Origin of the sequence: Flavobacterium salilacus subsp. salilacus, assembly GCF_004634195.1 — a bacterium.
Taxonomy (GTDB): domain Bacteria; phylum Bacteroidota; class Bacteroidia; order Flavobacteriales; family Flavobacteriaceae; genus Flavobacterium; species Flavobacterium salilacus.
Genome location: NZ_SKBP01000004.1, coordinates 57,672 through 173,014 on the forward strand (window position 1 = coordinate 57,672; position 115,343 = coordinate 173,014).

The 115,343-nt window shown below is 39.5% G+C and carries 114 protein-coding genes (2 of these 114 cut by a window edge); 55 read left to right on the plus strand and 59 right to left on the minus strand.

What is annotated here, in order from left to right; genetic code table 11:
• Both E0W68_RS06305 and glmS read left to right on the plus strand, forming a co-directional pair.
• Positions 1 to 358 carry the final stretch of a DUF4270 domain-containing protein gene (locus E0W68_RS06305; RefSeq protein ID WP_135218573.1) on the plus strand. 1,235 nt of this gene lie to the left of the window's left edge, so 358 of the gene's 1,593 nt are visible here — the last part of the coding sequence; its start codon lies beyond the left edge, outside the window; it ends in the stop codon at positions 356 to 358.
• 11 nt (positions 359 to 369) lie between these two features.
• Positions 370 to 2,217: a glutamine--fructose-6-phosphate transaminase (isomerizing) gene (gene glmS / locus E0W68_RS06310; RefSeq protein ID WP_135218574.1), complete on the plus strand. Its 1,848-nt coding sequence runs from the start codon at positions 370 to 372 to the stop codon at positions 2,215 to 2,217.
• Positions 2,218 to 2,466: 249 nt separating this feature from the next.
• On the opposite strand, the gene E0W68_RS06315 is transcribed toward glmS, so the two are convergent.
• Positions 2,467 to 2,925, minus strand: a complete 459-nt coding sequence (locus E0W68_RS06315; RefSeq protein WP_135218575.1) for a hypothetical protein — start codon at positions 2,923 to 2,925, stop codon at positions 2,467 to 2,469.
• A gap of 298 nt (positions 2,926 to 3,223) precedes the next feature.
• Between E0W68_RS06315 and atpD the strand changes: the two genes are divergently transcribed.
• Together atpD and E0W68_RS06325 are read left to right on the plus strand one after the other, a co-directional pair.
• On the plus strand, positions 3,224 to 4,735 hold the full coding sequence (gene atpD / locus E0W68_RS06320) for a F0F1 ATP synthase subunit beta (protein ID WP_135218576.1): 1,512 nt from the start codon (positions 3,224 to 3,226) through the stop codon (positions 4,733 to 4,735).
• A gap of 78 nt (positions 4,736 to 4,813) precedes the next feature.
• Entirely contained in the window at positions 4,814 to 5,098 is a 285-nt protein-coding gene (locus E0W68_RS06325; RefSeq protein WP_135218577.1) for a F0F1 ATP synthase subunit epsilon, read from the plus strand.
• Between the two features lie 141 nt (positions 5,099 to 5,239).
• On the opposite strand, the gene E0W68_RS06330 is transcribed toward E0W68_RS06325, so the two are convergent.
• Genes E0W68_RS06330 through E0W68_RS06340 form a run of 3 tightly spaced genes read right to left on the minus strand, consistent with a single transcriptional unit; the run spans position 5,240 to position 6,512 of the window.
• Entirely contained in the window at positions 5,240 to 5,461 is a 222-nt protein-coding gene (locus E0W68_RS06330) for a helix-turn-helix domain-containing protein (RefSeq protein ID WP_135218578.1), read from the minus strand.
• 4 nt (positions 5,462 to 5,465) lie between these two features.
• A complete protein-coding gene (locus E0W68_RS06335; RefSeq protein ID WP_135218579.1) occupies positions 5,466 to 5,990 on the minus strand; it encodes a DUF2975 domain-containing protein in 525 nt (174 codons plus the stop codon).
• Between the two features lie 3 nt (positions 5,991 to 5,993).
• Complete coding sequence (locus tag E0W68_RS06340) at positions 5,994 to 6,512, minus strand: DUF2975 domain-containing protein (protein WP_135218580.1); 519 nt, start codon at positions 6,510 to 6,512, stop codon at positions 5,994 to 5,996.
• A 121-nt stretch (positions 6,513 to 6,633) separates the two neighbouring features.
• Between E0W68_RS06340 and E0W68_RS06345 the strand changes: the two genes are divergently transcribed.
• Positions 6,634 to 7,779: an aminotransferase class I/II-fold pyridoxal phosphate-dependent enzyme gene (locus tag E0W68_RS06345; RefSeq protein ID WP_135218581.1), complete on the plus strand. Its 1,146-nt coding sequence runs from the start codon at positions 6,634 to 6,636 to the stop codon at positions 7,777 to 7,779.
• Here E0W68_RS06345 and E0W68_RS06350 read toward each other — a convergent pair.
• The gene (locus E0W68_RS06350; protein ID WP_135218582.1) at positions 7,757 to 8,869 is read right to left on the minus strand and encodes an AI-2E family transporter; all 1,113 of its coding nucleotides are present in this window, start codon (positions 8,867 to 8,869) and stop codon (positions 7,757 to 7,759) included. The two genes, E0W68_RS06345 and E0W68_RS06350, sit on opposite strands and share 23 nt — an antisense overlap.
• 174 nt (positions 8,870 to 9,043) lie before the next feature.
• Between E0W68_RS06350 and bioD the strand changes: the two genes are divergently transcribed.
• The 7 genes from bioD (at position 9,044) to E0W68_RS06385 (ending at position 19,029) form a co-directional block, all read left to right on the plus strand.
• Positions 9,044 to 9,676, plus strand: coding sequence for a dethiobiotin synthase (gene bioD / locus E0W68_RS06355; protein ID WP_135218583.1), 633 nt, complete (start codon positions 9,044 to 9,046; stop codon positions 9,674 to 9,676).
• On the plus strand, positions 9,669 to 10,979 hold the full coding sequence (bioA, locus tag E0W68_RS06360) for an adenosylmethionine--8-amino-7-oxononanoate transaminase (protein ID WP_135218584.1): 1,311 nt from the start codon (positions 9,669 to 9,671) through the stop codon (positions 10,977 to 10,979). The genes bioD and bioA overlap by 8 nt, the downstream gene beginning before the upstream one ends.
• Before the next feature lie 27 nt (positions 10,980 to 11,006).
• Positions 11,007 to 11,609: an SET domain-containing protein gene (locus E0W68_RS06365; RefSeq protein WP_135218585.1), complete on the plus strand. Its 603-nt coding sequence runs from the start codon at positions 11,007 to 11,009 to the stop codon at positions 11,607 to 11,609.
• A 53-nt stretch (positions 11,610 to 11,662) separates the two neighbouring features.
• Positions 11,663 to 12,817, plus strand: coding sequence for a beta-ketoacyl synthase N-terminal-like domain-containing protein (locus E0W68_RS06370; RefSeq protein WP_135218586.1), 1,155 nt, complete (start codon positions 11,663 to 11,665; stop codon positions 12,815 to 12,817).
• Between the two features lie 243 nt (positions 12,818 to 13,060).
• Complete coding sequence (locus tag E0W68_RS06375) at positions 13,061 to 13,963, plus strand: histone deacetylase family protein (RefSeq protein ID WP_135218587.1); 903 nt, start codon at positions 13,061 to 13,063, stop codon at positions 13,961 to 13,963.
• A 159-nt stretch (positions 13,964 to 14,122) separates the two neighbouring features.
• Positions 14,123 to 16,288 (plus strand): M12 family metallo-peptidase, encoded by a 2,166-nt coding sequence (locus E0W68_RS06380; RefSeq protein ID WP_135218588.1) that lies wholly within the window; start codon positions 14,123 to 14,125, stop codon positions 16,286 to 16,288.
• Between the two features lie 125 nt (positions 16,289 to 16,413).
• A complete protein-coding gene (locus E0W68_RS06385; RefSeq protein WP_135218589.1) occupies positions 16,414 to 19,029 on the plus strand; it encodes an NACHT domain-containing protein in 2,616 nt (871 codons plus the stop codon).
• 99 nt (positions 19,030 to 19,128) lie between these two features.
• Here E0W68_RS06385 and E0W68_RS06390 read toward each other — a convergent pair whose 3' ends face one another.
• From E0W68_RS06390 to E0W68_RS06415, 6 genes are all read right to left on the minus strand, one after another.
• Positions 19,129 to 23,982: a DNA repair ATPase gene (locus E0W68_RS06390; protein WP_135218590.1), complete on the minus strand. Its 4,854-nt coding sequence runs from the start codon at positions 23,980 to 23,982 to the stop codon at positions 19,129 to 19,131.
• Entirely contained in the window at positions 23,979 to 24,740 is a 762-nt protein-coding gene (locus E0W68_RS06395; RefSeq protein WP_135218591.1) for an HNH endonuclease, read from the minus strand. The genes E0W68_RS06390 and E0W68_RS06395 overlap by 4 nt, the downstream gene beginning before the upstream one ends.
• A 79-nt stretch (positions 24,741 to 24,819) precedes the next feature.
• Complete coding sequence (locus E0W68_RS06400; protein WP_394346282.1) at positions 24,820 to 26,853, minus strand: flotillin family protein; 2,034 nt, start codon at positions 26,851 to 26,853, stop codon at positions 24,820 to 24,822.
• A gap of 164 nt (positions 26,854 to 27,017) precedes the next feature.
• The gene (locus tag E0W68_RS06405) at positions 27,018 to 27,671 is read right to left on the minus strand and encodes an OB-fold-containig protein (protein ID WP_135218593.1); all 654 of its coding nucleotides are present in this window, start codon (positions 27,669 to 27,671) and stop codon (positions 27,018 to 27,020) included.
• A gap of 15 nt (positions 27,672 to 27,686) precedes the next feature.
• The gene (locus E0W68_RS06410; protein ID WP_135218594.1) at positions 27,687 to 28,403 is read right to left on the minus strand and encodes a PspA/IM30 family protein; all 717 of its coding nucleotides are present in this window, start codon (positions 28,401 to 28,403) and stop codon (positions 27,687 to 27,689) included.
• Between the two features lie 4 nt (positions 28,404 to 28,407).
• Entirely contained in the window at positions 28,408 to 28,803 is a 396-nt protein-coding gene (locus E0W68_RS06415) for a type III secretion system chaperone family protein (protein WP_135218595.1), read from the minus strand.
• 208 nt (positions 28,804 to 29,011) lie between these two features.
• Between E0W68_RS06415 and E0W68_RS06420 the strand changes: the two genes are divergently transcribed.
• The 3 genes from E0W68_RS06420 (at position 29,012) to E0W68_RS06430 (ending at position 32,462) form a co-directional block, all read left to right on the plus strand.
• The gene (locus E0W68_RS06420) at positions 29,012 to 29,770 is read left to right on the plus strand and encodes an XRE family transcriptional regulator (RefSeq protein WP_135218596.1); all 759 of its coding nucleotides are present in this window, start codon (positions 29,012 to 29,014) and stop codon (positions 29,768 to 29,770) included.
• Between the two features lie 298 nt (positions 29,771 to 30,068).
• On the plus strand, positions 30,069 to 31,637 hold the full coding sequence (locus tag E0W68_RS06425; RefSeq protein ID WP_135218597.1) for a carbon-nitrogen hydrolase family protein: 1,569 nt from the start codon (positions 30,069 to 30,071) through the stop codon (positions 31,635 to 31,637).
• A gap of 21 nt (positions 31,638 to 31,658) precedes the next feature.
• Positions 31,659 to 32,462, plus strand: coding sequence for an NAD(P)H-binding protein (locus E0W68_RS06430; protein ID WP_135218598.1), 804 nt, complete (start codon positions 31,659 to 31,661; stop codon positions 32,460 to 32,462).
• Positions 32,463 to 32,663: 201 nt separating this feature from the next.
• Here the strand turns inward: E0W68_RS06430 and E0W68_RS06435 are convergent, their stop codons facing one another.
• Positions 32,664 to 33,326 carry a response regulator gene (locus E0W68_RS06435; protein WP_162075446.1) on the minus strand — a complete coding sequence of 221 codons (663 nt, stop codon included), beginning with the start codon at positions 33,324 to 33,326 and terminating at the stop codon, positions 32,664 to 32,666.
• Positions 33,327 to 33,638: 312 nt separating this feature from the next.
• Between E0W68_RS06435 and E0W68_RS06440 the strand changes: the two genes are divergently transcribed.
• Positions 33,639 to 34,247: a hypothetical protein gene (locus E0W68_RS06440; RefSeq protein WP_135218600.1), complete on the plus strand. Its 609-nt coding sequence runs from the start codon at positions 33,639 to 33,641 to the stop codon at positions 34,245 to 34,247.
• Positions 34,248 to 34,306: 59 nt separating this feature from the next.
• On the opposite strand, the gene E0W68_RS06445 is transcribed toward E0W68_RS06440, so the two are convergent.
• Positions 34,307 to 36,370 (minus strand): M13 family metallopeptidase, encoded by a 2,064-nt coding sequence (locus E0W68_RS06445; RefSeq protein WP_135218601.1) that lies wholly within the window; start codon positions 36,368 to 36,370, stop codon positions 34,307 to 34,309.
• Positions 36,371 to 36,536: 166 nt separating this feature from the next.
• Here E0W68_RS06445 and E0W68_RS06450 point away from each other — a divergent pair, with 166 nt between their 5' ends.
• Genes E0W68_RS06450 through E0W68_RS06470 form a run of 5 tightly spaced genes read left to right on the plus strand, consistent with a single transcriptional unit; the run spans position 36,537 to position 40,601 of the window.
• A complete protein-coding gene (locus E0W68_RS06450; RefSeq protein WP_135218602.1) occupies positions 36,537 to 37,229 on the plus strand; it encodes an SCO family protein in 693 nt (230 codons plus the stop codon).
• Positions 37,230 to 37,282: 53 nt separating this feature from the next.
• Positions 37,283 to 37,516, plus strand: a complete 234-nt coding sequence (locus tag E0W68_RS06455) for a FeoA family protein (protein ID WP_135218603.1) — start codon at positions 37,283 to 37,285, stop codon at positions 37,514 to 37,516.
• A 5-nt stretch (positions 37,517 to 37,521) separates the two neighbouring features.
• Complete coding sequence (gene feoB, locus E0W68_RS06460) at positions 37,522 to 39,627, plus strand: ferrous iron transport protein B (protein ID WP_135218604.1); 2,106 nt, start codon at positions 37,522 to 37,524, stop codon at positions 39,625 to 39,627.
• A 3-nt stretch (positions 39,628 to 39,630) separates the two neighbouring features.
• Complete coding sequence (locus E0W68_RS06465) at positions 39,631 to 40,464, plus strand: hypothetical protein (RefSeq protein WP_135218605.1); 834 nt, start codon at positions 39,631 to 39,633, stop codon at positions 40,462 to 40,464.
• A gap of 5 nt (positions 40,465 to 40,469) precedes the next feature.
• A complete protein-coding gene (locus tag E0W68_RS06470) occupies positions 40,470 to 40,601 on the plus strand; it encodes a FeoB-associated Cys-rich membrane protein (RefSeq protein ID WP_135218606.1) in 132 nt (43 codons plus the stop codon).
• Between the two features lie 27 nt (positions 40,602 to 40,628).
• Here E0W68_RS06470 and E0W68_RS06475 read toward each other — a convergent pair whose 3' ends face one another.
• Complete coding sequence (locus E0W68_RS06475) at positions 40,629 to 41,453, minus strand: ZIP family metal transporter (protein WP_135218607.1); 825 nt, start codon at positions 41,451 to 41,453, stop codon at positions 40,629 to 40,631.
• 4 nt (positions 41,454 to 41,457) lie between these two features.
• On the minus strand, positions 41,458 to 42,111 hold the full coding sequence (locus E0W68_RS06480; RefSeq protein WP_135218608.1) for a metal-dependent transcriptional regulator: 654 nt from the start codon (positions 42,109 to 42,111) through the stop codon (positions 41,458 to 41,460).
• 129 nt (positions 42,112 to 42,240) lie between these two features.
• Between E0W68_RS06480 and E0W68_RS06485 the strand changes: the two genes are divergently transcribed.
• The 5 genes from E0W68_RS06485 to E0W68_RS06505 all read left to right on the plus strand — a co-directional run bounded on the left by E0W68_RS06485 (position 42,241) and on the right by E0W68_RS06505 (position 46,456).
• Positions 42,241 to 43,377: a lycopene cyclase family protein gene (locus tag E0W68_RS06485; protein WP_135218609.1), complete on the plus strand. Its 1,137-nt coding sequence runs from the start codon at positions 42,241 to 42,243 to the stop codon at positions 43,375 to 43,377.
• A 67-nt stretch (positions 43,378 to 43,444) separates the two neighbouring features.
• Positions 43,445 to 43,855 carry a BrxA/BrxB family bacilliredoxin gene (locus E0W68_RS06490; RefSeq protein WP_135218610.1) on the plus strand — a complete coding sequence of 137 codons (411 nt, stop codon included), beginning with the start codon at positions 43,445 to 43,447 and terminating at the stop codon, positions 43,853 to 43,855.
• 139 nt (positions 43,856 to 43,994) lie between these two features.
• A complete protein-coding gene (locus tag E0W68_RS06495; RefSeq protein ID WP_135218611.1) occupies positions 43,995 to 44,729 on the plus strand; it encodes a lysophospholipid acyltransferase family protein in 735 nt (244 codons plus the stop codon).
• 4 nt (positions 44,730 to 44,733) lie between these two features.
• Entirely contained in the window at positions 44,734 to 45,729 is a 996-nt protein-coding gene (locus tag E0W68_RS06500) for an acyl-ACP desaturase (protein ID WP_135218612.1), read from the plus strand.
• A gap of 73 nt (positions 45,730 to 45,802) precedes the next feature.
• Complete coding sequence (locus E0W68_RS06505; RefSeq protein WP_135218613.1) at positions 45,803 to 46,456, plus strand: HD domain-containing protein; 654 nt, start codon at positions 45,803 to 45,805, stop codon at positions 46,454 to 46,456.
• A gap of 46 nt (positions 46,457 to 46,502) precedes the next feature.
• On the opposite strand, the gene E0W68_RS06510 is transcribed toward E0W68_RS06505, so the two are convergent.
• The 6 genes from E0W68_RS06510 to E0W68_RS06535 form a co-directional block, all read right to left on the minus strand.
• Positions 46,503 to 47,285, minus strand: coding sequence for an enoyl-CoA hydratase/isomerase family protein (locus tag E0W68_RS06510; RefSeq protein ID WP_135218614.1), 783 nt, complete (start codon positions 47,283 to 47,285; stop codon positions 46,503 to 46,505).
• Between the two features lie 21 nt (positions 47,286 to 47,306).
• Entirely contained in the window at positions 47,307 to 48,818 is a 1,512-nt protein-coding gene (locus E0W68_RS06515; RefSeq protein WP_162845813.1) for a sensor histidine kinase, read from the minus strand.
• A gap of 4 nt (positions 48,819 to 48,822) precedes the next feature.
• A complete protein-coding gene (locus E0W68_RS06520) occupies positions 48,823 to 49,380 on the minus strand; it encodes a CopD family protein (protein WP_135218615.1) in 558 nt (185 codons plus the stop codon).
• Positions 49,380 to 50,720: an MATE family efflux transporter gene (locus E0W68_RS06525; protein ID WP_192824554.1), complete on the minus strand. Its 1,341-nt coding sequence runs from the start codon at positions 50,718 to 50,720 to the stop codon at positions 49,380 to 49,382. The genes E0W68_RS06520 and E0W68_RS06525 overlap by 1 nt, the downstream gene beginning before the upstream one ends.
• On the minus strand, positions 50,720 to 51,751 hold the full coding sequence (gene hemH / locus E0W68_RS06530) for a ferrochelatase (protein WP_135218617.1): 1,032 nt from the start codon (positions 51,749 to 51,751) through the stop codon (positions 50,720 to 50,722). The genes E0W68_RS06525 and hemH overlap by 1 nt, the downstream gene beginning before the upstream one ends.
• A 96-nt stretch (positions 51,752 to 51,847) precedes the next feature.
• Entirely contained in the window at positions 51,848 to 52,720 is an 873-nt protein-coding gene (locus E0W68_RS06535) for a helix-turn-helix transcriptional regulator (protein WP_135218618.1), read from the minus strand.
• 228 nt (positions 52,721 to 52,948) lie between these two features.
• On the opposite strand from E0W68_RS06535, the gene hemA reads away from it, so the two are divergent.
• The 12 genes from hemA to E0W68_RS06595 all read left to right on the plus strand — a co-directional run bounded on the left by hemA (position 52,949) and on the right by E0W68_RS06595 (position 63,463).
• A complete protein-coding gene (gene hemA / locus E0W68_RS06540; RefSeq protein WP_135218619.1) occupies positions 52,949 to 54,205 on the plus strand; it encodes a glutamyl-tRNA reductase in 1,257 nt (418 codons plus the stop codon).
• A complete protein-coding gene (gene hemC, locus E0W68_RS06545; protein WP_135218620.1) occupies positions 54,202 to 55,155 on the plus strand; it encodes a hydroxymethylbilane synthase in 954 nt (317 codons plus the stop codon). Before hemA ends, hemC begins: the two co-directional genes overlap by 4 nt.
• A gap of 8 nt (positions 55,156 to 55,163) precedes the next feature.
• Positions 55,164 to 56,900 (plus strand): TrkH family potassium uptake protein, encoded by a 1,737-nt coding sequence (locus E0W68_RS06550; RefSeq protein ID WP_135218621.1) that lies wholly within the window; start codon positions 55,164 to 55,166, stop codon positions 56,898 to 56,900.
• Between the two features lie 12 nt (positions 56,901 to 56,912).
• The gene (locus E0W68_RS06555; protein WP_135218622.1) at positions 56,913 to 57,617 is read left to right on the plus strand and encodes a potassium channel family protein; all 705 of its coding nucleotides are present in this window, start codon (positions 56,913 to 56,915) and stop codon (positions 57,615 to 57,617) included.
• A gap of 3 nt (positions 57,618 to 57,620) precedes the next feature.
• Positions 57,621 to 58,292 carry a uroporphyrinogen-III synthase gene (locus E0W68_RS06560; RefSeq protein ID WP_135218623.1) on the plus strand — a complete coding sequence of 224 codons (672 nt, stop codon included), beginning with the start codon at positions 57,621 to 57,623 and terminating at the stop codon, positions 58,290 to 58,292.
• Between the two features lie 94 nt (positions 58,293 to 58,386).
• On the plus strand, positions 58,387 to 59,412 hold the full coding sequence (gene hemE / locus E0W68_RS06565; protein ID WP_135218624.1) for a uroporphyrinogen decarboxylase: 1,026 nt from the start codon (positions 58,387 to 58,389) through the stop codon (positions 59,410 to 59,412).
• Positions 59,413 to 59,459: 47 nt separating this feature from the next.
• Entirely contained in the window at positions 59,460 to 59,852 is a 393-nt protein-coding gene (locus E0W68_RS06570; protein WP_135218625.1) for a DUF1801 domain-containing protein, read from the plus strand.
• 6 nt (positions 59,853 to 59,858) lie between these two features.
• Positions 59,859 to 60,401 (plus strand): GNAT family N-acetyltransferase, encoded by a 543-nt coding sequence (locus tag E0W68_RS06575; RefSeq protein WP_135218626.1) that lies wholly within the window; start codon positions 59,859 to 59,861, stop codon positions 60,399 to 60,401.
• Complete coding sequence (locus E0W68_RS06580; RefSeq protein WP_135218627.1) at positions 60,398 to 61,057, plus strand: endonuclease/exonuclease/phosphatase family protein; 660 nt, start codon at positions 60,398 to 60,400, stop codon at positions 61,055 to 61,057. Before E0W68_RS06575 ends, E0W68_RS06580 begins: the two co-directional genes overlap by 4 nt.
• A complete protein-coding gene (hemF, locus tag E0W68_RS06585) occupies positions 61,057 to 61,959 on the plus strand; it encodes an oxygen-dependent coproporphyrinogen oxidase (RefSeq protein ID WP_135218628.1) in 903 nt (300 codons plus the stop codon). Before E0W68_RS06580 ends, hemF begins: the two co-directional genes overlap by 1 nt.
• Before the next feature lie 98 nt (positions 61,960 to 62,057).
• Positions 62,058 to 63,053, plus strand: coding sequence for a porphobilinogen synthase (gene hemB, locus E0W68_RS06590; protein ID WP_135218629.1), 996 nt, complete (start codon positions 62,058 to 62,060; stop codon positions 63,051 to 63,053).
• A 5-nt stretch (positions 63,054 to 63,058) separates the two neighbouring features.
• Positions 63,059 to 63,463 (plus strand): c-type cytochrome, encoded by a 405-nt coding sequence (locus E0W68_RS06595; protein ID WP_135218630.1) that lies wholly within the window; start codon positions 63,059 to 63,061, stop codon positions 63,461 to 63,463.
• 68 nt (positions 63,464 to 63,531) lie between these two features.
• Here E0W68_RS06595 and E0W68_RS06600 read toward each other — a convergent pair whose 3' ends face one another.
• Both E0W68_RS06600 and E0W68_RS06605 read right to left on the minus strand, forming a co-directional pair.
• The gene (locus E0W68_RS06600) at positions 63,532 to 64,215 is read right to left on the minus strand and encodes a response regulator transcription factor (protein ID WP_135218631.1); all 684 of its coding nucleotides are present in this window, start codon (positions 64,213 to 64,215) and stop codon (positions 63,532 to 63,534) included.
• Complete coding sequence (locus E0W68_RS06605) at positions 64,212 to 65,492, minus strand: sensor histidine kinase (RefSeq protein ID WP_135218632.1); 1,281 nt, start codon at positions 65,490 to 65,492, stop codon at positions 64,212 to 64,214. The genes E0W68_RS06600 and E0W68_RS06605 overlap by 4 nt, the downstream gene beginning before the upstream one ends.
• Positions 65,493 to 65,669: 177 nt before the next feature.
• Between E0W68_RS06605 and E0W68_RS06610 the strand changes: the two genes are divergently transcribed.
• From E0W68_RS06610 to E0W68_RS06630, 5 genes are all read left to right on the plus strand, one after another.
• Positions 65,670 to 66,155 (plus strand): DUF1573 domain-containing protein, encoded by a 486-nt coding sequence (locus tag E0W68_RS06610; RefSeq protein ID WP_135218633.1) that lies wholly within the window; start codon positions 65,670 to 65,672, stop codon positions 66,153 to 66,155.
• Between the two features lie 118 nt (positions 66,156 to 66,273).
• Entirely contained in the window at positions 66,274 to 66,747 is a 474-nt protein-coding gene (locus E0W68_RS06615; RefSeq protein ID WP_135218634.1) for a methylated-DNA--[protein]-cysteine S-methyltransferase, read from the plus strand.
• Positions 66,748 to 66,802: 55 nt separating this feature from the next.
• A complete protein-coding gene (locus tag E0W68_RS06620; RefSeq protein WP_135218635.1) occupies positions 66,803 to 67,990 on the plus strand; it encodes a serine hydrolase domain-containing protein in 1,188 nt (395 codons plus the stop codon).
• A 15-nt stretch (positions 67,991 to 68,005) separates the two neighbouring features.
• Positions 68,006 to 68,719, plus strand: a complete 714-nt coding sequence (locus E0W68_RS06625; protein ID WP_135218636.1) for a 3'-5' exonuclease — start codon at positions 68,006 to 68,008, stop codon at positions 68,717 to 68,719.
• A 194-nt stretch (positions 68,720 to 68,913) separates the two neighbouring features.
• Positions 68,914 to 70,599, plus strand: a complete 1,686-nt coding sequence (locus E0W68_RS06630) for an ABC transporter ATP-binding protein (RefSeq protein ID WP_135218637.1) — start codon at positions 68,914 to 68,916, stop codon at positions 70,597 to 70,599.
• 138 nt (positions 70,600 to 70,737) lie between these two features.
• On the opposite strand, the gene E0W68_RS06635 is transcribed toward E0W68_RS06630, so the two are convergent.
• The 10 genes from E0W68_RS06635 to E0W68_RS06680 form a co-directional block, all read right to left on the minus strand.
• Positions 70,738 to 71,391, minus strand: a complete 654-nt coding sequence (locus tag E0W68_RS06635) for a CoA transferase subunit B (protein ID WP_135218638.1) — start codon at positions 71,389 to 71,391, stop codon at positions 70,738 to 70,740.
• Positions 71,392 to 71,461: 70 nt separating this feature from the next.
• Positions 71,462 to 71,809 (minus strand): four helix bundle protein, encoded by a 348-nt coding sequence (locus E0W68_RS06640; protein WP_135218639.1) that lies wholly within the window; start codon positions 71,807 to 71,809, stop codon positions 71,462 to 71,464.
• A 40-nt stretch (positions 71,810 to 71,849) separates the two neighbouring features.
• Entirely contained in the window at positions 71,850 to 72,548 is a 699-nt protein-coding gene (locus E0W68_RS06645; protein ID WP_135218640.1) for a CoA transferase subunit A, read from the minus strand.
• A gap of 65 nt (positions 72,549 to 72,613) precedes the next feature.
• Entirely contained in the window at positions 72,614 to 74,920 is a 2,307-nt protein-coding gene (locus tag E0W68_RS06650; RefSeq protein ID WP_135218641.1) for a penicillin-binding protein 1A, read from the minus strand.
• Between the two features lie 8 nt (positions 74,921 to 74,928).
• Positions 74,929 to 75,420, minus strand: a complete 492-nt coding sequence (locus tag E0W68_RS06655) for a gliding motility lipoprotein GldH (RefSeq protein ID WP_135218770.1) — start codon at positions 75,418 to 75,420, stop codon at positions 74,929 to 74,931.
• Positions 75,404 to 76,756 (minus strand): PSP1 domain-containing protein, encoded by a 1,353-nt coding sequence (locus tag E0W68_RS06660; protein ID WP_135218642.1) that lies wholly within the window; start codon positions 76,754 to 76,756, stop codon positions 75,404 to 75,406. The genes E0W68_RS06655 and E0W68_RS06660 overlap by 17 nt, the downstream gene beginning before the upstream one ends.
• A gap of 243 nt (positions 76,757 to 76,999) precedes the next feature.
• Positions 77,000 to 78,346, minus strand: a complete 1,347-nt coding sequence (gene trhO / locus E0W68_RS06665; RefSeq protein WP_135218643.1) for an oxygen-dependent tRNA uridine(34) hydroxylase TrhO — start codon at positions 78,344 to 78,346, stop codon at positions 77,000 to 77,002.
• A 100-nt stretch (positions 78,347 to 78,446) separates the two neighbouring features.
• Positions 78,447 to 78,722, minus strand: a complete 276-nt coding sequence (locus E0W68_RS14010) for a hypothetical protein (protein WP_205435322.1) — start codon at positions 78,720 to 78,722, stop codon at positions 78,447 to 78,449.
• Between the two features lie 18 nt (positions 78,723 to 78,740).
• Entirely contained in the window at positions 78,741 to 79,841 is a 1,101-nt protein-coding gene (locus E0W68_RS06675; RefSeq protein WP_135218644.1) for a DGQHR domain-containing protein, read from the minus strand.
• Positions 79,838 to 80,371: a hypothetical protein gene (locus tag E0W68_RS06680; protein ID WP_135218645.1), complete on the minus strand. Its 534-nt coding sequence runs from the start codon at positions 80,369 to 80,371 to the stop codon at positions 79,838 to 79,840. The genes E0W68_RS06675 and E0W68_RS06680 overlap by 4 nt, the downstream gene beginning before the upstream one ends.
• 143 nt (positions 80,372 to 80,514) lie before the next feature.
• Here E0W68_RS06680 and recA point away from each other — a divergent pair, with 143 nt between their 5' ends.
• The 4 genes from recA to E0W68_RS06700 all read left to right on the plus strand — a co-directional run bounded on the left by recA (position 80,515) and on the right by E0W68_RS06700 (position 84,295).
• The gene (gene recA, locus E0W68_RS06685) at positions 80,515 to 81,519 is read left to right on the plus strand and encodes a recombinase RecA (RefSeq protein WP_135218646.1); all 1,005 of its coding nucleotides are present in this window, start codon (positions 80,515 to 80,517) and stop codon (positions 81,517 to 81,519) included.
• A gap of 108 nt (positions 81,520 to 81,627) precedes the next feature.
• A complete protein-coding gene (locus E0W68_RS06690) occupies positions 81,628 to 82,059 on the plus strand; it encodes a hypothetical protein (RefSeq protein WP_135218647.1) in 432 nt (143 codons plus the stop codon).
• Positions 82,060 to 82,079: 20 nt separating this feature from the next.
• Positions 82,080 to 82,625: an RNA polymerase sigma factor gene (locus E0W68_RS06695; protein WP_135218648.1), complete on the plus strand. Its 546-nt coding sequence runs from the start codon at positions 82,080 to 82,082 to the stop codon at positions 82,623 to 82,625.
• Positions 82,622 to 84,295: an outer membrane beta-barrel protein gene (locus tag E0W68_RS06700; protein WP_135218649.1), complete on the plus strand. Its 1,674-nt coding sequence runs from the start codon at positions 82,622 to 82,624 to the stop codon at positions 84,293 to 84,295. The genes E0W68_RS06695 and E0W68_RS06700 overlap by 4 nt, the downstream gene beginning before the upstream one ends.
• A 91-nt stretch (positions 84,296 to 84,386) precedes the next feature.
• On the opposite strand, the gene E0W68_RS06705 is transcribed toward E0W68_RS06700, so the two are convergent.
• On the minus strand, positions 84,387 to 85,130 hold the full coding sequence (locus E0W68_RS06705) for a lysophospholipid acyltransferase family protein (RefSeq protein ID WP_135218650.1): 744 nt from the start codon (positions 85,128 to 85,130) through the stop codon (positions 84,387 to 84,389).
• 74 nt (positions 85,131 to 85,204) lie between these two features.
• On the opposite strand from E0W68_RS06705, the gene trpS reads away from it, so the two are divergent.
• Entirely contained in the window at positions 85,205 to 86,176 is a 972-nt protein-coding gene (gene trpS, locus E0W68_RS06710; RefSeq protein ID WP_135218651.1) for a tryptophan--tRNA ligase, read from the plus strand.
• A 276-nt stretch (positions 86,177 to 86,452) separates the two neighbouring features.
• Positions 86,453 to 86,992: a hypothetical protein gene (locus E0W68_RS06715; protein ID WP_135218652.1), complete on the plus strand. Its 540-nt coding sequence runs from the start codon at positions 86,453 to 86,455 to the stop codon at positions 86,990 to 86,992.
• Here E0W68_RS06715 and dprA read toward each other — a convergent pair.
• Entirely contained in the window at positions 86,989 to 88,092 is a 1,104-nt protein-coding gene (gene dprA / locus E0W68_RS06720) for a DNA-processing protein DprA (RefSeq protein WP_135218653.1), read from the minus strand. The two genes, E0W68_RS06715 and dprA, sit on opposite strands and share 4 nt — an antisense overlap.
• A 91-nt stretch (positions 88,093 to 88,183) precedes the next feature.
• Here dprA and E0W68_RS06725 point away from each other — a divergent pair, with 91 nt between their 5' ends.
• Positions 88,184 to 89,122: an HU domain-containing protein gene (locus E0W68_RS06725; RefSeq protein WP_135218654.1), complete on the plus strand. Its 939-nt coding sequence runs from the start codon at positions 88,184 to 88,186 to the stop codon at positions 89,120 to 89,122.
• Positions 89,123 to 89,183: 61 nt separating this feature from the next.
• Complete coding sequence (locus tag E0W68_RS06730; RefSeq protein WP_135218655.1) at positions 89,184 to 89,693, plus strand: acyl-CoA thioesterase; 510 nt, start codon at positions 89,184 to 89,186, stop codon at positions 89,691 to 89,693.
• A gap of 67 nt (positions 89,694 to 89,760) precedes the next feature.
• Here E0W68_RS06730 and E0W68_RS06735 read toward each other — a convergent pair whose 3' ends face one another.
• From E0W68_RS06735 to E0W68_RS06770, 8 genes are all read right to left on the minus strand, one after another.
• Complete coding sequence (locus E0W68_RS06735; RefSeq protein WP_135218656.1) at positions 89,761 to 91,008, minus strand: murein hydrolase activator EnvC family protein; 1,248 nt, start codon at positions 91,006 to 91,008, stop codon at positions 89,761 to 89,763.
• 15 nt (positions 91,009 to 91,023) lie between these two features.
• Positions 91,024 to 91,794, minus strand: coding sequence for a DUF4292 domain-containing protein (locus tag E0W68_RS06740; RefSeq protein WP_135218657.1), 771 nt, complete (start codon positions 91,792 to 91,794; stop codon positions 91,024 to 91,026).
• Complete coding sequence (locus E0W68_RS06745) at positions 91,791 to 93,155, minus strand: tetratricopeptide repeat protein (RefSeq protein WP_135218658.1); 1,365 nt, start codon at positions 93,153 to 93,155, stop codon at positions 91,791 to 91,793. The genes E0W68_RS06740 and E0W68_RS06745 overlap by 4 nt, the downstream gene beginning before the upstream one ends.
• A 5-nt stretch (positions 93,156 to 93,160) precedes the next feature.
• Complete coding sequence (locus E0W68_RS06750) at positions 93,161 to 94,171, minus strand: sugar phosphate nucleotidyltransferase (RefSeq protein WP_135218659.1); 1,011 nt, start codon at positions 94,169 to 94,171, stop codon at positions 93,161 to 93,163.
• A gap of 34 nt (positions 94,172 to 94,205) precedes the next feature.
• The gene (gene dut / locus E0W68_RS06755) at positions 94,206 to 94,640 is read right to left on the minus strand and encodes a dUTP diphosphatase (protein ID WP_135218660.1); all 435 of its coding nucleotides are present in this window, start codon (positions 94,638 to 94,640) and stop codon (positions 94,206 to 94,208) included.
• Positions 94,641 to 94,710: 70 nt separating this feature from the next.
• The gene (locus tag E0W68_RS06760) at positions 94,711 to 96,168 is read right to left on the minus strand and encodes an oligosaccharide flippase family protein (RefSeq protein WP_135218661.1); all 1,458 of its coding nucleotides are present in this window, start codon (positions 96,166 to 96,168) and stop codon (positions 94,711 to 94,713) included.
• A 68-nt stretch (positions 96,169 to 96,236) separates the two neighbouring features.
• A complete protein-coding gene (locus E0W68_RS06765; protein WP_135218662.1) occupies positions 96,237 to 96,782 on the minus strand; it encodes a hypothetical protein in 546 nt (181 codons plus the stop codon).
• Between the two features lie 79 nt (positions 96,783 to 96,861).
• Complete coding sequence (locus tag E0W68_RS06770) at positions 96,862 to 97,737, minus strand: SDR family oxidoreductase (RefSeq protein ID WP_135218663.1); 876 nt, start codon at positions 97,735 to 97,737, stop codon at positions 96,862 to 96,864.
• A gap of 158 nt (positions 97,738 to 97,895) precedes the next feature.
• Here E0W68_RS06770 and E0W68_RS06775 point away from each other — a divergent pair, with 158 nt between their 5' ends.
• Entirely contained in the window at positions 97,896 to 98,267 is a 372-nt protein-coding gene (locus tag E0W68_RS06775) for a winged helix-turn-helix transcriptional regulator (RefSeq protein WP_135218664.1), read from the plus strand.
• 69 nt (positions 98,268 to 98,336) lie between these two features.
• Here E0W68_RS06775 and atpG read toward each other — a convergent pair whose 3' ends face one another.
• The 12 genes from atpG to E0W68_RS06835 all read right to left on the minus strand — a co-directional run bounded on the left by atpG (position 98,337) and on the right by E0W68_RS06835 (position 109,557).
• Positions 98,337 to 99,197: an ATP synthase F1 subunit gamma gene (gene atpG / locus E0W68_RS06780; protein ID WP_135218665.1), complete on the minus strand. Its 861-nt coding sequence runs from the start codon at positions 99,195 to 99,197 to the stop codon at positions 98,337 to 98,339.
• Positions 99,198 to 99,270: 73 nt separating this feature from the next.
• Positions 99,271 to 100,845 carry a F0F1 ATP synthase subunit alpha gene (gene atpA, locus E0W68_RS06785; protein ID WP_135218666.1) on the minus strand — a complete coding sequence of 525 codons (1,575 nt, stop codon included), beginning with the start codon at positions 100,843 to 100,845 and terminating at the stop codon, positions 99,271 to 99,273.
• Positions 100,846 to 100,885: 40 nt separating this feature from the next.
• The gene (gene atpH, locus E0W68_RS06790) at positions 100,886 to 101,419 is read right to left on the minus strand and encodes an ATP synthase F1 subunit delta (RefSeq protein WP_135218667.1); all 534 of its coding nucleotides are present in this window, start codon (positions 101,417 to 101,419) and stop codon (positions 100,886 to 100,888) included.
• A 7-nt stretch (positions 101,420 to 101,426) separates the two neighbouring features.
• Positions 101,427 to 101,927 carry a F0F1 ATP synthase subunit B gene (locus E0W68_RS06795; RefSeq protein ID WP_135218668.1) on the minus strand — a complete coding sequence of 167 codons (501 nt, stop codon included), beginning with the start codon at positions 101,925 to 101,927 and terminating at the stop codon, positions 101,427 to 101,429.
• 93 nt (positions 101,928 to 102,020) lie between these two features.
• Positions 102,021 to 102,212, minus strand: a complete 192-nt coding sequence (atpE, locus tag E0W68_RS06800) for an ATP synthase F0 subunit C (protein WP_135218669.1) — start codon at positions 102,210 to 102,212, stop codon at positions 102,021 to 102,023.
• A 37-nt stretch (positions 102,213 to 102,249) separates the two neighbouring features.
• On the minus strand, positions 102,250 to 103,422 hold the full coding sequence (atpB, locus tag E0W68_RS06805; protein WP_135218670.1) for a F0F1 ATP synthase subunit A: 1,173 nt from the start codon (positions 103,420 to 103,422) through the stop codon (positions 102,250 to 102,252).
• A 119-nt stretch (positions 103,423 to 103,541) separates the two neighbouring features.
• Positions 103,542 to 103,931: a DUF6168 family protein gene (locus tag E0W68_RS06810; protein ID WP_135218671.1), complete on the minus strand. Its 390-nt coding sequence runs from the start codon at positions 103,929 to 103,931 to the stop codon at positions 103,542 to 103,544.
• A 2-nt stretch (positions 103,932 to 103,933) separates the two neighbouring features.
• A complete protein-coding gene (locus E0W68_RS06815) occupies positions 103,934 to 104,155 on the minus strand; it encodes an AtpZ/AtpI family protein (RefSeq protein WP_135218672.1) in 222 nt (73 codons plus the stop codon).
• Positions 104,136 to 104,534 (minus strand): bactofilin family protein, encoded by a 399-nt coding sequence (locus E0W68_RS06820; protein WP_135218673.1) that lies wholly within the window; start codon positions 104,532 to 104,534, stop codon positions 104,136 to 104,138. The genes E0W68_RS06815 and E0W68_RS06820 overlap by 20 nt, the downstream gene beginning before the upstream one ends.
• 36 nt (positions 104,535 to 104,570) lie before the next feature.
• Complete coding sequence (gene porW, locus E0W68_RS06825; protein ID WP_135218674.1) at positions 104,571 to 107,228, minus strand: type IX secretion system periplasmic lipoprotein PorW/SprE; 2,658 nt, start codon at positions 107,226 to 107,228, stop codon at positions 104,571 to 104,573.
• Positions 107,229 to 107,379: 151 nt separating this feature from the next.
• Positions 107,380 to 108,075 carry an ABC transporter ATP-binding protein gene (locus E0W68_RS06830; protein ID WP_135218675.1) on the minus strand — a complete coding sequence of 232 codons (696 nt, stop codon included), beginning with the start codon at positions 108,073 to 108,075 and terminating at the stop codon, positions 107,380 to 107,382.
• A 12-nt stretch (positions 108,076 to 108,087) separates the two neighbouring features.
• Positions 108,088 to 109,557: a DUF5687 family protein gene (locus E0W68_RS06835; protein ID WP_135218676.1), complete on the minus strand. Its 1,470-nt coding sequence runs from the start codon at positions 109,555 to 109,557 to the stop codon at positions 108,088 to 108,090.
• Between the two features lie 167 nt (positions 109,558 to 109,724).
• On the opposite strand from E0W68_RS06835, the gene E0W68_RS06840 reads away from it, so the two are divergent.
• Positions 109,725 to 110,777, plus strand: coding sequence for a 2Fe-2S iron-sulfur cluster-binding protein (locus tag E0W68_RS06840; protein ID WP_135218677.1), 1,053 nt, complete (start codon positions 109,725 to 109,727; stop codon positions 110,775 to 110,777).
• 164 nt (positions 110,778 to 110,941) lie between these two features.
• Here the strand turns inward: E0W68_RS06840 and E0W68_RS06845 are convergent, their stop codons facing one another.
• Positions 110,942 to 111,991, minus strand: a complete 1,050-nt coding sequence (locus E0W68_RS06845; protein WP_225990341.1) for a glycosyltransferase family 9 protein — start codon at positions 111,989 to 111,991, stop codon at positions 110,942 to 110,944.
• Between the two features lie 7 nt (positions 111,992 to 111,998).
• A complete protein-coding gene (locus E0W68_RS06850) occupies positions 111,999 to 112,604 on the minus strand; it encodes a DUF4254 domain-containing protein (protein ID WP_135218678.1) in 606 nt (201 codons plus the stop codon).
• 67 nt (positions 112,605 to 112,671) lie between these two features.
• Here E0W68_RS06850 and upp point away from each other — a divergent pair, with 67 nt between their 5' ends.
• Positions 112,672 to 113,325: a uracil phosphoribosyltransferase gene (gene upp, locus E0W68_RS06855; RefSeq protein ID WP_135218679.1), complete on the plus strand. Its 654-nt coding sequence runs from the start codon at positions 112,672 to 112,674 to the stop codon at positions 113,323 to 113,325.
• On the opposite strand, the gene E0W68_RS06860 is transcribed toward upp, so the two are convergent.
• Positions 113,320 to 114,249 carry a DUF6427 family protein gene (locus E0W68_RS06860; RefSeq protein ID WP_135218680.1) on the minus strand — a complete coding sequence of 310 codons (930 nt, stop codon included), beginning with the start codon at positions 114,247 to 114,249 and terminating at the stop codon, positions 113,320 to 113,322. The genes upp and E0W68_RS06860 overlap by 6 nt on opposite strands.
• Positions 114,250 to 114,299: 50 nt before the next feature.
• Between E0W68_RS06860 and E0W68_RS06865 the strand changes: the two genes are divergently transcribed.
• Positions 114,300 to 114,530: a DUF6341 family protein gene (locus tag E0W68_RS06865; protein ID WP_135218681.1), complete on the plus strand. Its 231-nt coding sequence runs from the start codon at positions 114,300 to 114,302 to the stop codon at positions 114,528 to 114,530.
• Here E0W68_RS06865 and purD read toward each other — a convergent pair.
• Positions 114,525 to 115,343 carry the 3' portion of a phosphoribosylamine--glycine ligase gene (purD, locus tag E0W68_RS06870; protein WP_135218682.1) on the minus strand. The gene runs 453 nt beyond the window's last position, so 819 of the gene's 1,272 nt are visible here — the last part of the coding sequence; the start codon falls outside the window, past its right edge; it ends in the stop codon at positions 114,525 to 114,527. The two genes, E0W68_RS06865 and purD, sit on opposite strands and share 6 nt — an antisense overlap.

Consider the following 115,343-nt stretch of genomic DNA (forward strand, 5'->3'; position numbering starts at 1 on the left):
CAACACATCGAGCAATGCCCAGCCGAAATACAACAAATTTGTACATGGCGGTATAATTAGTTATGATGATGCCGATGAAAGAGGTATTAGCTATAAAGTGAGAATTACTAACCATATCAGCAATATTATAAATAAAGACTCTACTAATGTTAAGATAGGTCTTGTTGTTACCGAAAATATTAATGTTATTACCAATGCCGCTCTGAAAAATTATTTTACCACAGGCAGTACAGAGGTTAAAACCGTTCCTGTATCATCTGTAGTACATCCGTTCGGAACGGTGCTATATGGCAGTAACAGTAATGTACCCGAAGAGAAACGCCTTAAACTTGAAATTTTTTATACTAAACCAAATTAATTTATTAACTTATGTGTGGAATTGTTGGTTACATTGGGCACAGAGAAGCATATCCTGTAATTATTAAAGGTCTTAAAAGACTGGAATACAGAGGTTATGACAGTGCAGGAGTTGTCCTGTTTGACGGCAACGACTTAAAGCTTTCTAAAACAAAAGGTAAGGTTTCTGACCTTGAAGAAAAATCACAGAAAGAAATTTCTGTTACGGGTACAATAGGCATTGGTCATACCCGATGGGCAACGCATGGTGTTCCTAATGATGTAAACTCACATCCGCACTATTCTAATTCAGGTAACATAGTAATTGTACACAATGGTATTATAGAAAACTATGAGCCTTTGAAAAAAGAGCTTATTGCCAGAGGGTACGTTTTTCATTCAGATACTGATACTGAGGTTCTTGTTAACCTTATTGAGGATGTAAAGAAAAAAGACAACCTAAAACTGGGCAAAGCAGTACAAATAGCGCTTAACCAAGTGGTAGGTGCTTATGCCATTGCTGTATTTGACAAAGAAAGACCAAAAGAAATCGTGGCAGCCCGTTTGGGTAGCCCGCTTGCCATTGGTATTGGTAAAGACGAATTTTTTATTGCATCAGATGCATCACCATTTATAGAATATACTTCAAACTGCATCTATCTTGAGGATGAAGAAATGGCAATCATCCGTTTGCACAAACCGATGAAAATAAGAAAGATTAAAGATGACTCTTTGGTTGACCCTTACGTTCAGGAATTGCAAATGAACCTTGAGCAGATAGAAAAAGGCGGTTATGACCACTTTATGCTTAAAGAAATTTATGAGCAACCAACGGTTATAAAAGACACCTATCGCGGTAGGCTTCATGCCAACGAAGGTCTTATCAAAATGGCAGGTGTAGAAGATAACCTGCAAAAATTCCTGAATGCCGACAGGATTCTTATTGTAGCATGCGGTACATCATGGCACGCAGGTCTTGTAGCCGAATATATATTTGAAGAGTTTGCACGCATACCGGTAGAGGTAGAATATGCATCCGAGTTCCGTTACAGAAACCCGATTATACGTGAGAATGATGTGGTAATTGCCATATCGCAATCCGGAGAAACTGCCGACACGCTTGCTGCCATAAAACTGGCTAAAGAGCACGGTGCATTTGTATTTGGTGTTTGTAACGTAGTAGGTTCATCTATTTCCCGCGAAACCCATGCAGGGGCATATACCCACGCAGGTCCGGAAATTGGGGTGGCTTCTACAAAAGCATTTACTACACAAATTACAGTATTATCGCTCATAGCGCTTCGTTTGGCTCAGGCAAAAGGTACACTTACCAATTCTGATTTCCACAGGTACTTACAGGAACTGGAACTGATACCCGAGAAAGTGCAACAAGCACTGGAAACCAATGATGCAGCAAAAGCTATAGCCGAGATATATAAAGATGCCCCTAACTGCCTCTACTTGGGCAGAGGGTACAACTTCCCGGTAGCACTGGAAGGCGCATTGAAGCTTAAAGAGATATCATACATACACGCAGAGGGTTACCCTGCTGCCGAAATGAAGCACGGTCCTATTGCGCTTATTGATGAGCAAATGCCGGTAGTGGTTATTGCACAAAAGCAAGAGCATTATGATAAAATAGTAAGTAACATACAGGAAATAAAATCGCGTAGCGGTAAAATTATTGCTGTAGTTACCGAAGGCGACACACAGGTTAGGGCGCTTGCCGACCACGTTATCGAGATACCAAAAACGGTTGATGCGCTTTCGCCATTGTTAACTACTATACCGTTACAATTACTGTCTTACCACATTGCGGTAATGAGAGGTTGTAATGTTGACCAACCACGTAACCTTGCAAAATCGGTTACAGTAGAGTAAAGAATAGTTTTTCTAAATTATATAAAAGCAGCTAAGAACTATTTCTTAGCTGCTTTTTTGTTACGTTTATATCGATAAATTAATCGGAAGATTAAATAAAAGTATGCTCTTTAGTTTTGGTATTTGCCGGCATAAAGGCACGAAGCATGCCGAACCAATTGGTAATTCTAAACTTCTATTTCAAGGTAGTAAAATTACCTATCAAAATTACTGCTTAAAATATTTGGGATAGGGTACCACAAATCTACTCTACTCCTCAATTATTTCGGGAATGTCATCATCAAATGCTAATGACACCAGTGTTTCATCTTCGGGTACGTCGGGGCGAAAATAAATTATGTATTTTCTTGTATCACCAGACTGTAATTTGTATGAAAATTTATCACCTTTGCTGCCCCAATAAGCCTGTACTGATAAAACAACATTATATACATTCCCCTTATCAGTTTTCAGGCGCAGCCGCTTAAAATCTATAGTTATCTCATCCTCACTTTCGTTATCAAAATTCAGAATTATACATGTAGCTACTCCATCTATACTTGTTCGGGTCATTGAAAAATCACTTCCGTAAACTTGCTGCCTTTCAAGATTTGTTACGGTATAGCTAATATTGTCTTGGTAGGTAAACACACTACCGACTTCTACCTGGGCAAAAGAAGAGCCTGTAAAAAACAAGCCGATAAAAGCGAAAAGTAATTTTAAATTCATCGGATCAATCAGCGTTAGGTATTGATTGTACCCAACCTTGTAAAGGTAACAGATTTTTTATTATCACTATAAGTATATATATAAAATTTGTCCCCCACAACGTGAAACATTGTCCCACATTCCTCAAAACAAACCGCCCTTAAATAACAATACTAAAGCTGATTTATAAAAACAGGGGCTTTTATTAAAAAAAATGCAAAATTAATATTGCATAAATCATTCAGAAAAAACTATCTTTGCGCTCGGAAAAAAGAAGTTTTTTCAGGAAATAAATAGCTGTTTAATAAATACATAAGCAATGTCTAAAGTAATAGGAAAAGTTGCACAGATTATCGGGCCGGTTGTAGACGTAGTGTTTGACACTCAGAACGCTGAGCTTCCAAAAATCTATGATTCATTAGAGATCACTAAAAAAGACGGTACACTATTAGTGCTCGAAGTACAATCTCACGTGGGTGAAAACACTGTACGTACAATTTCGATGGACTCGACTGACGGTTTGAGCAGAGGGCAAGAAGTTATTGGTACGGGTGCCCCGATACAAATGCCGATTGGCAGCGACATCTACGGACGTTTGTTTAATGTTATTGGCGATGCTATTGACGGTCTTGGCGATTTGCCTAAAGCCGGCGAAAATGGTTTACCTATTCACCGTCAAGCCCCAAAATTTGAAGATCTTTCAACTTCATCAGAAGTTTTATTTACAGGTATTAAAGTAATCGACCTTATTGAGCCTTATGCAAAAGGGGGTAAAATTGGTCTTTTCGGTGGTGCCGGTGTAGGTAAAACAGTATTGATTCAGGAGTTGATTAACAATATTGCAAAAGGTCACGGTGGTCTTTCGGTATTCGCAGGAGTAGGTGAAAGAACACGTGAGGGTAATGACTTACTTCGTGAGATGCTGGAGTCCGGCATTATTAAATATGGTGAAGACTTTATGCACTCTATGGAAGCCGGCGGATGGGACCTTTCTAAGGTTGACAAACCCGGCATGAGAGAATCTAAAGCTACTTTCGTATTCGGACAGATGAATGAGCCACCGGGAGCACGTGCTCGTGTAGCACTATCGGGTCTTACCATTGCTGAATACTTCCGTGACGGAGCTGGTGAAGCACAAGGTAAAGATGTACTTTTCTTCGTAGATAACATCTTCCGTTTTACACAGGCAGGTTCAGAGGTTTCGGCACTTTTGGGTCGTATGCCATCTGCGGTAGGTTACCAGCCTACATTGGCTACAGAAATGGGTGCAATGCAGGAGCGTATTACATCTACCAAAAAAGGTTCGATTACATCGGTACAGGCGGTATATGTACCTGCGGATGACCTTACTGACCCGGCACCGGCTACAACCTTTGCCCACCTTGATGCTACTACAGTACTTTCTCGTAAAATTGCCGAGCTTGGTATTTACCCTGCAGTAGATCCGTTAGATTCTACTTCAAGGATACTTACACCGCAAATTCTTGGTGATGAGCATTACAACTGTACACAAAGAGTAAAAGAAATTCTACAAAAATACAAACAACTACAGGATATTATTGCTATTCTTGGTATGGAAGAGCTTAGTGAAGAAGATAAACTGTCTGTATCGCGCGCACGTCGTGTACAACGTTTCCTTTCTCAGCCTTTCCACGTAGCAGAGCAGTTTACCGGTATTCCGGGTTGTCTTGTAGATATTAAAGATACCATCAAAGGGTTTAACATGATTATTGATGGTGAACTTGACCACCTTCCTGAAGCTGCCTTTAACCTTAAAGGTACTATTGAAGATGTAATTGAGGCAGGACAAAAAATGCTTGCAGAAGCATAGTCAGTTATTAGTTAACAGTTATCAGTTATCAGGCTTTTAACTATTAACCACTAACTATTAACTTATAACTTATAAAGTATGTTATTAGAAATAGTATCGCCGGAAGGGCACTTATTTAAAGGAGAGGTTACTGCGGTAACCGTACCCGGTGTTGACGGTGAATTTCAGTTGTTAAACCATCACGCCAACATCGTTTCGATACTGGCAAAAGGTACTGTTAAGGTTGCAGTAAATAATTTAAATGCTGCTACTGAGTATTCTCCGATATTTACCCGTAATGATAAAGAGCAAAAATTGTTTCTTGCCATACAATCAGGTACATTGGAGATGAAAGACAATAAGATCATTATTTTGGTTGATTAATTCACTTATATTTACTAAAAAAGCCCTTTTCTGTTAGAAAAGGGCTTTTTTGATTTTGTATACCCACCATCATTGTGATGAGAAACGACAAATAAGCTATTACAGATTGCCGCGCTACGTTTCACTTCGCTCGCAATGACATCATAACTTATTCTTTACCTCTTCTACATACTCCATAATATCACCCGGCTGGCAGTCCAGCTCTTTACAAATCGCTTCGAGTGTAGAGAAGCGTATCGCCTTTGCCTTACCCGTTTTTAATATCGAGAGGTTTGCGGTAGTAATACCTACGCGTTCGGCAAGCTCATTACTGCGCATTTTTCGCTTTGCCAGCATTACATCAAGGTTTATAATTATGGGCATGGCATTATATGGTTAAGTCGGTTTCCTCTTTCAGGAATGTACCTTTCTCAGCTAAGTAATACAATACTAACACGAGTTTCCCTAAAAGATAAACAACAAGAAACATGGGTATCTCTTTAATAAAAACACTAAGGCTACGAAAGAAAAAAACTCCGAAAACACAAACCAATAAATATTTACATTTTGCAAAAATAATAATACCTTCTCCGGCTTTTTTAAACGCAACAGCTTGTTTATCATAAAAAATTTCCCCCTTTTGCAGTCTGTCAAAACTTCGGTATAATATTATTAATATGTAAACCAAATATCCCCACAGTATTGCGCAGAGTATATGAAAATAGGGTAAAGCTTCTGTGCTTATTGCAAGTTCTTTACTAATTGTCGCAAACTCTTCCCTTACCGTATTTTCGAAATCAGCCGGATTTAAAAATGTGGTATAAGCTTTAAAGAGTTGTATTCCTGTAAAAACTATCGTCACAATTATCATAGCACGAACAGCAAGCAAGATTATATTTAAATGATATTTCATAACTTATACCGTTAATTCGTTTTCTTCTTTCATATCTTTTGCCATTTGAAATACTTCGCTAAGCACTATAAAAAAAAGACCAATGCCGGGAATTAAGAAAGAATCATTAATCATAAAATTTAGCTTTACCTCAACATGACTACTGGTAAGCGCAAAAAATATAACCGGTAGCAGTATGGTAACATAGCCTATAAGGATGGCTTTACCCATCTGGTCGAAGTTTTTGATAACCGAAACATCAAAAATGATGCGTTTACGGAATAATACAAGTATTTTTCTGAAAAGGTATATGGCATATACCTGAAAGGCATAACCAATGTATATAATAAACATTGATACTATTATTTCCCAACTTGTTTTATTTTCTACAATTTCACCATTTTTAGATACAGCTATATCAAAAGGTACCTCATTTGGCATCACTGCAATCATAAATATCATAGGCAAACCAAAAATAATACCGATGATGGCAAAAAAATATACAATATCAATCAACGATTTTAAAAGCCAAAGTCTTCGCATAGTCAGTTTAGATTTATATGATACCACAAATATATAAAATTATTGATAAACAATAATTATTTTTCAAAAAGCAATATTATAAAAGCGAAGCAGAGTTATAAAAGTTGTTTATTTTTGAGGTATGCATCAATTACCCAAATCACTTTCCGATAAATTAGCACAACGTGCCCATAATGGTATGTTGCGCCAATTGCCACCACCATCGGCATTGGTAGATTTTGCCTCCAACGATTATTTAGGGCTGTCGCAAAGCAAGGATGTTTATGATGCTGCGCACAACTACCTCATCGAGCATAATACTATAGCCAACGGAGCTACAGGCTCACGCCTGATAAGCGGAAACCATAGCATATATAATGATGCCGAAACCTATATAGCACAATTCCATAATGCTGAAGGCGCATTGCTATTCAACTCAGGATATGATGCCAATGTGGGTTTCTTTTCCTGTGTACCTCAAAAAGGTGATATTATCCTGTATGATGAATTAATTCATGCTTCCATACGCGACGGCATACGGCTAAGCAATGCCCTTGCCTATAAATTTCCGCACAACAACTTAGAGGCTTTAAAGGCAATAATAGAACGACATAAAAACAAAGCAACGGAAATATATATAGTAACCGAATCGGTTTTCTCGATGGATGGCGACAGCCCCAGCTTGACTGCTTTAACAGCATTAGCAACGGAACATGGCTGCAACCTTGTTATAGACGAAGCACATGCATTGGGAGCATTCGGTACAAAAGGCGAAGGACCGGTACAGCAATTAGAATTACAAGATAAAATTTTTGCCCGAATTATGACTTTCGGTAAGGGTTTAGGGTGTCATGGTGCTGCTATTTTGGGCAGCGCAAAACTCAAGCAGTACTTAGTCAACTTTGCACGCAGCTTTATTTATACCACAGGATTACCCCCGCATAGCGTAGCCACTATTTTATGTGCCTATAAACAAATGGAGAAGGATAGTAATACCCGCAAAAAACTGGAAGAAAACATTCAGCATTTTATAACAGAAACCAAAAGGCTGGGGCTTACTAATTTCATCCCAAGCATATCGGCAATACATTGCGCCATTATACCGGGTAATGAAAAGGTGCAGCACATAGCACGGCTACTACAGGAAGAAGGCTATAATGTAAAAGCCATTTTACACCCTACTGTACCAAAGGGACAGGAACGTCTTAGATTTTGCTTACACAGCTACAACACACAGTCAGAAATTACGGGAATATTAACCTGCCTTAAATCGGTTCTTCAGGCTTAGGGAGTTCGCGTTTCCGCGATCGTTTTTTAAACCAATTGCTGTCCTCTTCCCCAAACAGGTAGGCATACGGTTCGGTTTCGGGGTTCATTTCAAACAGTCTTTTAAGTATGGCAATGGTAGGTATAATTAAAATCATCCCTACAATACCCCAAATGGCAGCACCTATAAGCAGTCCTAAAAAGGTAACAAACGCATTAAGGTTTACATTACTCCCCGTAATCTTAGGAGTAAGATATGCATTCTCCAGTAATTGTATAAAAGTAAACGATATGATGACGGCTATAGGGTAAAATAAATTATCTTTTGTTATCAAAGCAAAAAAGAAAGGAAGTACCGCCCCGAGTACAGGTCCCAGATAAGGAATAATATTAAGCATTCCTGCCAGTACCCCAAAAAAGATAGCATGCTCTATACCCAATGCAAAAAGTACTGCGGTATTTATTATGGCAAGTATCATCATTACCTTACCCGCCCCGCTGATGTAATTATATACAATGCGCCGAATAGAAGTTAGCTTCTCGAGCAGGTCGCTATCATTTTGCCTGCGAAATACTTTACTGATAAATACCGCCAGGTGATCTCGGTAAATAAGCAGAAAAAATATAAATACGGGCAGTAGTAATATATCTGACAAAGTACTCAATGTACTAAATATAAGCTGCGTGGGGGTAGCATCTTCCGTTTGCACAATAGCTACCGCTTTTTTAAACTCAAAACCGTTATACATACCCATATCGATACCCAGGTTTTCATAACTCCAGTTATTGGCATCTATTACATAACTATTCACTTTTTCAGAAAGATCGCCCCCTAAGTCCTCTACAAAGCTGCGAACCTGAAAATATATAAATATTAAGGAAGCCGAAATGATAACCATAAAAATCAATAAGCATATTGCAGCACTGATCGTTCGGGGCACTTTGCGCCTTTCTAACCGGTTGCATGCCGATGTGAGCAACATGGATATAAACCCTGATACAAAGAGTGGGACTAATATCGTTTTAGCCACTATCATAAAAAAGACGATAATGATAATGAGCAAGGATATAAAAACAGCTTTTATATAGGAAGGTAATTTTACTGTATCCATAAGTAAACGAATGTTAAATTTGGTGTGTTTTTCCAAATTTACATATAATATACCTCTGCAAATGGTAATATTTTATTAAAGTTATTCTGTATAAATAGTAAACAATAAACCTCCTTTTATCTGTCAAAATATTGGTTTCTTATTTAGTAAATTTGTTGTCTAATCAAATTGAGAATGAAACTTTTTATAACAGGTATAGGTACCGATGTAGGTAAAACCATAGCCTCGGCAATAATTACCGAAGCACTTAAAGCTGACTACTGGAAACCCATACAGGCAGGCGACCTCAACAATTCCGATACCCACAAAGTCAAAAAATACATCTCTAATACCAAAACAAAATTTCACGACAGCAGCTATGCGCTCAACACAGCGGCAAGCCCGCACCTTGCAGCAGTAATAGATGACGTTACTATTGACCTGAAAAAGATAAAAGAACCAAAAACTAAAAACCATTTAGTAATAGAGGGCGCAGGCGGACTGTTTGTTCCGTTAAACGATAATAATACCATTGCCGACCTGATACAGCCCGATTATAAAGTTATCGTAGTATCACGCCATTATTTGGGCAGCATAAACCATACACTGCTTACTGTTGAAGCATTAAAAAGCCGGAATATTGCCACAGCAGGTATTGTATTTAATGGTGATGAAAACAAACCAACAGAAGATATTATCCTGAAAAAAACAGGCATCACCCTGTTGGGCAGGATAGAAAATGAACCGTATTTCGATACAACCGTTATCCGCGAATATGCCGATGCATTTCGTGATAACCTTTTAAAATTACAAAACAGCAATGAGTAAAAGTGAACAAATTCCCCCTTTGGGGGATGGGGGGCTTGTATCTCGCGACGAACAATACCTTTGGCATCCTTACACACAACACAAAACCGCAACCCCGCCCATAGCCATAACACGAGGCGAAGGCGCATTGCTGTGGGACGAAAACGGCAAACAATATATAGATGCCATAGCCTCCTGGTGGGTAAACCCATTTGGGCACAGCAACACCTTTATAGCCGATGCTATATACAAACAACTTACTACGCTGGAACACGTATTGTTTGGCGGTTTCACGCATGAGCCTGCCGTACTGGTAGCTGAAAAACTAAAAGAGATATTGCCCCAAAATCAGCAAAAATTCTTTTTTTCCGATAATGGTTCTACGGCGGTAGAAGTAGCCCTGAAAGTAGCCCTGCAATATTACTATAACAAAGGCGAAAAGCGCACCAAAATAATTGCATTCGAAAATGCCTTTCATGGCGATACCTTTGCTGCTATGGCTGCAAGCGGTATCTCTTTTTTTACCGAGGCATTTCGCGGTTCGCTTATAGAGGTTACACGTATTCCCGTACCTGTAGCAGGACAGGAAGAAGCCAGCCTTACAGCCTTAAAACAACTTGCCGAAACAGGCGACTATGCTGCGTTTATTTTTGAACCCTTAGTGCAAGGCGCAGCAGGCATGGTAATGTATGCCCCCGAAGCACTGGATGAGTTAATTACAATTTGCAACGAAAATAACATCTTTACGATAGCGGACGAGGTAATGACAGGGTTTGGTAAAACCGGTAAAAACTTTGCCTGCAACTATCTTATTACACAGCCCGACATAATGTGCCTCTCTAAAGCGTTAACAGGTGGTACTATCCCTATGGCGATAACCACTTTTACACAACAACTATTCGATGGTTTTTATGATGATGATGTAAACAAGGCATTATTTCACGGGCATACTTTTACGGCAAACCCAACAGGGTGCGCAGCAGCGTTAGCCAGTATGGAGTTGTTACAACAACCCGAAATGCAGGAAAACATAAAGCGCATCAATCAAAACCATATCGCTTTTGAAGAAAAAATAAAGACGCACCCAAAGGTGAAAACTACAAGGGTACTGGGCGTAATTTTTGCCCTTGAACTAAAAACCGACAGCCAGGAAAGTTATTACGGCGGGCTGCGCAACAAACTGTATAATTATTTTATTGATAACGGTGTTATACTGCGCCCTGTGGGGAACATCATTTACATACTCCCGCCCTACATCATTAGCGATGCATTATTAATAAATATTTATGAAAAGGTCGAATCGGCGATTGAGAAAATAATGTAAATTAGTTTTGAAATTTACATCATTTTTATGATACATCCTGATACCGAACTCTGCTTTATTAACAACACAGTAGGCTATGGTGTTGTTGCAAAAAAATTTATCCCTAAGGGTACTATAACATGGGTTCAGGATGAGCTGGACAGTATTTATACCCCCGAACAAGTTGCAGGAATCAATCCGCTAATGCAGGATTACCTGGAAACCTATTGTTTTACAAACGGGCGTGGCGAAAAAGTGCTTTGCTGGGATATTGCCAAGTATGTCAACCACAGTTTTAACCCAAGCTGTATATCTACCGCCTACGATTTTGAGATTGCCGTACGCGATATTTATCCGGGCGAACAATTAACCGATGATTATGGTTATCTCAATGTGTCCGAACCTTTCAGACCGGAAGATGAAGGTACTGAGCGTAAGGTGGTATATCCGGATGATTTGCTGAAATACCATCCCGTTTGGGACAATACCGTCATCGAAAACCTCCCTAATATAAACAAGGTAGCACAGCCCTTACAGAAATTTATACCCGCTGCTGTATGGGATGAGTTTTCGGAAGTACTTGCGGGCAGGGCTGCATTACGTTCTATTCGGAATTGTTATTTCGAACAAAGAGAAGCAAACAGTGCATAAGGTTTCGATAATTTAAGGTTTTACAGTACTTTTGCGGAAAAACCGCCATTCTTTTGTTTACTCCTGTTTCTATAACCGCTATCGCTTCCTTTTCCCCGTTGGGTAATCATCCTGATATCGTTTGGGAAAATTACCTTAATAATGCATCGTTAATACAATTAATGCCTTTTGGTACTAAAAAAGCATTCGGTGTGGCGTTACCTGAATCATTACAGCAGGAAGTACAGGCACTAAGAGCATCCGCACCAAAATATCAAAACCTTGACAACTCGGTGCTGTATGCACTCCTGGCATCGCGGGCTGCCATAAAAACGGCAGGATGGAAAAGGGGAGATAATTTTGGTGTAAACATAGGTTCATCGCGTGGGACAACCGCTCTTTTTGAGCAGTATCACAGTGAATTTTTACAAACGGGAACATCAAGCACGCAAGCCTCCCCCGCTACTACTTTGGGCAATATAGCCTCGTGGGTGGCGCAAGACCTTAAAGCTGCCGGACCGGATATATCACATTCCATAACCTGCTCTACCGCCCTGCATGCTGTGCTTAACGGCGTGGCATGGCTGCGCTCGGGTATGGCTACAAAATTCCTCGTAGGGGGTAGCGAAGCTCCCCTCACCCCTTTTACCATAGCGCAAATGCAGGCAATGAAAATATATGCTTCGCAGGAGGCAGAATATCCCTGCCGTGCTTTAGACCTCAACAAAAAAACAAATAGTATGGTGCTGGGCGAAGGTGCTGTTTCGGCGTGCTTGGAACTTGGGCGAAAAGAAAATGCTGTTGGCTATATAGAAGGCATTGGCTATGCTACTGAGGAACTGAAGCACAGTATTTCTATTTCGGCTAATGCCGACTGCCTGCAAAAATCGATGCGAATGGCGCTACAGGATACAGACATAAATGAGGTAGATGCCATAGTACTGCACGCTCCCGGCACGGTAAAAGGCGACCTTTCGGAATATAATGCCATCAAAGAAATATTCGGCGAAACCCTGCCTTTGCTTACTACCAACAAATGGAAAACTGGGCATACCTTTGGGGCTTCGGGACTACTAAGCCTTGAGCTTGCCCTGATGATGGTGCAACACAATACTTTTATCGGGGTTCCTTATATCCCGGCACAGGAAAGTAAAAAACCGATTAAAAAAGTATTGGTTAATGCGGTGGGCTTCGGCGGTAATGCCGTGAGTGTTTTAGTAGGCAAATAAAAAATTCCGCAGCCATCACACTACGGAATTTTTATTAAAAACATCCAACTAAAAATTCATTTTCAATTATGAAAAAACTATTTATACTTTATTATCACATTACAAATGTATAACAGTTAAAACTGCTGTTTTTCAATTTGCTATACTTCTTCTCTATGCCGGTATAATCAAAACAAATCATTATACGCTATTGCTGTGCAATTACTATCTTTGACTTTTACTTAGCTCTTGTTTTTACTTTGTATGCTCTCAATCGCTTTTCACCCCATATACAAACATCCGTTGCCGGAAGGGCATCGGTTTCCGATGATAAAGTATGAACTGTTACCCGAACAGTTACTACACGAAGGTACAGCTACCAAAAATGATTTTTACGCTCCTGATATGCCCGATATGCAACATATACTTGCGGTACACACAAAAGAATATGTAGATGACCTGCTGAACCTTACCCTGAACCCTCGTGCGGCGCGTAAAATAGGCTTTCCCCTTTCGGCAGAGCTGGTAGAACGGGAATTGCGCATTGCACAAGGCACAATTTGGGGATGCGGGCAGGCATTGCAAAAAGGTATTGCTTTTAATATTGCGGGAGGCACACACCATGCCTACAGCACGCACGGCGAAGCATTTTGTTTGCTAAACGACCAAGCCATAGGAGCGCAGTATTTATTGAAAAACAACTTAGCAAAAAGAATATTAATTGTTGACCTTGATGTGCATCAGGGCAACGGCACTGCGGAGATATTTAGGAATAATGAATTGGTATTTACTTTCAGTATGCATGGTAAAACCAACTACCCGTTCAGGAAAGAAATATCTGACTTGGATGTTGCCCTGCCTGATAATACCGGTGATGAGGAATATCTTTCCATACTAAAAGAAACATTACCAAAACTCATCGAAAGTCACAAACCCGACTTTGTTTTTTACCTGAGCGGTGTGGATATCTTAGCTTCTGACAAGCTGGGAAAACTGGGTTGCTCTGTCAAAGGTTGTAAAGAACGGGATAAATATGTACTCAGCATGTGCCACACGCTCGGCATACCGGTGCAGTGCAGTATGGGTGGCGGTTACAGCCCCGATATTAAAATAATTATTGAAGCGCATGCCAACACTTACAGGGCGGCCAAAAATATTTATTTTTAAAGATTTTTTCTTCAAATACTAATTATAATATAATGAATGCTCATTCATGCCTGTATTATGACAAGAAGCGCGCTATATTTATAACATAATATTTTTTTATACGTAATTCCCTAAACTTAAATATTTTGAATTAAATTGTCGCTCTTTAAATTTTATGCTATGAAAAAGATTACACTATTAATGGCACTGCTTATATCGGTGTCTTTTTATGCCCAGCGAAGGGTTGCTGCCAAAGTGCAGGAATTAAAAAACGCTGAGGCAACTTTCAAAACTTTTAGTCCGCTTACGCCGACTGAAGGTGTTAAAGATTATACCCAAGTAGATAACGAAACTTATGCTACGCTTAACGTTGATGTTTTAAATACTATTTACAACACCAAGCCGGAAACCATTAACCTTACCATACCTTATTTGGGGAGTACTATAAATGTAAGCCTGTATAAAGTAAACATTTTTGCCGACGGTTTCCATGCGGATACTGACAAGGAAAAAGATTTTGCTTTTAAACAGGGTATTTTCTATCGTGGTATTGTAAAAGATGACAATGCATCTTTAGCCTCATTCAGTTTCTTCGAAAATGAAATGGCAGGTATTGTTTCCAATCAGGAACATAATAATATTGTAGTAGGAAAACTAAAGAAAGAACATAACTTTTCAGAATATATCATTTATTCTGATAAAGAACTGAATGTGGTTAGTCCTTTTAACTGTACAGCACCCGACAGGACTGATGAAGGTGTGGAGTTTGGCAAAAGAACTGAATTAAACACAAAAAGCACTCAAACCATTAACTGTGTCGGAATGTATTTTGAGGTAGATTATGATATGTTTCAGGAAAACTTTTCGAGCGAGGATCTTACTGTTAACTGGCTTACTTCTTTATTTAACAACATCCAGACGCTTTATGACAACGACGGTATTAATATATCGCTGAAATCGTTTTTCATCTGGACTTCTCCCGATCCTTATTTTGGTGACGATTCTGAAGATTACCTTGTACAGTTTTTAGAAGCCTATCAATTTGATACTTTTGATGGCGATTTAGGACAACTCTTGGCAGAGGATGCAGGGGGATTAGGAGGTCTTGCTCCTTTACCCGGTATTTGCGAGGCTCCTTCAAATGGTAGTTATGTAGATGTAAACGATTCTTTCTTACTGGATGTTCCTCAGTATTCATGGAGCGTTCAGGCTTGTGCTCACGAGATTGGTCACCAATTAGGCTCTCCACACACACAGGCCTGCGCGTGGAACGGTAACAATACAGCTATAGACGGATGCTTTGAAACCGAAGGTGGTTGTGCACCGGGACCAACTCCTTCTAACGGCGGAACTGTAATGAGCTATTGCCATTTGTCTCCGGCAGGTATTAACCTTGCCAATGGTTTTGGCGAACAACCTGCACAGTTGATAAGAGATTTTGTAAACTTTTCGGACTGCCTTAGTACAACCTGCGAGAGCATACTATGCGAAACCACCCTAAGCAACTTAGCCGTTACAGAACCTAATGATTCAAATGAATTTGTAGCTTCATGGGAGGATGATGGCAATACTACAGGTTTATGGGATGTAATGCTGCATGATGCAAGCTCAGTACAGGGCACGGGTTGGACAGAGATAAGCTCAAACTCTGTAAATATAGAAGGACTTCAGCCAAACAGCTACTATGTACTGAAAGTAAGATCTGTTTGCGATGCGGGATTATCACAAATACAGGAAATACTTTTTGCTACCGATGCTGACTGGTGTGAAGGGCAAACCTTTACAGACCCGGGTGGGGCAACATCAAATTACGGAAACAATCAATCTATAGTGCGTACATTTACCCCAACAGAAGAAGGGAAAGTAATACGTGTAACATTCAGTTCGTTTAGCCTTGAGCAAAACTTTGATTTCCTTCGCGTTTTTAACGGAGCTACTACGGCTGCACCAACTTTAGGTAACTTTACAGGAACAACAATCCAAAATCAATTTACCTCTACGGCAGCAGATGGATCATTAACTTTTAGGTTTACTTCTGATGAGATATTTAATGAGGGAGGTTGGATAGCTTCAGTAGAATGCGTTAATGCCACTGCTGGTATTAATGATAACTCATTCAGCAACTTTACCTACTACCCTAACCCGGCTACAGATATTATCAACATTAGTGCCGGTGAGGATATTATCGAGATAAAAGTGTATGCTATATCAGGACAGTTATTGTTTACAAAATCGGTAAATGCAGCCCAGACTACTGTAGATATATCTGCATTGGCTAATGGTGTGTACTTCTTTAAAGCGGTGAACAACACTAAAGAAACTAACTTTAGAGTGGTAAAACAATAAGTTCTACAAGATGAATTTAAATAAAAAAGCAGCACTTAACAGTGCTGCTTTTTTATTTAGATGAATTTATAAAACATTAAAATATATTTTTATATTTAATGTTAATTCACCTAAAAAATTATTTCATGGAAATTAGACTAAACAGCTCGAAGTTAAAATTCAAATTAAATGAGAAAACCTTATTAAAAAATCTTTTTGATTTAAATATAGGAACTTTAATAGCTGACACAATTGATATCTCAAGTAGCAAAGAAGCAAAAGCATACTATTTACTTTATAATGCGAACCATAAAACAAATGTTCAGCTTACTAAAGAACTAGGTCAAGATAAAATAGACCAAAACAAAAATCTTATGGAGATTTTTCATGAAATTGAAAGTGAATGGAAAACTTTTTTTGAACAAGAAATAATTTTAAAAAAAGATTTTTTTGATAATATTCTTCAATACAATACTTCTTACTTAACCAACTCTTTTAGATTATTTCAACGATATGCCGAGTTGATTGGCATTACAGTACCAGAAGATTTCAGTTACAAATACTATCTTACATATAGAGATAATTTAGTTAATGAATATCAAGAAAATAAAGAAAAGTATAAGGAAATAGTTGACTTTTTTGATAATCCAATATATGAGGAAAATAAAAAGCTAATCACTCTCCTCGAAAGCTATAAAAACACTAAAAATTATTATATAACCCCCTTACAATCTGGGGTTAAAGAGTCCTTGAAGGATTTATACATTGAGCCGTATTTTCAGGTGTATAAAAACAACTTATTAGTAAACAATAATAGTAACTACGATTTTGAAAGACTTCAAGATGAATTAACAATCCATGACTTTGTAAACAATTATTTTTTGGACGGGGTTCAACATAAAGAGTTGAGGAACAAATCGAATATGCTGTTTCTATTAGGTCAGCCAGGACAAGGAAAAACATCATTTTGTTATAGAGTAATCTATGATATCCTAGAAAAAAATCACAACTTACCTGAAACTCCTATTTATTTTTTAAAAATTAGAGATTTACATGCTCGAGATTTTATCGATGATACTTTTAACACAATAAATAGACATTTATATAAAGAAGTAGATTTTAATATAGATAAGTGCCTTTTAGTTTTAGACGGTCTAGACGAAGCTTATATGAGCGGTGGACTAACAGATCATGACCTGAAAATACTTTACGAAAGATTGAAAATAACCTCAAAGAACAATAGAAATCTTAAAATTATTCTCACCTCTAGGCTTAATTATTTGAATACGAATGACCCAAGCATAGAAGGTTCTTTAGTTGTTAGATTAGGTGTACTTAATGAAGAACAAATCAAACTTTACATAGATAATTTTTCAAGTTTTTATCCCAAAAATAAACTTAAAAATATCGCTAATAACATATTAACTGATGAAAATTTTAAGGATATAAAGGAACTATTGGAGCAACCTGTATTAATGTATTTTATTGCTATTGCAGATATTGATATTCAAGAAAATGATTCAAAAGCCGTAATATATGATAAAATATTTGAATCTCTTGCTAAAAGGAGTTGGGATAAAAGTGGTCAATTAAGCTATATAAAGTGTAGCTTTAAAATATACAATAAATATTTGAGATCTTTTATAAGGAATGTCGCATTTGAAATTTATCAGTCTCCAAATCTTCATATTTCAATAAAAAAATTATCGGAATTAGAAGCTACCAAGTTATTTGTAAAAAAATGTTTTGATGAAGAAATCTATCAAGAAGACAAGTTAAAAGAAATCAGTAAATATCTATTAATCAGTTTTTATTTTCAGCAAACCAATAAAAACGAAGAAGAGGATACGGCAATCGAATTTTTCCATAATTCGCTTTGGGAATTTTTAACGGCAGAATATCTATGGCTAGAAAATAAAAGAGTTGTTATCAATCAAGATGAAGATGGCGAATACAAACCTCTTAGGGTGGATGAGTATTACAACGCGATTAGTTATTTAGTTGGAAATAAAAAACTAAAATGGGAAGTAATGCAAAATTTAGAAAATATAATCTCTCTAGAAAACCAGGAAACCAAAGATCTTATTTCTAATTTGATGAAAGATGTGTTTTATAAAATTGCAAAGAAAGATATGTTGCTCGATTATGACTCAAAAAATGAAACGTTGAGTCCAAGAGATAAAATGCATAATATATTTGAACTAATGTGGATGTTCTATTATATTACTTCATATCAAACTGGCAAAAGAATAGAAACTAATCTCAATATAAATCTATTTCTTTTTGATAATAAACAACCTTCTTTTAGCACTTCAAACAAATTGATTAATTTGGATTTAAAGGATGATGCGCAATATAGTTGCTTTATTTCTGACGCTCTAATACAAAATACAGTATTTGACATTGACTTTACTGAATTTAATTTTTATGACAATTATTTTTTTAATACACTTCTACATCAAACCTATTTTAGTTTATATGTTAATGATAATAAATTCGAAAAAGTTACTTTTGAAGATACGAGGATTTATGTTGGTGATTTTTCTGGAAATGAATTTATCTTGTGTAAATTCAACAATATTCAAATTCCTAAAAGAGAGACATTTAAAAAAATTTTAAAGAATAATAAGTTTGATGATTATTTTATAGAAAATCATAAGGTAGTTCAAAGAACAGCGAAAAGTTTTAAAAATCAATCTATAAAAGAATATTATATAGTTTGTACGGATTCTGAGAATATTGGAGGGGCAAATATAGAATAGTTGCCCCCTCCTTTTTTTAATTATTATCTAATATTAAAGAATTGTTTTATCGTACGCGTTTATGTAAAAAGCAGTGCTGTAATGACACTGCTTTTTGCATTATTTACGTTCTACTCCTCTTCGCAGTATCTCTTTTATACCTTCTATATGCTCGGTAAATTCCATAACCTGCGAGAGCATCTGCGCCATATCATCTCGATTGCCAAAACCTTTCAACTTGTTATTCTTTACAAAAGTTTCTTTTATTGCTGCCCATCGTGCCGTATCGGTGTCCGATAGCTGTCCTGTCATTTCTTTATACTTAAGCAGGTTGGCTTCGGCGGCACTGGTAAGCGTTTGTGTTTCATTACGGTAATGCGAAAGCAGTAAAGTACTGATTTCCTCATCATTCATAACAGCTACTATCTTAGCCACCAGCTTGTTCATATCACGATACGACCCCTGTAACCTAAACGGCGGTTCGGTTCGGTAAGCATCTTCCATCGCCGCCGAGGCAATATAAGCAGCATTGGCTTTCAGCACCACATCGCGCACTTTTATCACTTTATCCAATACGGCAAGGTAGGTTTCAATTTCCTGCTTGCTGTGGTTGCCTTTCAGTTCAATACCATCGCGCTGCCCTGTTGCTGCCATTTGTATCATTGGGTACAAATCATCGGCATTTTTAGCCATAAGGCTTGCCAGTACAGGGTTCGACGTTAAAGCATTTTCTATAAGGCTCAACTCAAACAATTCACTGGTGTTGCCTATTACATCACCCAAGTTGTATATGTCGGCACGGTTAGCAAGCATATCAGGGATGCTAAATTTCTCACCTGTTTCGGTATAAGGGTTACCCGCCATAATAACACAAAACTTTTTCGACTTCATGTCATACGTTTTGGGTTGCCCGTTATACACTCCTTCTATTTTACGCGTACCATCGGCAAGCGAAATAAACTTTTGCAGGAACTCAGGACTGCAATGCTGTATATCGTCAAGGTACAGCATCACGTTATTCCCCATTTCCAAAGCAAGGTTCAGTTTCTTCAACTCCTCGCGGGCTGCTGCATTGGTTGCCGACGATGGATCTACCGATGTAATATCGTGCCCGATTGCCGGACCGTTTATTTTCATGAAAACCAATCCGAGCCTGTTGGCAAGGTACTCCATCAAGGTCGTTTTACCATAACCCGGTGGCGATACCAACAGTAACATTCCCGAACGGTCGGTTCGGCGGTTTTCGCCGGCACTCCCCAACTGCTTGGCAAGATTTTCACCAAATAATGGCAAATACACCTGGTCAATAAGCTTATTACGTACAAACGAGGTAAGCACTTTCGGCATAAACTCATTAAGTCGCAATTGCTCTTTCAGTTCTATGGTAAGTCGGTGGCGTTCTGCTCTGAATTTTTCAAAAGCAGGTACTTCGTTATCATAATAATTCCCGAAAATTCGTATGAACTCATGATAATGGAAATGGTATTTTCCATCCTCTATCGTTGGGTGCGAACCTGCCAATCCTGTAATTACTTCATCCGGCTCTATCGGTACTATTTTCTCTGCCGACTCATGCCTGTACAGTAACAACGCTGTTATTTCGTACAAATACTGTGCGTACTGTTGTTGTTCGGTTTCTTCTAAATAAGAAGCTACCCATTGTGCAGCAAGCAACACACCGCTTTCCTTATCGGGAGCGTGGTCTATATTATGCCTAAAGGTAACGGCTGCCCCTTTGTTGTCGAGCGTTTTTATAAAGCTCTCTGCCAGTTGTGCTGCCTTGTGACTTAGGGTAAAGGCATCGTCATTCTTCAATTCATCAAAAAGGTAACGGGCTGCTTTAGCCGTATCAATATCCAGCCCTTTACCAAAGGCTGTGTTGTGTAAAAAGGCTTCCAGCTTTTGCTGTAGCTCCTGTACGATGTAATCGAACTCCTTACTATTCGGGAATATCTTTAAAACACTTCCCGATGCTTTTATTTTACCGTTAAGCCTGTTACGGGCTTCTTCTTCCTGCCCGTACCAAAAAAACTGTGCAAACGCACGGGTTATGGGGGCATAGCGCAACAAGCCTAAGTTATGGTGCTTGGCTGCCAGTGTTTTCAGGATTTTAAAAGCATCGGCATCATGAACGCCTTTTACATAGCCTTCGGTATAATTTTTAGAAGTTTCCTCCGCTACTAATGCTTCCAGAGCGTCATCGGTCATATCATACAGTTGCTCAGGAGCATTATTCCTGAATATCTTGTAGGCTAAGAAAGCGGCTCGGTATATCTGTTCGTTTTCCGAAACCAGTTCCTGACTCCAGTACTTTTTAGATGCCAGTAAGGTTTCGTTCTTTAACTCCTGATAAAAATCAGTACCTGTTAAATGATAGTTCAGGTTACCATCTTTATATACTATGGTTAAGTCTAAAGGTTGCTTGTTTACCGCAAACTTGTGGTTACCTAATCGGATGATGTTCTCGCCGTCTTCATACAAGTCCTGCTTGTCTTTCAGCTTACGAAGTGCATCTTCTTTCGCCGATTTCAACTCGGTTTCTATGGCTTCGGCTTTGCCGGTATCTTCCAGCACTATAAGTTGTTCCACAAGGTCGCGCAGCTTGGCAATCATCAAATCAGAAGCAAAATAACCGTTTATCTCTTCAACCGAATTAAACGTCAATGCCTTAGTTGCCACATTTTTCAATATACGGCTCGAGGCACTCTCTATGGCAATGGCTTTTTTATTCCGCGCTTCTGTAAGCGCATTTTTCTTAGCTTCGAATGCAGAATATACTTCTTCGCGCTTCTCCATGATAGCGCCTGTAAATTCCTCATAGTCGGCAAAACGCGCTTCAAGGTCTTCCAGTTGTACTGAAATTTTATTCAGCAGTTCATCTGCTTTTTCCGGAGTGGTAGCCCTGTCGAGCGCATTAACGATGCTTTGGTCTATCAGTTTTATTTGTGCTGCAAAGTCGGCCTTCGCCTCTTTACTGCCCAGCGATGCAATTTTGTTTTTTATATCTGCCTTAACCCTATTGAGCGTAGCAAATATCAGCGATATGGTATTGATAATATGTGTAGATTTCGAGGTATCGTCTATCTTTAAATTTGATACGATGTCAATCAGCATCTCCAAATCGGCAGTAATTTTATTTACCTCATCCTGCAATTTTTTACCTTCGGCAACGGTGGTAATGTTTTCTATTTCGCCTTGCTTTTCGGCAACCCTTGCATGATAGGGCTCTAACGCCTTTTCGTCCATAAGGAACTGCACGCAGTTTTGCGAAATATTTTCAGTCTGCTCTACAATTTCGGCTTCCAGCTCATTAATGAACTCAGGGTCAACATAGCGTACTTCGCGAAGGCTTATTACTTCGCCTCGCAGGGAACGCAATCCGGCAAGGTCGGCTACAAAAACGTCAATGTCATTAAGCGGCGAACTTTTTATTTGTATAAAAAGACTCTCTGCTTTCTGCCTTACCTCTTCGGTAATTTTCTTGGCATTTTGGCGCAGTTGCACCACCTTTTCAAACTCGTCTATAGCAGCATTTGCGGTGCTTTTTATCTCGGCAAGGGGCTTATTAAGCTCAAACGTTTCGGCATTCGCTATCCAGTAATACCCGTCCAGTATGTTTTGTGCCATACGGGTAAGGTCGGCATACAAACCGGTATAATCATCGTTTTTATTGAGCAGGGTAATTATTGCCTGGCTATCTGCCATCGCCTTTACAATATCTTTATTGCCTATTTTGTATATGTAACTGTCCTTGTGCTGCGAGGGCATCGTATCGCTTTTTACAAACGGTGTTTGCCATATTTGTACCAAGTGATTTTTGGTTGCCTCATCTTCTGCCCTAAAGTAGCACAACTCGCCATTTTTAAGAATGGTATAACCGTTGCACGCAATGGGTGTCATTACCTCGCGGGTAATCAGGTTGTACGACATCAGTACATACTGCCCGTAGGTTTCTTCATAAAAAACATACATAAAGTCTTCGCCGTTGGGCGAAGCGATACGCTCCTGAAACATCAGGTTTTGCAGGCTGTTTTCGAATATTTTATACTCGCCTGTTTGCAGGTAATACCCGTTAGAGAATATCAAGCCGTGATCGTCCGGCAATAATATTGCCGACGTTGCAAGGCTGTCTATCTTGCGGACTTCCTGTAATTTATGGTTGTATATGAAATAGCGTGGTTCTTCCTGAAACGGTTTTATACGCAGCGCAATAAGGTTGCCCAAATCGGCATACTGAAAGTTACCATCGTCCAGCGTTTGGTCGGGGTGGGTAACATCCTCATCATAAATACCTTTGCCTACGGTGGTGTTGTCCTCTATTTTTATGGTAAGCGTACCGCCTACGGTTTCTACAAATACTTTATCGAGTATGGAAACGTGCGGATGAAGTCCATATTTTTGCATTTCTCGGGTGGTTTCCTGCCAACGGAAATCGTGCTGACGCGGAAACTTATATTCGTGGTCGCTCCTGTTGTCTATATAGGTGAGTTGGTTGTCTTTTATCAGCCACTTGAATGTTTTTATATCCGAAATCCGGTCGCTGATTTGGAAAACCATGTGCAGGTAGTTGCCTGCAATAAAAAACTTGCGGAAACTGGTATCTCTGTAATATTTATAGAGGTTGAAAAAATCGGTTTGGAATGTTTCATCGCCTATAAAGTCGAGGTTTTCCTCACGGAAATCGCCGTTTTCATATACATAAACCGCAAAAACATCTTCTGCCTTAATATCGGTACGCAGCCCGAAGTGTACGTTATACCCCAGTATGCACCTGTCGTCTATCGATACAATATCGGCAGGGATGCAGTTGTTTTGGGTAATAATCCTGTTATTGGCTATCAGTTTGGTTTCGATACTGCCAAATACTTCCTTCCGCGCGCCATTTAGTTTTTGCAGCCTGTCCAAAAGATCTTTCTTTTGGGTTTCCAAACGTGCCTGTATAATTTCATATGTACCGCCTTCCAGTGTACTCATTTTTTACTTTTGTTTTTCCCAAGAATTTCTTTAAGTTCTAAAATGCTTAACATTTCTTTTCGGGAGTGTATCATACTATGACAATTAGAACACAAGAGTGCAATATCACCAACCACAGTTTTATGATTAGATTCCATCTTATTTATAGGAATTGTATGATGTCCCTCTATGAAGTTTTTCCCTATTTCGCCATATTCTTTTTCAAAATCAAACTCACAGACTTCACAAAATACCTTACCATACTTATTTATAAATAACTGTTTGGCTTCTCCTATTACTTTTGGATTTCTTTCTCTCCGCCTATGGATTCTCTCAACAAGACTTCCTTCTATAAATTCCTTGTCATTTATATCATGCTGCAAATTTTCATCGATGAAATAATCCCAAAATTTCCTTTGGACACCAAAACTTCCCCTTTCATTAGCTTTAAAACCTAAACTTTCACAATATCTTTTATATTGCTCTTCTAATTTGTTATTTTGTAACGGTTGAGAATTTAATATAGAAATAATTGTTATATTAGTGATTCGTCCATCTTTATGGGCTTCAGTATGTTTCTTTAAACTATTGTTTAAATATCCTACAAAACGGCTCGGAACAAATCTCGTCTCATCATTAATTTTATACGCGATAAAACAAGTCCCTCTTTTGATTAAGGACGTAATCTTCTCTTTTTCATCTTCTTTACCTTCAACTAAATAATTCTCAAAGGTTTCAATATTATGGAGAATATCACTTTCTATTTCTATTAATTTCATAATGTTTTTGGATAGGATAACCCTCGGTATGCCAAAGCACACCGAAGGTATTATTTAAAAAAATCAGATAAACTTGTAATTATCCCAGCTTCCTGTTAGATAAGCCAAGGTTTTTAGCCATATCCATCAGGTTAGCAAACAAGCCTTGTTCTCCGTCGTCATTACTGCGTTTTTGCAGTTCCATAAGCAATCCGGCTACGGTCAGGTTTTTAATATCTTCTGACGAGATGTTGTATTTATCGGCAAAGCCTTTTACACGATCTATCAGGTTTTCCTGCCCTTCGCTGCCATCGCCTAAAATGGCATCTTTAATGTCGGTAATGTTCTCCGAGTGGTTTACCAGCCTGTCAAAGCCTTTGGCTCTTGTTATCTGGTTAACAATCTGGTCAAAGAACATGGTTTCGCCACCCACAATATCAATCTTAGCGGCTTTCAGGGCTTCGCCTATTACGGCAGCCTGAGCATCGGCAATATCTTTCTGGATGTTGATGTGGGCAAGATCAACTTGTAACTCTTTGTTCAGTTTTAACTTGAACTCTTCGTGCTCTTTCCCTACACCGTCCAGTTTTTTCATGGCTTCGGCTTTTTCTTCTATACCGCTGGCTTCGGCAAGTGCTTTTTCTTTAATAACATTGGCTTCAGAAAGTCCAAACTCTCTCTCAGCCTCTGCTCTTGCTTTAAGACCGGCAGCTTCGGCAAGGGCTTTTTTCTCTATAATCACAGCATCTACAATACCCTGTCTTTCATTGGCATCGGCTTTGGCGTGCATTACCTGTGCTTCCGATAATCCGAGTGTGGCATCTTCTTTGGCTTTGGCTTCGGCAAGTATTTTACGGGCTTCGGCTTCTTTTTCGCTGGCAGCCATTCTTGCAGCAGCATCAATATTAATTTCTTCGGCTTTTTGCTTCATGGCTTCTTTTTCAGCCTCAGCAGCTTTCAGTCGTTTGATGTATAACTCCTCACTTTGTTTTTCGGCAAGTGTTATTGCTACTTTTTTCTCCCTGTCGGCGGTTTTAAATGCCTCAATATCTTTCATGTTCTCCTGCTCCTGCACCACGCCTTTTTCGAGCACTACCCTGTCGCGGATAACATTTTGTATGTTTTTACGCTCTACCTCAACGGCTTTCTCTTTTTCTATCTGCGCCAGTGTTACAATACGCTCTCTTTCGGTTTGTTCTAACGCGCGGTCTTTTTCTACTCTTTCGGTTTCTACGGCAGCGGTACGCTCTTTGTTTTTAGCGGCTACTATTACCAGCCTGTCTTTGTTTTCCTCAGCAACCTGTACTTTCTCGGCAGTGCTGATGCGTGCTGTTTCCGATTTCAGTTTTTCTTCTTCGGCTACTTTTGCAATTTCAGCTTCTTCTCGCGATTTGATATTGGCTATTTCACGTTTTTGTATTTCTTCTTTTTCGGCAAGCTGACGGTCGAGCGCCAATATTGCCTCGCGTGCCTCTACATCCTGCTTACGGATGGTTTTCTCCTCGTCCCTTCGGATAAGGTTCGATTTTATATTTTGGGCTGCGGTAAGCTCAGTAATTTTCTTGATACCTTCGGAGTCAAGTATATTATCTGATTTCAGGTGGCTTAATGATGTTTGCTCTAAATCGTCAATAGCACAGTCGTCAAGAATATATCCGTTAAGGTCGGTACCGATAATTGAGATAATTTCTTCGCGGAACTCGCTGCGGGCTTCGTATAACTCGATAAAATCGAATTTTTTACCTACAGTTTTTAAGGCTTCAGAGAATTTAGCGTCAAACAGTTGCCTTAGTACATCAATTTCTGATGCTCTTTCGCAGCCGATGGTTTGTGCCACGTTAATAATATCGGCAGTAGATTTATTGATCTTAATAAAGAATGTTACTTTGATATCGGCACGGATGTTATCTTTACAGATGAGCCCGTTAACGCCTGTACGCTCTACATCGAGCTTTTTTACAGAGATGTCCATAATCTCCATTTTGTGCAGTACGGGTACTATAAGCCCGGCATTAAAAAATACTTTAGTACCACCGGCTCCTGTGCGCACAATAACCTTACCCTGTATGGTTTTTTTGTACATGGATATGAACCATACCGCAAGACCAATGATTACAACAATAATGGCTATCATGGTAATAATGAGTGTGTCTCCTAACATTTTGTTTTAGTGTTTAAAATTGGTTGATTAAAAAATTGATTGTATAATGGTTTCTATAAGCCCTATACAGGCTGTAATGATGGTTATAAAAACTGTTATCATGGTTGTTGGATGTTTTATGATGTTGTTGTTGAATACTAATAATCGAATTTTTCAATGAGGTAGTATTTCCTGTCTTCGCTTTCTTTTACTATAACGGCTTGTTGTCCTGCCGCAATTGCTTCGTCGGTATTACTGCGGGCATATAGTTTTATGGGGTCGCCATTTACTATTAACTCTATCATTCCTGTTTTATCCCGGGTTACCGATGTAACCACACTACACCTGCGCCCCAAAAAATCTATAACGGGTTCGCCTTTATGGTTTACCTGTTTGTACAGGTATCTTAAGGGTTTGCTAAATAGTTTTACTACAAACAAACTCGCAATAAAGTTAGGAATCAGTAACACGAAACCGAGTAACGTACTTTCTACCCCAAGGTAGTAGGAGATGTTGACTCCTAAGAACCACATACAGAAAAACAATATGGTAATGATGAACATTAACGGAAGTTCATCAAAATTAAAGTATTCCAGTATTTTCATAAAGCTGCTCCCTTCGGCTGCATGCTCGCTGTTAGAGAGGTCGCTGTCAAAATCGGCATCAATATCTGCCGAATCAAAGTCGATACTAAAATTATCAGGGTCAAGTCCGGCTATTATAACCAACAGCCAGTAGATAACCATAATGATGGACATGATGGTGAAAAAGGCATTGACGGGCGAAAAAGAAATTTTAATTAATTCCTCCATTGTTTATAGTATATATTATTCCGGTGTGCCACCGCTTATGCCCATTTGGGCTTTCAGCTTTTCGAGCTCGCTCATGGCTTTGGATTTTTTTACATCCACCGCCTTGTCTATCTCGGCATCTATCGATTTGGTTGAGTTAGCAATTTCGCCATAGGCTTCCGCCAAAGCTTCTTCCTGCAATACTTTTTCTTTCATGCGTTCTAAAAGCGATATCGTGCCGTTACTGTCTATTTTAGCCATTTGCTTGTTAAGGCTCTTGGTGGCATCGGCTACCTTAACGCGAGAGCGGAGTATTTTCAGTTCGTTCTCCCATTTATTAATGTTTTGTTTAATGGTATGTACATTGCCTTCCATCTGCAAAACATTCTGGTCAAACTTTTCCTTATCGCCCACTGCGCGCTGCTGGTGTGCCAGCGATTCTTCCTTTTTCACTAAGGCTTCGGTAGCCAGGCGGTCAGCATCTTCAGCTTCCATATCGCCTTTTTGTGCCTTCTTTAATATCAACATGGCTTTTTCGTTATAATCTTCTGCCTTGTTGCCATGTTCTTCTATTTCATTTTTGGCACGTATGCTCATGGCTTTTACCTGCGCCAGTGCTTCAAGGCTTTTATCAAGGTCTTCTTTCATATCCCTTATGCCCTGTTCAGTCATTTTTATAGGATCTTCTATACCGTCTATAGCGTGGTGCACTTCGGCTTGCCCAATCTTAAATAATCTTCTTAGAAATTTCATTTTTTTAATTTTTTGAAAAGTTAATAATCTGTTCCGAATACTCGCTCAACAACAGGCTCAGCGAATTTAATGTTGCTCCAAACTCATTTTGGTCTAAATTTTCGAGCTGCAGCGAGTCTCTGAAAATTACTTTTCTGCCTGTATCATCCAGCACAAAAGCCCCGTGAATAATGTCGCGGTTTTTTTGGAGCAATGCCTTAAATACCGGGTAGGCATCCGGCTTAACTTCAAACAAATATTGTTCAAAAATAACAATAGGATATGCCACACAAATAATAAGGTTAACTATACCATCCTGCTCGCTGCTTACTATAAATACGCCATCTTTACTATTCTCGTATTTAACCTCAAGCTCGAGCTCGTTCAGGTAATTTTTAACCACTCCAAAATAGTCTTTCATGTTACAGATATTAATAATTTTATAAAACTCGCTTTTTTTTTGACGGCTTACAACTATTGCCTTATATATTTTTTAACAATAGGAGTTAAAATTTAAACCTTCAAAAACTCATTATATTAGCATTATTATTATCTTTGCTAATATTGTTAGCACAAATTTAGAGAATAATTTTTAATTTGCAAATAATATTAGCAAAATAATTTTACCCATGTTTGGAAAAAACCTCAAAAAAATACGCAGCGTACACGGAATGAGTCAGCAAGAATTTGCCGAACTATTTGATTTAAAGCGCGCTACACTTGGCGCGTATGAAGAAGACCGTAGTAACCCCAAACTGGAAACCGTAGTAAAAATTGCTAAGCATTTTAGTATTGGTATAGAAGACTTGCTCACAAAAGAGCTTACCGTAAATCGATTGTTGCGCTTTAACGAAGCCATAACGGTAGTACCCGGAGAGCCTCAAACAAAAGGTATAGAGGGTATTGCGTGTATTACTGAGAATAATAAGGAGGATTTTATTAAACAATACAGTATTGCTAATAATATTAGCAACATACAATTATCCCATGTTTATCTTCCCCACGTTAACGGAGCGCACAAGCTGGCTTTGGTAATAAATGATTTAACCATGTCCGGCGGAGCAAACGGCTATTTGCCGAAAGATATGGTAATAGGCACACAAGTACCGCTAAATGAGATAGAGAAAGTAAACGGCGAGCTGGTGCTGGCAGTAACTGCTAAAGATATTTTTTTTAGAAAAATGAGTTATCAGGGCGACAAAGCAGTGCTAAAAGCCAACCACCCCGGTGTAGAGCCTATAGTGCTGAATACTTCCGAAATTTTAGGGTTGTGGGTAGTAATACATCTTTTCAGATATACCCTGCCTACTAATGATAATGAGCTGGAGCAACGCCTGTCTCAACTGGAAAATACTATTGCCTCGTTACGCCAAAAATCTTCATGGTAAAAAATAAGGGGTTGCTCCTCAGCAACCCCTTCCCTAAACTAGTCCTAAACGGGTTTATAGCCCCCCGTATGAACACAAAACACACTCTTTTCTCTAAGAAACTATTAAATAAAAACAAAGATAGAGGTTGTTATAAAGCCAAAACATACCCAACTATAGGTAATTTATTGTTTTCAACAAACTTTAATACAACAGGTTATAGCATCGTTAATATAGCAGCCTATACTTATTATCTGCTTCATACCGCACATATACATACAAAACACTTTTTGTATCTTTGGGGAAAACCCATTGTTATATGCAAATTGAAATAAGTAAGGTTGAACTGCGTAACCTGCAAATAGAAGACTACAAACAGTTAAAACTTTCTATGCAACACGCCTATGGCGAACTCGAACAGGCATACTGGCAGGAAAGAGAGATAAAAAAACTTTTAAAAATATTTCCCGAAGGGCAACTGGTAGTGCTGGTAGATGGCAAAGTGGTGGGAGCAGCCCTGTCCTTAATAGTAGATTATAAAAAAGCTACCGGAAACCATACTTATGAAACCATAACCGGCAATTATACCTTTAACACCCATGATTACCAAGGTGAGGTGCTGTATGGTATAGATGTATTTATAGATCCTGATTACAGGGGGCTTCGTTTGGGCAGAAGACTGTATGACACCCGTAAAGAACTGTGCGAACAGCTTAACCTGAAGTCTATAATATTTGCAGGACGAATACCCAACTATACAGCGCACGCCGATGAATATACCCCAAAAGATTATATTGATAAAGTGCGCCTTAAAGAGGTACACGATCCCGTACTTTCGTTTCAGTTAAGTAATGATTTCCACGTAATAAAAGTAATGCGCAACTACCTGGAGGGCGACATCAGCTCGCAGGAGTATGCCGTACTTATGGAGTGGAACAATATTTATTATGACAAAAGCCCGAAACTGATTAACACGCGTAAAAGCGTTATCCGTTTAGGGTTAGTACAATGGCAAATGCGTCCGCTGGCAAATGTTGAAGCATTGTTTGAGCAAGCCGAATTTTTTATTGATGCCGTTTCGGGTTACGAAAGCGATTTTGCCCTGTTTCCCGAACTGTTTGTAGCGCCGCTAATGGCAGATTTTAACCACCTTAGCGAAGCCGATGCCATACGGGAAATTGCCCGCTATTGCGAACCGATACGGAAACGTTTTCAGGAAATGGCAATATCCTACAACATTAACATTATTACAGGAAGTATGCCCCATATGGAAAACGGCAACCTGTATAATGTAGGCTTTTTATGTAAGCGTGACGGTACATCTGAAATGTACACCAAAATACACATTACTCCAAACGAAGTGCATTACTGGGGTATGAAAGGCGGTAGCGAAATAAGAACTTTTGATACCGATTGTGGCAGGATAGGTATTATGATATGTTATGACGTAGAGTTTCCCGAGCTTTCGCGCCTGATGGCAGACGAGGGTATGAACATACTTTTTGTACCTTTTCTTACCGATACTCAAAATGGTTATACCCGCGTAAAGCATTGTGCACAGGCACGCGCTATTGAAAATGAGTGTTATGTAGCCATAGCGGGCTGTGTGGGCAACCTGCCCAAAGTAAACAACATGGATATACAGTATGCCCAAACAGCCGTATTTACCCCTTCGGATTTTTCTTTTCCATCCAACGGGATTAAGGCAGAAACCACCCCGAATACGGAAATGACGCTTATTGTAGATGTTGATATTGACCTGCTGAAAGAACTACACGAATATGGCAGTGTACGCATACTGAAAGACAGGCGCAACGACCTGTACTCTATTAAAAAACTAAGACAGCCTAACAACATAAGCCCCGATACCGATGCCCAAACCTTTTAATCATAAAACTATAAAATTATAATGGTGCAAATATCCATATTAGGGTGTGGCTGGCTGGGACTTCCTTTGGCAAAACAACTCATAGCGCAAGGAAACGCCGTAAAGGGCACAACAACCACGCCCGAAAAAACAGCTGTTTTGCAACAGGCAGGCATCAACCCTTATGTTATAACCCTGCATGAGAACAGAATTGAAGGTGATATTGGTGCGTTTCTCAGCGGAAGTGAGGTATTGATACTTGATGTTCCGCCGGGAGTACGCAAAAATGACAGTGAAAATTTTGTGGCTAAGATAATTACGCTCATTCCTGCTATAGTTGCTTCGGGGATAACCAAAGTACTATTTGTAAGTTCTACCTCCGTTTATGGAGAAATTGATGGTATTGTTACCGAAGCTGCTATACCAAACCCTGAAACGGAGAGCGGCAGGCAGTTACTCGAAACAGAGTTGCTTTTGCAAAGCAACGTTAATTTTAAAACCACCATAGTACGTTTTGGCGGTCTTATAGGCGATGACCGCCACCCTGTATATTACCTTGCCGGTAAAACAAACATCAGTAATCCAAATGCCGTAATCAACCTTGTTCATCGTGACGATTGTATGGGCATTATCCTGAAAATAATAGAGACGGGTGCCTGGGATGATGTTTTTAATGCCGTTACGCCTTATCATCCTACACGACAGGAATACTATACCAAGGCAGCAAAAGAAAGGAAATTACCTGTACCCCTATTTAACAGCGAAGAACCGTCAATAACAAAAAGGATAGCCTCTAACAGGGTAAAGCAGGTTTTGGGATATTGTTTTAAATACAGTAATTTATAGGGATATAAAAAAATACTGCCCCGGATAAACGCATTACCAAGAGCAGTACTTATAAATTAGCTGGATGTGATGTAAAATAAAGAAATTCTTATGACTTAAAATGGCGGAAAAACCGCAATTAACATTTTTTTAAGAATTCATTTTTAGGTAAAAAATCCAGTAAAATAAAGGCTTTTTGATAACTATATAATAACAATTAGATTAAATGTAACCTTGTTTGCGAGCCTCAAATATCAGCTCTTCATCACCTCCTTCTATATCCAGTAAACGCTTTATTCTGTACTTTCGTTTCTCAATACCGCTTACGGTGAGTGGTATATATTTATCCAGGTTTTTATTCTTAATTCCTTTGGCAAGTAGTTTTATAATGCGAATATCCAGTTCGTCGAGCAATATACCGTTGCTCATTCTTTTTTGAAAATCCGATACGGTTTTTGAATAATAATTCTCTCCTGCAAGTACTGCTTTAAAACCTTCAAAAAGTTCATCGGTAGTACAATCGCTTTTATTGATAAACCCTTCGGGGTTTATTGTTTCCAGGATACGCCCCATAATATCGACCTCTTTGTGCATGGTCATCATTATAATTTTGCATTCGGGCATTACTTCGCGCAACAACCCTGCCATATCTGCCCCGGAATAAAGTTCTTTTTCTGCATAGTCAGGTATGCTGTAATCTACTACTGCTATATCAAACGGATCATTTTTATAATTATGGATTAATTCATAAGCCGATTTGCAATCAGTGGCTTTAATAAAATCAAGATTACCGCGTTCTTCATTCAAGGATTTAAAAATAGCATGATAACCCTCGAGAACTACAACATGGTCATCTATCGCAAGGACATGTAATACTTTTTTCAAGTTGGATTGTATTTATTTTGTGGGTGGACAAAGTTAATTCTTAAATATATATTTTTCCTGCGGTTTTCCCGCAATTAACAATTTAGGTATGAATCACAACAGGAACATGATACTGCTGTGGTTCAGCAGAATACTATGTATATCTTGCTATGTATACATTAAAAACTATTCCTCCTGAAAATAGTTAAAATATATAACATACAATATTTTTTTAACAAATATTATGATTGTATTGATTTGGCATTATGTTTAAACAACAAGTATCATCCAAGTTAAAAAAACTATATATTAGCACGCTAATCCAAGTTAAAAATGAAACTATTATTTATCATATCAATCGCTTTTTTTTCCATTAATTTAAATGCCCAATTCTATAACGGCAGCATCACGCTTAACGACGGGAAAAAATTAACCGGTCTTATTGAATTTAATTATGACAACGGTATCAATTATATGCAATCTGAAGATGATGATGATTTTTTGGCTATCTCTGCAGATGACATCCGGTTAGTACAAGCAACGATTAATGATATAGATGAAAATTTTGTTTTCCTCGATGCTCCTTTCGCTTTAAGTAAAAAAAATGAAAGTGAAAGTATAAGAAAAAGGCTTTTTCGTATTATGGTACAAGGACGGGTTACACTGTTAGAGTACACCCCTTCCAGCGCATTACTGATATTATCCTCAAGCGATATAAACGTTTTATATCTGAGAAAAACGGATAACGAAATACCAAAAATGTTCTCATATATACAAAAAGGGGCTATAATTGGTGCGAGATACCAACATAGGAATTTTAAGGAATTTACTGCTGAATATTTCTCCGACTGTGCAATACTTGTAGAAAAAATTAATAATAAAGATTTTAAAGCCAAACACTCTCTTGAAGTTGTTGAGTTTTATAACAACAATTGTAACTAATAAAAATGCCCCCAAATAGTGTCTAACTTTTTGGGGGCAGTTCATTACATGACTTTTTATTACCAAATTTTTACTCTTTTGTCCGGCTCTATATACATACCGTCCCCTTTATTAATATCAAATGCTTCATAAAAAGCATCCACATTTTGCAGCGGTACATAAGCCCTGTACATGCCTGGCGAATGCGGGTCGGTTTTTACCTGGTTTTTTATCGCCTCATCCCTCATCTTGGTTCTCCATATAGTAGCCCACGAGATAAAGAAACGCTGCTCCGGTGTATAACCGTCTATAAGACCCGGACTACCTTGCTTTTTAAGGTAAAGTTGCAGCCCGTCATAAGCGGCATTAACACCACCAAGATCGCCTATGTTTTCACCCAGTGTAAATTTACCATCCACGTATGTGCCCGGCAGCGGTTGTAACTGGCTGTATTGGTCGGCAAGTGCGCCGCCAAGCCCTGTAAACTTCTCAAGGTCTTCATCGCTCCACCAGTTTATAAGGTTACCATCAGCGTTATAACGAGAACCCGAATCGTCAAAACCATGTGATATTTCGTGTCCTATTACGGCACCAATACCGCCATAGTTAACCGCTTCATCAGCTTTATAGTCATAAAAAGGCGGTTGTAATATTCCTGCCGGAAAAACAATCTCATTATATGCCGGATTAAAATAGGCATTAACAATTTGCGGTGCCATGTGCCACTCATCTTTATCTACAGGTTTGTGCAGTTTTTCAATATCCTCATTATAGTTAAAGCGGGAAATATTCATCATATTGGTAAAAAGGTCACCGCCTGCTTCGGGGCTTTTAATAGCTAATGCCGAATAGTCTTTCCATTTATCTGGATATCCTATTTTTACTCTTAGTTTTCGTAGTTTTTGTATCGCATTTTCGCGGGTAGATTTTGCCATCCATGGCAACCTGTTAATACGGTTTTCAAAAGCCTGCATTACATTGGCTATCATACTCTCAGCTTTTGCTTTCGCTTCCGCCGGGAATTTTTCGGCTACATACAGTTTACCCAATGCTTCGCCCACAGTACCATTTATGGTTTTTAACGCATTTATATCGCGTTTTTCTTCTTTTAGTGCTCCGCGAAGTGTTTGGCTATAAAACTCCCAATCGGCAGTTTCTATATCAGTAGTAAGATATCCCGAAGCCCTGTTGATTAAAGTCCACTTCATGTAATCTTTCCAGTCCTGAACTTTGTTTTGCTCCAGCAAATGGTTAAGGAAAATCATATATTTAGGTTGCGACACAACAAGTGTATCTATATTGCTTACACCAATATCCGTAAGGTATTTATCCCAATTTATAACAGGGGTAAGCTCTTGCAGTCCGGCAACCGTCATAGGGTTATAAGTATTTCTTCTGTCGCGGCGTTCCACCCTGTCCAGTCGGGGTTGTGCCATTGCGGTTTCCATTTCCAGTATATTTTTTGCCCCTTTTTGTGCCTCTGCATCATTATATCCTAAATATTTCAGCATATGGGCTACGTGAAGCATATACTTTTCTCGCTTCTCTTGAGAGTCTTTATCATCAGATACGTAGTAATCTCTGTCGGGTAAACCCAAACTGCCCACGCCTATATATACCACATTTCGGTTACTGTCTTTGGCATCAGTACTCACTCCCGCACCAAAAAATCCGAGACCGCCAAGAGGCTCCATCTCGGTCAATAAAGTCTGTAAATCCTGTACATTTTCAATCTTATCTATTTTTGCCAAATACGGTTTTAGCGGTTCGACTCCCTTTTTATTTCGGGCTACAGTATCCATAATAGAACGATACAGGCTTGCTGCTTTGCCCTGATCGCTGTTTGGGTCTAAGCCCTTGTTGGCTGCCGCTCTTTTCAATATTGCGAGAGCATCGTTATTAGTTTGCTCGCGCAGCTCGTCAAAACTGCCCCAACGGGTTTTATCGCCCGGAATTTCGGTATTATCTACCCATGTACCGTTTACATATCTGAAAAAATCTTCGCTCGGCTCAACCGATTTATCCATATACGATAAGTTAATGCCCGGCTTCGACTGGTTATTGTTTTTAGTTTGTGCATTACATACTGCTCCACCAAGCATTATAACTACACTGGTAATAGTTGCTGTTTTGTTTAGTTTCATATCATCCGTTTTAATCCATATTTTTACAAAAATATAAAGTTACCTCAAAAAGCCATTCCAAAAGTAAAAAAAGTAAATTTTAGATTATTTTTTAACGTTGTAAAACCTGCTTTACCTGTATTTTAATCGGCTTTCCTTTCGTAATTTTGCAAAAAATTATCCTGATATGCTTTCTTTTTTCAAAAAATATAAATTCTTCTTTTTAGTATTAGGTTTGCTCTCGGCTGTTATTTTGTATCTTTTTTATGGCGCGCTGAAACCGCAGAAATTCCTGAAGATATACAGCCCTGCCGATGTAAACCCCGAACTGGTAGATACTACCGTACAATACATAAGCCGTAATCATAAAATAGCCGATTTTGCTTTTGTAAATCAAAATGGCGATAGTATTACCCAAAAAGACTATGAGGGTAAAATATATGTAGCCGATTTCTTTTTTACTACCTGCCCCACCATTTGCCCTATAATGACCGATAATATGGTGTGGCTTCAGGACAGGATAAAAGACAACCCGAAAGTTATGCTGCTTTCGCATTCCGTTACTCCGGATATTGACAGCGTACCTGTGCTTAAAGCCTATGCCGAGAAAAAAGGGGTTATAGACAGCAAGTGGAACTTGGTTACCGGTAATAAAAAAGACATTTACTACATAGCCCGAAAATCGTACCTGGCAGTGAAAACCAGCACGTCTGACGAGTTGTATGATATGGTGCATACCGAAAATTTTATTCTGGTGGACAGCCAGGGGCGAATAAGAGGGTTTTATAACGGTACAAACCTTGATAATGAGGTGGAAGGCGAAAAAAATGTAAGACAATTACTGGAAGACATCAACTGGTTGTCTGAGCATGAAAACTAACAGTCGTGTGTTAATTTTTTGTAAGTTTGTGTATAAATTATTCTGAATAAGCTTTGAAAAATACTCTTGCAGGGCTCAAAAAAGGGCAAAAAGCCATCATCGTCGATTTTAATATAGACCTCATCCCGCTCAAGCTCCTTGAAATGGGATGTTTGCCCGGAAACCTTGTAGAAGTTTTACAAATAGCGCCGTTTGGCGACCCCATCTACATTAATGTAAACGACAGCCATGTAGCAATTCGCTTAGAAACAGCTTTTGAAATTGATGTAGAAATTTTAACCCCTTAACTTTAATGGCAGTCCAAACTATAAAAATTTCTTTAATTGGTAACCCCAACACCGGTAAAACCTCTGTGTTTAACCAACTCACAGGGCTTAACCAGCAGGTAGGCAATTACCCCGGCATAACGGTAGAGCGTAAACAAGGTACTGTGCGGCTGGGCGAAAACACTAAAGGAACTGTTATAGACCTGCCGGGCACGTACAGCCTGAATGCCAGCTCGATGGACGAAAGTGTGGTTATAGAGCTACTGCTAAACCGTAATGATAAAGACTTTCCGGATGTGGCTGTGGTGGTAACCGATGTAGAGAACCTGAAGCGTAACCTGCTGTTATTTACCCAAATTAAAGATTTGGAGATACCTGCCATACTGGTTATAAATATGGCAGACCGAATGCAGCGCAAAGGTATATCGCTCAACATTCCCTATTTAGAAGAACAGTTAAAAACAAAAATAGCCTTAGTAAGCTCCCGCAAAGGCACGGGCATTAATGAGCTTAAAGAACTTATTGTTAATTATAAATACCTGCCTACCGAGCCGTGCCTCAACGCATCGTCTATAGACCCGGACTATTTCGATAAACTAAGACAGGCATTTCCCAACCAGTTACTGTATAAGCTTTGGCTGGTTATTACACAAGATGTAAACTTTGGGCAACTGGAGCGAAACGAAATAGAAAAAAGCTCGTTTACCAAATCGAAAACTGAACTGAAAAGGCTACAGCAAAAGGAAACCATAAAACGCTATCAGTTTATAAACAATGTATTGAAGCAGGGGCAAACGGTAGATACTGCTATGGCAAAAGACCTTAGGGCAAGGCTGGACAGAGTGTTAACCCACAAAGTTTTCGGCTACGTGATTTTCTTTTCCATACTGCTGCTCATTTTCCAGTCAATCTTTGCATGGTCCAGCGTACCTATGGATTTGATAGATGAAGGCTTTAGCTGGTTAAGCTCCTACACCTCTAAAAATATGCCTCCTGGCAAACTTACAGAGCTTGTAACCGAAGGAATTATTCCCGGCATTGGCGGTGTGGTTATTTTTATACCGCAAATAGCCTTCCTGTTTCTCTTTATATCCATACTGGAAGAAAGCGGCTACATGAGCCGTGTGGTATTCCTCATGGATCGTATTATGAAACGTTTTGGGCTAAGCGGTAAAAGTGTAGTACCCCTCATATCCGGTACTGCGTGTGCTATACCCGCTATTATGGCTACCCGTAATATAGAAAACTGGCGCGAAAGGCTTATTACTATACTGGTAACCCCTTTTACCACCTGCTCTGCAAGGCTGCCCGTATATGCCATACTTATTGCACTTGTAATACCCAACCGCATGGTGCTTGGCTTTTTTAACGTGCAGGGGCTCACACTTATGCTGTTGTATATGCTGGGCTTTGCCAGTGCCATTATATCGGCAATGATTTTAAATAAAGTACTTAAAACCCGCTATAAAAGTTTTTTTGTAGCCGAAATGCCCAATTACAAACTCCCTCTTGCTAAAAATGTGGCAATTACTGTTATAGAAAAAACAAAAGCATTTGTATATGGCGCGGGTAAAATAATACTGGCAATCTCTATTGTTATATGGTTTTTAGGGTCGCACGGACCGGGCGAAGAGTTTAAAAATGCTGAGCAAATTATAACCAACGAAATAGGCAATACCCAAATAGACCCTGATAAACTTAACGATAAAATCGCTGCATACCAGTTAGAGCATTCTTATATCGGTATTATGGGCAAGAGTATAGAGCCTGCTATAAAACCCTTGGGCTACGACTGGAAAATCGGCATAGCTATTGTATCCTCTTTTGCGGCACGCGAGGTGTTTGTAGGCACACTTGCCACCATATACAACATAGGCAGCGGCAGCGAAGACGAAGCGACTATTAAAGAACGCATGAAGGCGGAAACCGACCCTGAAACGGGTAAAAAAATATTCAACTTCGCCTCAGGGTTATCGTTGTTATTATTTTATGCCTTTGCCATGCAATGTATGAGCACACTTGCCGTTACTAAAAAAGAAACCAATTCCTGGAAGTGGCCATTAATGCAATTATTTGGCATGAGTGCTTTTGCATATCTTGTATCGCTAATTACATACCAGCTTTTAAAGTAAATTATGAAACGATATCTTTTACTGTTACTTTCCCTCACATTTACCATAAGTCAGGTGCAGGCGCAGCATAAAATAGACCAGTCTAAAAACGACCTTAAACAAAAGCGGCAGGCAGCCGGAAAAACCGGCTCGGCAAGTTCTTCAAGCAGTAGCAGCAGTAGTTCCGGTAATAATGATAATCCACTTCTGTTTGAACTTTTTATGTATACATTGGGTGCAACGTTTAAGTACGGGATAATCGGCGATTATGCTAACGAAGACCACCTGAGCAACGACCTTACAGAATATCCGTATTACGAAGGGACAGGAAATTATTACAATCCAAAATTTGGCGAAGGTTACCTGTATGTTTTCCGGGTAGATGTAAAAGATAAATTTCTATACCATAACAACAACCTTTATGGTAATCATCTGGATGTGAAAATACATCCCTTCCGTCATTTTTATCTTACAACCGATTATTACCAACTGCATGAACGTCAAAAAGCAGCGGGAACGAGCGATAATCTTTCCCTGTTTTACTTTAACTTTGCTTATGACAGGATTCGATTTGAACGCTTTAACCTGGGGTGGACATTAGGAGCATCCTATGTGGGCAATGATGTAAAAAGAGGCGGTTTTGCCTACGGGCTTAACGCCGAGTACTTTTTAAAGAAAAATATCAGCTTTCAGGGAAGCGCAAAATGGTCTGTAATAAATGGTGAGCCGGTAAATGCTTTCGAGCTGGAAACCCGCATCCACCGTAAACAATTTTTCATAACGCTGGGTTATGAGCATTTAAAAATAGCCACGCCAACATATAATTTTATGACGATAGGCGCAGGCGTCTATTTTTAAAAATCATGAATATACAGGAAATTATAGCCTATATACTGGTGGCGAGCGCAGTAGTTTATCTGCTAAAGAAATTCTTTTTCAAGAAAAAAAAGAAAACATCAGCACATTGCGATAACGACGACTGTGGATGTCATTAAGTATAAAATCATAAAAAGGAAGGCTGCTTAGCCCAATGCAACGTCCAGCATCATCATCACTACGAATCCTCCAATAAAGCCCAGCGTAGCAATATCCGTATTTTTGTCCTGTTGCGTTTCGGGTATTACTTCCTCTACCACTACAAATATCATGGCACCCGCTGCAAAGGCTAATGCATAAGGCAATACAGGGGTAAAAAATGTAACTGCTATGGCACCTAACACACCCGCAATAGGCTCTACAAGTGCAGATGCCTGCCCGTACATAAAACTTTTACGACGACTCATACCCATACGGCGTAATGGCATGGATACTGCAATACCTTCGGGAAAATTCTGGATGCCTATACCTATCGCCAATGTTAAAGCAGCAGCTATCGAGGCTTCCGGTATTCCGGCAGCTACACCACCAAACAGTACCCCTACGGCAAGCCCTTCGGGTATATTGTGCAGGGTTATAGCCAGGGTTAGCAGCGTGGTACGTTGCCAAGGGGTTTTTATACCCTCCTTTTCGCTTTCTTTAAAATTAATATGCAGGTGGGGTAAGGCTTTATCTAACCCGAACAAGAATAATGCACCGAGAATAAAACCTATAGCGGCAGGCATTACCTTTGCAAAACCTTCGCCGCTACTCATATCTATGGCGGGCGAAAGTAAACTCCAGTAACTGGCAGCTACCATTACTCCACCCGTAAAACCGAGCATACCGTCGAGTGCTGTTCTGTTCATGGTTTTAAAAAAGAATACTGCCGATGCGCCAAGTGCAGTAACGCCCCAAGTGAATAATGTGGCATACAGTGCCGCCAAAACAGGGTCTATCGATTCAAAATAAGCTACAATGCTGTCAAACATATATTTATACGGTTTTTACAAAAAGGTTAGCGGCTATTTTATTTGACACAGTCATTTGCCTGTCATGAACACGCAGCGTGAGCGACATATCAAAATCTTCCTTAGCAATTATATCGATAGCCGAGCCGAGCGCTATCTGTTGTTTGTCGAGGTACTGTAAAAAAGCGGGCGAGCTGTCTTTTACTCCCACACATATTACTTTTTTACCCGCCTCTACTTCCGAGAGTAATTTTTTATCTACTTTTTTTATCTTTCCTTCCCTGTCAGGTATCGGGTCGCCATGCGGGTCTTCGGTCGGGAAATCCAGAAATTCTTCCAGCTTATCAGTTAGTTTTTCCGATTTTATATGCTCCAGTTGTTCGGCAACGTCATGTACCTCATCCCATGAAAAATCGAGTTTTTCCAGTAGGAATACTTCCCACAAGCGGTGCTTGCGTACAATCATAAGTGCGGTAAACCTGCCATTATCCGTAAGCGATACTCCTTGATATTTTTTATAGATGACCAACCCTTTTTCGGCAAGTTTCTGTACCATATCCGTAACCGATGAAGGCTTACTTTCCATTTCGTTAGCAATGGCATTTGTGGTAATCCCCTTGCTTGAACCGATGGAAAGGTGGTAGATAACTTTAAGGTAGTTTTCTTCAGAATACGTCATTAATCATTAAATTAATATGCAAATATAGCTATTATTTGATTTGGTTAAACTATTTTTTAGGTTAGTCTAAATATTATTGTTATAATACTATACGCTATTTGTTTATTTTTGGTTTTCAGCAGTAGCTACATGAAACATTTCCATTATATCTTTACGGGTTCCGGGCTTTCGGCGTTAATGACAGTTTACAGAATGGTCGTTTCAGGAAAGTTTGACGATAAAAGTATAGTACTCATAGATCCTGACACTAAAGAAAGTAACGACCGCACGTGGTGTTTTTGGGAAAACGGTACAGGCGAGTGGGATGCTATAGCGCACCAACAATGGGATAGCGCATTTTTTATTGATAACAGCTTTACAAAAAAAATGATGCTTGCCCCCTATCATTATAAAATGATTCGCGGAGCAGATTTTTACCGTTATGTAAAGGGTATGATTGCGCAGCAACCCAATATTACTTTTGTACAACAAAAAGTAATTGACTTTACGGATACTCCGTTGCATGTTTTGGTAAAAACAGAAACAGAGAGTTATACCTGCAACAAACTCTTTAACAGTATATACAACCCTATGTTGCCTGCAAAGAGCAAGTACCCTTTATTGCAACAACATTTTATCGGGTGGTTTGTAAAAACTAAAAAACCTGTTTTTGAGGCTGATGCGGTTACATTTATGGATTTTAGTGTACCGCAAAAGGGCAATACCCGCTTTATGTATGTACTGCCTTTTTCGGAAACGGAGGCTTTGGTAGAATATACGCTGTTCTCTCATAATTTGCTCGAAACGCAGGAGTATGAAAATGCCATACATCAATATCTTGAAAACCTCGACAGTAACGATTATGAGGTTATCGAAAAAGAGAGAGGCAGCATCCCCATGACGTGTTATCCCTTTTGGAAAAATAACAGCAAAAATGTTGTCCATATCGGTTCGGCAGGCGGGTGGACTAAAGCCAGTACGGGCTACACCTTTAAAAACACAACTAAAAAATCGGAAGAATTAGTCGCTTTTCTTGAACAGGGAACTGACTTTACCAAATTGCACCAAAAGAATCGTTTTTGGTTTTACGACTCATTATTGTTGGATATTCTGTATAAAAAAAATGAGAAGGGCGGTACTATTTTCTCCGCTATGTTTCGCAATGCACCGCCACAACTTATATTTAAATTTCTGGATGAAGAAACCACTTTTGCACAAGATTTAAAAGTAATTTGGGCATGCCCAAAAGGACTCTTTATAAAAGCGTTGGTACAACGATTGTTTTAAACCGTAATATTTTTTAGAACAGTATTTCTTTGTAACTTTGTGAAATTAAACTTTAATATATAAAGATATGTATCCTGAAGAACTGGTAAAACCCATGCGCGCTGAACTTTCAGAAGCAGGTTTTGAAGAATTATATACAGCCGATGCGGTAAAAAATGCTATTGACAGCGAAGGTACTACACTGGTAGTAGTAAACTCTGTATGCGGATGTGCAGCAAGAAATGCACGCCCGGGCGCAAAAATGAGCCTTGATAACAACAAAAAACCTGCAAAACTGGTTACCGTTTTTGCCGGTGTAGATAAAGAGGCTGTTGATGCAGCCAGAGAATCTATGTTCCCTTTCCCTCCGTCATCGCCAAGTATGGCTTTGTTTAAAAACGGCGAGTTGGTACATATGCTGGAGCGCCATCATATAGAAGGTCGTCCTGCCGAAATGATTGCGGAAAACCTTAAAGATGCTTACGACGAGTTTTGCTAAACTGGGATTTTTTTACAACTAATATGGAAAACCACGCTCATGGCGTGGTTTTTGTTTATCATTAAATATGCCTGCATATTAAAAATTTTTAGTATCTTATAAAAAGGTAGTACTTTTACGCGAATTTTTAAACCCCTACATGGAAAAGATACTATCATATCCTATATCTGCAGTATATTATGTTGTTTTCCTGCTCATGCTGGTTATATTCCACCCAATACAATGGGTTTGTTTAAATGCGTTTGGCTACAACGCACATAAAAAAAGTGTTAGTATCCTAAACTGGTTTTTAATGAGAAGTGCCCACATTTTAGGTACAACTTACAAATTTACCAAAACAGCACCCATACCCGAAGGCGTACCGCTTATTATAGTGGCAAACCACCAGAGCATGAACGATATACCGCCTATTATCTGGTTTATGCGTAAGTTTCACCCTAAATTTATCAGTAAGAAAGAGTTAGGAAAAGGCATACCCAGCGTATCATATAACTTGAGGCACGGAGGTTCGGTGCTTATAGACCGTAAAGACCCTAAACAAGCCCTGCCTGCCATAAAGCAACTGGCTCAGTATATTGAAAAACACAAACGCTCGGCAGTAATATTCCCCGAAGGAACGCGGAGCAAGACAGGAGAACCCAAACGGTTTTCTGAAAACGGGCTTAAAATACTTTGTAAATACGCGCCATCTGCGTACATTGTGCCCGTAAGCATTAACAACTCGTGGAAGTTGTTTAAATTCGGACAATATCCATTAGGTTTAGGCAACCATCTGACTATTACAGTACAAGAACCATTTGCCATAAAAAACATTCCTTTTGAAGAAGTAATGGCGAGAACGGAAAGAGAAGTAAAACAAGGAATAAAAAATTAAATATATGTCTATAAAAAATATCCGGTTGGAGGTAATGCAGTTTTTGGAAAAAAACATCGACTCCTTTGTTGAAAGCTACCTCGTGCCGGTAGAAAAAATATGGCAACCAACAGATTTGTTGCCGGACTCTCAAAGCGAATCTTTTTATGAAGATGTAAAAGAACTGAGAGAAATAGCCAAAGACCTGCCTTATGATTTTTGGGTAGTACTCGTGGGCGATACCATTACCGAAGAGGCATTGCCTACGTATGAATCGTGGTTGATGGATGTAGAAGGCGTTAACCAGGTAGATAACGGCGGTAACGGGTGGGCAAAATGGGTGCGTAACTGGACAGGCGAAGAAAACCGCCACGGCGATGTGCTTAACAAATACCTGTACCTGTCAGGGCGTGTAAATATGCGCGAAGTAGAAATGACTACGCATCACCTTATAAACGATGGTTTTGATATTGGTACGGATCGTGACCCGTATAAAAACTTTGTATATACCAGTTTTCAGGAACTTGCCACTTATGTTTCGCACAACAGAGTATCGCAAATTGCTAAAAAATTCGGCGATAACAAACTCTCAAAAATGTGTAAGCTGATTGCAGGCGACGAAATGCGTCACCACCTTGCTTACAGCGAATTTGTAGATCGTATTTTTAAAGTAGATCCAAGCGAAATGATGCTGGCTTTCCAGTACATGATGAAGCAAAAAATAACCATGCCCGCCCATTTTTTGAGAGAGTCAGGGCAAAAGATAAGCAGTGCTTTCGATCAGTTTTCCGATTCGGCACAACGCATAGGCGTATATACCGCACAAGATTATGTAGAGATACTGCGCAAGCTTATAGAAAAGTGGCAAATAGATAAAATTGACGGGCTTACTGCCGAAGCTGAAAAAGCAAGAGATTTCCTGATGAAATTACCGGACAGAATGGCAAGAATATCCGAAAGGATAGTAATACCCGAAGAATCACACATATTTAAATGGGTACAACCTGCATTAATAAAATAAGATACTAAAAGCTGCCTATTGGTGGCTTTTTTGTTTGTGTATTAACTATTTTTGCATCACTCAACTTTATACTATGACTAACCCCGCCCTTATCCATAAAACTATCCATTTTGTAAAACAGCAACTTGAAAATGCCGAAGGAGGGCATGACTGGTTCCACATTCAGAGAGTGTATAACAATGCTTTAAAAATAGCCGAAACAGAAGCCTGTGATTTACTCGTGGTACAACTTGGGGCATTATTGCATGATATTGCCGACAGCAAGTTCCATAACGGCGATGAAACTGTAGGACCAAAGGTAGCACGTACATTTTTAGAGCAGGAAAATGTAGAAGAAGCCACTATTATGCATGTAGTAAACATCATCGAAAATATATCCTTTAAAGGCGGGAATTTTGAAAGGAAATTCAACTCAATAGAATTGGAAATAGTACAGGATGCCGACAGGCTCGATGCTATAGGTGCCATAGGTATAGCCCGAACCTTTAACTATGGTGGGTTTAAAAACAGGGCTTTATACAATCCGGATATTGCCCCTCAAATGAACATGACGAAAGAGGAGTACAAAAAAAGCGACAACCCTACCATAAACCATTTTTATGAAAAACTGCTTTTACTTAAAGACCGTATGAATACCCAAACAGGTAAAACATTAGCACAGGGCAGGCACAACTATATGGTAAACTTCCTGTCCCAATTTTATGCAGAATGGGAGGGGGAGAAGTAAAGTCTTTTTTTAGCTAAAAATAAAAGCCCCTTTAGGGGCTTTCATTTTATTTACCGGGAAACTCAGCTTTTCTTTTCTCTAAGAAAGCCGTTGTCCCTTCTTTAAAATCTTCTGTCCCGAAAGATTCGCCAAAGGCTTTTATTTCTGTTTCATAACCGTTAACGCCATCCGTATAATTGGCATTTATAGCTTTTATAGCCTGCCCTATGGCTACCGATGAGTTTTTCATAATCTTACCTGCTATCCCTTTACAAAACTCCAATAGTTCTGCTTGTGGCACTACATGGTTTACCAGTCCGTACGTTTTTGCTTCTTCAGCATTTATCATGCCTGCGGTCATAATCATTTCCATAGCACGCCCTTTGCCTACAAGCTGTGGCAAACGCTGTGTACCGCCATAACCCGGTATTACGCCAAGTGAAACCTCGGGCAAACCCATCTTGGCATTATCTGATGCTACGCGAAAGTGTGCTGCCATAGCAAGCTCTAACCCTCCGCCCAATGCAAAACCGTTTACCGCTGCAATAACGGGTGTAGAAAGGTTTTGTACAAAATCGAATAACAATTCCTGCCCTTTTGCTGCCAGTTTACCGCCTTCTTCTACTGAGAAATTAGCAAATTCAGCGATATCGGCACCGGCTACAAAAGCCTTCTCGCCGCTACCTGTTACAATGATAACTTTAACAGCAGCATCGTCATTAAGTGCTTTAAAAGCATGGTGCAATTCTTCAATTGTAGCTTTATTAAGCGCATTTAGTTTAGTTGGTCTGTTAATGGTAATCAGTCCAAGTCCGTCCGCTATTTCCGTAAGGATATTTTCGTAATTCATTTTCAGTATTGGTTTTTATGTTTATGTTGTTGTTTGTCCTTCTTTATTATCGGGGCTATCGGCTGCTATAATAGGAAACTCGACTATAAAGGTTGTACCCCTCCCTATCTCACTTTCAAAAGTAATAGTACCATTATAGTTTTCTACAATATTTTTAATAATACCCAGCCCGAGCCCCATACCACTGGTTTTAGTCGTAAACTTAGGTTCAAATATACGGTTCTTATTAGCCATACTTATTCCTTTTCCGTTATCTTTTACCGCTATTACGGCATGGTTATCTTTACAGTATATCCTGACTTCAATAAGCGGTTCGGGATGATTTTCCGGTATTGCCTGTGTAGCATTTTTAACAAGGTTGGTAATAATACGTATCAGTTGGGTGCGGTCCATACGGGTTATTATCTCTTTTTCTTCGCTGCTGAAAACAATATAATTTTCATTAAATATCTCCAGCGCAAGCTGTACTATTTTAACCATATTTATGGTTTCGTTTTGCTGCGCAGGCATAGAGGCAAAACTCGAAAATGCCGATGCTACCGATGACATGGTGTCTATTTGCTGGATGAGCGTAGTGGAATATTCATCCAGTTTTTTCCTGATATCAGGATCGTTGGGATCAAACTTGCGCTGAAAACTCTGCACGGTAAGCCGCATGGGTGTGAGCGGATTTTTTATTTCATGCGCCACTTGCTTTGCCATTTCGCGCCATGCCTGTTCGCGCTCACTTTGTGCCAGTTTAGCCGCACTTTCGTCAAGGTCATCTACCAGTCCGTTATAGGCTTTCACCAGTTGGCTTATTTCCTGCGGAGAATCGCGCTGGCTTATTTTTTCATTAACGGTGCTTAAACGGATTTCGGTTATCCTGTCGCTTATCGCTTTAAGTGATTTGGTAATATAGCTCGAAAGAAAATAGGCTATCACGATAGAAATAAGCAACATAAAGGAATATACCTGAAAAAAGCGCATCATAAAATTATTAATCTCCTTTTCGTAATACCCATCGTCCTCTATATAAGGCAGGTTGAGTATGCCCAGCGGTTTAAACTTGGTATCTTTAATATAGCTGTAGGAAGAGCGATAGCGTTTTCCCTCTTCGGTTTTAAGTAAATCCACATAACGCTTCTCGGCGGTAGAGCGTATAATCCGCAATATGGGATCAGAAATTTTTTGGCTTATAGTATCTACCGCAAAGGCTGCTTTGGATGATTTTAACAACTCTCCGTTAAGGTCGTATATGTTAATTTCCATACCGTGTATGTTTGCCATTTCATGGATGCGCTCCCTGAGAATAAGCGATAAATTTTCGGTAGAAAGCGGGTAGGTTGTGGTAGCAAGTATATAGTTAATATGCTCTTTTATTGCCTTTTCTTTCCTGTCCACACGCTCCTGGTGGTAGTCTTTTGCTTCTTTTTTAAACTGATAAATAGATACGGCAGCAATAAGCAAAGAGGCAACCAGCGTAACGAATATCATAGAAAGAAATATTCTTACCCGCAGCGACCATCTTCTTATCTTAAACCGTTTCTTCATTCGTTCAGGATTTGTTCTTTTCCCTTATGCGTTTATAAAATTTAAAGCCCAGCATTATCAGTATCGAAAAAGCAATAATGCCCACTACCCCGAATACCCAGTTTACGGCACTTTTTAAAATTACTAAAAAAACAACGGCAAATAGTATAATAGTAGCGCCTTCATTCCATAAGCGCATAAAATTGGTCGAATATTTTACCTCATCACGTTGCAGTTGCTTGTATATGCTGTGGCATTTTAAATGGTAAAGATACAGCAGAAATACAAAGCCCAATTTTACGTGCATCCACGAAAATTGCAGCCATACTCCGCCACGTGCTGTGCCAAACAGCATAAGAAAGGCAAACACGCTTGCCAATACTGCCGAAGGCCAAGTAATGATATACCACAACCTATAGGACATTAGCTTATATTGTTTTATCAATATTTCCTTTTCGGGAGATGGTTTAGCGTTAGCCTCTATATGATATACAAACAGTCGCACAATATAAAACAACCCGGCAAACCAGGTTATTACAAATATCAGGTGTAATGATTTTATATAGTCGTAATATTCTTCCATCAGGCTTCTTTAAGTTGTTCGGTCATTTCTTTTCTTAAAAATAATCCTGTTAATAATGTAGATAATATATCCGAAACGGGAAATGCTACCCATACTCCAAAAATACCAAAAAAGTGTGGTAAAATAAGTACCAGCGGTATCAGGAAAAAACCTTGTTTACTAAGCGTTAACAGTAACGCTTTAGTCGCCTTACCTGCTGCCTGAAAATAAGCTCCGCCTATAAGCTGTACGGCAATAATGGGCGATGCTGCAAACACCCAGCGCAGTGCGCCGGGAGTGTCCTGTATTACCCCTGCATCGGTAGTAAATAACGCAGTAATGGGCTTTGCAAAGGAAAATACTACCGCAAAAATTATTACAGAAAGATAGGTGGCATATTTAACAGCGGTAATAATAGCTTCTTTTACCCTTATGTAATTGCCTGCTCCGTAGTTGTAACCCGCAATAGGCATAAAGCCCTGAGTAACCCCCAATACCGGAAACAGCATAAACATAAGCATACGGCTAATGATACCGTATATGGCAACTGCCTGCTCGCCCCCTTCGGCATACAGCGTATGGTTAAGTATAATAGCCAGAATACTTATTACGCCCTGCCTTGCAAAGGTTACAAAACTTAAGGAGGTGATTTCCTTTACTAACTTGGGGTGAAAATCAAAGCTGCTTAGTTTTAACCGAAGTTCACTCTTTTTTATAAAAAACCAAAAGATATATAAAAAGCAAAACAAAAAGGAAAGTGCTGTTGCCGTTGCCGCACCCGAAATACCCCAACCGAATACTTTTATAAAAAGTATATCCAAAATAATGTTTGATATTGCTGCCACTATCATGGCAATCATGGCATGGCGCGCCTTGTCTTCGGCACGTATAACCGTGTTGCCCATCATGCAAAATGCCTGAAGCGGCACTGCAATCAATATGGGCATAAAAAATGCTTTGGCGGGAGCCATAATAGCTCCGTTTGCACCAAACATAAATAATATTTCATCGCTAAAAAAAAGCCCTGCTATTACAAACAACGATGAAACTCCAAAAGTCATCATAATCTGGTGGGCAAAGGTAGCAACCGCTTTTTCATGGTTGCCCTTACCCAAGGCTCGTGATAATACCGAGCTACCGCCTATACCGATAGCCATACCCATAGAGGATATAAAAAAAGTAATTGGCATTACTACAGATAGTGCCGCAATGGCAAGCGAACCTATCCAGCGACCCACAAAAATAGTATCTATAAGCAGGTTAACCGTAAGGAATAATATCCCTATAGATGCAGGCACAGCCTGCTTAATAAGCAGGCTGTTGATACTCTTGTTTGCTAAGTCTTTTGATGAAACCGACATTATGCTACAGGGGTTTCAGCATAAGCCCATTCGTTTATCCAGTTTACTACAACATCTATCCAAGGGTCGCTGTCGTTAAGGCATGGTACTGCCATAAAATTTTCGCCTCCGTGCTCTTTAAAATCTTCTTTAGCACGCATAGCAATCTCTTCGAGTGTTTCAAGACAATCGGAAACGAAAGCCGGAGTAACTACCGCAAGATTTTTAATGCCTTTTTCGGGCATTTTATTTATTTCGATATCAGTATAAGGTTCTAACCATTTATCGCCCGAAAGGCGTGACTGAAAGGTTAGCGAATATTTATCTTCGGGTATGCCCAGTTCTTTTACTACCAGCCGTGTGGTTTCGTAACACTGGTGGCGGTAGCAAAATTTATGTGCCGGAGATGGCGTTACGCAACACGAGCCGTCAATCTTGCAATGCGATTTGGTTACATCGGTTTTACGGATATGGCGTTCCGGTATGCCATGATAACTAAACAGCAGGTGGTCGTAATCGTAACCTTCTAACGATGATTTTATCGAATTGGCAAGTACTTTTATATAGTCAGGCTTATCATAAAAAGCAGGAACATCGGTAATGGTCATGTGCGGGAATTTCTTTGCACGAATTTCCTCTGCAAGTTTCAATATCGTTAGTGTAGATGCCATAGCATACTGCGGATAAAGCGGGAAAAGCAGTACTTCCGTCACGCCTTTATCGGCAAGCTCCTGCAAACCCTTTTCTATCGACGGCTGACCGTATCGCATAGCCAGCGATACCGGCATTGTTGTTTTTTTAACTACTTTTTTATGCATCCTCTCGCTGATAACGATAAGCGGAGAACCTTCGTCCCACCATATTTGCTGGTAGGCATGTGCCGATTCTTTTGGTCTTTTGCGTAATATGATGCCTCTTACCAGTAATGCCCTCAGCAAGAAAGGAACATCTATTACATATTTATCCATCAGGAACTCATCAAGGTAAGGTTTTACATCCTCCGGGGTTGGGCTTTTTGGTGAGCCCAGGTTTACTAACAGTACTCCCTTCATGTTTTATATTGTTTGTTCTTGGTTGTTGTTTTTTGTTATCTGCTACTGCTCAAAAACCGTGCGAGAGGCAGGCTGTTTCCTAATTTTATGACTTGTTTAAGTATTTGTATTCATACTCATCAAATACTTTTTGGGCGTAGTGCCAAATTTCTTTTTAAATGCTGCTATAAAATGGCTCGATGTGCTGTAACCTATGCGCAGCCCTACTTCATTCACGTTATACGAACCACTGTCTAAAAGCTTACGGGCATACTCCATTTTGTAATCAAACAAAAAACTGTACACGCTATCACCATATATTTGGCGAAAGCCCATTTTCAGCTTCTTTAGGTTAATACCCACTTGGTCGGCAAGTTCTTGCAGCCCCGGTGGCTCTGCCATGTTGGCTATAACAATATCTTTTGCTTTACGGATTTTTATAACATTGTCCTCATCTATCAAAAAAGGGCACTGCTCGGCATTCGGGTCTTCGGAACGGTTAAAATAAAGGCTCAACAGTTCGTACACCTTACCTTTAAAGTACAGTTTTTTAATGGACTGATGCAGGTTAAAATGAAACAACTGACTGAGCACTATAGCCATACTCGGGTTTATTTTATCCTCCTTATAATACTTTTTGTCTTTGTTACCATCACTCAGGAATGGGATATAATCTGCCTCTTCCGAGAAAAAACTATGAAACTTTTTAATGGATATTAATATGGATAACACCCACGAGTGGGGTGCAATTTCGAGGTGTACCGGCAGTTCTTTTTGCGGATTGTACAAAAAGAGGGAAACCTCCTCGCGCAAGTCCAGCGCATAACGCCCCTGATTGAATATAAATTTAGCCCTGCCCTTTACCCCAAAGTGAAACTGGATAAGATCTACCCCCACTTCGCGCTCAAAATGTACGGTGTCGTCACCATCATTTTGGAAGCGTAAAACAAAAAAATTATCCTCAATCTGTATCGCTTCATGAGTACCCATAGCGGTATTTTTTTGGATGCCCTTTTTAAGTTTTCAATTCGTTTTATTTAGAATAGTTCTAAACTAATTGATTGTAAGGCATTGATTTTAGTGCAAATTTAAAGGATTTATAATTATAAAAGGATTTTTTCGCCAAAATATCCGACAGCGTTATAAAAAGAACCTGTAGCGTTACTTTTAAAAAAATGTTAAAGGTAATTTTGTATCACTTTTAGGAAAGTGAGTAATATGGAGAATCATAACATGTCGAAGCATCAGTACTTTTATGCCGTAGGGTTAAGCTACAGGAAAGCCGATGCCGAGATGAGGGGAAAGTTTAGTTTGAATGCCGAAGGCAAACACAAGGTATTGCAACAGGCAAAACAAGAAGGCATAAGCAGCCTTATCGTTATATCTACCTGCAACCGGACAGAGATATACGGCTTTGCCCAACATCCCTTCCAGCTCATAAAATTACTTTGCGATAACAGTCAAGGCACCGTAGAAGAATTTCAGCGTGTGGCTTTTGTATATAAAAATAACGAGGCTGTAAACCATGTGCTTCGCGTAGGCACCGGACTGGACAGCCAGATACTGGGTGACTTCGAAATAATCAGCCAGATAAAAACCGGTTTTGTAGAATCTAAAAGTATGGAACTTGCCAATACTTTTTTAGAAAGACTTATAAACTGCACTATACAAGCCAGTAAAAGAATTAAAAACGAAACCGAGCTTAGCTCAGGAGCAACATCGGTATCCTTTGCATCAGTACAGTACATTATGAACAATGTAGCTGATATTCAAAACAAAAACATACTGCTTTTCGGTACAGGAAAAATAGGGCGCAACACGTGCGAAAACTTGGTTAAGCATACCAAGAATGAGCATATTACCCTCATCAACCGTACTAAAAATAAGGCAGAAAAGGTAGCCGGTAAATTTAACCTGCTGGTAAAGGACTATGATGTACTGCCGTTGGAAATAACAAAATCTGACGTATTGGTGGTAGCCACAGGCGCACAAACCCCTACTATAGATAAGGATATACTGGCATTAAAGAAACCTTTACTGATATTAGACCTGTCCATCCCTAAAAATGTGCATGATAATGTAAGGGAGCTTGAGGGGGTAACGGTTGTACATTTGGACGACCTCTCTAAAATAACCGACGACACGCTGGAAAAACGAAAAAAACATATTCCTGCTGCCGAAGCTATTATTGCCGAAACCGAAGAAGACTTCATTAGTTGGGTAAATGCCCGAAAATTTGCCCCTACCATTCATGCGCTAAAAGAAAAGCTTAACACAATAAAAGACTCCGAATTAAACTTTCAGCGCAAAAAATTAAGTAATTTTGATGAAGAACAGGCAGAGATAATCAGCCAGAGGATTATTCATAAAATTACAACACATTTTGCAAACCACTTGAAAGACAGGGATACTATGGTAGATGAAAGCATTGAATGGATAGAAAAAGTATTCCGTATTGAAAATACTACAAAATGAACAAAGCCATACGAATAGGCACGCGCGATAGCGAGCTTGCGCTATGGCAGGCACATACTGTACAGGCAAAACTGGAAACACTGGGATATGCAACTGAAATTGTAGCTGTAAAATCGACCGGAGATGTGGTGCTCGATGTACCGCTGTATGAGTTTGGCATTACCGGGATATTTACCAAAACGCTTGATGTGGCAATGATAAAAGGCGAGGTAGATATTGCCGTACACTCCATGAAAGATGTACCCACTGCATTGCCCAAAGGCATAGTACAGGCAGCCGTTTTAGAACGTGCTGATACCCATGATGTACTGGTACACAAAGGCAGCCTCAATTTTTTGCATGAAACGGGTACTATTGCCACAGGCAGCCTGCGCCGACAGGCACAATGGCTGAACCGATACCCACACCACACAGTAACCGACCTGCGCGGTAACGTGAATACCCGACTGAAAAAACTGGAAGAAAGCAACTGGGGCGGCGCTATTTTTGCCGCTGCCGGATTGGATCGACTCGGATTTCTTTCGGGCAATCAAATAGAAAGCCCCTCCTTTGGAGGGGTTGGGGAGGCACTTGACTGGATGATACCCGCACCCGCACAGGGCGCAATGGTGGTGGTAGCTATGGAAAATGATGATTACTGCCGGGAAGCACTTGCTAAACTAAACCATACCGAAACGGAAACATGCACCTTTATAGAACGCCAATTCCTTAAAAAACTGGAAGGGGGCTGTACTGCACCCATTGGCGCGCTGGCACGATTTGAAGAAAACATAATTCGCTTTGAAGGAATATTGCTATCTATAGACGGTAAACAAAAAATACATATAGAAAAAACCATTGCTGCCGATGCTGATTATAGTACCTTTGGCACGCAATGCGCACAGGAAGTGCTTGATAACGGCGGAGTGGCTTTAATGCAGGACATCCGTGCGAAACTCAATAAAAAGTAAGTTAGGAGATGTTTAAAAATATTTCGAATGTATTATCTAAAATCTACGGCTTTGTAGATGTCTTACTCATTACCTTTTTGGTGTTCGATTTTGGCTTCAAAAATCTTATCTCCGAAGTACTTGATCATAAAACACTATACTTTGTAGGACTCATAGTTGGGCTTATAGCATTCAATGTTATCCGTTTTTTTTATACGCAAAACCTGACGCTGAAAAAAATGCTGAAGGCAAACGTGCTCATATTGGCACTAACCCTGATAACCGCATCTGTAACCTTTTTATTCAGCGGAGAATATGAGCGATTGTATAACGCCAACCTTATTATTGATACAGGGCTTATTCTTTATTTTTTCCTGCGCCTCACAAGCCTTATCCGTAAACTATATGCATTGTACTATAACCCTACCATATTGTTTGTTGGCAGTTTTGCCATTATGGGTCTTATAGGCGCTTTTTTATTAATGCTGCCCAATGCCACAACACACGGCATAAGCTTTACCGATGCACTGTTTACAGCCATTAGCGCAGTTTGCGTTACAGGGCTTATTGTAGTAGATACCGCTACCGATTTTACCTTTATGGGCAAAACGGTAATATTGTGCCTCATACAACTGGGGGGCATTGGTATGCTTACCTTTACCTCATTCTTTTCGTTTTTCTTTAAGCAGGGAACTACTTTTAGGGAAGGTATGAATGTGAGCAGCTTTGTAGATAGCGACAACCTGCAAAATGTAATGCGTTTTGCCATGCGGGTAGTAGCCTTTACCGTAGGTATCGAAATTGCGGGAGCATTGCTCATATACTCCTTTATCGCTGATATTCCGAGTATAGAAAATAAAGCGTTTTTCTCCATATTCCATTCCATATCCGCATTTTGTAATGCCGGGTTTTCTACCTTTTCCGCAGGGTTAGCCGACCCTTCGGTACAAAACGCCTATGCTTTTCAGTGGGTTATAATGCACCTCATCATCTTTGGCGGTCTTGGTTATAATATTGTTTTCAACTTCCTGCTTTATATAAAACATTTTATTGTTAACAGTATATCGAATATGCGTTTCCAAGCACCTGTACGCATACTCACACTCAACTCCCGTATTGTTATTATTACCACAGCAATATTACTTACGTTGGGTAGCGTGTTCTTCTTTTTTACAGAGCAGAATACTACTTTTAGTAATGAAACATTTTTTGGCAAAGTTACATCGGCGGCGTTTACATCGGTTACAGCCAGAACGGCAGGGTTCAATACCTTCGATTTTGCATCACTCTCCATGCCCGCAATACTTTTTGTAATATTCCTTATGTGGATAGGGGCATCACCCGGCTCTACCGGAGGTGGTATAAAAACCAGTACCTTTGCATTGGCTACACTCAACATACTTGCCATAGCACGCGGTAAGGAGCATATAGAGCTGAGGGGCAGAAAGATAAACAATCAATCCGTAAAACGCGCTTTTGCCATTATATGCATCTCGCTTATGGTTATAGGTATGGGCGTTTTAATGCTGTTGTTTTTTGAAAAAGATTTTTCGCTTATACAGGTCGCTTTCGAGGTGTTCTCGGCATTCAGTACCGTAGGACTTAGCCTCGGTATAACGGCAAGCCTTAGTATAGGCAGTAAATATGTTTTGATAGCAGTAATGTTTTTAGGAAGGATAGGTTTACTCAACTTACTGATAGGTATGCTGAAAACCATAGAGGCACACAGCTATGAGTATCCGGAAGAAAACATAATGATAAACTAAAAAATTGAAAGTATGAAGATTATCATATTCGGGTTAGGAAATTTCGGGATGTCATTGGCAGTAAATCTGACAGAAACCGGAAATGAGGTTATTGGTATTGATAATAATATGAACAAGGTTAATATGGTAAAGCACCAAATATCGCACGCGATATGTATGGATGCTACTAACGAAATGGCTTATCAGGCACTGCCTGTAAAGGATGCCGACCTTGCCGTTATTGCCATTGGAGAAAATGAAGGGGCAGCCATTATTACCACGGCTATAATAAAAAAGCTGTCAACCGCTCGTATTATAGGGCGATCGCTCTCCCCAATACACGATACGGTGCTGAATGCAATGGGTATAGAAACCATTATTCACCCCGAACAGGATTTTGCCGACAGGCTTGCCAAAAAAATAAACCTGAAAGGTATTGTAGATAATTTCAGCATCGATAAAAATTACAGTATATCCGAAATTAAGGCTTTACCCGAATTTGCAGGAAAAACACTGGAAGAACTGGCTTTCAGGCAAACCTATAACCTGCATATCGTTACTATAATCCGCAAGCAACTACGAAAATCTATTATAGGCACTACCAGTCAGGTAGATCAGTCAGAAGGTTTTGTAACTAAAGACAGTGTTGTTATGGAAGATGACCTGCTGGTGGTTTTCGGGCTTAATAAAGACATTGGTAAGTTTTGTAATCGTTACCAGCAAAAAACAAAACGTTAGGAAATGGAAAGGTCTGCGCGCATATTGGCTACCAAAAAGCTGCAACCTAACCAACGGCAATACCTGCTTAATGCAGGACTATCAGTAACCGAAGCCGATTTTATAGGTATTCGATACAAACCATTTAAGGCAGAGGGCATTAAAGGCAACCTTATATTTACCAGTCAAAACGGATTTAAAGCGTTTTTGGAAAACAACGAAAGTGACCGTTATAAAGATAGAAAAATATTTTGCGTAGGACAAAAAACGCGTGATGGAATTGTAAGCGAAGGTTATAATGTAATCGCCTTTTCAGACTACGCAGAGGAGCTTTCAGCGATAATAATACAGGACTTTGCCAACGAAAATTTTACGTTTTTATCGGGCAATATACGGCGTGATACCCTGCCCGAAGCATTGAAAAAAGCAGGGATAGTATTTAATGAAATTGAGGTTTATGAAACGGTGCTTACGCCCCATAAAATTACATCGCCTGTAGATGGGTTATTATTTTTTAGCCCAAGCGGAGTAGTAAGCTATTTAAAGGAAAACAACATTACAAACCAAGTCTGCTTTTGCATTGGTACAACCACCGCGCAGGCTTTACAAAATGTAACCGAAAATATAATTGTGGCAAACAAGCCCAGTATAGAGAATGTTATAATACAGTGTATTAATTATTATAAGAATTATTAACCACAAAGCACACAAAGTGTACACAATGGATACAACGCTTATGAACCTCGTGAAAAATTTAGTGAACATTGTGGTTAAATAAACTAAACACAAAATGAGCATAAAAAACGACTTATTCCTAAAAGCATTACGTAACGAAACTGTAGAACGCCCACCCGTATGGATGATGCGCCAGGCAGGACGTTACCTGCCCGAATTTATGGCATTAAAAGACAAGTATGATTTCTTTACCCGATGCCAAACTCCGGAGTTGGCTGCCGAAATAACCGTACAACCCATTCGTATCGTAAAACCCGATGCGGCAATATTATTTTCGGACATACTGGTTGTGCCACAGGCTATGGGTATTGAGGTGCTGATGAAAGAAAGTGTAGGTCCGTTTTTGCCAAACCCCATCCGCACGGCGCAAGATGTAGAAAAAGTAATTGTACCGAATATAGATGAAACGCTTGGTTATGTAATGGATGCCATAAAGCTAACCAAAGAAATACTGAACGACGAAGTTCCGTTAATCGGTTTTGCAGGCTCTCCGTGGACAATATTCTGTTATGCCGTAGAAGGAAAAGGCTCAAAAAGTTTTGATACGGCAAAAGGATTCTGCTTTTCGCAACCCCAAGCAGCCCACGCCCTATTGCAAAAAATAACCGATACTACGATTGCCTACCTGAAAGAAAAAGTAAAAGCAGGCGTAAATGCCGTACAAATATTTGACAGTTGGGGCGGTATGCTAAGCCCTGTAGATTATCAGGAATTTTCATGGAAATACATCAATCAAATTGTTGAGGCATTAGCTCCCGAAACGCACGTTATTGTGTTTGGTAAAGGTTGCTGGTTTGCCCTTGACGAAATGGCAAAAAGCAAGGCTTCGGCGCTTGGAGTGGATTGGACGTGCTCGCCACGCAATGCCCGCTATTTGACAGGAGGACAAATTACCCTGCAAGGTAACTTTGACCCAAGCCGACTGCTTTCGCCCATACCCACCATCAAAAAAATGGTACACCAAATGATTGATGAGTTTGGTAAAGACAATTATATTGTGAATTTAGGACACGGCATACTGCCTAACATTCCTGTAGATCATGCCAAAGCATTTATAGAAGCAGTAAAAGAATATAAATAAGAGCCTCTCCCCAACCCTCTCCAAAGGAGAGGGAGCATGAAAATAATATGAATACAGATATAAAAACATATAACGATACACTTAGTGCCGAAGACAAAGCAATATGTGATTTGTTAGCCCAAACTATAGATAACAATCTGAATTTTACAGAAAATAAAATATGGCATGCGCACCCTGTGTGGTTTATAGACGGCAACCCTATTGTTGGGTACAGCAAACTAAAAAACAACGTCAAGCTGATGTTTTGGAGCGGACAATCGTTTGAGGAAGAACAACTGAATGAGAGGGGCAAAAAGTTTAAAGACGCCGCTATTGGTTATACCGATGTGAACCAGGTAAATACTGACGATCTGAAACGCTGGCTTGAGAAATCGGAAAAAATACAATGGGATTATAAAAACATTGTAAAACGAAAAGGCGTTTTGGAACGACTGAAATAAAGCACCATGATAACAGCAAACTGGACAACTGACCGTATAACAACCGTTACATCGGAGGAGTTTTTCAACCTCGTGGAGCGAAACAGGCAGCATATATACAAAACGTTTCCGGTTACCACTGTAAATTGTGCTGACTTAGGCAAAACAAAAACATTTATAGAAAATGCCCTTGCAACCGAAAAAAACAAAAACGGTTATTATTTCTACCTGCGTGATGTTGCAACCAATTTGTTAATGGGCTATATCGTTATAAAAAATATTGACCCGAAAATAATGAAGTGCGAACTTGCCTATTTTATTGATAAAGAATACCAAGGGCAGGGAATAACAACTCAAGCCATTGCCAATACCGTTAAGCATTGTTTTGATGAGTTGGGTATGAATAAGGTTTATATCTGCACTGCTACAACCAATATAGGCAGTCAAAAAGTAGCTGTAAAAAATGGTTTTATTCAGGAAGGCATTTTGCGTAAAGAATTTAAAAACGGCGAAGGAAAGTTGGAAGATATCATGTACTTCGGGTTGATAAAATCAGATTATATGAAATGAAGATAGTAACATGGAATACTGAGCGAGTTTCTAAAGATGCAGATAAAATTCAGGATGCTATTAATCAGTTTGATGCAGATATAATCGTTCTTACAGAAACCTGCTCTATTTTAAATGCAATGACAAATTATAATATAGTTGCATCATCAACATTGCCTGAGTATTTTGATGTTATCAAATATAAAAAAGGAGAAAACAGGACGAGTATATGGACGAAATACAACATTGTCAAAGAAATTACAACCTATGATAACTATACGAATGTAAGCGCAGTATTAGAAACAGATTTAGGATTACTGATAGTATATGGTACTATAGTTGGAGTATTTGGAGGAATTGGAAAAAGATTTGAAACTGATCTCTCAGGAACATTAAATGATTTAAATAAATTGGATTCTGAAAAAGCAATATGTATCGCAGGAGATTTGAATACTTATTTTTCAGGCTATGCCTATCCAAGTCATAAAGCCAGAGCAATATTTAATGATGCCTTCAAAAAAATGGGACTTATTAATCTTACTGCGGAAGTTAAGGATAATGTTGACCATATTGTTATAAGTCAACTCTTTCTTAAAGACAGAAAAATTGAAATTGAAACATTTAACAATGATAAATCGTTAAGCGACCACATTGGAATATGCATAACAATATTATAATGAAAGATAAATTTTACCAATATATACAACAATTACAAGATACTATAACCGCCAAACTGGAAACGGTTGATGGTAAAGCAAAATTTCGTCAAGACCTTTGGGAACGTGCCGAAGGCGGTGGCGGCAGAACCCGTGTAATAGAAAACGGAAACGTATTTGAAAAAGGCGGAGTAAACATCTCAGCAGTACATGGTGCTTTGCCAAAAGCTATGCAGAGTTATTTTAATGTAGGCGATGTCGATTTCTTTGCCTGCGGGCTTAGTTTGGTAATTCATCCTAAAAACCCTTTTGTCCCAACAGTGCATGCCAACTGGCGTTATTTCGAAATGTATGATAAAGCAGGGAATATTGTAGAGGCATGGTTTGGCGGTGGGCAGGACCTTACCCCCTATTACCTTTTTGATGAAGATGCTGTACATTTCCACCAAACCTGTAAAACGGCATGTGATAAACATAACCCTGAGTTTTATCCAAAATTCAAAAAGCAGTGCGATGACTATTTTTGGAATACACACCGTGATGAAGCGCGGGGTATAGGTGGTTTGTTTTTTGACCATTGCAAAGCAACAGATGATTTCAGTATGGAACAATGGTACAACTTTGTAACCGAAGTAGGAAACAGTTTCCTCGAAGCCTATGTGCCAATAGTTGAAAAGAGAAAAGATATTGAATATACCGAAGCTAACCGCAACTGGCAAGAAATACGCCGCGGGCGTTATGTAGAGTTTAACTTGGTGCACGACAAGGGTACACTTTTCGGGCTAAAAACCAACGGACGTATTGAAAGTATATTGATGAGCCTGCCACCCCATGTACAGTGGGTGTACGACCATCATCCAGAAGCGGGTAGTGAGGAAGAAAGGCTTATTACTATACTTCAAAACCCAAAAAACTGGATATAAGAACAGCCTAAGTTAAAATATCAAAATATACCATGTACATGATATATATCATGTGTCATGTAATCAATAATTTGCAACTTTGATTAAATCATAATACTATGTTCCCAATACACAGAAACAGACGATTAAGAACCAACGAATCTATCCGCTCGTTAGTGCGTGAAACCATACTTACACCAAACGATTTTATGTTCCCTATGTTTATTGCAGAGGGTACTAACGTGCAGGTAGAAATCCGATCGATGCCCGGCATATACCGCCGCTCGATAGACCTGACCGTAAAAGAAGTTAAGGAACTTTGGAGCATAGGCATTAAAGCAGTAAACATATACGTAAAGGTTAACGATAACCTTAAAGACAATACCGGTAAAGAAGCATGGAATCCTGAAGGGTTAATGCAGCAGGCTATTAAAGCCATAAAAGATGCCGTACCGGAAATGATAGTAATGCCTGATGTAGCACTTGATCCTTACTCAATATACGGACATGACGGTATTATAGAAAACGGGCAAATTATTAACGATGCTACGGTTGATGCGCTTACACGCATGAGCGTGAGCCATGCCGATGCGGGGGCTGATTTTGTTGCACCCAGCGACATGATGGACGGGCGTATACTGGCAATCAGAAAAGCCCTTGAAGAAACCGGACACCACAATGTGGGCATTATGAGCTATAGTGCCAAATATGCTTCAGCATTTTATGGTCCTTTCCGTGATGCGCTGGATAGTGCGCCGAAAGAATCGGGTGTGCCTGTACCGAAAGATAAAAAAACCTACCAAATGGATTATGCCAACCGCATTGAAGCCATTAAAGAAGCGGTACAGGATGTAGAGGAAGGCGCGGACATCATAATGGTAAAGCCCGGACTTGCTTATCTTGACATTGTACGCGAGGTAAAAAATGCTGTAAACGTTCCCGTTTCGGTATTCCACGTGTCAGGAGAGTATGCTATGGTTAAGGCTGCTGCCGAAAGGGGCTGGCTGGATCATGATGCCGTTATGATAGAACAACTACACTGCATAAAGCGTGCAGGGGCAAGCCTTATCTCTACTTACTTTGCTAAAGAAGCTGCTATTTTATTAAACAAATAATCATCATGAAATACCTGTTTTTTATACTTATGGCTCTTTCCTTCCTGTCATGTAAAAAGGAGGAGCAAAAACAAGACTTATACCCGTCGGGTACGGAAAATGTAAGTGAAGGCACTACTACTGATATGACGGAATCGGAAAAATTAGGTCAGGAACTCTTTAACGGAAAAGGGAATTGCTTTTCCTGCCATAAAGCCGACCAAAAGGTTATAGGACCAAGCATTACCGAGATTGCAAAAATATATACTGAGAAAAACGGCGATATGGCTGGCTTTTTGAGAGAGAAAGCCGACCCGATTGTTGATCCTTCACAATACTCAGTAATGAAAACCAATTTTTACATTACTAAAAATTTTACTGATGAAGAAATGCAAGGGGTTGTTGATTATGTAATGAGTTTTAAAAAATAGTCGCAGTTTTCAGTCGCAGTTTTCAGTTAATATGGCGCATACTGAATACTGAGACTGAAAACTGAAACCTAATCCGGTGCTACGAGCTTAAAACCCACACGGGGTATATTCTCTATACGAATACGGTCGTCATCTTTAAATATTTTGCGAAGGCGCGATATAAACACATCCATACTGCGCCCCATAAAATAATCATCTGTACCCCAAATGGAGGTTAGTATTACTTCACGTTTCAGTACGGTGTTTTTGTGCTCTATAAAAAGTTGCAGTAATGCCGACTCTCTTTCGGTAAGTTTTGTGGTTTTATCATTGCGCGTTATGGCATAGTTTACGGCATCAAAAACAAAATCGCCAATAGTAAAGGTGCTGCTTTTTACCGCAGGTTTTTTTTGGCTGCGTTGCAGGAACACTTCAATTTTCAGGACAAGCTCCTCCATGCTGTAGGGCTTTACCAAATAATCGTCGGCACCAAGTCGCAAACCTTTTATACGGTCTTCTTTCAGGGTTTTTGCCGAAAGAAAAATAATGGGTACTTCCACATCACGTTCCCGAATAGCTGTTGCAAGTTCAAAACCGTCCATTTCGGGCAGCATTACATCGAGTATGCACAGGTCAAAATCGTCTTGCTTAAACGCTTCAAAAGCAGCCTTGCCGTTATCATAATGAGCTACTTCATATTCCTGCTCCAAGTTATCGGCAGTAAGAAACGCAAGTGTGTTGTCGTCCTCTACATATAGTATTTTCTTTTTCATAGCATGCTATTGTTGGGTATAGCTATAGTTATGGTTATACCTTTATCATCATTATTTTTTATTTTGATTTTCCATCCGTGTAGCTCACAAATCTTTTTAACATAAAACAACCCGATACCAAAACCTTCTATCTCCTTTTTATTCTCTCTGGGCACACGATAAAACCGATCAAAAACATACTCTAAATGTGCCGATGGTATGCCCGAGCCGTTATCTGTAAAATGTAACTCCAGGTATTTTGGCTTTTCTTCTATATTTATATGTACTTCGGGAGCTTCATTACCATACTTTATGGCATTTTCTACAATATTATAAGCTATATTGTAAAAATGGAATTCGTCTGCTGCTATAAAGTAGCCGTTTTTTGTGCTGTTTAATTGTATATTGGCAGCCGGATATTTAAGCGATGCGTTGTCTTTAACCAAATCCAGCACTTCAACAAGGTTAAATTGTTTCTTTTCAAGCCCCATCAGGTTGGCATCAGCTTTCGCCACATTCAGTATACGCTCTATATGTTGGTTTAGCTTGTTGCTTTGTTGTATTATTATCTGCAAATACTTATTCAGTTTCGGGTCTTTCTCTATAGCATCCTGTTTTACCGCATAGTTAGAGGCTATAAGTATAGACGACAATGGTGTTTTAAACTCGTGCGTCATGTTATTAATAAAGTCCTTTTGCAGTTCGGTATATCTTTTTTGCTTTAAAAGGGTGAATACCGAATAGACATATATAATAAGCACCAAAAACAATACTACTGTATATATCCAGTACTGTTGCAATGATGCTATGTAGTTATAATGCAGGTGCGGAAACCGGATGGCAAAATAATAAATGAGTCCTTCTTTTTTAGTAAAACAGTTTTTACATTGCGCCACGTCATTCTCCACTTCAGAGCCTGCTGCATTTATATAATTGCCGTACATCATCTCATCCGAAGCACAATCGTATATGGCATATTCATAATCAATATCCAGCTTTACCTTCTGAAACTCGGTTCTCAGATAATATTCAAGTATATCTGCTTCAAAAACATCATCCACATTTACTACATAGTAATCGTCAGATACTTTTTTAATAGGTGTAGTAACGGGTAGCTCGCTGTTATTATCCCGGTATATTTTGTTCACCACATCCTGCAAGGCAAAATGAATTTTTTCGCCAAACTCCTTACGTTCAAACATAAATGCCTGTTTGAGCATTACCAACTGCATAGTAATAACACCTACTATTGCCAGTAAACCAATGAAGACAATTATATTAAGTTTATTAAATTTCAATTTTTAAAATGTCGTTAATTATTGTTATCCTATATTACTATAAAAAAGCGTATGTCACAAGCCGTTAACATGTCGTTAACAATAGTTTGAAAACGATTAACATTTTTCAATAAATAAGTAAATATATTTGTAATGCTAAATACTAAAAATTGTATTAATCATATAAATCTACTAATTATGAAATCATTTAAATTTACATTATTCGCAGTGGCAGGAGCCCTTTTATTATCATTCTCTGCCAATGCACAATCTGCACTTAAACCGGCTGTAAAAGGAGCAAAAGCAACTACCGCAACCAGTGAAGAAAAAAACATGCAGCCTTCAGGAATCACTTGGGAAGAAGACACGCACAACTTTGGCGAAATCGAACAGGGAAAGCCGGTATCACACGAATTTACTTTCAAAAACACTACTAAGCAAACTATCCTTATTACTAACGTAAAGGCATCTTGCGGATGTACGGCTACCAACTATACTAAAACGCCTATCAAACCGGGAGAAACCGGTAGCGTAACAGCTACTTATAACGCACGCAGCGGTGGTAACTTTAACAAAACCGTTAGTGTTACTACAAACGACAGCGATGTAAAAAAAGTACTTAAAATAAAAGGTAAAGTACTAACGCCTGAAGTTGAAGAAGCAGCTCCGGGTTCTAAACAGTAATTTTTTTACCGATAATAAAAATAATAAAGACCACCGTAAGAGGTGGTTTTTTGTTTTGGTTATTCAAGTGTAAAAACGCTAACTTTGTTCATAGTACTACCATCTCCATACCTAAAAAATGAAACAGGCATACATCAAAACACCGTTGGGCATTACCGCCATAGAAGGCGATAATGATGGCATTAGCAAAATAACAGTGCTTGATGAAAATGTAACAATATCCGATACTATTCACACAGAATTGCAGGAAGCTGTAAACCAACTGGAAGAATATTTTTCGGGTAGCCGAAACCATTTTACCTTTAAAATCAACCCACAGGGAACTGATTTTCAGAAAAAAGTATGGAATGCTTTATTGCAAATACCCTATAGCAAAACCACATCTTACCAACAATTATCAATACAACTGGGCGATGTAAAAGCCATACGTGCCGTAGCATCGGCAAACGGCAAAAATCCGCTTTGGATAGTTGTGCCCTGCCACAGAGTAATAGGCTCTGACGGTTCGCTTACAGGCTACGCGGGCGGACTTTGGCGCAAAAAATGGCTGCTGGAACACGAGAGCCCACCCATACAACAAAGTCTTTTTTAGTCTATTCAAAATAAATTTTGATTAAATTCGTAGCATATCCTTTTAACCGCTGATTATGAAATTCATTAAAAAATTCCTGCTTTGGTTTGTTATTGTGCTTACGGGCATCATTATGCTCATGTATATTTTTGATGTCGATTACCTGCTGCGTGCCATGCGCACCATCTACTTCAGGGGAGAAACCACCGCATTTTTAGATGATTATAAAGAATTTCCTAACCGCACTATAGAAAAAGGCACACCGCAACCTTGGGCTATCCATAACGATTATAACACTGTAGAGCCTACAAAAAGATTACAAGAAGTACATGAAAAACTGGAAACTGTAGCCTACCTCATCATAAAAAATGACAGTATATGGCATGAAAGCTATTATGACGGTTATGATAAAGACAGTAAATCCAACTCCTTCTCTATGGCAAAAAGCGTCGTTTCGGCAGCACTGTTTAAAGCCATTGAAGAAGGAAAAATAAAAAGCCTCGACCAAAAAGTCAGCGACTTCTACCCTCAGTTTAGCGAAGGGCTTGGTGCTGAAATGACGGTGGGCGACCTCTCGTCTATGGCATCAGGGCTAAGTTGGGATGAACGCTACTACAGCCCGTTCTCCATAGTAACCCGTGCTTATTTTGACGATAATCTTGAAAAAGTAATACTGGGGCTTGAAGTGGTAGAAGAACCCGGCACAGCATTTAAATACCTTAGCGGTGCTACCGAGTTACTGGCTATGGTAATAACCAAAGCCACAGGGCAAACCCTTTCGAGCTATGTGTCAGAAAAATTTTGGAAACCTATGGGCATGGAAAATGAAGCCCTTTGGCAAACCGATGACCCTGACGGTATCGAAAAAGCCTATTGCTGTATTGCCAGTAATGCGCGCGATTTTTCACGATTTGGTAAACTTTTTGAGCATAGCGGTAACTGGAACGGAAAGCAACTTTTGGAAAGCACATCTGTACAAAAAATGATAAGTCCCCGATTTCCCGAAGCCCCATTTTACGGCTACGGTTGGTGGATACACAACTACTTAGGCAAAAAAATGTTTTATATGCGCGGGCACTTAGGGCAGTTTGTAATTGTGATACCCGATGACAAAGTTGTTATTACACGACTGGGACACCTGAAAGGACTGCAAACCGACACCGACAGGCACAGTAACGACTTTTATGTATATGTAGATGAAGCCTACAAAATGATGGGCATGATGCAGGATAACGAAGGAGACGGCAACGGAAAAGAAATGTAAACCCAACCGCTACAAATGCTCGAAAAAATAAGGCTCGACAATATACTATTCCTCGATATAGAAACGGTTCCCGAACAGGAACATTTTGACTTGCTGGATGCGGAAACGCAGCAGCTATTTGACCTTAAAACGCAATACCAACGCAGAGACGGCGAAACGCCTAATGAGTTTTACGAACGTGCCGGCATTTGGGCAGAGTTTGGTAAAATAATATGCCTCTCCGTTGGCTTTTTCACCTTTAAAGGCGATATACGCCATTTTAGGGTAACCTCATTTCATGGCGATGAGCCTAAAATTTTAAAAGATTTTAATAACCTCATCAATAATCACTTTAGCCAGCCACAGCATATCATGTGCGGGCATAACGCTAAAGAGTTCGACTTTCCCTTTATAGCCCGCAGAATGATTATTAATGGTATAGCATTGCCCAACAAGCTCAATCTGTTTGGTAAAAAACCTTGGGAAGTACCCCATCTGGACACTATGGAGCTATGGAAGTTTGGCGATTATAAAAGCTATACCTCGCTAAAACTGCTTACCAAAATACTGGGCATAGCCTCGCCCAAAGGCGATATAGACGGCAGCCAGGTAGCGCATGTATATTATGTAGAAAAAGATATAGACCGTATTATAACCTACTGCGAAAAAGATGTTGTTGCCGTAGCGCAAGTGCTATTGCGCTTCCGCAGAGAAGATTTATTGATTGAGGATGAGATTATACATGTATAATTTGTCATTCTGAATGCAGCGCATCGAAATGAAGAATCTTATTTAAACAAGCATTAGGTTCTTCCTTCGTCAGAATGACAAAACATACGCAACTGTCATTCTGAATGCAGCGCAGCGAAATGAAGAATCTTACTACAAACAGGTATTAGATTCTTCCTTCGTCAGAATGACAGAATTGCCTAACTTTACCCTGAATGAACACACCCTTACTCCACATACAAAACGTTACTATTTCCGCCAAAAAAGAAGGCGAATGGACTCCCATTGTAAAAGGGAGCGATTTTGTATTGCATCAAAATGAGATACTGGGCATTGTGGGCGAATCAGGTTCCGGTAAGTCCGTTACATCTCTTGCCGTAATGGGGCTGTTACCCAAAGGCATTCTGGAAGTAACCGAAGGTAAAATTGACTTTGAAGGCAGTAATATTGCAATGCTTTCGCAAAAAACACTCCGAAAAATACGCGGTAACGCCATCAGCATGATATTCCAGGAACCGATGAGTTCCCTGAACCCATCGCTGAAATGCGGTTATCAGGTTGCTGAAATATTAAAGGAGCATACCAATTTATCACAAAAAGAAATTAAGGAAACGGTACTTTCACTATTCGAAAAAGTAAAACTCCCTAACCCCGATAAAATATACAACCGCTACCCGCACGAAATATCAGGCGGGCAAAAACAACGGGTAATGATTGCTATGGCGATAGCCTGCAAACCCAAAATACTGATTGCTGACGAACCCACTACCGCACTGGATGTAACCGTACAAAAAGAAATTATACTACTGCTGAAAGAACTGCAACAAGAAACGGGGATGAGCATTATTTTCATTTCGCACGACCTGTCGTTGGTTTCGGAAATTGCCAACAGGGTATTGGTAATGTACAAAGGCGAAATTGTAGAACAGGGCGAGGTACGGCAAATTTTCAACAATCCGCAACATCTCTATACCAAAGCACTTATCAGTTCGCGTCCGTCGCTGGATGTGCGCCTGAAACGGCTGCCCACGATACAGGATTATCTCACAGAAAATGTAAATACAACCGAAGTAACCCCCAACCAACGAAAGGCTGCGCACGAAAAATTATACAGCCAACCGCCATTACTGGAAGTGGTTAATGTAGAGAAAGAATATATTTCTTCGGCAGGATTGTTTGGAAAAGAGATAAAATTTAAAGCCGTAGATAACGTTAGCTTTACAATATACGAGGGTGAAACACTGGGGCTGGTAGGCGAATCAGGTTGTGGTAAATCAACACTTGGCAATGCCATATTACAACTGGATAAACCCACAGCAGGCAAAATACTATACAGGGGCACTGACCTCACACAATTACCAACAAAACAAATACGTGAGCTGCGAAAAGAGATACAAATCATTTTTCAGGATCCTTATTCTTCTTTAAACCCTCGCATTACCGTAGGCAAAGCCATTCTGGAACCTATGCAGGTGCATGGCTTGTATAAAAACAATAAAGAGCGAAAAGAAAAAGTACTGGAAATACTCAACCGTGTGGGGCTTAACGAAGAACATTACAACCGCTACCCGCATGAGTTTTCGGGTGGGCAAAGGCAGCGTATCGGCATAGCCCGAACCATAGCCCTGCAACCGAAACTGATTGTATGTGATGAATCCGTTTCCGCGCTGGATATTTCGGTACAGGCACAAGTGCTTAACCTGCTGAATGAGCTAAAAGAAAACTTTGGGTTTACGTATATATTTATCTCCCACGATCTTGCGGTGGTTAAATATATGAGCGATCAGGTACTGGTAATGAACAAAGGTAAAATTGAGGAGATGAATGAAGCCGATGCGCTGTATGAACATCCGCAAAGGGAATATACCAAGAAGTTGATTGCTGCTATACCGAATAAGTAGTTGGCAGTCGCAGTTTTCAGTTAATTATCTTTTGTCATCCTGACGAATTGAAGAATCTTTTCTGAGATTCTTCAATTCGCTTCGCTACTTTCAGAATGACACAATCATTGAAAACTGCAACTGTAAACTGAATACTGTTTAAATTGCCATTTCAGGAATATCGCCTTCTATGATAAGGTTTCCTTCGGTGGCTTTTTGTATTTCCTCAACGGTTACACCCGGAGCGCGTTCCAAAAGCTTAAAACCTTCGGGAACAATTTCCAGCACGGCAAGCTCAGTAACTACTTTCTTCACACAGCCCACACCTGTTAAGGGTAGTGTACAACGCTTTAATAGTTTACTTTCGCCTGCTTTGTTTACATGCATCATGGCTACAATAATATTCTCGGCAGAAGCTACCAAATCCATTGCCCCGCCCATACCTTTTACCATTTTACCCGGAATTTTCCAGTTGGCAATATCGCCGTTTTCGGCAACTTCCATAGCGCCCAGTATGGTAAGGTCAACATGCTGCCCGCGTATCATTCCGAAGCTGGTAGCCGAATCAAAAAATGAAGCTCCCGGCAGTGTTGTTATCGTTTGTTTCCCTGCGTTGATGATGTCGGCATCTTCCTCTCCTTCAAAAGGAAAAGGTCCCATACCCAACACACCATTCTCACTTTGAAATTCTACCGATATATCATCGCGAACAAAGTTAGCTACCAATGTAGGAATACCTATTCCTAAGTTTACATAATATCCGTCTTTAACTTCTTTCGCTATTCTTTTTGCGATACCTTCTTTATCTAACATAATGTATTAATTTAACAATGTAGCAATGTAGCAATGTAGCAATGTAGCAATGTAGCAATTGGGCTTCACGTTACTTGTTATTTTTGCTGCTACTTAATATTTTATAAACTATTAACCCGAGTTCTGTTATTCTTGGTTTAAGACTTTCATCAAAAGGATAAGTTGGTGCTTTTTCACATAGCAAAAGCCAATATTTTGTTTCTTCGATTTCCTTTGCTGCAATTTTAACTTTATGAATAAAATCGGCTCGGCTTTCTGCATTTTGAGCTTCATGAATATTTGCTCCTATACTTGTCCCTGATTTTAGCAACTGCTTGGCTACAACATATTTTTTGTTGTTTTCTAAAACCTCACAAAAAGCAATTATGTCTATAGCAAAACTAACCGACTTAGTAACAACCACATTTTCACGCTCCATATCTTCAATTGTTACATTAATGAATTGCTATATTATATAATTATTTCTTCCTTACGGTTCGTTGCTCAATTCTCTTTTCGTACTGCTCTCCTTTAAAGATACGCTTTACAAATATACCCGGTATGTGTATCTCGTTCGGGTCAAGTTCTCCCGCGGGTACAAGTTCTTCTACCTCGGCAACGGTAATGGTTGCAGCACCCGCCATACAGGAATTAAAGTTACGCGCCGTTCCTTTAAATATAAGGTTTCCGGCTTCGTCACCTTTCCATGCTTTTACTATGGCAAAATCCGCTTTGTAGGCCTCTTCCAGTATGTGCATTTTACCGTTCCACTCACGTGATTCTTTACCTTCGGCTACTTCTGTACCATAGCCGGCTGGTGTATAAAATGCAGGAATACCTGCCTGTGCCGCGCGGCATTTTTCGGCAAGCGTACCCTGTGGCGTAAGCTCCACCTCAAGTTCGCCGCTAAGCATTTGTCTTTCAAATTCGGCATTTTCGCCTACGTATGAAGAAATCATTTTTTTTATTTGCTTTTTTTGCAGCAACAGCCCAAGACCAAAGTCATCAACCCCGGCATTGTTAGAAATACAGGTAAGATTGGTAATCCCTTTTTTAACCAACTCGTTAATACTGTTCTCCGGAATACCGCAAAGACCAAAGCCGCCCAGCATTATAGTCATACCGTCTTCTACCCCTTGTAAGGCTTCCTCAACGTTTTGTACTTTTTTATTAATCATACAATTTATTTTAGTTTTCGTGCATAAATATATAAAAAAACGCCTTCTTTTGAAGGCGTTCATTATTAAAAGTCAAATTGTTTTAAATTGAGGTCAACCTCCGTACTGTCTTTTTCAATAACCATATTGCAATCCACTTTTATAGAAAGATTCTCGGGTCGTTCAAAATCTTTCTTCGACACGTTGAGTTCTTTATCTCCATAACATTTTTTCATAAACATTCCCCATATAGGTAGCGCCATAGTAGCGCCCTGTCCATAGGTAAGACTCCTAAAGTGTGCCGAACGATCCTCATTACCTACCCAAACACCTGTGGCAAGGTTAGGCACCATACCCATAAACCAGCCATCGCTTTGGTTTTGTGTTGTTCCGGTTTTACCGGCAATAGGGTTGGTAAGTGCATACGGGTAACCCGTCATGCGGTTATAGGCTGTACCACCGGGACCGCCCCATCTTAACCTTCCGCCCGAGCCTGTTTCTGTAACCCCCTGCAGCAGCTTTATTACTGCATAAGCAATGTCTTTACTCACAACCTCTCGAGTAACGGAGGTATTGCGGAAAAGTTCTACTCCGTTTTTATCTTCTATACGGGTAATTACCATCGGTTTTATATACATCCCTTTATTGGCAAAGGCACTGTATGCCGCTACCATTTCCCGTACTGTAATTTCGGCTGCTCCCAAGGCTATGGCAGGTTGCTCCGGTATATTAGATGTTATGCCCAGTTTCTTGGTAAGATCTACCACTGCTTTTGGTCCCACCTGGTCTATCAGCTTGGCCGAAACAGTGTTTATAGAGTGTGCCAGTGCATATTTAAGGGTAACAGGTCCTTCAAACTTACCATTAGAGTTTTGCGGATGCCAGTCGGCATCAATACCGTATTTGCCTTTTGGCATACTGAAAGGAGAGTCTATTATAGTATCGCATGGCGTATAGTGCAACTGCTCTATTGCCGTAGCATATACAAACGGCTTAAAGGTTGAACCTACCTGCCTTGCGCCCTGCTCTACGTGGTCGTATTTAAAATGCTTGTGGTCTATACCGCCCACCCATGCCTTAACCTGCCCGGTTTCGGGATCCATACTCATAAGCCCTGCCTGAAGAAAATGCTTATAGTAACGGATAGAGTCCATCGGGGTCATGATGGTATCGCGTTCTCCTTTCCAGCTAAACACTGTCATTTTTGCTTTTTTATTGAACGAAGCGCGTATTTCTTTCTCCGTTTTACCTGCCTGGCTCATTATTCTCCAGCGTTCGCTGTTTTTCATGGCACGTTCCAGAATACGGGTGGTTTCGTCTTTAGAGATCCTTACAAAAGGGGCATTTTCATTTTTTTTCTGACCGATAAAAAATTCTTCCTGCAGGTTTGCCAAATGGCTGTGTACGGATTCCTCCGCATATTTTTGCATACGAGAATCTAACGTAACGTATATTTTGAGCCCGTCGCGGTATATATCATACTCCGTACCGTCTTCTTTAGGGTGCTCTTTAACCCATTTTTTCATAAAATCCCTCAGATACTCCCTGAAATAAGTGGCAATACCTTCGTTATGGTCTTCCGGGTTAAAGTTGAGTTTTATTTCTTTCTTTTCTAATTCAGCCTTCAGTTCCGGTTTTAAAAAACCGTTTTTTACCATTTGCCCTAATACCACATTTCTTCGTGCCAGAGAACTTTCCGGGTGCGATTTGGGATTTAGCTGCGAAGGGTTTTTAAGCATCCCTACTATTACTGCTACCTCTTCAACGGTTAACTCTTTAGGTTCTTTTCCAAAATAGGTTTTTGCTGCCGAACGGATACCCACTGCATGGTGTACAAAATCTACCGTATTGAGATACATGGCTATAATTTCCTGTTTGGTATATTGTCTTTCCAGCCTTATGGCAATAACCCACTCCTTAGCTTTTTGTGCAATACGTTCTACTATATTTTTAGAACCCTCTCCATGAAAAAGGTTTTTAGCTAACTGCTGACTTATTGTACTTGCTCCTCCGCTGCCTCCGAGTGTTAATGCAGCACGAAGTGTACCGCGGGCATCAATACCCGAATGTTCAAAAAAACGTTCATCTTCAGTAGCTACAAGGGCATCTACAAGATGCTGGGGCAAGTCGGCATACTTTACAGGGGTACGGTTTTCAAGGTAAAATTTACCTATCGTTACTCCGTCAGACGATATTACTTCGGTAGCGACATTAGAGTCGGGGTTTTCTAATTCGTCAAATGTGGGCATTTTACCAAAAACACCCCATGATGCCATAAGGAAAAACAGCACTACAGATACAAGCCCTATTAAAAAAATCAACCAAAAGGTTTTTATGTACCTAAAAAAGCCATCGTTGCTGTTTCCGCTTTTAGTATTCTTTCCTGTTGCCATTTATATTATTATTCTGTTGTCTCTATCCTGAAACCTACTTCGGTAACACCTTCCAGTTCCTGTATGCCGGGCACTTTATCTACTTCGCGCACGGCTTGCTGAATGTTTACTTTATAGTTACCCAATGCAGGAAATTTTACTTTTTCTCTATACCAAAGTTTACTTTCTTTAACATCGCTAAAACCTTCCCCCATAAGTGTTCCGTCAGGGTATGCCATTTGGTATTCTAATGTATCTACTACGGCAAAATCGGCATCCGGTTGTTGCATTTCCACTATCAGGAAAATATTACTGTACGGGTAATCATTATTATTCCTGATATTAATGAACATATTGTACAAACGGGTTGTATCCTGCTGCTCAAACTCAAACGAAACAATACTGTCTTTATTCCACACACCGTCAAATGACTTGTATTCGTCAAACACCCTTTTTTCATCGCAAGAGCAAAAAAGGAGCAGTAATGCGCCAAAAATAAAAATGCTATTTCTTATCTTCATTACCACCGGGCTTAGCGTTTCGGTTATTGTTATTATTCCTGTTATTCCTGTTCTTATTGTTGTTTCTTCCCGAATTATTCCTGCCTCCCTGTTTTGGAGCATCGGGGTTCGCATTAGCTTTCGGATTGGCATTCGTGTTACCACCCTTTGCTTTTACAGCGGTGTTTGGCTTGTTGCCATCGTTGGCGGCAACTGCTGGTTTTTTCTTTTTGTTACCCGGTCTTTTCTTACGTTTAGGGGCGTCAAAACGGGTAAGGCTGTCCTGCCCTACTGCATTTTCAAAATTCTTTTCTACCGCTTCGTGCGCTGCTGTTTCTTCCGTAACATATTCTTCCAGCGATACAGCACGTTCTTTGCGTTTGTTAAGTTCCAGTATTTCTTTTACCTGGTCGGCATGTATCATGTGCCAGTGCGCTGTATCATTTGCGTAGGCAAACCACATATTGCCTTTAAAAATATCTACCTTTTGGCAATAGGCATCGCCTTTTTCGGTATATAATTTTGTGTCAAGATCGGGCAGTTCCTTAAGCGCATCCAAATACGTGTCTAACTCATAGTTAAGGCAGCATTTGAGTTTACCGCACTGTCCTGCCAGTTTTTGCGGATTGAGCGATAGCTGCTGGTATCGTGCTGCCGAAGTGTTTACACTCCTGAAATCAGTAAGCCAGGTAGAACAGCATAGCTCGCGACCGCAAGACCCAACACCGCCCAAACGGGATGCTTCCTGACGGAAGCCTACCTGTTTCATCTCAATACGGGTGCTGAACTCTCGTGCAAAATCTTTAATAAGCTGGCGGAAATCCACTCGGTCATTCGCTGTATAATAGAACGTAGCTTTTGATGCATCGCCCTGAAACTCGATATCGGATATTTTCATTTCAAGGTTAAGGCGTATTGCCAACTCCCTTGCTATAACTTTCATGGGTTCTTCGCGGTCGCGGGCTTCGCGCCATATATCAATATCCCTTTGCGAGGCTTTTCGGTATATTTTTGCAATTTCGCCATCATCCTTTACACCTTTCTTTTTCATCTGTATTTTTACCAGTTCGCCGGTTAGGCTGATGATACCAATATCATGACCGGGCGAAGCCTCGGTAGCCACAATATCGCCAATGCTAAGGGTAAGATTCTCTGTATTTCGGTAAAACTCTTTACGTCCGTTTTTAAAACGCACCTCAACACAATCAAAAGGTGCCTGACCTCCGGGGAGGCTCATATTCGAGAGCCAGTCGAAAACCGTAAGCTTGTTACAGCTATCCGTTCCGCACGTCCCGTTATTTTTACATCCTTTGGGCGATCCGTCTTTAGAGCCCGTAGAACAATTTGTACATGCCATAATTTAAAATATATATAGTGGTTGCAGCCTGTAGCCGCTACTCTGTTGTAATAACGATTTTGTGGGTAAAGATAGTATATTTTATGGTAAAAGCTGCAAAAGCCGCGTTGAAGCTCAGCAGCAGAAACAATCTTGAAAATCAAGCAGAGTATCAATACTTTATCCTTTAACAGGTTTAGTATTACTTTCATAAAAAAACCTGCACTTGCGTGCAGGTTTCGGTACATAACAAGCGGTATGGCTTTATTCCTGTGGTAATTTATACAGTTTATCCGAAAGGCGTATCCTGAACGGTACATGCATAGTAAGCCTGTCGCCTTTTTGGGCAACATCGGCAGGTTCGCCGTTTACACGCATATTGGTTACCACCAGTTCCTCCCTGCCTGTGGTAGGGCCTGTAATCAGTATCCTGTCGCCGGTTTGTAACTCTTGCTCTATGGTAAACTGAGCAACTTCTGCTTTCGGGTAATAATGTTCTCCCTTGCCTACCAATATTTTACGCTCTCTTTTGCGCGTGCCTTTTACTTTGGCAATAGCAACGGGCGAAACGGCATCGCCGGATTTTTTAAACTTCAAGGCATCCGATTTTCCTTTCCTGAAAATCATATTCCCTTTCATAATACCCCTGCGGCGTTCGCGCTGCTCGTTTTCGGGCAGGTGAATCACATCAACACACGCTGCCGAACAGCAGTTTTCCATACTGGCGGCACACTCTTCACACTGAATAAACAGCAGGTGGCACGCCTCGTTGGCACAATTGGTATGCGTGTCGCAGGGCTTACCGCACTGGTGGCACTGCGCAATAATATCGTCGGTAATGCGCTCGCCCAAACGGTGGTCGAACACAAAGTTTTTACCTATAAATTTGCTTTCCAGCCCTTCGGCTTTTACCTGACGGGTATATTCTATAATACCGCCCTCAAGCTGATATACATTTTTAAAACCCTTGTGCTTAAAGAACGCCGATGCTTTTTCGCAACGGATTCCGCCCGTACAGTACATCAACAGGTTTTTATCCTCTTTATGGGCTGCAAGGTCGCCTTCTATAATGGGTAACGACTCTCTGAATGTTTCTACATCGGGGGTTATGGCATTGCGGAAGTGCCCTATTTCGCTCTCGTAGTGGTTACGCATATCGACCACAATAGTGTTTGGGTCTTCCAGCATTTTGTTAAAATCCTTAGCCTTTAGGTGAATACCTTTGTTCGTAACGTCAAACGTGGCATCGTTAAGCCCGTCGGCTACAATTTTGTTACGTACTTTTATGGTGAGTTTGAGAAACGAAAGGTCGTCCTGCTCTACCGCTACATTCAGGCGTATGCCTTTCATAAAGGGGTAAGTTTCTATATGGTCTTTAAATGCGTAGAAGTTGTCGGCGGGCAGCGAAAGCTGGGCGTTAATACCTTCGGTCGCTACATAAATGCGCCCCAGTACCTCCAGTGGGTTCCAGGCAAGGAATAATTCGTCGCGAAATTGTTTTGGGTCAGTAATGTTTGCGTAGGCGTAGAAAGACAGCGTTAACCGTTGCTTACCGGATTGGTCGATAAGCTCTGCTCTTTCTTCTGCGCTTAAGGTGTTGAACAGTTGCATGCTATACAATTTTAAGTGAGAAATTTTTTCAGTATGTACCAACCCCTATTGGCGGGATTGGGTGCAAAGGTAGAAATTTTTAGGAAATGTGGAAATTGAATTATTCTTTAAGCCAATCAGGGTCTGATGCTTTTAATTCCTCATTTGATATTAACCTTCCTGCTTTTATATCTTCTTCTGCCATTTTTAGCATTTCGATTTGTACGGGAGTGAGTTCCACTATGCCCGATTGCTTTAATTCATATTCTTCAATTAACTTCCCTAAAGCTTCGAGTTCATCACCTTCGGGAGTTCCCTTTTTAGCATCAAAAATTACTTCGAGCCGCTCCATTGCCATGTCATAATCCTGCTCTGTTTTAATAGGTTTGATGCTCATATTACATAGTGAATTGATTTATAGTATCTTTTGATTTTTTTCATCCTGTTTTTTGACTAAGCTTATCATATCAAGGTACAATTCATTTGAAGCTTTGAGTCCAGATGCTCCATAGTTTCTAGAATTTATGGATCCGTTTAACTCTTTCAAATTTTTCAACTTACTTAAAAAGAAATTATCCGATAAATCTCCAATATTAATTCCTTCAATTATTAAGTCTTTAAATAGTTTCATTATTGCATTGTATCCCGTCGTTTTATTAAGAACAGATTCGTTATTTAACCAGTCATCAGACAATAATAATTTTAGTGTAGAAAAATAATTTAGTAGTATTTTGTATAATACATTTTTTTCCTTACTTATATAAAAAGCCCAAAGGGGGTATCTTTTGGCATCGTAATCAAAGTCGAAATTTATAAATTCTTTTTTTTCTTTAATTAAATTATTTTTAATTAAGTAATAATCCTTTTCTGGAAAAGTTAAGTTTATCAATGGGTTAACAAAAGCTGATAATGAAATTATCCCCTTATTTCCCGAGCCTAATAGCCTTATATTATTATACCATGGCGAATCTTTGGCAAAATGAAACATTTGTGCGATTTCAATCATCATTTTAATAGGAGTATAAATCTTGCTATCTAACTCTAAACTTAAATTATGGGAAGCATCAACTTTTGTTTGCTGTGAATTTATTGTAGAAAAGATATTAGCTTGTTGGTCTATTTTTAAATCCTTAAATATTGCTATTATAAGCTCGAAATTGTTTTTTAAATTGTCTCTAAAACCCTCAACTCTATGTTGTCCGTCAATCAAGGTAAATGTTGAGTCATTAACAATAAGCTGTAGAATATCGTCTGTCTCATCACTAACATATTTTGACTCTGTATTTACAATAATTGAATTAGGAAATGTAGCATCAGTGGTTGTTAGATATGCTTTGATTTGGTTAACTTTTTCAGCTTTTAATTCTCTTTGTATTCCCAGCACCTGTTCATCATCCTGAATTTTTCTTCTATCTACTCTGGACATTTGCAAAAGTAAATCAGGCGAAATCTTTCCAACATATATTGTACCTATCGATTGGTGGACTTTTATAACTTTTATATCTATAGTATTCATACTTTTAAATCTTTATCGCCGATAGTAGCTTTATTTATTTTGCTGGCTTTTTCCGCACTTTGTTGACTTATAGCTTCTTCCTCATCATACTTGCTTATTAACCCAAGTAAAACAGCAATTATTAAAGTAATTAATGCAATTTTTCTATATAATGCCAACGAGAATATTTGCATCTCCTTCTCAATTTCAACAATAACTAATGAAAATGTTACTATACTTATAACAAAAGCACATATATTAACCATAGTGAGTAGTTTTCTCTTCTTAGATTGACTGAATGTCATAAAATATAGCGATGTATAAAGACAGGCATTAGTAACAATTATTATGCTTATAATGCTTAGTGTAAAAGCAAACTCGCTTTCTTTTTCTTTAATTCCCCAAATTATTCCAATATTTATTAGAGGAATAAGATAAGAAAAAAATAGCCATACAAATGTTTCCTTTATAATACTTGGGATTCTAGTTATAAATAACCAAATTTTATTTAAGTATGGTTTAGCTACTTCAAAATTTAAAAAATCATTCATTTATATAATTTATTGGATATAAATTAAAGGAATTTTATTTTATTAATTAAATTTAGTTAAGAAATAATAATTTATAAGATTATTTTCTTACATTGCACTATCAAATAAAAGCAGTATTTTTACTAAAAAATAAGACGATAATAATGAGTGCAGATAAAGAAGCAAAGCTAAAAGCATTACAACTTACATTAGATAAACTGGATAAATCATACGGTAAAGGTGCCGTTATGCGCCTGGGCGACAAAGCGGTAGAAGAGGTGGAAAGCATCCCTTCGGGTTCGCTTGGCGTTGACCTTGCACTGGGTGTAAACGGTTACCCACGTGGCAGGATTATAGAAATATACGGCCCGGAATCGTCAGGTAAAACCACGCTTACGCTGCACGCCATAGCCGAAGCACAAAAAGCGGGCGGTATTGCCGCTTTTATTGATGCCGAGCATGCTTTTGACCGTAATTATGCCGAAAAACTGGGTGTAGATGTAGAAAATCTTATTATATCGCAACCCGATAACGGGGAGCAGGCTTTGGAAATTGCCGAAAACCTTATCCGTAGCGGGGCTATAGATATTGTGGTTATCGACTCGGTTGCGGCACTTACCCCAAAAAGCGAGATTGAAGGCGAAATGGGCGACAGCAAAATGGGGCTTCATGCCCGCCTTATGAGTCAGGCACTAAGAAAATTAACGGCTACTATCAGCAAAACCAACTGTACGGTATTCTTTATCAACCAGCTTCGTGAAAAAATAGGTGTTATGTTTGGTAACCCCGAAACGACTACGGGTGGTAATGCCCTGAAATTCTATGCTTCGGTTAGGCTCGACATCCGCCGTTCATCACAGATAAAAGATGGTGAAAATGTAATTGGTAACCGCACGAAAGTAAAGGTGGTTAAGAATAAAGTCGCACCCCCGTTTAAAACGGCAGAGTTCGATATTATGTATGGCGAGGGCATAAGCAAAACAGGCGAAATTTTAGACCTTGCCGTAGAGTTTGAAATTGTAAAAAAATCGGGCTCATGGTTTAGCTACGGCGATACCAAGCTGGGGCAAGGGCGCGATGCGGTAAAGGCATTGATAAAAGATAATCCGGAACTTGCCGATGAACTCGAAATCAAAATAAAAGAAGCTATAAAACAAGGCATGGCGTAACACTATAAAAAACCCGAAATGAATCGGGTTTTTTTATATCCGAAATACGCAACCTTTTGCCGAATTTTGTATCTGTAAAGTATGTTATGTATTGACTGAGGACATTTTATGAAAAAGCTGTTATTGTTATTAATTGTATTGACGGGTATAAGTTCCTGCTCGTTTGATGAGGATAATCTTGATTTTCAGGTAGAATTTATACCTATAGAGCGTATTGATTTTCCTGAACATTTGGAGAGCGGGCAAACCTATCAGATAAAAGTGTATTACAGAAGACCGAGCGATTGCTATTATTTTGACGGATTTTATACGGAAAAAGGGCAGACGTCTGAAGTATTGGCGGTGCAAACACTGGTAATACAGGATGCCAGATGCGAATCGTTGGAATATGGAGAGCCTGAAATAGGGCTTTATGAATTTACCTGCCCGGTATATGAAATAAATACTGCCGGCAATAGTTATTCGTTTGAAATTTATAAAGGAGTTGACGGCGAGGGTAATATGATATTTGAAACGGTACAGGTACCCATTGGGCAATAATAATTAAATAATGAAAGTCATTGGGTATAGAACAGCTCATAAAAGATTGCCAGAAGAACAACATAAAGGCACAGGAACAGTTGTACAGGCTTTTTGCCCCGAAACTGTTTGCTGTATGCCTAAAGTACTCACGCAATTATGAGGATGCCCAGGATAACATGCAAGATGGTTTTTTATTATTGTTCCGAAAAATAGAGCAGTTTCAGTTTAAAGGCTCTTTTGAGGGCTGGGCAAGGCGGTTGATGGTAAACAACGTACTGCAAAAATACCGCTCGGAAGGTGTTTTTGAACTGGTTAGCGAAAATATGCCCGAAGGGGCAGAGGTAGAAATTGAAAGTGACAGCGTGAGTATGGATTTTTTGCTGTCGATAATACAGGAGTTGCCGGACAGGTACCGGATGGTGTTTAACCTGTATGTAACCGATGGTTACTCGCACAAAGAGATAGCCGAAATGCTTGGGATAACGATAGGAACGTCTAAATCGAACCTATCGAGGGCACGATTAATATTAAAGGAAAAAATTGAAGCGCAGGAAGGTAATTCTAAAAATACCTACAGCAGATGAGTGAGAAAAAAAACATAGACAGGCTGTTTCAGGAAAAGTTTAAGGACTTTGAAGCCGCTCCGCCCGAACATGTATGGGAAAACATTGAGGCGGAACTGAAAAAGAAGAAAAAAAGGAGGGTTGTACCACTGTGGTTTAAACTAAGTGGGGCTGCGGCTGTATTGCTTATCGGGATGTGGTTAATCAATCCTTTTGGTAATGAATTTGAAGTGAAAGATAATCCGGTTGTAAACAGCAACAAGGGTAACGGTACGGTACATGATGATGCTACTGACCTGAATAATAAAGGTAATGGTAACAACAGGGTTACTCCCCCCATACAAAACAATCAAGGTTTTAATGCTAATGACGCTGTGGCATCGGGTAATGAGGATAATCCGGCTGATGCCAACGGAGAAAAAACTTCACATTCCGGCAAAAACGGAAATAATGTTATTACTAACCCGAAAAACGGTTTTGGTAATACTAACGATGCCGTAGTAAACAACAATGACACCAACAATAAAGGGAAAGCGAAAAATATTAGCCCCCTAAATGGCGGTAAGCAGAAAAACAACAGTGATGAATCTTTTTATAATAAAGATGCTGTTGTTTACAGCCCTAAAGCAGAAAACAGCGATAACCACAATAATATTGGTAACGAGCAGAATAGTAATAGTATTGAGAACGGGAATAACAATGCCGTAAACACTGATGCTGAGATTATTCCGAATGAAAAATCAGCGGTTGCACAAAACGAAGATTATAACGAAAATACAAATGCCATAAAAGAAGGCACAGCGCAAAACAGTGATTATATTATCTCAGATAAAGAGGTTATAATAGACGAAGCCGTTGCTGAAACCGTTGTTGATACTGCCGCTACAGAGGTGCCTGAAAATGAACTGGAAAAGTTACTACAGGAAAAACTAAACGGGGAGAAAGAAGACAAAGACAAAATGCTGGCAGAAAACGGTAATGACAAAAAATGGAATATTAAACCGCAAATAGCTCCTGTGTTCTACAATTCCCTATCAGAAGGCTCACCCATAGATGCCCAGTTTGCCGGTAACAGTAAAGATTATAACAATAACCTGAGCTATGGCGTAGGGGTTAACTATGCCGTGAGCGACAGGGTTTCCATACGCTCGGGTATCAATACGGTTAATCTTAGTTACGCCACACGAGGTATCGAGTTTTATGCTTCCATGTCCGAGCAAACCAGTAATATAAGCGGTAACAATGCTGCCCGCGCTGCAAATTTAGTTGTGCAAAGTCAGGCTGTCTCTGATGGCAACTTTAGCCAGGCTGCTCCCGAACAAACATTCAATGGCTCTATGCTACAGGAAATGGGCTATATAGAAGTACCCGTAGAAATGTCGTATGCATTGATAAACAAAAAGTTCGGCATCGATGTTATAGGCGGTTTCAGCACCCTGTTTTTAAATAATAATAATGTAAGTGTAGTTACTACACAAGGGTTAAGCTCATCGCTTGGCGAGGCAGAAAACCTTAATAATATCCATTTTAGTACCAATGTAGGTATCGGGTTTAAATACAGGTTCTTCAAATCGTTCCAAGCCAGTTTCGAGCCTACGTTTAAATATCAGGTTAATACATTCAGTAATAGTTCGGGTAATTTCAAACCCTATTTTATAGGCTTATATTCCGGTATAAGTTTCAATTTTTAGAAGAGAGTTTTGGTTGGTTAGCTAATTCTTCTTTATACTAGGTAGTCCCGTAGTGGGATGAATAAGGCGCCCGTGCACATATTAGGGCGCTTTATTTTTTTATATAGCGTAACAAACTATGATAAATAACCTGCCTTGTTTCATCTTTCAGCACTTTTTTATCATTAAGTGTTAACCCTTCTGTAGTTATAAAGGGCAATACTTTGGCACGCATTAAACCCGGACTTCCGCTAAAAAAAGTATATGAAAATCGTTTTTTATTGTCAGGAAACACCATAGGTACTATCGGTATTTGGTGCTCTATTGCCAGCCGGAATGCACCGTCTTTAAATTCATCAAGCACCACAGTTTCATCGTCCGGGACACCGCCTTCGGGAAAAATACAAATACTAAGCCCTTCGCTGAGTCTTTTCTGCGCACGCACAAATACTTCATGCCTGCTTTTGGGACTGTTTCTGTCTACCAATATACTGGTACGTTTGTAAAAGAACCCGAAGATGGGTATGTTGGCAAGTTCTTTTTTCCCTACAAAAACAAACGGATTTTTAGATACAATGAGCATCAGCATAATATCTGCCATCGAGGTATGATTTGCCACCAGCATATAGCTCTCGCCCTTTTCCATTTGCTGCTCGCGCTCTATTTTATAATAAAAACCCATGCCCAGCACTATAAACTTTGCCCAAAGGCGTGCCAGGAAAAAAAATTGCGGATAGGTTTTGGAAGAAAGTATTGACAGTATCAGTACCGGCGAAAACACAATAATGGGTACACCCATCAGGATGTAAAACCATATGCGCCACAGTATCCATAAAAAGTACTTGATTATTTTCATTATGCCAAATGTAAGGATTAGCTAATTATCTTTTTGCCAAAACCGTTACCTTTGCAAAAAATTTATACGGAATAATGGCAAAAATACTTACAGGCATACAAAGTACAGGCACCCCCCATTTAGGCAACCTATTAGGTGCTATATTACCCGCCATAGCAATGGCGAACCAACCTGAAAATGAATCATTCCTTTTTATAGCCGACCTGCATTCTGCCACACAAATAAAAGATGGCAACGAGCTTCGCGAAAATACCTACAGCGTTGCTGCTACCTGGCTGGCATGTGGTTTGGATATTAACAGGGTAGTATTTTACCGCCAGAGCGATATACCCCAAGTAACCGAATTATCTTGGTATTTGAGCTGTTTTTTTCCATACCAGCGGTTAACGCTGGCACACTCATTTAAGGATAAAGCCGACAGGCTGGACGATGTAAACGCAGGACTGTTTACCTACCCCATGCTAATGGCTGCCGATATACTGCTGTATGACGCGGAGTTTGTACCCGTAGGTAAAGACCAGTTACAGCATATAGAAATTACCCGCGATGTAGCTTCGCGCTTTAACCACCAAATGGGCGATACTTTTGTACTGCCCGAAGCCATTACCAGCGATGTTACCAAAATTATTCCCGGAACTGACGGGGAGAAGATGAGTAAATCGCGTAACAACTTTATAAACATATTTCTGGAAGATAAACCATTACGCAAACAGGTAATGAGTATAGAAACCGACAGCACCCCGCTGGAAGATCCTAAAAACCCCGATACGTGTAATGTATTTGCCATATACAAACTACTGGCAAGTGATGAGCAAACAGAGCAAATGCGCGCTAACTATGTGGGCGGTAACTATGGTTACGGTCATGCCAAGCAAGCATTGTTTGAACTGATAGTTGAAACCTTTAAAACTGAAAGGGAGAAATACAGCTACTATATGGCTAACCTGAACGAAGTAGATGCTGCCCTGAAAGTAGGCGCCGAAAAAGCGACAACAATAGCCAATAGTGTACTGGCAAGAGTGAGAGAGAAACTGGGATATTTATAATTTTCAGTTAACAGTCACAATTTGTTTTAACATGCTACGTCAGCGTGACAAAAGAAGGATCTAAACAAATAGTTTTAAAGATGCTTCGTGCCTCAGCATGACAATACACCCCTTCTATTTGCTTTATCACAAAAATTACTGTCATTCTGAAAGTAGCGAAGTCGGATTGGAGCATCTCTAAAAAAATTCTTCCTTAGTCAGAATGACAGCGTGACTAAATTGATGCTTTATATTCTAATTTTTACTACTTTAGCATTACTAACTAATAATTAGCATATGAAAACTATTGGCTTATTCTTACTATTTGCTGTATCGTTTATTACCGGAGGCAACAATGTTCCTGCTGCTGTTGATTATGACATTGCTAAAAAAATAGACATTGCCATAATAGAAAAAGGCAATATAAAAGTTCTTATTGACGAAAAAGCCTTTATTGAGGCGGTAAACAATTCTTCATTGGTTACTAAAGAAAACCGTGTGCATACCTTTAGTGTATTGAAGGGTATATCTCAGGGAGAAGCCGAAAAAGAGTTTTACTATATCCTGTTATCCTCTAAAGAAAAAAACTTTAACCTTGTGCGCGTACTATACAATCGTAACGGCAAGTTGGTTATGGATCAGGATGATTTTGAGAAAGAATATTATACTTACAGCTATTTTGTAAGCTGCGAAGGTGTTGATGGCTGCACACCGCAAATGTTTTATACAGACTCTCAATTAATGTGGTCCTGTTCAGATAAACCGGTATGCGTTTCGCCCGAAGAAGCGAAAAAGAACCCCTGCACAAAATCGACAAGTCTTATAACGGAGGACTAAATTGCTTCAAACATTTTACCGGGTAACGGTCGGATCACGCCTTTGAGTTCCATAGTAAGCAATAGTGACGATAGCTTAAACACAGGCATACCGCATTGCAGGGCTATAATATCCATGAGTTCCTTACCATTCTTCTGTAAGTAGTCATATACTTTTTGTTCCTCTGCTTCAAGGGTTATAAACAATTGCTTTTGCACAGGTTTTTGTTTCTTCTCCTCCAGTTCCCAGTTCAGCATATAAATCAGGTCGGCAGCACCGGTAAGCAGGTTTGCTTTTTGGGTTTTTATCAGGTTGTTGCACCCCTGGCTGTATTTATCGGTAATGCGCCCGGGCACGGCGAACACATCTCTGTTATAATCGTTAGCAATATTGGCTGTAATTAAAGAGCCTCCCTTATCGGCGCTTTCTATAATTACAGTAGCTTCAGTAAGCCCCGCCACAATGCGGTTACGGCGCACAAAGTTTTCCTTATCGGGGTTGGATGTACTCCAAAACTCGGTCATAAAACCGCCGTTCTCCTCCATCTTAGCTACATACTTTTTATGTGTTTTGGGGTATATCTGGTTCAGCCCGTGTGCTACTACACCTATAGTTTGCAGGTTGTGCTGCATAGCCACACTATGGGCATGAATATCTACACCATAGGCAAAACCACTCACAATAACAGGGTTTAACGGCACAAGGTCTTCAATAAGTTTTCGGGTAAAGTCCGCACCGTATGATGTCATTTGGCGTGTGCCCACTATACTGATCATTTTTCTGTCGTGCAGGTTTATATTTCCTGAACTGAACAATAAAACAGGACCGTCTATACAATGTTTCAGCCTTTCGGGGTAGTTGCTGTCTAAGTAAAAACTAACATTGATTCCGCTGTTTTTTATAAACTTCATTTCGGCTTCCGCCAAATGAAAAACAGCCTTATCCTGAAGGTTTTTGTATAATATTTCACCTACGCCTTCTATGGCAAGCAATGCTTTTCGGGTTGCCGAAAATACAGCTTTGGCACTACCGCAGTGGTGTATCAGCTTTTTCGCCACAATATCGCCTACACCCTCTATGCGAAGCAAGGCAAGTGTGTTAAGTAATTCAAAATCAGTCATTAAAAAATAAAATATACTGTTGTGTGTGAGTTGTTAATAAAATTTGTGAATAAAATTTTGCTTTCGCTCCCGAATAGTTAATTTTGTGTCTATGATGATAGAGAAATACATATCGGTGCTATTATACCGTTACCAGTGCGTTACTGTTCCCGGCTTTGGTGCATTCCTTGCCGAAACTACTTCGGCACAACTGGATAATAATACGCATACTTTCTATCCTCCTAAAAAGCTTATTTCGTTCAACGCGAATTTAAAGAATAATGACGGGCTTTTGGGCAACCATATTGCTTTACAGGAAAAAATTTCTTACGAAGAAGCAATTGCTGAAATGGGCAGAGCAGTAAACCATTGGCTTACTGAGTTGGAGAACAACCAAACCCTTGTGCTTAAAAACTTAGGAAGCATTACAAACAATGCCGAAGGCAGCCTTGTTTTTACTCCTGATACTCCTGTAAATTATCTTACCGACTCTTTCGGATTAAGCTCTTTTGTGTCACCTGCCATCAGGCGGGAAGAATATAAAGCTGTTGCCGAAGCGGCAGAAGAAAAAGCACCTATTGTATTTACTCCCGAAAGGAAAAAGAATTACAGCTACCTTAAATATGCCGCTATATTTGTTGTGGCTCTTGGTGCGGGCAGTGTTGGTTTTAAATTTTACAGAGAGAACGAAGTGGCAACCGAAACGCTGTTAGTACAACAACAGGCGCAGGAAGAGGTGCAACAAAAAATACAGGAAGCTACCTTTTTTATAGATAATCCTTTTGCGGTAACACTACCCGTAAAAGAAGAAGTTACCAACTTGCCCTATCATGTGGTGGCAGGCGCTTTCCGCAGTGAAGAAAATGCTGCTGCGGCAGTAACACAACTTATCGGCAAAGGGTATAAAGCTAAAAGTATAGAGAAAAATAAGTTTGGGTTATATCCTGTTATATACGGCAGCTATGCCACACACGACGAGGCACAAGAGGCACTCAACAAGATACGACAACAGGAAAATGACGAAGCCTGGCTTCTCATAAAAGAATTATAAAACCATCCTCCGCTACGGAGGATTTTTTATTTCTGTAGTATCTTTGCCGAAAAATAATAGTATGCAGTCAAAATATCCTTCAGATTCGGTGTGTATAATGACCGACCTTGTGCTACCCGGAGAAACCAACCCTCTTAATAATCTTTTTGGCGGCGAACTACTGGCACGTATGGATCGTGCAGCCAGTATTGCTGCACGCAGGCACTCGCGTCGCATTGTGGTTACCGCATCTGTAAACCATGTGGCTTTTAACAGGGCTGTACCACTGGGCAGTGTGGTAACGGTAGAGGCTAAAGTATCGCGCACTTTTCGTACCTCTATGGAAATTTTTATAGATGTATGGATAGAGGATAGAGAATCGGGTACAAAATCGAAAGCTAATGAGGCTATTTATACCTTTGTGGCGGTAGATGAAACAGGACGCCCTGTAGAAATACCTACCATAGAGCCACAAACCGAGCTTGAAAAACAGCGGTATGAGGCTGCCCTGCGCCGAAAACAACTGAGCTTAGTGCTGGCTGGTAAAATGAGTCCTGCCGATGCTACCGAGTTGAAAGCATTATTTATGTAAGATAGTAAGATAAATATAGAGCAATAATAAAAAAGGGAAGCTAATGGCTTCCCTTTTTTTATCGGTTTTATAGTGGTGTTATCCAACTCTCCGGGTTAAGGTGGGTAGTGTTTTGCAGTATCATGAGTTTTACTACCGTTTTGCCGGTAACAGGATTGGTATATACTTTTCCTAAACTCTGTTTTATATTCACTTTTTCGCCTACTCTCACGTTTACCGAGCTAAGGTTACTATATACTGTTATATAATCTCCGTGAACTATAAATACTGATTTTGTTCCTGATACAATTTGTACGTCCAATACTTCACCGCCAAAAACAGCACGGGCATCGGCATTCTCCTCTGTCGTAATTTCTATCCAGCTATGGTGTATCTCGATAGTTTTAAGCACCGGGTGGGGTTGTGTGCCATAGCGCATAGACATATACCCCTTTGCTACCGGCCAGGGTAACTTGCCTTTATTTGCCTTAAAGTTATCGGCAACTATTTTGGCTTCTTTAGTAAGCACTATTTTATTGGGTGCTGCTGCTGCAGATGCTGAGCCTTTACTTGCAGAGGTTGCTCCGGATGCGGCAGCCGCTTTCTTGTTGGCAGCCGCAATAGCATCTCTTACTATCTTGTCTATTTTACGTTCTATTTCTTTTGCCTCATTTTGCTTTTTCTTTATATCGGCAGTATATTTTTTCTTGTCTTTTTGTATGAGTTTTACCAGTTTTTCCTGCTCTTTTTTCTCCTCTACCAGTTCTGCTTTTACTTTAAGGTTTTCGGCAAGCAGTTGTTCTTTTTCTTTCTTCTGGTTATTCAGTTTTACGGCGAGCTCTTCCAGCTCGGTCATTTTTGTTTTTATTGCCTCGCCTTGTATTTTTCTGAAACTTGCATACTGTTTCATATACTGCATACGCTTGTATGCCTGTAAAAAGTTTTGGGAAGATAGTATAAACATAATACGGCTTTGTTGCGAACGGCTTTTGTATGCCTTGAGAATCATGGCGGCATAATCTTCTTTTAACACCTTGAGTTCGCGATTCAGCTTATTTAGCTTAAGCTGATTGAGGTAAATTTCGTCGGTAAGTATTTTGGTTTGTTTTTGGGTATTGCTAATAAGTTTTTCGCTAAGCTTTATCTTAGTATCATTATCGGCAATTTTAGTCATTACCGATTTTTCCTTGCTTTTCTCTTGGCTAAGCAGGCTTTGAAATTCCTTAATTTCTTTAAGTATTTCGGCTTTTTTTTGCTCCAGTTGCTTTTTGTCTGGTTGCGCTGCGACAAACGTAGTGAAGCTTAAAAAAAGAATGGTAAGGACTGCTCTTATCATGTTCTAAATATTCAGTTAATCAAGAAATACCTGATCGAACCCCGATGGTACATCATAAGGGAACGAAAAATCTTCGTCAAAGGTAACAGTATTATATTCAATATGTATCGTAACCCTGTCTTTTTGCTCAGCATCAATCTTCATTTCTGCCGGCAATACTGCTTTGGGGTACTCCCTGTGGGCAGGATATTGTATATCAAGGCTACGCGCATCAAGACCGCCTTGTGATATCAGTTCTTTTTTCAACAAATAGTTTGAGCCTTCAAATAAAAATGATTTCATTATACCTCCCGAATTTGAGCTTAACCTGTATAACCCATTTTCTATTTTGGCAGTATAGGCATCGTCTTTAAGGTTGTATATTGCTTTGCCCAAAATAAGGTTTTGCACTTTATTGTAATCTAAATCTGCCCCCAGCCATTTGCTCAGCATAGCATAGTTCCCGTCAAAATAGGTATTGTTGAGCTTTTCATAATAGCTCACATTATCGGGGGTTATTAATGCCTTTGCCATAGTAATGCCTAAAAACTTGAGGCTCACTAATATCTTCTCATCTTTTTTTATTCTTATGTCTGCCGATAGTTTTTGAGACGTGTTACTGTCAGTGTAACGAGCATCGGCTTTTATAAAGAGGGTTTTAAAGCTTTTCTCGTTGGCATAATGCCCGTTTACAATTTGGGCTGTTGTTTTCGCCTCATCCGCGCTTTGCTCGTTTAGTACCGCCTGTTTGGGTTTACACGATGCCAAAAGTATTATCGTGAGCATCAATGCTGTTATTTTTTTCATTTTGTTTTTTTCGATTTAAGCAATCCCTCCGTCCTTTGTTTATACACATCTCTTTTCTTGGTATCTCCTAAACCTTCATATGCTTTGGCAAGTTGTGTGCTGAACCCTGCTTCCAGTTCCGTATCTTCAACGACAAAATCAATGCCTGTTTCCAGCCAGTCCTTCGCCTTTTTAAACTGTCCTAAATTATTAGCTGCCAGCCCTGCAAAATAATACAATCGAGCATGGGTAGGATACAAATCTATATAACCCGATGCTTTTTTAAGCAATATATCGTTTTGTTTATTACCCTCATAAGCATATAGCAAAAGCTCTATGGTTTCTATATCATCACTATTGGCTGCTAAACTTTTTTCAAAATATTCTCCTGCACGGGTATAATCTTTTTTGCTGAAAAAGAATTTACCTACCTCTTTAGGTACATTTACTTCTTTATCATCTTCAAAATAATTGGCCGCTTTGGCAAGATCATTATTAAACTGGGGATTGTTGTTTACAAAAATAAGAAACTCATTAAAGGCGCGGTGCTTTATCTTAAGGTCTATTTTTTTGCTGTCCAGTACTCTGAAAAGTGATTGTGCCGCCTCATTACCTTCTTTATTATTCAGGTGGAATTTGAAAAGGCTTACCTGTGCCCAGTCAGAATTTGGTATTTCTTTTTCGAGTTTTTTGGCTATTTCTTCAGCCTTACCTTCCTGGTTACTTTCGGAATACAAATAAATCAGTTCCAGATAATTCGACTCTTCTTTCGGGTTTTTCTTTATGGCTTCTTCCAGTGCTTCTTTTTTAGGTTTCCTGAAACGGTCTTCCTTCATAATTTGCATCCTGTACATCTCTCTTTTTTCTGAGTGCCCTACCTTATCATCAAGCGAATCGATAAGCACGAGGGCTTTGTCATACTGCATGGTGTACATATATAGTGACACTAAGTCTTCTTCATAAAACTCTTTACGCCACTCGGTAAGTTTTTGTACTATGGGTATTGCCTTATTCCAATCTTGTACGGCATAATATACATCATACAAACCTTGCCAATACCAGCGGTTTTCGGGGTCAATCTGTGTTGCTTTCAGATAAGCCCTTTCGGCATCGCCAAAACTTTTCAGGGCAAGCTGGTTTTTACCTATTTCGTTATATACCGCAGCATTATCGGGCTGTAAGGCTACACATCGTTGTAATGATTGTATTGCCTTATCATAATTTTCGATTCCTTTTTGCTTTAAGGCTTCATAAAAATTGTTTTCAAATTCGTTATTTGCCAATGCAATTTCGTCCGGTTCCTGCTGCTGTGCCTGTATAACTACAGGGTACAGCAACAAGCCGGAAAGCGTTAATGTGCTAAAAAGAATCTTTATATTCATATTTTTTACTCTAAAACCGAATAGTCGCCAATACTGACGCTGGTAAACTTACCATCAAAACGGGCATTATTGCCTATCATGGCATTATCAAGGTTGGCATTTTTTATTGTTGTATTGGTTTGCACCAAACTGTTTTTAATGGTGCTGTTTTCTACTTTAGTGTTGTTCCCCAACGATACATTTGGTCCTACTTTGGCATTTTTAAGCACTACATTTTCGCCTATATAACACGGCGGTATTATTTCGCTGTTTTCCAGCACTGCCGATGCTGATACCAGATTTTCTCCGTCGGCATGCAAAAAGCCAAGCATTCTGTTATTAGTATCAACGGTTACATCTTTGTTACCGCAGTCCATCCATTCATCTACTTTACCTGGAACAAATTTCATGCCCTTTTGCTTCATGTTCTCCAAACCATCGGTAAGTTGGTACTCGCCACCTTTTACAATATTGTTATCTAACAGGTATTGCAGTTCGCTGCGCAATGTTTCTCCGCTTTTAAAGTAGTATATGCCTATAATGGCGAGATCGGACACAAACTCTTTTGGTTTTTCTACAAAGTCAACAATTTCATTTTTATCATTAAGCTGCACTACACCAAATGCGCTTGGGTCTTCTACTTGTTTTACCCATATTACGCTGTCGGCTGTAGTATCTAACGTAAAATCGGCACGGAATAGTGTGTCGGCATACGCAACTACTATCGGCCCGCTCATCGATTCTTTAGCGCTCATAATGGCATGGGCTGTGCCCAGTGGTTGCTCCTGGTAGTATATAGTACCTTTTGCACCCAGTTTTTCGGCTATGGCAACAAGGTCTTTTTCTACCTGTATTCCAAAATCAATATGGATAACAAAGGCTATTTCGTCTATTTTTTGGTTGATTACGGCGGCAATGTCTTCCACAAGTCGATGCACTATGGGTTTGCCGGCAATAGGGATTAATGGTTTTGGTACTGTTAGCGTATGCGGGCGAAGGCGCGAACCGCGACCTGCCATGGGGACAATAATTTTCATGATTAGAATAGTGTTGTATTGGTGTTGTTGTTTTTTACTTTACTCCGGTACTGCCAAAACCGCCTTCGCCACGCGAAGTTTCGGTAAGTTCTTGTACTTCCTGCCACTCGGCACGTTCGTGTTTGGCTATAACAAGCTGGGCTATCCTTTCGCCATTTTCTATTGTAAAAGCCTCATTGGATAAATTTACTAAAATTACGCCTATTTCACCTCTATAATCGGCATCTATTGTACCGGGACTGTTTAGTACCGTAATACCCTTTTTGGCAGCAAGTCCGCTACGAGGGCGCACCTGGGCTTCATGCCCTATGGGGAGTTCTATAAACAGTCCTGTTTTTACAATGGCTCTCTCTAAAGGGTTTAATACTACCGGTTCGTCAAGGTTTGCTCTTAAGTCCATACCTGCCGAAGCAATCGTTTCGTAGTTGGGCAACGCGTGTTGCGAACGATTTATAATTTTAACTGTCATGGGTGTGTATTTATAAATCAAATATCAAAATAGTATTACTAATAACCAAACCTTTAGTTTGATTAATTTGTTACCGTTGCTTTATAATACGCAGCAATGTCGCCTTTTCATTACTGTAAATAAACCCGGCATACAGGGCAATAGCACTTATCCCTACAAAGTAGTTTTCTCTGAAATAATAAAAACATACCAATGATAATGCAATGGAAAGCCCTAAGTAACCACCTATTTTTTTCATATCATACGGAATAGGGTAATGCTTGTTGCCTAAAACGTATGATATAACCATCATAGTGCTGTAGGCAGCTATAGTGGCAATAGCCGAACCCATATAGCTATACTGTGGTATGAGGGCAAAGTTTAGCCCCAGTGTAACGGCTGCGCCTACTATCGAGATATAGGCTCCCATTTTAGTCCTGTCAGAAAGTTTATACCAAACGGAAAGGTTATGGTAGATACCCAAAAAGAAGTTTGCCATAATAATAAGCGGTACCACTTTCATGCCTTCCCAGTAGCCTTCTTTTCGGATGATGAGTACTTTGAGTAAATCGGCAAACACGATTACTACCAACAGGATAACCGACCCGAAGATTACAAAATATTTAGTAATCATGGCATAGGTTTGCGGTGCATTTTCGTTTTTAGCATGACTGAAAAAGAACGGCTCGATACCCAAACGGAATGCGGTAGCAAAAAGCGTCATGAATATGGCGAGCTTATAACAGGCAGAATAAATACCTACCTCTGTTTCGGCTATATTTTCGGGAAGTATTTTTTGGAGTAATATCCTGTCAAACGTTTCATTGATAGCAAAGGCAATACCGGCTACCAGTACGGGCAGGCTGTAACGCATCATTCGGCGCCATAGCGCTTTGTCCATTTGCCATGAGATACGGAAGTAATGCGGTAGGAGTACCAAAAACGTAAGCAAACTCGCTATAACATTGGATATAAAAATGTAACCAATCTGGAAATTTTCAATATACATTGTGCCTACTAAACCGTTGGGGTATGCATCAGCCAGTTTTGGTAAATAGAGCAGGAAAAACACGTTAAGCCCCAAGTTGACCGCTACATTACCGATTTTTACTATGGCGTAAAACATGGGTCTGCCTTCGGCGCGCAGTTTGGAAAATGGTATGATAACCAGTGCATCGAGTACCAATATCCAAATGGTATAGGTAATATACTCAACGTCTATCTCGGCAGCTTTGGCAAGGTAATTACGGCTTACCAGTGCCGCACCCAGAAAAACTACAGAGGTCCAGAATATAGATACGGTAGATGTTGACTGTACTTTTTTGGAATCTTCGTTGGTATAAAACCTAAAAAAAGCGGTTTCCATACCATAGGCAAGCACTACATTAAAAAGTACCATCCACGCAAAAATAACCGAAACCTCGCCATACTCGTCCTCAGGCAAAAGCTCGGTATAAAGCGGTGTGAGCAAAAAACTGAACATGCGCGGTACTACCGTAGCAATACCATAAATGGCAGTTTGTTTAAAAAGATTTTTATACAGGCTCAAAGGGTTATGGGTTACTTTTTATTTAGTACAAAAGTAGAGAATATTTTGGGTCGCATATTAAAAAGAAGCTATTCAATTTTGATCCAACCCTCTTCTTTAAAGATATATCCTATCCATTCAAATCCGTTTTTATAACCGAAAATTAAAAGGAAACTCTCATTTTGTGAAATCTCCATCGACTTGTTAGACCCTTTAATTATTAAATGTAAATACTCCAGTTCCTTAGCTTCTATTGAAGCTCCATTTGGATACGTTACTAAAACCCTTAGATGGCAACTAGTAATAAGAAGATGTGATACCTCTTTAAATAATCCACTATTAAAGTTATTTTCATGCTCAAATGCTACCCTAATATCCCTGAACCAAAACCAATCATCTCTTAAATTTGGAACTAAATTTTCTTTTGTATAAAATATAGCATCTAAACAATAATAATCTTTTTCATAACATATTAAATTCAACTTTTGAGCTACGTTATTTAATACCGAGTTTTCGTTACCTATAATTTGATGAGTAAAATTAATATTCTCTTCCCAAATTTTTTTCAAATATTTCCTTTGATCATTAACTACTTCTTTCCATGCAGTAAAAAAATTTCTCGCATTTACTTCCATAAGAATATTCTATACTAACTAAGATAAACAAAAAAAGCCACCCTTCGGGCAGCTTTATGTCAATCATTCAATAATACTATTAATTACCGTAAACTCCTTTTAAATATTCGGCTACTGTTTCCGGCTTTCTGCCTAGTATTGTTTCTATTTTGTTATTAACAGCATCAAATTCATTCTGCTTAAATGCTTCGGCAAAACCGGCAAACATATGTATATATCCGGCAGGAACACCTGCTTTGGTAAGTGTATCGATATATTCCTCACTGCTTGGCGAAACATAAGTAATTTCCTTACTTGTAATTTTGGTAATAACATTCGTAATGTCCTGAAACGTTACTGCTGTTTCATTCGTTATGTCATATACCTTATTTTCATGCCCCCCTGTAGTAAGCAGTACCGATGCAACTTCTGCCATATCGTTACGCGAAGCAAATGCAACTTTTCCATTTCCAGCAGGTAAATAGGCTATACCTGTTTCAAGCAGTTTATCGCCTAAGAAAACCGGAATCATATCAGTATAAATAGTATGTTTTAATATGGTATAATTTACCCCTGATGCTTCCAGCCACTGCTCTGTTTTAAGGTGAGATTCAGCTATTGAGGCAATAGGCGAAGTTTCGGTTTCATTTTTCCTTACAAAACTGGTGTATAAAACGTGTTTTACACCCGCTTCTTTAGCCGCATCAACAACATTTTTGTGCTGGCTATTTCTGTTTTCAATGTCACTGCTCGATACGAAATACAATTTATCAATTCCTTTAAAAGCCTTTACTAATGATGCATAATCATTATAATCGCCTTCCAATAGTGTAACGCCTTTCGATTTTAAATCGGCTGCTTTTGCTGCATCCCTTACTAAAACCAAAATATTAGGCGCATCTGTTCGCTTCAATAAAAAATCTACTGTTGTTCCGCCTAAACTTCCTGTTGCTCCTGTTACTAAAATAGTACTCATAATTATATTGTTTTAAATTAATGAATTATATTTACTCTCTAATAAATACTTAGTTACTTTTGTAGAGTAAAAGTATTAAAGTTTAGTAAACCAAACAAGAAGGCACTTTTTTGTTTGATACTTACCGGAAAGTAATTATTACTGTAAATCAGAACATTATGAATAAAAATAATTCAAATAAAAGTAAATGGAGTCCTGAGGACTGCCCCATAAGAGGTATATTAGACCGGTTTGGAGATAAATGGTCGATACTGATAATACTGATACTCGGTGAGAATGAAAAGATGCGCTTTAGCGAACTGAATAAGGAAATAAGCGACATCTCTCAAAAAATGCTGACCGTTACCCTGCGCACGCTCGAAGCTGACGGACTTGTAAAACGTACTATATACCCCGAAGTACCGCCAAGGGTTGAGTATGAAGTTACAGTACTGGGAAAATCACTGCTTCCACATATTTCAGGACTGTCGCAATGGGCTGTTAAAAATGAAGTTGCCATAAAAAAATCTAGAGCAGCATTTCAACAATAACTCAAATAAAAAGCATAAAAAAAGCTACCCTTTCAGGTAGCTTCTCTATTTATGTTTGTTTGTCTGTTCTTAGCTGTTCAAAGCCTCGGCACCACCAACAATCTCAAGGATTTCGTTGGTAATTGCAGCCTGGCGGGCTTTGTTGTAGGTAAGTTTTAACTGGTTTCTCAGGTCGGTAGCATTATCGGTAGCTTTGTGCATTGCCGTCATACGTGCCCCATGCTCTGAAGCAAAAGAGTCGCGTATGGCTTTATACAACTGTGTTTTTAACGATAGCGGTATAAGCTGTGCTACAATTTCTTCTTTAGAAGGCTCAAAAATGTAATCAACGTTAGTGTTTACATCAGCACTGTCTAAAGGCGCTAATGGTAAAAACTGCTCGGTAAGTACCAACTGTGTTGCAGCATTTTTAAAATGATTGTACACCAGCTCTATCCTGTCATACTCACCCGCAACAAACTTATCCATAATGCTTTGGGCTATATCGGCAACATTTTCGAATGTAAGGTTGTCAAAAATATCACTTTGGTTTGCTGTAATCGTACAGGTTTTCCTCAGCACATCGTTACCTTTTTTACCAATGGTTAAAACATCTACTTGCTTGCCGGCATAGGTTGCCTGCAATACTTTTACCTGTTTGATAACATTGGTGTTAAAGGCTCCGCACAACCCTCTGTTGGAAGTAATGGCTACAACCAAAACTTTGTTTATCGGGCGTTGCTCGGCAAATGCACCTCCGTTGTCGCCCTCCATAGTGGCACTCAAGTTTTGCAATAGCTCAGTAAGCTTTTGGCTATAGGGGCGCATTGCCGTTATAGCATCTTGCGCTTTTTTAAGCTTGGCTGCCGATACCATTTTCATCGCACTCGTAATTTGCATTGTCGATGAAACGGAAGCAATCCTGTTACGTATTTCCTTTAAGTTTGCCATTTCTAATTTAAAAATGTATCAATTAGTCAATAATATAACAATTGCTACATTGACTAATTGTTATATTAAATAATTAATATTTTGCCGATATTTCTGCTGCTGCTTTTTCAAGCACGTCTGTAAGTTCGTCTGTAAATTTACCTGCTTTAAGCGCATCCAGAGTGTCTCTGTGTTTTGCGTTAAGGTACTCCAGGTAATCTCTTTCAAACTCTTTTACTTTGCTTACAGGTACTTTTTTAAGCAAGTTTTTTGAACCTGCATAAATAATAGCTACCTGATTTTCTACTGTAAACGGGTCGTTAACTGCCTGCTTTAATATCTCAACGTTTCTTCTTCCTTTTTCAATTACATTTAATGTTGCAGCATCAAGGTCAGAGCCAAACTTAGCGAAAGCTTCAAGCTCACGGAACTGTGCCTGGTCAAGCTTAAGTGTACCCGCTACTTTTTTCATTGATTTAATCTGAGCGTTACCACCCACACGCGATACCGAGATACCCACGTTAATTGCAGGACGTACACCTGAGTTGAATAAATCGGACTCCAGGAATATCTGACCGTCTGTAATCGAAATTACGTTGGTTGGGATATATGCCGAAACGTCACCCGCCTGTGTTTCGATGATAGGAAGCGCCGTAAGCGATCCGCCACCTTTTACAATTGGTTTTAACGAATCCGGAAGGTCGTTCATGTTCTTCGCAATATCATCATCGGCAATAACTTTAGCCGCACGCTCTAACAATCTTGAGTGAAGGTAGAAAACGTCCCCTGGGTAAGCCTCACGTCCCGGTGGTCTTCTAAGCAAAAGCGACACCTCACGGTATGCAACCGCCTGTTTAGACAAATCATCATAGATGATAAGTGCCGGACGACCTGTGTCACGGAAATACTCACCAATTGCAGCACCTGCAAAGGGAGCGTAAACCTGCATCGGGGCAGGGTCAGAAGCATTTGCAGCAACAATAACGGTATAAGCCATTGCGCCTTTTTCTTCTAATGTTTTTGCAATACCTGCTACTGTAGAAGCTTTTTGCCCAACAGCAACATATATACAGAATACAGGCTTGCCTGCGTCATAAAATTCTTTTTGGTTCAGGATGGTGTCGATACAAACGGTTGTTTTACCGGTTTGACGGTCACCAATTACAAGTTCACGCTGACCGCGTCCTACAGGAATCATGGCATCGATAGCTTTAATACCTGTTTGTAACGGCTCGGTTACCGGCTGACGGAAGATAACACCCGGTGCTTTACGCTCCAAAGGCATCTCATACAGGTCGCCACCAATAGGACCTTTACCATCTATAGGGTTACCCAGTGTATCTACCACACGTCCTACTATTTGCTCGCCTGTTTTTAGGGAAGCAATACGCTGTGTTCTTTTTACGGTAGAACCTTCGCTAACGCCAACAGAAGGCCCTAACAATACTACGCCCACATTGTCTTCTTCAAGGTTCAATACAATACCTTCTAACCCGCTGTCGAATGCTACTAACTCACCATATTGTGCGTTAGATAATCCGTAAACACGGGCAATACCGTCACCTACCTGAAGTACTGTTCCTACTTCTTCAAGGGTAGCACCCGATTCAAAACCGGACAATTGTTTCTTTAATATTGCTGAAATTTCAGCAGGTTTAATTTCTGCCATAATAATTGTTTATAATTTAAACACTTACGTGTGGTATATACTAGTTACTAAGTTCTCTTTTTAATGTTGTAAGGCTGTTGGCTACAGAGGCATTAAACTGCTTGTCGCCCACTCTTAATATAAATCCGCCTATTATTGCCGGATCTACTATGTTTTGAAGCATCAATTTTTTATCTGAAAGTATTTTTGCTTTTTCCAGCACTTTTGCCTCAAGCTCCGGTGTTATAGGGAAAGCTGTTGTTACTACAGCAACTTCTCTGCCGTTTAGCTCGTCAAACTGAATGCCGTATTGTATTGCAACCTGCTCCAGTATACCGAACCTTTTGTTTTCATGCAGTAGTCTGAATAATCCTTGAGTAATGTTTTGCGAACCCGCAAATACTTCTTTAAGGGTTGATTCTTTAACCTCTGCTTTTATAGTAGGGCTGGCTATAAAATCGCATAGCTCTTGGTTTTCTTTTAGCGTATTTGCAATTTGGCTCATATCGCCGTTCACCTGCTCTGCATTGCCTGCTGCATGTGCCATTTCGAGTATTGCCTTTGCATAACGTATTGCGGCTCTTGAACCTGTCATAACCGTATTAGTTTAATTTTACATCATCAAGCATTTTCTCTACCAGGTTGGTTTGAGCTGCTGAGTCAGATAGTTGGGTTTTAAGGATTTTTTCGGCAATCTCTACTGATAGTGTAGATACTTGATTTTTAAGCTCAGCCATAGCAGCATTTTTCTCGCTCTCTATAGAAGCTTTTGCCTGCTCAATCATTTTTTCGCCTTGTAGCTGCGCTTCGGTCTTAGCATCAACTATCATTTTCTCTTTTATCTCTCTTGCCTCTTTTATCATGGCATCTCTTTCGGCTCTTGCCTCTTGCAGTATCCTTTGGTTATCTGCCTGTAGGTTTTGCATTTCTTTGCGTGCAGCCTCAGCAGCAGCAAGTGCACCGGCAATACCGGCTTCTCTTTCGGTAATTGCTGTCATTATAGGTTTCCATGCAAATTTTACAAGAAGTAATACCAGCACTACAAAAATTATTGCCTGCCAGAAAAATAATCCGAATGAAAAATCATTTACTAACTTTTCCATTATATCTTAAGTATAAATAGTTCTTTAATTAAATCAATTTGTCAAAAACAACACCTGCAGCCAACCGCTGCAGGCAGTGTCTTATTCTTTTTATTAAGCTGCGAAAAGCGCCGCGAAAGCAACACCCTCAAGAAGTGCAGCAATAATAATCATTGCAGTTTGGATTTTACCTGCAGCCTCCGGCTGACGGGCAATAGCATCCATTGCAGAACCACCGATTTTACCAAGTCCAAGACCTGCACCGATTACTACTAAACCTGCTCCAATAATTCCTGGAATTTCCATGTCTAATTTGATTTAAATTAATTAAAAGTATTACGTTTTATATTATTATCGGTTCTTCCTCTGTATGGGCGTCATGGTCTTCTTCATGATGATGTTCCTGTACTGCCATACCGATGAACAGTGAAGACAGCATGGTGAATACAAACGCCTGAAGAAAGGCAACCAGGATTTCTATAATAGAGATGAACAATGTTAACCCAAAGAATGATGGACCGGCGATCCAGTTTTTAAACACAAATATTAAACCTATAAGGCTCATTACCACAATGTGTCCTGCCGAAATATTGGCATAAAGACGTATCATCAATGCAAATGGCTTTGTAAGTGTACCCAGTATTTCGATTGGTATTAATGCTATTTTCATTAATACAGGTACATCGGGCATCCAAAAGATGTGTTTCCAGTAATCTTTATTAGCACTAAATTGTGTGATAAAGTAGGTTATAAGTGCAAGACAAGCCGTAATAGCAATATTACCTGTTACATTTATACCCAGCGGTGTAAGCCCAAAAAGGTTAAGGATAAGGATAAAGAAAAATACTGTAAGCAGGTAACCCATAAACTTTCTGTATTTGTCTTTTCCAATGTTAGGTATTGCCACCTCATCGCGAATGAATAGTACAAGAGGCTCTAATATTCTGCCCATACCTGTTGGTATTGGTCCTTTTTTGTATGATTTTGCAAGACCCGTAAACAACAGGAACATTATTAATGCTGTTATAAGCATAGCCATCACATTTTTAGTGATAGACATATCTAAAGGCATTGCGTTTGTTGGGTGATGATGCTCGTCAAAGGTTAAAGTACCTTGGGCATCTGTTTTATATATTTTATCGTGGTAAAGCGCATAGTGTTCTCCTCCGGCTTCAACAATTTTTTCCCCATGTTCAAATTCCGATGCAGAGAAAAATTTAACACCGTTATCTATTAAGATTACAGGAAGTGAAAAACCATAATGTTTACCCGTCTCTTCATCAGAGAAAAAAATGAAATCATGAGAGTCCTGAAGGTGATGGTTTATAAATGCTTTGATTTGTGATTTTTTATCCGCCGGCTCATGCGTTTCTGAATGAGCGTTTTCTGCAGCATGAGCTTCAGTTTCGGGATGTCCCGACTGGGTCTCATCAGAGACGTTGGCGGTGCAAAGCAAAGGAAATACAGCAAAGAGGGCTGTTATTGTATTCTTAATTAATTTTGTGGAAAACACCATCTTATTAAATATCTTAATTTTACAGTCCTAAAATTTTGTGCAAAGGTACATTTTTAATTAATATTCCAAGATGATTGGATAAAAATTTTTAAGATAATTTCAGCCGTATTAAATGTTTGTTACTTATTGTTTAATAAACGTGCTGTATAATAGGCCTCTATTGCCAAAAACAAAATAAACACTATAAAAAAGTTTATTTTCTCTGTTGGGTCATCAATCGTTTTCGCCAGTATTGGTCTTGCAAAAAGATAACTAAGCCCCATCTTGGCTGATGTTAAAAAAAGGAAGATATACCCCAACTGTTCGTTTCTTTTTTTTCCTATTATAACAAGAACTCCTAAAATTATAATGGTAAAAACAAAGAAAAAGAGATATACTACGGGCAGTGTGTAGATAAAATTTTTCGCGGCACCCTCAAGTCCGGGTAACCTATAAATAAACAAGTTGGCAACCAGCAAAACAACTGCTATAATAGCGGTAACAATAAAAATACCTATATGCTTTTTCATAACTATTTATTCAGGTCGTTTACCTGCCTTATCACATTGTATAAAGCGATAAAAACACCCAAAAGTGTAAAAATTATAAGATTTGTGTTTTTTGTATTAAGATACCTCTCATCGAGCCAACCGCCAAACCAGGAAAATAAAAAAATTATTATCCCCATTTGCAGTGGTATATTGATGAGCGCAATCCACTTATTGCGGTTGTTATTATCCCGCTTGCTGCTCACTTACTTTAGTTATTTGTTTTACTCCGTTTTTCATAGAACACGTTGCTGTAAAGGAAGCTCCCGGCTCTACAGAAAGTTTGCCTGTTATAACTTCGCCTACAATGCTGGCACTCGATTTAAGGCTAAGCAACTCCTCTACCTCCATCTTTCCTTTAAACTTACCTTCTATATCAGCATTTTTACACTTAATGTCACCTATTACTTTACCGCTTGGTCCTATTACTATTTTTCCGCTTGAAATAAAGTTTCCTTCAAGCTCACCGTCAAGCCTGAAATCGGCTTGTGATGTAATGTCGCCTTTTATTATAGTTCCTTCTACTATCCGGTTGGTTTTCCCTAAATCGGGACTTCCTGCTTTGGGTGATTTTTTGTCAAACATTTTTTAAGTATGTGTATGTGATTATGAATTGTGCTTTTATTTTACGGCTGAATATTCAGTAAAATTCTTTTTAATCTGAACCACTTTGTAATCTTCGCTTGATATAATAATCGGTGTCTCGGCTATTTTATACTTCTTATAGTCTTTTAGTACCGACACCGCATCCTCTGCCGCCAGTTTACTGCTGAAACCGTGTATTACTAAAAAGTCAGACCCTGTTGTATATATATCCTGAGACAGTGTGATATTGTTATTAAGCCCCTCTTTCATATACTTCTGTATTTTCTCTGTAAGCGGTTTTATTTTCGGATCGTTAGGATTGTCAAATTTAAATACTATCTTCCATGACATAGCGGGTTCGCCAAAAGCGAGTTTTTCCAATGCGGGTATATCCGTTTTCAATATAACCTCCGCTTTTTTACCCTCTTCGCTGTTGGGGTAGTTAAGGGCAACAAAGTTTAATGTCTTTTTATACTCCTCTACTCCTTCCAGCCTTCCGTCAATACCGGCTTTCAATAATTCGAATTTAGAAACAATAGGCTCTCCAGTATAGCGATCTATATACTCCCTGACCAATGCGTCTGATTCCCTTATTTCACCATTTTCATATTTTTTAAATAAGGTTGCATATACTGCTTCGGGGCTTTGGTTGTCCTCAGCGTCAAGCGTAGGATTTCTTATAATCTCTGCATATCGGCTGTCCGGATACTCCGCAAGTATTTGCTGTTTGTACAGCTCTGCCCTTTCAGGATTTATAATTTGGTATATTTTGTATAAATTATATTTTGACGGCAGTACCAAACGCTCTTCAGGGTTATTTTGTAATAATTTTTCCAACTTGTCGGCAGCACGCTGATATTCTTTAAACTTCTCCTTATATATAGTACCAAGCTGGTAGTAGGCAAAATTGCGCTCTTTGGCAAGGCTGTCTAATACTTTTTGCGAGGTGGGCAATTGAGTAATGTAAAACTCCGGTGTAAAGCGAGGGTCAAGCTCATCTTCATTTTTGCTTTCTACACTCAGGCTGTCCGCATCTGCCCCTTGTTCCGCAGCAACGTTTCTCAAATCCGATGCCCAGCGCCAGTTATCCGCAAGCGGGCGTTTGCCCCATCTTCTGGCAAATTCCAATTTACCATAAGATACGGTGGAAGGGGTGTAAAAGTAAAATTTACCGGGTGTAGCACCACTGCCGAGCTGACCGGGGGCGTTTATTGAGCCACTCTGATTGAGTGGGTTTTTTACTTTTTCTTTAGAAATTGAAGGGTCAAATTTCATTGGGCTATCTGAGCCAAGCGCAGGTTGCATTGGCTGTATAGCTCCTGATGCTGCCATGTTTTCCTGTCTCCTTGCTTCTTTTTCAAGTCTTTCACGCTCTGCAGCTTCTTTTTCTTTCAGTATTTCTATATAATCCTGATAGTATTCCTTTTTAGCTTCATCTGATAATGAAACAACGTGCAATATGCTGTCATTAACTCTGGCTATGGCTTCATATTTTATAACGTCTTCAAGATTATCTCTTTTCTTTTTAATGTTTTTAAACTCGCGCGACCGCTTGTCTAAATACACCATTGTACTGTCATAATACAGCCCTGCAACAGGATATTTTGCCTTTTCAAAATTTATTTCGGCAATGTTGCGGTAGTTGGATGCTTTCAGGTAGGGGTCTTTCGAGTCTGTTTTGGCACGAAGCGATTTGTTGTAGTACTTCACCGCGTTTTCATCGAGGTTTTGCTTATCATAAAATAATCCTACCTGATGGTTTATAACATCAAGGTAAGGACGGTTCTCTCTGTCTTTAAGCAAGTCGTTATATTTTTCCATAAATACCAGCGTGTCGCCGTTTTTATAGTCAAACTGGGCTGCCTGCTGGGCATGTGCCTGTATTACATAACGTCTTGGCGACTTTCGCTTCATATCTATTACCTGCTGAAAGGCAGCAAATGCGCTGTCAGGATAATTAAGCCTCTGGTAAAGCTGACCTGTTATAAAATAGTATCTTGCTCTTTCTTCTTTCTGCGTTGTATATTCGGCTGCTTTTTTAAGCACTACCAAGGCACTGTCCAGGTATTCTGTTTTTATATAAGCCTCGGCAAGTATTGCATTGGCATCAGCATATACTTGGTCACTTAATTTAGTTTTACCTTCCAGCAAAAGTTTAAGGTTTTTTATGGCAGTACCTTCACTTTCCAGCCTTATATTGGTTTTTGCGCGCCATACTTTGGCTTCGCCAATTTTATCGCTGTTAGGGTATTTGTATAATATGTAATTAAACGCCTCCAGGGCAGGTATGTATCTGTTATCATAATAGCGTGATTGTCCCAGCAGTAAGTGGGCTTCATCTATTTGCGGATTCTTTTCGCTTCCGCCCATGTACATAGAGTGTTTTTGTATGGCTTTGGTAGCCTTTTCCTCCGCGCGCTCAAAGTTAGGGTTTCGCTTATCGTTGGGAGTCATCTCCTCTTCGGTAAGCTGCATCCTTTCTACAGGGAGCAGTTCCCAAAAGTTATCGTTGTAGGTAGTTTTCAGTTCGTTAACTCCGGCATCAAGCGCCAGGTTACCGTTATACAAAACATTATATTCGGTAGTAACCGCATGGTAGTTGCGGTTAATAAATTTGTTTTTTTTGGTAGAGCAGGCTATTAAAAAACCAACCAAACCAAAAAGAAGAAAATATTTATACGTACTGGTTTTCAAATGTATAGATTTTTATTCCTTTAACTGTCAAAATTGCTTTTTAGTATAAAAGAGGGGTAAAAATACACTTCTTTTCGTTAAGAGAGAATACTTTTAGGTCAAAAAATTGAATACAAAAAAAATCCCCTCGTTAAAGTAAGGGGATAGTACATTATACTGCAAAAAACGCTTCGAGTTCCTTGAGTGTTTCTTCGGATGTTTTTATGTCTTTTACCACTTCGCCATGCTGTAATGCTACTATGCGGTTGCTCACCTCTATAGTATGGGCAAGGTCGTGACTGGATACCAGTATGGTTACCTGCGGGTCTTCGGCAAGTTCTTTAATTATTTTTTTGAGCCTGAACTGTGTGGTAGGGTCTAAGTTGGCAAACGGCTCGTCGAGTATAATAACTTCGGGGTTGCCTATAAGGGCTGCAATAATGCCTACTTTTTTCTGGTTTCCTTTAGAGAGGTCGCGCAGGTATTTTTTTCGTTGCAATATCTCGCCATTAAAAAAATCTTCATGTTTAGCCAGCAGTACATCAACATCTGCTTTATTCAAACCGCGAAGTTCACCTATAAAATAAAAATACTCTTCGGGTGTGAGGTAGCCTATCAGGAAACTCTCATCTATAAATGCCGATGTAAAGGGTTTCCATGCTTCGCTTTCGTTTACCTTAATATTGTTACTGGTTATATACCCGTTTGATGGTTCTATAAGGTCGAGCAGGAGGCTGAAAAATGTGGTTTTGCCCGCACCGTTATTCCCTACCAGCCCAAAGCTTTCGCCTTTGGGTATTTCAAGATTTTCTATATTTAAAACGGTTACTCCGTTGTATGCTTTTTTTAAATTCTGTACTTGTATCATGTGCCGTATATTTTAGTTTTTTTGTTTGTAAGATGCTAATGTTTTATACTTTTCGGTTTTATATATCTTCTCTATCATCGAGAACACGCTGTTGCGGAAAGCAAAACCTGCTACACCTGCAATTATAACAAGTATAACACCCCAGTTGTTACCTATAAGCTGACCAATGGAGTAGAGTGCCATAGGAATAAGCATTTTGGGTAGTGACAACAGCATGGTTTTTACATTAAATGCCTTTTTATCGCCAAAGGCCTGCTTGCTCGAAGCAAGGTCTATCGGGGTTTTTATATAAGCTCCGCCCAGTAGTACTAAATGTGAGTTTACACCTATGTTGTATATTCCTGCCGCAAGTATCATCAAATATATATTGACGCCAAAATACAGATAAAATGAAGCAAGCAGGGTACTGGCAACCGTACCGATAACTATGAGCCACCATTTTGACGAGATGTACTCGCGATACTGTATGTTTTGGCTCATCATAAGCGGGTAGTAGGCACTGTCCCAACTGGGTACAAACTGCCCGAAGGTAAACAGGAAGCCTCCCGTAATAAATATAGCTGCAAACATGTGCATAAAGCTGTTATCATACATTTCCAACATTCCCGTAAAGAAGAATAATCCGTAGAACAGAAACACCACACTCATAATTACAGTGGTTTTAGAGCGTTTGTTTCTCCGTATCAGTTTAATATCATTTTTGAGGAAAGTACCCAGTATGCCATAGCGGTTAAGCCATGTATAATCTTCGGTAGAAACGTCTTTTTGCTTGCGCGAAAGCCCTGTATCCAGATACAAATGTGAACGGAAGTACCTGAAACAGGAAATCCATACAGCAACAAGTGCTGCCAAAGGGAGTATAAACGTATATGCCGTAGTGTACATCCCTTGGAAAAATATTCCTGTATATTCGGTAATATCAAAAACCTCATAGTATTGCAATCCTGCCGCTATACTGAGAAATACGATGAAACCTACAAAAAGCCCGTCTTTATTATTAAGCAGTATGTTTAGGAAATTGTTGACATAGATGAGCGACAAAATACCCAAATGCCAAAACACCACATGCAACGGATCATATCCTTCAACCAATAATATTATAGAGAAAGGAATAAAGAAGAATGAATGTATTACATTGAAGAATGATATTGCTGTTTTAGCCAATGCGAAGTTTACAATAGTACCGCGCTTTATGGGCAACGTGAGTAACGGTCTTATATTGATAATGGGAATTTTTTGCAGGAAAAGGCGCACCAGTAAATCGGAAACCAAGTAATATATCATATACCTGTTTACCAGTAACAATGGGTCTTCATCTGTAGCGTCTTTTATAATATGGTAACTCCCGAAACCTAACAGCAGAAACATGCCTGTAAAGTATATAGCTCCGATTATCATAAAAACTTTAAGAACCATATTGCTCGCAAAAGCAGATGACCTGAAAAAGGCTTTCCATTCGAGGGCGATAAATTTCCTGAACATATAATTGGTGGTTTTGTTTATATAGTTAGTATATAATAGCCCAAGAAAGTTACAGTTTTTATATACAAATGCAAACTTTTCAATATTTAAACAACGTATAAATGTTTCTCTCAAATTTTATTTACCTGTAAGTAATGCTTAATTTTGCAGTTAAATCATAAAAAAACATGTCAACATTTCACCCATTAACCATACAAGATGTTACAAGGGAAACCCCCGGAGCTATATCAGTAGCTTTTGCAATACCCGATCATCTTAAAGATGCATATAAATTTACAGCAGGGCAATATATAAACCTAAAAACCCAATATGAAGGGCAAGAGGTGCGCAAAGCCTACTCTATTTGCTCATCGCCAAACGGAGGTGAACTTCGTGTGGCTATAAAAGCGACAACAAGCGGAGGATTTTCGTCCTTTGCCAATGAAAATCTTGCAGTAGGAGATATGATGGAAGTAGGTACACCCGAAGGTAAATTTACCTTTGAACCTAAGCCCGAAAGGCAAAGCAACTATGCTGCTTTTGCTGCCGGTAGTGGTATAACGCCTATACTCGCTATTATACACTCGGTACTGCAAGGCGAACCAAAAAGTACTTTTGTACTGGTGTATGGTAACAAGACACCCGAAGACACCATTTTCCATCAGCTATTGCACGACATGCAACTGGAATATGTAGGTCGGTTTTTTGTACATTTTGTATATAGTAAAGCCAGAGCCGAGGATGCGCTGTTTGGAAGGATAGAACGCTCTACCGTAAACTTTGTGATAAAAAACAAACATAAAGAAAAAGAGTTTGCCAAATTTTACCTGTGCGGTCCTGAAGAAATGATAAAAACGGTAAGCGAAGTACTGAAAGAAAGCAACATACCCGAAAAAGATATTAAGTTCGAATTGTTCTCTACACCTATTGCCGAAAAGAAAATTGAGGAAAACTTAGATGGTCATACCAAAATTACAGTACTGGTAGATGATGAAGAAATGACTTTTGATATGTCGCAAAAAATGACCATTCTGGATGCTGCACTAAAACAAGGTATTGATGCGCCTTACTCCTGCCAGGGGGGTATATGCAGCAGTTGCATGGCACGCATAACCAAAGGTAGTGCAGAGATGAAAAAGAATGCTATACTTACCGATGGCGAAATTGCCGAAGGGCTTATACTTACGTGCCAGGCACACCCCACATCGTCAGAAATTTATATAGATTATGATGATGTATAAATCTGAAATAAAGTAATTGAATGTAAAAACGGGGCTGTCTCAGCGGTGTCATTCTGAACGAAATGTAATGGAGTGAAGAATCTCAATTAAAGATTCTTCCTTCGTCAGAATGACAAAATACTTACTTAGTAAGTGCTTTTGAGATAGTCCTGTTTTATTTACTGTTACAGCCTGTTGTAGTTTAAATAGCCATCTACCGCATTTACCACATCTTTTGGGTTTATGGTGCGCATGGCATCTTCATAACCCTCTACTTTTTTATTACCGTATATAGAGGTAGGCAGCTTTGGATATTTTTCCCTGTCAGAAACCAATTGATTTTTCTCAGGTTGGTTAAAGGGCGCAAAGCCCGCATAGGGGTGCGTTGCTCCCCAAAGCGTTACTACATTTACGCCATACATAGCGGCAATGTGGGCGTTACCACTATCCATACTAAGCATTACATCAAGATTGCTTATGAGTTGCAGCTCCTGCTTAAAGCTCATTTTGCCTGCCGTAATAATTATGTTATCATGCCCGGCGGCAAAATCTTCGAGCTTCTTCACCTCGCTTCGTCCTGCGCCAAAAAGAAATATTTTAGTATCGGGTTTTGCCGCAAGTTGGTTAATAACTTCCTGCATTAAATCTTTAGGATATATTTTTGATTTGTGTTTGGCAAAGGGAGCTATGCCTATCCAGTTTCTTATACGATTTCCGGTAAATGCCACCACATCAGCAGTAAGGCTCTGTTTTTCCGGAAATTTAACTTTGCTGAGATTTATAGGAAATCCGAGTTTTTCAAATACATCGGCATACCTTTCAACTACGGGTATTAACGGTTCAAACACCTTGTTTTCTGGTCTTATAAGAGCCGTTCGTTGGCTTCGGGCTTTATTAAGGGTTGCCGTTTTTTTACTTTTCAGCCTAAATAGTGTCGTTATTACCTTACTTCGCAATACATTGTGCAAATCGGCAACACCATATACATGAATCTTTTTAAGCTCGGTATATAGTTTCAATAACCCTAAAAAGCCTTTGTGCCTATTGTTAGGGTCGGCTGCAAAAAAATCTATATTAGGTATCCCGTTAAAAAAAGGCTTAAAAAAAGCTTTTGAGACTACCGTAACCTTTACTTTCTTATGTTGTTCTGTAAGTGCCCTTAATACCGGTACCATCATGGCTACATCGCCCATGGCGGATAGCCTTATTACCAAAATATGTTTTCTTCTCCCCATTAGGGTCCTATTTTTTATTTTGGTATAAAACAGGATTCAATTCTTCGTCATTATACATTTTCATCTGCTTATAGACTTTCATATATTTATCACCGTTCTCAATATCAATAAGTAAATCGTCTATAGCCGTAGATAAGTCTTTTTTCTGCTCCAGCAGTACATTAAGCTTCTCTGTACATTTTTGGCGGTGTTCTTCAGATGCATTTTCACGAGTAGCCTCTTCGTGCATATGGTATATTTTCAGGGCAAGTATGGATAGCCTGTCCAGTGCCCATGCAGGGCTTTCGGAGTTTATTTTGGCGTTATCCTTAACCTGTACACCGGCATATTTTTGTAAAAAATAGCTGTCTATATACTCCACCATATCCGTACGCTCCTGGTTAGAGGCATCTATACGTCTTTTCAAAGCCAATGCTGCTACAGGGTCTATTTCAGGATTACGAATGATGTCTTCCAGGTGCCATTGCACGGTATCTATCCAGTTTTTGGCATAAAGCAAATGCTCTATTTTACCTTTATCAAAAGGATTGTTTACAGGTTGGTCAACATTATCAAACTTATGGTAGTCGTTAATGCTTTGTTCAAAAACGGGAAAAGCTATTTCGGAAAACATATTCAAATTTTTAGTTTACAAATATAGTTTTAATACTTTTACGTTGCTAATACAAATATTTTTTAGAATGCATATTCATTATATTTCCGATAACAACAGCATACTCAACCACTTCCTTGCGCAACTGCGCGATGTATCGATACAAAATGACAGTATGCGTTTTCGGAAAAATGTGGAACGAATAGGGGAAATAATGGCTTATGAACTTAGCAAAGTATTAGATTATAAAGAAATTGACGTTACTACCCCTTTAGGTATTAAAAAAACAACCGCTATTAAAGACGGCGTGGTACTCTGCTCTATACTAAGGGCGGGACTGGCAATGCATACCGGGTTTATGAATTTTTTTGATGATGCCGAAAATGGTTTCGTTTCGGCATACAGGCATCATCCTAATAATGATGATGATTTTGAAATACTGGTAGAATACCGTGCAGCACCCTCTTTTAACGGTAAAACACTTATACTGGTTGACCCGATGCTGGCAACAGGGCAATCGTTAGTAGCCGTATTCAAGCAACTTATGGAAAAAGAAACACCGAAAGAAATACATATTGCCGTAATAATAGCTGCGCCCGAAGGTGTGGCATACCTTAAAGAGCAGTTGCCTGATTATTGCCATCTATGGATAGCAACGCTTGACGACGGACTTAACGAAAAGAAATATATTGTGCCCGGACTGGGCGATGCCGGCGACCTTGCCTATGGCAGTAAGTTATAATTGCATTACAAATAATATAACAGACACAATTACTATAGCTGCCAAAACAGTTTCTTTAACCCAGTAATTTTTTTGGCTCTCTAAATAATTAGCCCCCATTATGGCAAGCGGTGCAAAGGTAAAGGCAAGAAAACTGTTGTTCTTTGCATCCGAAAGTACATAGATGCCTACGCCTATTAAAAACGAAAATAATATCTTTTTGTGCGATACCTGTAAGTTGAGCGGTTTGGAGCTTATGGAAAAAATATAAGGGAAAAGAAACAACACCGTTACCGATGCGAAAAAGGCTATAGCTATATTTTGGTATATATTTTCGAAATAAGTAAAGTCAAAACTAACATGGATTTCGCCCATAACATGGTTAAAGAAACTTTTGTCTATAACAAGCACTGCCATAAAATAGAGTACCGTTACCGCAAAAAAGGCGATAAAGGGTATAATCCAGTTCCTGTAATCGCGCGATACATGAAAAATTATAGAGATAAATACCAAGACTATATATATAATGCTCCAAAAGTGAAAAATGGCAGCAGCAAATATCCAAAAGGATGCATCGAATATTTTTTCTTTCGGGGTAATTAACGATTGTAATGATATGAGCCTCCTTAGTGCCAAAAGCAGGAAAAAGTTGGATATAATAATATTGGTGTTTACTATTATAGTGGGGAACAATATTAAAAACACCATGAAAAGAAACATGGCATAGGTGTTATCCTTAGTAAGCCTGTTTTTGTGCGTAATAAAGTTTACAAGAAACAGTGAACCCGCTAAAAGAAAAAGCAATCCTGTTTTTTGGAGTATTAAATAAAAATAGGCTGTCCACGAATCGTCTTTAAAAAGATACAGAAAATAGAACGATACAAGTGTAACGGCTATCATTACATAATTTATTGGCCGCGATTTATTAAAAACACTTGCTAACATTTGGAAAATTTATATACTTTTGTGGATGTAAATATAATACTTGTTTAAAAATGAAAGCATTTTTTGAAGCGATAGGTTACCTTTTTACCGATATACTGTTTATACCTATGAATTTCTTCCGCGCATTGGAGTTGGAAAACTGGTGGACGGCTAATATAATAACTTGGATTTTCATCATTATTTGCTGTGCAGCTACATGGTACTGGATTAAGCAATTGAGATTGTTTAAAGCAAACAACGAAGATACGCAAGATACTACGGCTCACTCCTTTTTATCATAAGTCAAAGCCGATATCTTTTCTAAAATACATCTTATCAAAATGTAGCTTATCTATATTTTGGTAAGATTTTTTTATGGCTTCATCCCAACTGTCCCCGTAAGACGTTACGGCTATTACTCGACCGCCATTGGTTACTATTGCACCATTATCCTGCTTAGTACCTGCATGAAAGGCAATAGAACCCTCAACTTTATCAAGCCCGGTAATTACTTTTCCTTTTTCATACCCTTCAGGATACCCGCCGGCTACCAGCATTACAGTAGCTGCGCTTCTTTCATCAATTTCCAATACGGCTTCATCCAGCTTTTGGTTTGCTACGGCTTCAAACAGGGTTACAATATCGCTTTTCAGCCTTGGTATTACAACCTCTGTTTCCGGGTCGCCCATCCTTACGTTATATTCTATTACAAACGGGTCGTTACCCACTTTTATAAGCCCTATAAATACAAAGCCTTTATAATCTATAGCATCATTTTGCAAACCCGCTATGGTAGGTTTTACAATGCGTTCTTCTATTTTTTGCATAAACTCCGCATCTGCAAACGGAACGGGTGATACTGCCCCCATACCTCCGGTATTAAGCCCTGTGTCGCCTTCGCCTATGCGCTTATAGTCTTTTGCCATAGGCAATAATTTATAACTCTTGCCATCGGTAAGCACAAAACAGCTTAGCTCTATACCATCCAAAAATTCTTCTATTACTACTTTACTGCTGGCATTGCCAAACTTAGCATCTACAAGCATATTTCTTAACTCCTGCTGTGCTTCTTTCAGGTCTTGCAATATCAATACACCCTTGCCTGCGGCAAGCCC

Coding starts and splice junctions, on each gene's coding strand:
- E0W68_RS06830 (WP_135218675.1), bottom strand. CDS start 108,075: ATGATACAAGTACAGAATTTAAAAAAAGCATACAACGGAGTAACCGTT.
- E0W68_RS06610 (WP_135218633.1), top strand. CDS start 65,670: ATGAAATCATTTAAATTTACATTATTCGCAGTGGCAGGAGCCCTTTTA.
- hemC (WP_135218620.1), top strand. CDS start 54,202: ATGAACAAAGCCATACGAATAGGCACGCGCGATAGCGAGCTTGCGCTA.
- E0W68_RS06655 (WP_135218770.1), bottom strand. CDS start 75,420: ATGAAGATAAGAAATAGCATTTTTATTTTTGGCGCATTACTGCTCCTT.
- atpG (WP_135218665.1), bottom strand. CDS start 99,197: ATGGCAAACTTAAAGGAAATACGTAACAGGATTGCTTCCGTTTCATCG.
- E0W68_RS06440 (WP_135218600.1), top strand. CDS start 33,639: ATGAAACTATTATTTATCATATCAATCGCTTTTTTTTCCATTAATTTA.
- trpS (WP_135218651.1), top strand. CDS start 85,205: ATGGCAAAAATACTTACAGGCATACAAAGTACAGGCACCCCCCATTTA.
- E0W68_RS06850 (WP_135218678.1), bottom strand. CDS start 112,604: ATGTTTTCCGAAATAGCTTTTCCCGTTTTTGAACAAAGCATTAACGAC.
- upp (WP_135218679.1), top strand. CDS start 112,672: ATGCATATTCATTATATTTCCGATAACAACAGCATACTCAACCACTTC.
- E0W68_RS06600 (WP_135218631.1), bottom strand. CDS start 64,215: ATGAAAAAGAAAATACTATATGTAGAGGACGACAACACACTTGCGTTT.
- atpE (WP_135218669.1), bottom strand. CDS start 102,212: ATGGAAATTCCAGGAATTATTGGAGCAGGTTTAGTAGTAATCGGTGCA.
- E0W68_RS06315 (WP_135218575.1), bottom strand. CDS start 2,925: ATGAATTTAAAATTACTTTTCGCTTTTATCGGCTTGTTTTTTACAGGC.
- E0W68_RS06620 (WP_135218635.1), top strand. CDS start 66,803: ATGAAATTCATTAAAAAATTCCTGCTTTGGTTTGTTATTGTGCTTACG.
- E0W68_RS06860 (WP_135218680.1), bottom strand. CDS start 114,249: ATGTTAGCAAGTGTTTTTAATAAATCGCGGCCAATAAATTATGTAATG.
- E0W68_RS06330 (WP_135218578.1), bottom strand. CDS start 5,461: ATGCCCATAATTATAAACCTTGATGTAATGCTGGCAAAGCGAAAAATG.
- E0W68_RS06350 (WP_135218582.1), bottom strand. CDS start 8,869: ATGGATACAGTAAAATTACCTTCCTATATAAAAGCTGTTTTTATATCC.
- atpH (WP_135218667.1), bottom strand. CDS start 101,419: ATGACAGGTTCAAGAGCCGCAATACGTTATGCAAAGGCAATACTCGAA.
- E0W68_RS06375 (WP_135218587.1), top strand. CDS start 13,061: ATGCTCTCAATCGCTTTTCACCCCATATACAAACATCCGTTGCCGGAA.
- E0W68_RS06765 (WP_135218662.1), bottom strand. CDS start 96,782: ATGGAAGTAAATGCGAGAAATTTTTTTACTGCATGGAAAGAAGTAGTT.
- E0W68_RS06325 (WP_135218577.1), top strand. CDS start 4,814: ATGTTATTAGAAATAGTATCGCCGGAAGGGCACTTATTTAAAGGAGAG.
- E0W68_RS06400 (WP_394346282.1), bottom strand. CDS start 26,853: ATGATAGCCATTATTGTTGTAATCATTGGTCTTGCGGTATGGTTCATA.
- E0W68_RS06535 (WP_135218618.1), bottom strand. CDS start 52,720: ATGGGTACTCATGAAGCGATACAGATTGAGGATAATTTTTTTGTTTTA.
- E0W68_RS06680 (WP_135218645.1), bottom strand. CDS start 80,371: ATGAATGATTTTTTAAATTTTGAAGTAGCTAAACCATACTTAAATAAA.
- glmS (WP_135218574.1), top strand. CDS start 370: ATGTGTGGAATTGTTGGTTACATTGGGCACAGAGAAGCATATCCTGTA.
- E0W68_RS06770 (WP_135218663.1), bottom strand. CDS start 97,737: ATGAGTACTATTTTAGTAACAGGAGCAACAGGAAGTTTAGGCGGAACA.
- E0W68_RS06645 (WP_135218640.1), bottom strand. CDS start 72,548: ATGATTAATAAAAAAGTACAAAACGTTGAGGAAGCCTTACAAGGGGTA.
- E0W68_RS06515 (WP_162845813.1), bottom strand. CDS start 48,818: ATGAAGAAACGGTTTAAGATAAGAAGATGGTCGCTGCGGGTAAGAATA.
- E0W68_RS06820 (WP_135218673.1), bottom strand. CDS start 104,534: ATGTTTGACAAAAAATCACCCAAAGCAGGAAGTCCCGATTTAGGGAAA.
- E0W68_RS06520 (WP_135218615.1), bottom strand. CDS start 49,380: ATGGAAGAATATTACGACTATATAAAATCATTACACCTGATATTTGTA.
- E0W68_RS06740 (WP_135218657.1), bottom strand. CDS start 91,794: ATGAAAAAAATAACAGCATTGATGCTCACGATAATACTTTTGGCATCG.
- hemH (WP_135218617.1), bottom strand. CDS start 51,751: ATGAAGGGAGTACTGTTAGTAAACCTGGGCTCACCAAAAAGCCCAACC.
- atpD (WP_135218576.1), top strand. CDS start 3,224: ATGTCTAAAGTAATAGGAAAAGTTGCACAGATTATCGGGCCGGTTGTA.
- E0W68_RS06840 (WP_135218677.1), top strand. CDS start 109,725: ATGTCAACATTTCACCCATTAACCATACAAGATGTTACAAGGGAAACC.
- E0W68_RS06750 (WP_135218659.1), bottom strand. CDS start 94,171: ATGAAAATTATTGTCCCCATGGCAGGTCGCGGTTCGCGCCTTCGCCCG.
- E0W68_RS06845 (WP_225990341.1), bottom strand. CDS start 111,991: ATGGGGAGAAGAAAACATATTTTGGTAATAAGGCTATCCGCCATGGGC.
- bioD (WP_135218583.1), top strand. CDS start 9,044: ATGAAACTTTTTATAACAGGTATAGGTACCGATGTAGGTAAAACCATA.
- hemF (WP_135218628.1), top strand. CDS start 61,057: ATGAAAGATAAATTTTACCAATATATACAACAATTACAAGATACTATA.
- E0W68_RS06390 (WP_135218590.1), bottom strand. CDS start 23,982: ATGAGTACACTGGAAGGCGGTACATATGAAATTATACAGGCACGTTTG.
- hemA (WP_135218619.1), top strand. CDS start 52,949: ATGGAGAATCATAACATGTCGAAGCATCAGTACTTTTATGCCGTAGGG.
- E0W68_RS06625 (WP_135218636.1), top strand. CDS start 68,006: ATGCTCGAAAAAATAAGGCTCGACAATATACTATTCCTCGATATAGAA.
- hemE (WP_135218624.1), top strand. CDS start 58,387: ATGAGCATAAAAAACGACTTATTCCTAAAAGCATTACGTAACGAAACT.
- E0W68_RS06490 (WP_135218610.1), top strand. CDS start 43,445: ATGTATCCTGAAGAACTGGTAAAACCCATGCGCGCTGAACTTTCAGAA.
- E0W68_RS06555 (WP_135218622.1), top strand. CDS start 56,913: ATGAAGATTATCATATTCGGGTTAGGAAATTTCGGGATGTCATTGGCA.
- E0W68_RS06865 (WP_135218681.1), top strand. CDS start 114,300: ATGAAAGCATTTTTTGAAGCGATAGGTTACCTTTTTACCGATATACTG.
- E0W68_RS06630 (WP_135218637.1), top strand. CDS start 68,914: ATGAACACACCCTTACTCCACATACAAAACGTTACTATTTCCGCCAAA.
- E0W68_RS06775 (WP_135218664.1), top strand. CDS start 97,896: ATGAATAAAAATAATTCAAATAAAAGTAAATGGAGTCCTGAGGACTGC.
- E0W68_RS06725 (WP_135218654.1), top strand. CDS start 88,184: ATGATGATAGAGAAATACATATCGGTGCTATTATACCGTTACCAGTGC.
- E0W68_RS06485 (WP_135218609.1), top strand. CDS start 42,241: ATGAAACATTTCCATTATATCTTTACGGGTTCCGGGCTTTCGGCGTTA.
- E0W68_RS06505 (WP_135218613.1), top strand. CDS start 45,803: ATGACTAACCCCGCCCTTATCCATAAAACTATCCATTTTGTAAAACAG.
- E0W68_RS06475 (WP_135218607.1), bottom strand. CDS start 41,453: ATGTTTGACAGCATTGTAGCTTATTTTGAATCGATAGACCCTGTTTTG.
- E0W68_RS06730 (WP_135218655.1), top strand. CDS start 89,184: ATGCAGTCAAAATATCCTTCAGATTCGGTGTGTATAATGACCGACCTT.
- E0W68_RS06575 (WP_135218626.1), top strand. CDS start 59,859: ATGATAACAGCAAACTGGACAACTGACCGTATAACAACCGTTACATCG.
- E0W68_RS06550 (WP_135218621.1), top strand. CDS start 55,164: ATGTTTAAAAATATTTCGAATGTATTATCTAAAATCTACGGCTTTGTA.
- E0W68_RS06430 (WP_135218598.1), top strand. CDS start 31,659: ATGGTGCAAATATCCATATTAGGGTGTGGCTGGCTGGGACTTCCTTTG.
- E0W68_RS06560 (WP_135218623.1), top strand. CDS start 57,621: ATGGAAAGGTCTGCGCGCATATTGGCTACCAAAAAGCTGCAACCTAAC.
- E0W68_RS06365 (WP_135218585.1), top strand. CDS start 11,007: ATGATACATCCTGATACCGAACTCTGCTTTATTAACAACACAGTAGGC.
- atpA (WP_135218666.1), bottom strand. CDS start 100,845: ATGGCAGAAATTAAACCTGCTGAAATTTCAGCAATATTAAAGAAACAA.
- E0W68_RS06835 (WP_135218676.1), bottom strand. CDS start 109,557: ATGTTCAGGAAATTTATCGCCCTCGAATGGAAAGCCTTTTTCAGGTCA.
- E0W68_RS06615 (WP_135218634.1), top strand. CDS start 66,274: ATGAAACAGGCATACATCAAAACACCGTTGGGCATTACCGCCATAGAA.
- E0W68_RS06690 (WP_135218647.1), top strand. CDS start 81,628: ATGAAAAAGCTGTTATTGTTATTAATTGTATTGACGGGTATAAGTTCC.
- E0W68_RS06425 (WP_135218597.1), top strand. CDS start 30,069: ATGCAAATTGAAATAAGTAAGGTTGAACTGCGTAACCTGCAAATAGAA.
- E0W68_RS06595 (WP_135218630.1), top strand. CDS start 63,059: ATGAAATACCTGTTTTTTATACTTATGGCTCTTTCCTTCCTGTCATGT.
- E0W68_RS06380 (WP_135218588.1), top strand. CDS start 14,123: ATGAAAAAGATTACACTATTAATGGCACTGCTTATATCGGTGTCTTTT.
- E0W68_RS06510 (WP_135218614.1), bottom strand. CDS start 47,285: ATGAATTACGAAAATATCCTTACGGAAATAGCGGACGGACTTGGACTG.
- E0W68_RS06675 (WP_135218644.1), bottom strand. CDS start 79,841: ATGAATACTATAGATATAAAAGTTATAAAAGTCCACCAATCGATAGGT.
- dprA (WP_135218653.1), bottom strand. CDS start 88,092: ATGACTGATTTTGAATTACTTAACACACTTGCCTTGCTTCGCATAGAG.
- E0W68_RS06500 (WP_135218612.1), top strand. CDS start 44,734: ATGTCTATAAAAAATATCCGGTTGGAGGTAATGCAGTTTTTGGAAAAA.
- E0W68_RS06445 (WP_135218601.1), bottom strand. CDS start 36,370: ATGAAACTAAACAAAACAGCAACTATTACCAGTGTAGTTATAATGCTT.
- E0W68_RS06525 (WP_192824554.1), bottom strand. CDS start 50,720: ATGTCGGTTTCATCAAAAGACTTAGCAAACAAGAGTATCAACAGCCTG.
- E0W68_RS06795 (WP_135218668.1), bottom strand. CDS start 101,927: ATGGAAAAGTTAGTAAATGATTTTTCATTCGGATTATTTTTCTGGCAG.
- E0W68_RS06405 (WP_135218593.1), bottom strand. CDS start 27,671: ATGGAGGAATTAATTAAAATTTCTTTTTCGCCCGTCAATGCCTTTTTC.
- atpB (WP_135218670.1), bottom strand. CDS start 103,422: ATGGTGTTTTCCACAAAATTAATTAAGAATACAATAACAGCCCTCTTT.
- E0W68_RS06340 (WP_135218580.1), bottom strand. CDS start 6,512: ATGCGAAGACTTTGGCTTTTAAAATCGTTGATTGATATTGTATATTTT.
- E0W68_RS06420 (WP_135218596.1), top strand. CDS start 29,012: ATGTTTGGAAAAAACCTCAAAAAAATACGCAGCGTACACGGAATGAGT.
- E0W68_RS06745 (WP_135218658.1), bottom strand. CDS start 93,155: ATGAATATAAAGATTCTTTTTAGCACATTAACGCTTTCCGGCTTGTTG.
- E0W68_RS06570 (WP_135218625.1), top strand. CDS start 59,460: ATGAATACAGATATAAAAACATATAACGATACACTTAGTGCCGAAGAC.
- E0W68_RS06465 (WP_135218605.1), top strand. CDS start 39,631: ATGAAACGATATCTTTTACTGTTACTTTCCCTCACATTTACCATAAGT.
- recA (WP_135218646.1), top strand. CDS start 80,515: ATGAGTGCAGATAAAGAAGCAAAGCTAAAAGCATTACAACTTACATTA.
- E0W68_RS06335 (WP_135218579.1), bottom strand. CDS start 5,990: ATGAAATATCATTTAAATATAATCTTGCTTGCTGTTCGTGCTATGATA.
- E0W68_RS06395 (WP_135218591.1), bottom strand. CDS start 24,740: ATGAAATTAATAGAAATAGAAAGTGATATTCTCCATAATATTGAAACC.
- feoB (WP_135218604.1), top strand. CDS start 37,522: ATGGCAGTCCAAACTATAAAAATTTCTTTAATTGGTAACCCCAACACC.
- dut (WP_135218660.1), bottom strand. CDS start 94,640: ATGACAGTTAAAATTATAAATCGTTCGCAACACGCGTTGCCCAACTAC.
- E0W68_RS06650 (WP_135218641.1), bottom strand. CDS start 74,920: ATGGCAACAGGAAAGAATACTAAAAGCGGAAACAGCAACGATGGCTTT.
- E0W68_RS06415 (WP_135218595.1), bottom strand. CDS start 28,803: ATGAAAGACTATTTTGGAGTGGTTAAAAATTACCTGAACGAGCTCGAG.
- E0W68_RS06635 (WP_135218638.1), bottom strand. CDS start 71,391: ATGTTAGATAAAGAAGGTATCGCAAAAAGAATAGCGAAAGAAGTTAAA.
- E0W68_RS06495 (WP_135218611.1), top strand. CDS start 43,995: ATGGAAAAGATACTATCATATCCTATATCTGCAGTATATTATGTTGTT.
- E0W68_RS06700 (WP_135218649.1), top strand. CDS start 82,622: ATGAGTGAGAAAAAAAACATAGACAGGCTGTTTCAGGAAAAGTTTAAG.
- E0W68_RS06385 (WP_135218589.1), top strand. CDS start 16,414: ATGGAAATTAGACTAAACAGCTCGAAGTTAAAATTCAAATTAAATGAG.
- E0W68_RS06450 (WP_135218602.1), top strand. CDS start 36,537: ATGCTTTCTTTTTTCAAAAAATATAAATTCTTCTTTTTAGTATTAGGT.
- bioA (WP_135218584.1), top strand. CDS start 9,669: ATGAGTAAAAGTGAACAAATTCCCCCTTTGGGGGATGGGGGGCTTGTA.
- E0W68_RS06480 (WP_135218608.1), bottom strand. CDS start 42,111: ATGACGTATTCTGAAGAAAACTACCTTAAAGTTATCTACCACCTTTCC.
- E0W68_RS06345 (WP_135218581.1), top strand. CDS start 6,634: ATGCATCAATTACCCAAATCACTTTCCGATAAATTAGCACAACGTGCC.
- hemB (WP_135218629.1), top strand. CDS start 62,058: ATGTTCCCAATACACAGAAACAGACGATTAAGAACCAACGAATCTATC.
- E0W68_RS14010 (WP_205435322.1), bottom strand. CDS start 78,722: ATGAGCATCAAACCTATTAAAACAGAGCAGGATTATGACATGGCAATG.
- E0W68_RS06705 (WP_135218650.1), bottom strand. CDS start 85,130: ATGAAAATAATCAAGTACTTTTTATGGATACTGTGGCGCATATGGTTT.
- E0W68_RS06810 (WP_135218671.1), bottom strand. CDS start 103,931: ATGAAAAAGCATATAGGTATTTTTATTGTTACCGCTATTATAGCAGTT.
- E0W68_RS06715 (WP_135218652.1), top strand. CDS start 86,453: ATGAAAACTATTGGCTTATTCTTACTATTTGCTGTATCGTTTATTACC.
- E0W68_RS06735 (WP_135218656.1), bottom strand. CDS start 91,008: ATGATAAGAGCAGTCCTTACCATTCTTTTTTTAAGCTTCACTACGTTT.
- E0W68_RS06580 (WP_135218627.1), top strand. CDS start 60,398: ATGAAGATAGTAACATGGAATACTGAGCGAGTTTCTAAAGATGCAGAT.
- E0W68_RS06410 (WP_135218594.1), bottom strand. CDS start 28,403: ATGAAATTTCTAAGAAGATTATTTAAGATTGGGCAAGCCGAAGTGCAC.
- E0W68_RS06470 (WP_135218606.1), top strand. CDS start 40,470: ATGAATATACAGGAAATTATAGCCTATATACTGGTGGCGAGCGCAGTA.
- E0W68_RS06640 (WP_135218639.1), bottom strand. CDS start 71,809: ATGGAGCGTGAAAATGTGGTTGTTACTAAGTCGGTTAGTTTTGCTATA.
- E0W68_RS06660 (WP_135218642.1), bottom strand. CDS start 76,756: ATGGCATGTACAAATTGTTCTACGGGCTCTAAAGACGGATCGCCCAAA.
- trhO (WP_135218643.1), bottom strand. CDS start 78,346: ATGCAACTGTTCAACACCTTAAGCGCAGAAGAAAGAGCAGAGCTTATC.